Origin of the sequence: Streptomyces ruber, assembly GCF_014648075.1 — a bacterium.
Taxonomy (GTDB): Bacteria; Actinomycetota; Actinomycetes; order Streptomycetales; family Streptomycetaceae; genus Streptomyces; species Streptomyces ruber.
In genome coordinates this window covers 1-97672 of record NZ_BMQK01000024.1, presented here as the reverse complement: position 1 = coordinate 97672, position 97672 = coordinate 1, and the positions used below count along the sequence as shown (strand labels likewise).

At 74.6% G+C, this 97672-nt stretch carries 59 protein-coding genes, 3 tRNA genes, 4 pseudogenes and 1 riboswitch; of the genes and pseudogenes, 24 read left to right on the top strand and 42 right to left on the bottom strand.

The window, feature by feature from the left end:
* Positions 1 to 142 (bottom strand): annotated as a pseudogene (locus IEZ04_RS31865) (inositol-3-phosphate synthase); the annotation flags it as partial.
* 452 nt (positions 143 to 594) lie between these two features.
* Here IEZ04_RS31865 and IEZ04_RS31860 point away from each other — a divergent pair.
* The 4 genes from IEZ04_RS31860 (at position 595) to IEZ04_RS31845 (ending at position 5236) form a co-directional block, all read left to right on the top strand.
* Complete coding sequence (locus IEZ04_RS31860) at positions 595 to 1443, top strand: amidohydrolase family protein (protein WP_189220458.1); 849 nt, start codon at positions 595 to 597, stop codon at positions 1441 to 1443.
* A complete protein-coding gene (locus tag IEZ04_RS31855) occupies positions 1440 to 2618 on the top strand; it encodes a glycosyltransferase family 4 protein (RefSeq protein ID WP_189220457.1) in 1179 nt (392 codons plus the stop codon). The genes IEZ04_RS31860 and IEZ04_RS31855 overlap by 4 nt, the downstream gene beginning before the upstream one ends.
* A gap of 6 nt (positions 2619 to 2624) precedes the next feature.
* The gene (locus tag IEZ04_RS31850) at positions 2625 to 3065 is read left to right on the top strand and encodes a hypothetical protein (RefSeq protein WP_189220456.1); all 441 of its coding nucleotides are present in this window, start codon (positions 2625 to 2627) and stop codon (positions 3063 to 3065) included.
* Between the two features lie 104 nt (positions 3066 to 3169).
* Positions 3170 to 5236: an MDR family MFS transporter gene (locus IEZ04_RS31845; protein ID WP_268245710.1), complete on the top strand. Its 2067-nt coding sequence runs from the start codon at positions 3170 to 3172 to the stop codon at positions 5234 to 5236.
* A gap of 187 nt (positions 5237 to 5423) precedes the next feature.
* Here IEZ04_RS31845 and IEZ04_RS31840 read toward each other — a convergent pair whose 3' ends face one another.
* The 3 genes from IEZ04_RS31840 to IEZ04_RS31830 all read right to left on the bottom strand — a co-directional run bounded on the left by IEZ04_RS31840 (position 5424) and on the right by IEZ04_RS31830 (position 6480).
* Positions 5424 to 5918 carry a hypothetical protein gene (locus IEZ04_RS31840; RefSeq protein ID WP_189220454.1) on the bottom strand — a complete coding sequence of 165 codons (495 nt, stop codon included), beginning with the start codon at positions 5916 to 5918 and terminating at the stop codon, positions 5424 to 5426.
* 150 nt (positions 5919 to 6068) lie between these two features.
* Complete coding sequence (locus IEZ04_RS31835; RefSeq protein ID WP_189220453.1) at positions 6069 to 6251, bottom strand: hypothetical protein; 183 nt, start codon at positions 6249 to 6251, stop codon at positions 6069 to 6071.
* 34 nt (positions 6252 to 6285) lie between these two features.
* The gene (locus IEZ04_RS31830) at positions 6286 to 6480 is read right to left on the bottom strand and encodes a hypothetical protein (protein ID WP_189220452.1); all 195 of its coding nucleotides are present in this window, start codon (positions 6478 to 6480) and stop codon (positions 6286 to 6288) included.
* 647 nt (positions 6481 to 7127) lie between these two features.
* Between IEZ04_RS31830 and IEZ04_RS31825 the strand changes: the two genes are divergently transcribed.
* Entirely contained in the window at positions 7128 to 7544 is a 417-nt protein-coding gene (locus tag IEZ04_RS31825) for a CBS domain-containing protein (protein ID WP_189220451.1), read from the top strand.
* A gap of 322 nt (positions 7545 to 7866) precedes the next feature.
* On the opposite strand, the gene IEZ04_RS31820 is transcribed toward IEZ04_RS31825, so the two are convergent.
* The 11 genes from IEZ04_RS31820 to aztB form a co-directional block, all read right to left on the bottom strand.
* Entirely contained in the window at positions 7867 to 8070 is a 204-nt protein-coding gene (locus IEZ04_RS31820) for a hypothetical protein (RefSeq protein WP_229821419.1), read from the bottom strand.
* A gap of 172 nt (positions 8071 to 8242) precedes the next feature.
* Positions 8243 to 8755, bottom strand: a complete 513-nt coding sequence (locus tag IEZ04_RS31815; RefSeq protein WP_189220450.1) for a GNAT family N-acetyltransferase — start codon at positions 8753 to 8755, stop codon at positions 8243 to 8245.
* A gap of 105 nt (positions 8756 to 8860) precedes the next feature.
* A complete protein-coding gene (locus IEZ04_RS31810) occupies positions 8861 to 9064 on the bottom strand; it encodes an MbtH family protein (RefSeq protein WP_042166983.1) in 204 nt (67 codons plus the stop codon).
* A gap of 103 nt (positions 9065 to 9167) precedes the next feature.
* On the bottom strand, positions 9168 to 29312 hold the full coding sequence (locus IEZ04_RS31805; RefSeq protein WP_189220449.1) for a non-ribosomal peptide synthase/polyketide synthase: 20145 nt from the start codon (positions 29310 to 29312) through the stop codon (positions 9168 to 9170).
* 13 nt (positions 29313 to 29325) lie between these two features.
* The gene (locus IEZ04_RS31800) at positions 29326 to 47973 is read right to left on the bottom strand and encodes a non-ribosomal peptide synthetase (RefSeq protein WP_189220448.1); all 18648 of its coding nucleotides are present in this window, start codon (positions 47971 to 47973) and stop codon (positions 29326 to 29328) included.
* 134 nt (positions 47974 to 48107) lie between these two features.
* Positions 48108 to 49457, bottom strand: coding sequence for a serine hydrolase domain-containing protein (locus IEZ04_RS31795; RefSeq protein ID WP_189220447.1), 1350 nt, complete (start codon positions 49455 to 49457; stop codon positions 48108 to 48110).
* A gap of 111 nt (positions 49458 to 49568) precedes the next feature.
* The gene (locus IEZ04_RS31790) at positions 49569 to 50777 is read right to left on the bottom strand and encodes a cytochrome P450 (protein ID WP_189220446.1); all 1209 of its coding nucleotides are present in this window, start codon (positions 50775 to 50777) and stop codon (positions 49569 to 49571) included.
* Between the two features lie 884 nt (positions 50778 to 51661).
* Complete coding sequence (aztD, locus tag IEZ04_RS31785) at positions 51662 to 52867, bottom strand: zinc metallochaperone AztD (RefSeq protein WP_189220445.1); 1206 nt, start codon at positions 52865 to 52867, stop codon at positions 51662 to 51664.
* Between the two features lie 77 nt (positions 52868 to 52944).
* The gene (gene aztC, locus IEZ04_RS31780; protein WP_189220444.1) at positions 52945 to 53910 is read right to left on the bottom strand and encodes a zinc ABC transporter substrate-binding protein AztC; all 966 of its coding nucleotides are present in this window, start codon (positions 53908 to 53910) and stop codon (positions 52945 to 52947) included.
* Positions 53907 to 55142, bottom strand: coding sequence for a hypothetical protein (locus IEZ04_RS31775; protein WP_229821417.1), 1236 nt, complete (start codon positions 55140 to 55142; stop codon positions 53907 to 53909). Before IEZ04_RS31775 ends, aztC begins: the two co-directional genes overlap by 4 nt.
* Before the next feature lie 30 nt (positions 55143 to 55172).
* Positions 55173 to 56027, bottom strand: coding sequence for a zinc ABC transporter permease AztB (gene aztB, locus IEZ04_RS31770; RefSeq protein ID WP_189220443.1), 855 nt, complete (start codon positions 56025 to 56027; stop codon positions 55173 to 55175).
* Between the two features lie 14 nt (positions 56028 to 56041).
* On the opposite strand from aztB, the gene aztA reads away from it, so the two are divergent.
* The 4 genes and pseudogenes from aztA (at position 56042) to IEZ04_RS31750 (ending at position 58317) form a co-directional block, all read left to right on the top strand.
* The gene (gene aztA, locus IEZ04_RS31765) at positions 56042 to 56755 is read left to right on the top strand and encodes a zinc ABC transporter ATP-binding protein AztA (RefSeq protein WP_189220442.1); all 714 of its coding nucleotides are present in this window, start codon (positions 56042 to 56044) and stop codon (positions 56753 to 56755) included.
* Positions 56756 to 56901: 146 nt separating this feature from the next.
* Entirely contained in the window at positions 56902 to 57072 is a 171-nt protein-coding gene (rpmF, locus tag IEZ04_RS31760) for a 50S ribosomal protein L32 (protein ID WP_189220441.1), read from the top strand.
* A gap of 5 nt (positions 57073 to 57077) precedes the next feature.
* Positions 57078 to 57631 (top strand): annotated as a pseudogene (locus tag IEZ04_RS31755) (CobW family GTP-binding protein); the annotation flags it as partial.
* A 236-nt stretch (positions 57632 to 57867) separates the two neighbouring features.
* Positions 57868 to 58317 carry a Fur family transcriptional regulator gene (locus IEZ04_RS31750; protein ID WP_189220440.1) on the top strand — a complete coding sequence of 150 codons (450 nt, stop codon included), beginning with the start codon at positions 57868 to 57870 and terminating at the stop codon, positions 58315 to 58317.
* 16 nt (positions 58318 to 58333) lie between these two features.
* Here the strand turns inward: IEZ04_RS31750 and IEZ04_RS31745 are convergent, their stop codons facing one another.
* The gene (locus IEZ04_RS31745) at positions 58334 to 60247 is read right to left on the bottom strand and encodes an ABC transporter ATP-binding protein (protein WP_229821418.1); all 1914 of its coding nucleotides are present in this window, start codon (positions 60245 to 60247) and stop codon (positions 58334 to 58336) included.
* Between the two features lie 424 nt (positions 60248 to 60671).
* Here IEZ04_RS31745 and IEZ04_RS31740 point away from each other — a divergent pair, with 424 nt between their 5' ends.
* Entirely contained in the window at positions 60672 to 61757 is a 1086-nt protein-coding gene (locus IEZ04_RS31740; protein ID WP_189220438.1) for a mechanosensitive ion channel family protein, read from the top strand.
* A gap of 392 nt (positions 61758 to 62149) precedes the next feature.
* Positions 62150 to 64369 carry an NADP-dependent isocitrate dehydrogenase gene (locus tag IEZ04_RS31735; RefSeq protein WP_189220437.1) on the top strand — a complete coding sequence of 740 codons (2220 nt, stop codon included), beginning with the start codon at positions 62150 to 62152 and terminating at the stop codon, positions 64367 to 64369.
* A gap of 158 nt (positions 64370 to 64527) precedes the next feature.
* On the opposite strand, the gene IEZ04_RS31730 is transcribed toward IEZ04_RS31735, so the two are convergent.
* Positions 64528 to 64601 (bottom strand) — tRNA-Pro (locus IEZ04_RS31730).
* Between the two features lie 163 nt (positions 64602 to 64764).
* Between IEZ04_RS31730 and IEZ04_RS31725 the strand changes: the two genes are divergently transcribed.
* Positions 64765 to 65733, top strand: coding sequence for a TauD/TfdA dioxygenase family protein (locus IEZ04_RS31725; protein WP_189220436.1), 969 nt, complete (start codon positions 64765 to 64767; stop codon positions 65731 to 65733).
* Positions 65734 to 65747: 14 nt separating this feature from the next.
* Here the strand turns inward: IEZ04_RS31725 and IEZ04_RS31720 are convergent, their stop codons facing one another.
* The 3 genes from IEZ04_RS31720 to IEZ04_RS31710 form a co-directional block, all read right to left on the bottom strand.
* Positions 65748 to 66515, bottom strand: a complete 768-nt coding sequence (locus IEZ04_RS31720) for an NPP1 family protein (protein WP_189220435.1) — start codon at positions 66513 to 66515, stop codon at positions 65748 to 65750.
* A 209-nt stretch (positions 66516 to 66724) separates the two neighbouring features.
* Complete coding sequence (locus tag IEZ04_RS31715) at positions 66725 to 67855, bottom strand: maleylacetate reductase (protein ID WP_229821414.1); 1131 nt, start codon at positions 67853 to 67855, stop codon at positions 66725 to 66727.
* A gap of 170 nt (positions 67856 to 68025) precedes the next feature.
* Positions 68026 to 68099: transfer RNA gene (locus IEZ04_RS31710), tRNA-Pro, on the bottom strand.
* 99 nt (positions 68100 to 68198) lie between these two features.
* Between IEZ04_RS31710 and IEZ04_RS31705 the strand changes: the two genes are divergently transcribed.
* From IEZ04_RS31705 to IEZ04_RS31695, 3 genes are all read left to right on the top strand, one after another.
* Positions 68199 to 68732: a DUF309 domain-containing protein gene (locus IEZ04_RS31705; protein ID WP_189220434.1), complete on the top strand. Its 534-nt coding sequence runs from the start codon at positions 68199 to 68201 to the stop codon at positions 68730 to 68732.
* Between the two features lie 70 nt (positions 68733 to 68802).
* Positions 68803 to 69582 (top strand): precorrin-6A synthase (deacetylating), encoded by a 780-nt coding sequence (cobF, locus tag IEZ04_RS31700; RefSeq protein ID WP_189220433.1) that lies wholly within the window; start codon positions 68803 to 68805, stop codon positions 69580 to 69582.
* A 318-nt stretch (positions 69583 to 69900) separates the two neighbouring features.
* Positions 69901 to 71979, top strand: coding sequence for an MDR family MFS transporter (locus IEZ04_RS31695; protein WP_189220432.1), 2079 nt, complete (start codon positions 69901 to 69903; stop codon positions 71977 to 71979).
* Positions 71980 to 72000: 21 nt separating this feature from the next.
* On the opposite strand, the gene IEZ04_RS31690 is transcribed toward IEZ04_RS31695, so the two are convergent.
* Positions 72001 to 72753: a cobalt-precorrin-6A reductase gene (locus IEZ04_RS31690; RefSeq protein ID WP_189220431.1), complete on the bottom strand. Its 753-nt coding sequence runs from the start codon at positions 72751 to 72753 to the stop codon at positions 72001 to 72003.
* A 24-nt stretch (positions 72754 to 72777) separates the two neighbouring features.
* Entirely contained in the window at positions 72778 to 73551 is a 774-nt protein-coding gene (locus tag IEZ04_RS31685; RefSeq protein WP_189220430.1) for a sulfite exporter TauE/SafE family protein, read from the bottom strand.
* 211 nt (positions 73552 to 73762) lie between these two features.
* Here IEZ04_RS31685 and IEZ04_RS31680 point away from each other — a divergent pair, with 211 nt between their 5' ends.
* The 4 genes from IEZ04_RS31680 to IEZ04_RS31665 are packed head-to-tail and all read left to right on the top strand — an operon-like array spanning position 73763 to position 75593.
* Positions 73763 to 74038: a WhiB family transcriptional regulator gene (locus tag IEZ04_RS31680; RefSeq protein ID WP_189220429.1), complete on the top strand. Its 276-nt coding sequence runs from the start codon at positions 73763 to 73765 to the stop codon at positions 74036 to 74038.
* Positions 74035 to 74514, top strand: a complete 480-nt coding sequence (locus IEZ04_RS31675) for a Dps family protein (protein WP_189220428.1) — start codon at positions 74035 to 74037, stop codon at positions 74512 to 74514. Before IEZ04_RS31680 ends, IEZ04_RS31675 begins: the two co-directional genes overlap by 4 nt.
* 50 nt (positions 74515 to 74564) lie before the next feature.
* Positions 74565 to 74915 (top strand): DUF3140 domain-containing protein, encoded by a 351-nt coding sequence (locus IEZ04_RS31670; protein ID WP_189220427.1) that lies wholly within the window; start codon positions 74565 to 74567, stop codon positions 74913 to 74915.
* A gap of 39 nt (positions 74916 to 74954) precedes the next feature.
* Entirely contained in the window at positions 74955 to 75593 is a 639-nt protein-coding gene (locus IEZ04_RS31665) for an endonuclease (protein WP_189220426.1), read from the top strand.
* A gap of 92 nt (positions 75594 to 75685) precedes the next feature.
* On the opposite strand, the gene IEZ04_RS31660 is transcribed toward IEZ04_RS31665, so the two are convergent.
* Positions 75686 to 75985 (bottom strand): hypothetical protein, encoded by a 300-nt coding sequence (locus IEZ04_RS31660; RefSeq protein WP_229821413.1) that lies wholly within the window; start codon positions 75983 to 75985, stop codon positions 75686 to 75688.
* A gap of 257 nt (positions 75986 to 76242) precedes the next feature.
* Here IEZ04_RS31660 and IEZ04_RS31655 point away from each other — a divergent pair.
* Together IEZ04_RS31655 and IEZ04_RS31650 are read left to right on the top strand one after the other, a co-directional pair.
* Positions 76243 to 77218: pseudogene (locus tag IEZ04_RS31655) on the top strand (heme/hemin ABC transporter substrate-binding protein).
* Between the two features lie 77 nt (positions 77219 to 77295).
* Positions 77296 to 77832, top strand: coding sequence for an NUDIX hydrolase family protein (locus tag IEZ04_RS31650; RefSeq protein ID WP_189220425.1), 537 nt, complete (start codon positions 77296 to 77298; stop codon positions 77830 to 77832).
* A 116-nt stretch (positions 77833 to 77948) separates the two neighbouring features.
* Here the strand turns inward: IEZ04_RS31650 and IEZ04_RS31645 are convergent, their stop codons facing one another.
* Entirely contained in the window at positions 77949 to 78830 is an 882-nt protein-coding gene (locus tag IEZ04_RS31645; RefSeq protein WP_189220424.1) for a glutathione S-transferase C-terminal domain-containing protein, read from the bottom strand.
* Between the two features lie 520 nt (positions 78831 to 79350).
* Between IEZ04_RS31645 and IEZ04_RS31640 the strand changes: the two genes are divergently transcribed.
* Positions 79351 to 80511, top strand: a complete 1161-nt coding sequence (locus IEZ04_RS31640; protein WP_189220423.1) for an alpha/beta hydrolase family protein — start codon at positions 79351 to 79353, stop codon at positions 80509 to 80511.
* An 82-nt stretch (positions 80512 to 80593) separates the two neighbouring features.
* Here the strand turns inward: IEZ04_RS31640 and IEZ04_RS31635 are convergent.
* The 10 genes from IEZ04_RS31635 to IEZ04_RS31590 all read right to left on the bottom strand — a co-directional run bounded on the left by IEZ04_RS31635 (position 80594) and on the right by IEZ04_RS31590 (position 88107).
* Positions 80594 to 80670, bottom strand: a tRNA-Pro gene (locus IEZ04_RS31635).
* A 106-nt stretch (positions 80671 to 80776) separates the two neighbouring features.
* Positions 80777 to 81136: an MmcQ/YjbR family DNA-binding protein gene (locus tag IEZ04_RS31630; RefSeq protein WP_189220422.1), complete on the bottom strand. Its 360-nt coding sequence runs from the start codon at positions 81134 to 81136 to the stop codon at positions 80777 to 80779.
* Between the two features lie 36 nt (positions 81137 to 81172).
* On the bottom strand, positions 81173 to 81556 hold the full coding sequence (locus tag IEZ04_RS31625) for a GNAT family N-acetyltransferase (RefSeq protein ID WP_373296391.1): 384 nt from the start codon (positions 81554 to 81556) through the stop codon (positions 81173 to 81175).
* 157 nt (positions 81557 to 81713) lie between these two features.
* The gene (locus tag IEZ04_RS31620) at positions 81714 to 82316 is read right to left on the bottom strand and encodes a helix-turn-helix domain-containing protein (protein ID WP_229821412.1); all 603 of its coding nucleotides are present in this window, start codon (positions 82314 to 82316) and stop codon (positions 81714 to 81716) included.
* A 106-nt stretch (positions 82317 to 82422) separates the two neighbouring features.
* Entirely contained in the window at positions 82423 to 82986 is a 564-nt protein-coding gene (locus IEZ04_RS31615; RefSeq protein WP_189220420.1) for a GAF domain-containing protein, read from the bottom strand.
* Between the two features lie 28 nt (positions 82987 to 83014).
* Positions 83015 to 83614, bottom strand: coding sequence for a GTP-binding protein (locus tag IEZ04_RS31610; protein ID WP_189220419.1), 600 nt, complete (start codon positions 83612 to 83614; stop codon positions 83015 to 83017).
* Positions 83592 to 83969, bottom strand: a complete 378-nt coding sequence (locus IEZ04_RS31605) for a DUF742 domain-containing protein (protein ID WP_189220418.1) — start codon at positions 83967 to 83969, stop codon at positions 83592 to 83594. Before IEZ04_RS31605 ends, IEZ04_RS31610 begins: the two co-directional genes overlap by 23 nt.
* Positions 83966 to 84400, bottom strand: coding sequence for a roadblock/LC7 domain-containing protein (locus tag IEZ04_RS31600; RefSeq protein ID WP_189220417.1), 435 nt, complete (start codon positions 84398 to 84400; stop codon positions 83966 to 83968). Before IEZ04_RS31600 ends, IEZ04_RS31605 begins: the two co-directional genes overlap by 4 nt.
* Before the next feature lie 74 nt (positions 84401 to 84474).
* Positions 84475 to 86484 carry a sensor histidine kinase gene (locus IEZ04_RS31595; protein ID WP_189220416.1) on the bottom strand — a complete coding sequence of 670 codons (2010 nt, stop codon included), beginning with the start codon at positions 86482 to 86484 and terminating at the stop codon, positions 84475 to 84477.
* Positions 86485 to 86850: 366 nt separating this feature from the next.
* On the bottom strand, positions 86851 to 88107 hold the full coding sequence (locus IEZ04_RS31590) for an MBL fold metallo-hydrolase (RefSeq protein ID WP_373296390.1): 1257 nt from the start codon (positions 88105 to 88107) through the stop codon (positions 86851 to 86853).
* A gap of 138 nt (positions 88108 to 88245) precedes the next feature.
* Here IEZ04_RS31590 and IEZ04_RS31585 point away from each other — a divergent pair, with 138 nt between their 5' ends.
* The gene (locus tag IEZ04_RS31585; RefSeq protein ID WP_229821411.1) at positions 88246 to 88866 is read left to right on the top strand and encodes a TetR/AcrR family transcriptional regulator; all 621 of its coding nucleotides are present in this window, start codon (positions 88246 to 88248) and stop codon (positions 88864 to 88866) included.
* A 279-nt stretch (positions 88867 to 89145) separates the two neighbouring features.
* Here the strand turns inward: IEZ04_RS31585 and IEZ04_RS31580 are convergent, their stop codons facing one another.
* The 3 genes from IEZ04_RS31580 to IEZ04_RS31570 form a co-directional block, all read right to left on the bottom strand.
* Positions 89146 to 89931 (bottom strand): SGNH/GDSL hydrolase family protein, encoded by a 786-nt coding sequence (locus tag IEZ04_RS31580; RefSeq protein ID WP_189220459.1) that lies wholly within the window; start codon positions 89929 to 89931, stop codon positions 89146 to 89148.
* A gap of 271 nt (positions 89932 to 90202) precedes the next feature.
* On the bottom strand, positions 90203 to 91282 hold the full coding sequence (locus IEZ04_RS31575; protein WP_189220414.1) for a M23 family metallopeptidase: 1080 nt from the start codon (positions 91280 to 91282) through the stop codon (positions 90203 to 90205).
* A gap of 3 nt (positions 91283 to 91285) precedes the next feature.
* Positions 91286 to 91443, bottom strand: a riboswitch (cyclic di-AMP (ydaO/yuaA leader).
* Positions 91444 to 91747: 304 nt separating this feature from the next.
* Positions 91748 to 93826, bottom strand: a complete 2079-nt coding sequence (locus IEZ04_RS31570) for an alpha-galactosidase (RefSeq protein ID WP_189220413.1) — start codon at positions 93824 to 93826, stop codon at positions 91748 to 91750.
* A gap of 190 nt (positions 93827 to 94016) precedes the next feature.
* On the opposite strand from IEZ04_RS31570, the gene IEZ04_RS31565 reads away from it, so the two are divergent.
* The gene (locus tag IEZ04_RS31565; RefSeq protein WP_189220412.1) at positions 94017 to 94814 is read left to right on the top strand and encodes a tyrosine-protein phosphatase; all 798 of its coding nucleotides are present in this window, start codon (positions 94017 to 94019) and stop codon (positions 94812 to 94814) included.
* Between the two features lie 19 nt (positions 94815 to 94833).
* Here IEZ04_RS31565 and IEZ04_RS31560 read toward each other — a convergent pair whose 3' ends face one another.
* The 5 genes and pseudogenes from IEZ04_RS31560 to IEZ04_RS31540 form a co-directional block, all read right to left on the bottom strand.
* Positions 94834 to 94953: a DUF6126 family protein gene (locus tag IEZ04_RS31560; RefSeq protein ID WP_189220411.1), complete on the bottom strand. Its 120-nt coding sequence runs from the start codon at positions 94951 to 94953 to the stop codon at positions 94834 to 94836.
* The gene (locus tag IEZ04_RS31555; RefSeq protein ID WP_189220410.1) at positions 94950 to 95564 is read right to left on the bottom strand and encodes a helix-turn-helix domain-containing protein; all 615 of its coding nucleotides are present in this window, start codon (positions 95562 to 95564) and stop codon (positions 94950 to 94952) included. Before IEZ04_RS31555 ends, IEZ04_RS31560 begins: the two co-directional genes overlap by 4 nt.
* A gap of 75 nt (positions 95565 to 95639) precedes the next feature.
* A complete protein-coding gene (locus tag IEZ04_RS31550) occupies positions 95640 to 97055 on the bottom strand; it encodes an aspartate aminotransferase family protein (RefSeq protein ID WP_189220409.1) in 1416 nt (471 codons plus the stop codon).
* Entirely contained in the window at positions 97052 to 97267 is a 216-nt protein-coding gene (locus IEZ04_RS31545) for a hypothetical protein (RefSeq protein ID WP_189220408.1), read from the bottom strand. The genes IEZ04_RS31550 and IEZ04_RS31545 overlap by 4 nt, the downstream gene beginning before the upstream one ends.
* 176 nt (positions 97268 to 97443) lie before the next feature.
* Positions 97444 to 97672: pseudogene (locus tag IEZ04_RS31540) on the bottom strand (flavodoxin-dependent (E)-4-hydroxy-3-methylbut-2-enyl-diphosphate synthase); the annotation flags it as partial.

Here is a 97672-nt window from a genome sequence, read left to right as displayed (position 1 = left end):
GGACGTGGTAGTCACCGAACTGCACGTGCATGAGGCCGGGCACCTTGGACGCCGGGTCGGCGTCCTTGTAGTACTCGACCCCCTGCACCAGCGACGCCGCGCAGTTGCCCACGCCGACGACGGCTACGCGAACCGAACCCATGGCGGTTCCTCCTGCTCTCTCGGGATCTCCTGCGAGAAGGGCTCTTCGCCAGGCGGTGTCCTCCGCGGAACCGGTGGGAAACCACCCTCCTCGGGAAGCGCCCGCCCTTCGGAGGCGTCCTGTGCATCCGGCCCGCGTTCCGGCCGGCGAGTTCCGCTGTCATCCGATCGTGTGTCACTTCCGCCGCTCGCGCCACTCCACCCGTATGGATCAGTCATGGCGCAGCCCCGGCCCTCACGTGCCGGCCGGTACCGGCTGATCGCGGTGACGGGGCAGGTCCCGTGCACGGTGCGGTGACTGCCGTCCACTCCCGATGCGAAACGGCACATTCGACCGGATAATTGCGTAATGGCCGGATTAACCCTTTCGCCGTAGTGGTGGCGGGCCCGGAGAGACCCGCCCGGCGGCAGGCCGATGAGCCACTCGGCTCAAGAAGGCGGAGGAGGATCCCCATGGCCGGACCGACGTGGAACCGTCCGGCGTTGCTCGACGCCCGCACCCATCTGGCGGGCTCGGAGCCGGAACGGCTGCTGGGCTTCTCGGTCCTGGACCCGACGCCCGCGCTCGCGGACGGGTTTCTGGAACGCTCCGTGAAGCCGATGCGCGAGGAGGCCCGCCGCTGCCACCACGAACTGGGCCTGCACGGCGTGAGGACGGTGCCGGCCGGCTGGTACCCGAACGACGCCGCCCTGGTGTCCCTTCACCGGGACCTGGCCGAGCTGGGCATGTACGTCGTCTTCCACGGCGGTGCCTTCCTCGACGCCTTCGGGAGCAGCTGCTGCCGTCCCCCGTTCTTCGGGAGCGTGCACCGCGTCCGCGAGCTGAGGGTGCGGCCGGCCGAGGTGGGACGGCCGTGGGCCGACGAGTGCGTGGCGGTGCTCGCGCAGGAGGAGACCGTGTACGGGGACGCCCCCGCCGAGCGGCGGATGCGCTGCGACATGCCGTTCGGGGCCAGCGGGGGCGGGCAGCAGCGGACCTGGCAGCACGCCGTCGACTCGGTGTCGCCGGGGGCGCTGATCCACGGGTCGGACGCCTTCCGGCCGACGGACCCGGACGGGTACCGCGAGCAGTACCTGCAGCCGCAACCGGCGCACTCCGAGGCGGCGTCGAACGCCGGTCATCCGGCCGGGGAGGGCAGCGAGGAGCGCGTGGCCCCGCGGCGGAAGACCTTCCGCGACACCGTGTGGGAGCACTGGTGCAACGCCGTGCGGGAGCCTCAGCGGCCCCGGCCGTCGGACACCTCGCTGTGCCCTCCCAAGGCGCTCACACAGCACGGCACCGTGAGCGGGGGCGGGTCATGAGCGGCCCCGGGCACCTGCTGTTCGTCAGCGACTCGCTGGACCTCGGGGGCGCCGAGCGGGCCCTGCTCGGCCTGGCGTGCGCGCTGTGCGGCGAGGGCCACCGGGTGACCGTCGCCTGCTCGCGCGGCGGGGGCCTGTGCGCGGCGGCGGAGGCGGCGGGGGTCGAGGTCCGCCCGCTGGGCACCGATCTGGTCAAGCGCCGTGTCGACGCGGCGTACGCGCTGCGGGTACGGCAGCTCCTCCACGAACTCCGTCCGGACCTGGTGCACACCCACATGTACGCCAGCACGGCGGCCACCGTGCTGGCGCGCCTCCACAGGGAGGCGGACCACATGGCGGCACGCCACGTGGAGGTGCCGCACGTGGTCACCGAGCACAGCGAGGCGACCTGGCGCGGACCGGCGGCCCGGGCGTTCAGCCGCTGGGCCTACGGCCGGTGCGACGCGTTCATCGCGGTCTCCTCCGCCATCCGGGAGCGTCTCGTGCACGCGGACGGCGTACCCGGGCGGAGAGTCACCGTCATACCCAACGCCCTGCCGGTGCCCGCACACGAGGACCTGGCGCCGCTGAGACACCGTCCCGACGACGGGCACCAGTACGTCGGGGTGGTGGCACGGCTGCAGTGGGAGAAGGGCGTCCACGTCCTTCTCCGGGCCGCGGAACTCCTGGCCCGTACGCGACCGCGCATCCGGTTCGTCGTGGTCGGCGACGGTCCCGACCGCGCCGCCCTCGGCGGGACGGCGGCCGCTCTGCGCCTGGACGACCAGGTGATCTTCATCGGGGCGCAGCCCACCGCGGCGGCCGTCATCCCCAGCTTCGACGTCCTGGCCGTTCCGTCCCTGTCCGAGGGGACGCCCCTGGTCGTCCTGGAGGCGATGGCGGGCGGCACACCGGTCGTGGCCAGCCGCGTCGGAGGCATCCCCGACCAGGTCCGGCACGGGAGGGAGGCCCTGCTCGTGGCCCCCGGCGACCCCGGAGAACTCGCCGCCGGCATCGCCCGTCTGCTGGACGACCGCGCGCTGAGCACCCGCCTGGCCGCGGCCGCCCGCACCCGTGCGACCACGCAGTTCGATCCCGCCCGGCACCTGGCGCGCACGCTCGCCGTCTACCGCGCGGCGCTCGCCCGGGGGGCTCCGGCGTCCCGTGCCCTCCCCGTGTCCGGAGGCGGCCGATGACCGCCGATGACCACGGAGACCGTCGTGCTGCGCCGGGCCGGGCACCAGGACGTCGGGACGGTCCTGGATCCGCTCACCCACTATGACCTGCCCCGCACCTGCTTCGAACCGCTGTACCTCGCCGATCCGACGTACCGGCCCGCCCGCTCGTGGGTGGCCGACGCGGACGGCGAACCCGTGGCCCAGGCGCGCTGCCGCCCCGCGGAGCTGGCGCGGCTGCTGCTCGGCGGCGCCACGGCGGGCACCGCAGGCCCCCTGCGGGACCCGCTGCCCGCGACTGGGTGCCGTGGGTCGCCGACCGCGTATGAGGGTGCCCGCTCCCCGCGGCCGTCCGCCTGCCCGGGTGCCGGCCGGTCCCGCCCGGGTCCCGTCCCGGTTCCGCCCGGGTCCCGTCCCGGTTCCGCCCGGGTGCCGGGTACGGCCGGACCGTTCCGGGACACCGAGTAGCCGTATGGGCTCGTTAGGCGCCCGCGGCCGGTGGAACGGGTGAGTACGAACCACGGTCGTGCCCGCCGGCCCGCTCGGACGGTTGCGGCGGCCACGACGACGACGTGCGATCCCAGGAGTGGGTCCGGATGAGCAGCACCACGAGTCAGGCGGCGACGGACACCGCTCCGCCCGAGCTCGGCCGTCGCCGGACCGTCATCGTCTTCTCGACGATCGTCCTGGGGATGCTGATGGCGGCCCTGGACACGACGATCGTCTCCACCGCGCTGCCCAGCATCGTCGGCGATCTGGGCGGCACCGGCCACATGTCCTGGGTGGTCAGCGCCTACCTGCTGGCGGAGGCGGTGGGGACCGTCCTGGTCGGCAGGCTCGGTGACCTGTTCGGCCGCAAGTCCCTGTTCCAGGTGAACACGGTCGTCTTCATCGCGGGATCGCTGTTCGCCGGGATCGCCCACGACATGCCGATGCTGATCGCCGCCCGCGCGGTCCAGGGCCTGGCCGGCGGTGGCCTGATGGTCACGGCCATGGCGTTGATCGCCGATGTGATCCCGCTGCGCCGGCGCGGCAAGTACCAGGGCGCCCTCGGCGCGGTGTTCGGCGTCGCGACCGTGGGCGGGCCGCTGCTCGGCGGCCTGTTCACCGACCACCTGTCCTGGCGCTGGTCCTTCTACGTCAACGTGCCCGTGGCCCTGGTGATGATCGTGATGACCGTCCGGTACGTGCCCCTGATCCGCACCACGCGCACACCGGTGATCGACTACGCGGGCATCGTGCTGGCCGCCGTCGGGACGGTCGCGCTGACGCTCGCCGTCAGTCTGGGCGGTGTCACCTTCCCGTGGGGGTCCCCCGCGGTCATCGGTCTCTTCGTGGTGTCGCTGGCGGCGTTCGCGGCGTTCGTCGCCGTCGAGCTGCGCGCCCGGGAGCCCACGCTCCCGATGCACCTGTTCCGCAACCCCGTCTTCACCCTGTGCGCCGTCCTCAGCTTCATCGTGGGCTTCACCATGCTGGGCGGCCTCACCTATCTGCCGACCTACCTGCAGTTCGTGGACGGTGAGTCGGCGATCGGCTCCGGCCTGCGCATCCTGCCCATGGAGGCCGGGCTGCTGCTGATGTCCGTGGTCAGCGGCGCGCTGGTCAGCCGCACCGGCCGGTACAAGGTCTTCCCGGTCCTGGGCACCGGGGTGATGGCGCTCGCCCTGTACCTGATGTCCGGCATGGACGCCGACACGAGCACCTGGCGCGAATCCCTGTACATCATGATCCTCGGTGCGGGACTCGGCCTCGCCGGGCAGGTCCTGACCATCGTCGTGCAGAACACCGTGGCGTACCACGACCTGGGCGCCGCCACCTCCGGCGTCAGCTTCTTCCGCACCCTCGGCCAGGGCTTCGGTGCGGCTGTCTTCGGCACCCTCTTCGCGGGCGGCCTGGAGACGAACCTCGCCGATGCCCTGGAGCGGTCGCCGGGGACGGACCCCGCCGCCGCGTCGGCCCCGCACACCCTCCACAAGCTGCCCGCCGAGCTGGCACGTCCCGTGATCGACGCCTACGCCGACGCCATCGGCCATGTCTTCCAGTGGGTGGCGCCCGCGGCGCTGCTCGGCCTGCTCGTCGCCCTCTTCCTCAAGGAGGTCCCCCTGCGGGACCCCTTCCAGTCCACCGCCACCGACCTCGCGGACGGCCTCGCCGCCCCCACCTCCGCCGACTCCGACCTGCAGCTGGAGCGGGCGGTCGCCGCCCTGGTCCACCGCGAGCGGGCAACGGCCGCGCCCGAGGTGCTGGCCGCCTCGGGGAGCACTCTGTCGCTCGGTGAGGCCTGGGGCATCCGGCAGGTGCACTGGCGGGCGTCCGTGGGCGGCCACGCCTCGCTCCGGGCGATCGCCGGCCGGTACGACCTGCCCGGCGACGTGCTGTGCCCCCTCTTCGAGAGGATCGCCGGCGCCGGGTACGTCCACCTCGACGGGGACCGCCTCACCCTGACGGACCGGGGAGACCGGGAGGCCGACCGGATCAGCGCCGCCTGGAAGGAGTGGATCAGCGAGCACCTGGGCCGCGCCTGTCCGGAGGCCGAGGACCGCGTGGACCTGGACCGCGTACTGACCTCCATCGCCGTCCAGCTCTACGACCAGGAACAGCAGACCCTTTCCCGGACGTCCGCGACATCCGCGGTGTGACGTGGACGTCTCCGGCGGCGGCCGCTGTCTCGTCCACCCGCCGTCGGCACTGCCCGCTCGTGTGACCGCCGGTGAAGGAGAAAGCGAAGTGACAGATCCACACCTCCCGGCGCCGGTGCCGGACGGCTCCGCCCCGGTCACCGTGGTGGTCGCCACCCGCAACCGCCGCCCGGGCAGACGCAGCAGGTCAGAGATGGCTGGTCAGGATCTGTGGGGCCAGATTCTTGATCATGGTGTTGGTCCAGCGCATCTGCCGCAAGGTCTCGGGGTGGCACGCGGAGGCGAGCTCGAGCAGCCCGTCGTCCTCGGTGGCCTGTGCGGCCTGGGCGAGCATCTCCCAGTGCAGGGAGTTCTCCGTGGCCGTGAGGTGGAGCTCTCGCAGATCGCGCAGGAGCAGCAGGCCCGGCTCCGGGCGGTGGACCACCGCTTCGGACGCTTTCTCCCTGAGCGTGGACAGCAGGTGCGGGAGCGGCGCGGTGGAGGACGGGCCGAGGTCCAGGCCGTAGCGGTCGGCGGTGTCGGCCAGGCACTGGACGTGGGCGCGGGACCAGTCGGCGAGGTCCAGGGCGACGTGGTGGACCTCGTGCTCGGTGCGGTGCCGCTCGGCCACGGACGTCAGGCGTCCGGCCAGGTGCTTCTCACCGTGGTGGAGAACCCGCAGGGTGAGGGTGACGCCGTTCACCGGGCCTCCTCACGGGGACCGTCCCGCGTGGGGTCGGCCGACTCGGTGACGAGCGCGGAGCGGCCTCCGGTCGTGGCCCGGGGCGCGGAACGGCGCGCCGCCCCGGCGGATGATTCGCGCGCTTGCGCGTATCCGCCGGGGCGGGCTCGCTCACCGATGGCGTCGGGTCTCGTCGCGCACGTCGTCCGGGCCGAGTCCGGCCTCCTCCATCGCCTCCCGCATGGTGCGTCCGGTGGCGCCGTCACCCTGACCGGCTGTCGTCCTCTCGCGCGGCGTCTCGATGACGTCGTCGGTGGACGCCGTCTTCGGGCGGTTCTCCTCGGGAACGGTCACGGCTTCTCCTTGCTCGTCGTTCTACGGGGCGGGCTCAGGCGGGGTGGTCCGGCTGCTGCTCAGGAGGCGTACCGCCTCCCCTGCCTCCGCCCTTGTTCCCGCGGTCCGTGCCATGGGCGTGGCCGCCGCCCTCCTGGGCGCCTTGTGCGGCCTTGCGGGATCGGCTGTCCTGCGGAGTGCCCGCCCCTTTGTCACTGCGCCGCAGCTCGGGCTGTTGCGGGTTCGACACCGGCTCTCCTCCTTCGCCTGTTCGCTCACACGCTTGCCGGTCACGGGTAGCGCACGGGCTCGGTCCGAAACGTCCAGCGGGAACACTCACCCCGTGGGCTCACCGCCGAGCGCCTTCACCACCTCGGTCACATCGGCGTGCTCGCCGCTCCGCTCCGGGGGAGTCACCGCACCGCCTCCGCAACGTGGCCCGGCATATCGCGCCTCGGGAACCGCTCCCGTGACCGCCGGGCCCGTTCGCGTTCCCCACCGGGTGGCGGGACGGGCCCGCCCGGGTCGACGCGGATGTCGGGTGGCCGGCTCCGAACCGTCGGAGCGGATCAGGCTGGACCGGAGGTCGGCGCACGGCGCGGACCTCCGCTTCCGATTCCCGTAGCTCCTGGGCGGCGGTCTCCGGCGACTCGTCCTCGGCGTTCACCACGAGGTCGTGACCGTGGAGCGCGAACTGCCGTGCCGGCTCTGGGCCGATGCCGTAGGACGCGCCGCTGATCAGGGCGAGTGGCCGTGTGCCGGTCATGACGGACGAGTGACCGCCGCGCCCGCAGGCGATGAGCGGAGTGAGCGCGGAGTGAGCGGAAAACGGACCGTTACCAGCCGCAGCACCTGGGAACACGTCCCGGCATCCATCCGAGCGAAGAAGGGGAGTCCATGACCAAGGCGCGGGACATCATGACCGGCGGAGCCGAGTGCGTCGGTGCCGAGGAGACGGTGCTGGACGCGGCCCGCAAGATGAAGGACCTCGGGGTCGGCGCGCTGCCGATCTGCGGCACCGACAACAAGCTGAAGGGTGTCCTGACCGACCGGGACATCGTGGTGAAGGTCCTGGGCGCGGGCAAGGACCCCGCCACCTGTCCGGCCGGGGAACTGGCCCAGGGCGAGGCCGTCACGATCGGCGCCGACGACGACGTGCACGAGATCCTGCGCACCATGTCCACACACAAGGTGCGCCGCCTGCCGGTGATCGACGGACACGACCTGGTCGGCATGGTCGCCCAGGCCGATGTCGCCCGCTCCCTGCCCGACCCCCAGGTCGGTGACCTGCTGCAGGCGCTGTCCAGCGACTGATGCCTCACCTGTTCCCGGGCCGGGCCCCGGCCGCCCTCGTTCGGCAGACGCGAGGTCGCGGGCCGGGGCCCGGGCCGCATTCTCGATGCCGATGGCACACCCGGCCGTGCCGAAGAACCTGGTCGAGCGGTACGAAGCGCTGAGCGCGCCGCACCCCGGGAACGGGAGCGGCGCGCCGCCGAGCGCCCGGGGCCCTAGGCCGTTTCTGACGGCTCTTGGAACCGTCCCCGGACGGTTGTGGGCGGGCCCGATGAGTCAGCCGACGCCTCGCGGGTCGCCTTGCGTAGTGCCGCCCGGCCGGATGATGTCCGACCAAGAGCCGTCAGAAGTGCCCTGGCCGCTCGGCGGCGGCCTTCGTCCGTGCGGGCGCGGGCGGTTCGGCCAGGCGCTGCGGGACGGTCGTCGCCGGCCCGACCGGCGTGGGACGGAAGACCCGTCGTCGGCCGTGAGCCGCCCCGCACAGCCGGCCGAGCTGCTGGAAGGTGCGGGAGGCCGCCACGGCGATGCTCGGCCGCTCCCACTGCATGAGGGCGTCCCGCTCACACAACGGACCTCTTCCTGAGACGTACCCGGATGGGTGCGGGCGACGGGTCGGCTCGGCGCAGCCGCAGTCCTCGACGAACGCCGGGCCCGGGGACGCCACTCGGGCCCTTCGGCATGGCCGGCGGCCGGTTCGGCACCCGGCAGGCGCCGTCACGTCAGTCGGGGTCCGTCGTCGGGATCACCATCAGCCGGGACACGGTGCCGTCGTCGCCGACCACGTCGCGCACGTGCCGGGCGCCCAGTCGGCCGCACAGGGCCAGGCTGGCGGTGTTGCCGGCGTCGACCATGCCGTAGGCCTCCTTCAGGCCCAGGTCGTCGGCGGCGTGGCGGAGCAGGCGGCGGACCGCTTCCGTGCCCAGGCCCCGGCCCCAGTGCCCGGGGGCGAGGGCGGCGATCAGTTCGTGGCCGTCGACGTTGCCGGTCTTCTTCACCTCCGCGTGGCCGACGTAGACCTCCTCGCGCCACAGTCCCCACACGTCGAACCTGCGCCGCGGGTAGACGTCGGTGAGGATGGCGCGGAACAGCGTGCGGATGTCCGCCTCCGGCACGCGTTCCTGGCCCATCCAGCGGCAGACCTCCTCGTCGCGCAGCAAGGCCACGAAGACGTCCTCGTCCCCGGGGCGGTAGGGCCGGAACGTGAGTCGTTCGCTGTGCAGGACCGGTGTCATGACGGCTCCTCGGGACGGGCGGGACGGAACGGGCGGGCAGGGCAGCAGCCGGGGTGCGGTCGTGTTCCGCACCCCGGCCTGTTCCTCACTGCTGCGTGGGACGGGTCAGGCTTCGGCGTTCTCCATACGCTCCCGCAGGCTGCGCGGGCGCATGTCGGTCCAGACCTCGTCGACGTAGGCGGAGCACTCCGCCTCCGTGCCCTCCTTGCCGACGGGCTGCCAGCCCGCGGGCACCTCGACGTCGACGGGCCACAGCGAATACTGCTCCTCGTCGTTGCGCAGCACCTGGTAGCGGGTGTTCTCGTCCATGTCTGTGGGTCTCGCTCTCTCGGGTCGGTCGGGGGGAACGGGTGGCGTACAACAGGCCGGTGATGCGGCGCCGACGGCGGGCCGCGGGCCGCGGGGCGGGGCGTCACCGGTTGTCCCGGGCGTAGCGGGCGATGTGGCGCAGGGCCTCGGCGAAGTCCTCCGCGACACGTCGCACGGTGTCCGTGGCGTGCAGGGCGGGCCGGTGGTGCCAGGTGAAGGAGAGCCGGCCGCCCTGCACCGCGCCGACGACCTCCAGCGGGTGGGAGCCGCCGTCACGTGGATCGTGGTGCTGTCCGAACGAGCCGTGCTCGGCGCGCACCAGGCCCGCGTCGGCGGAGTTCTCCGGGCGGGCGTCCCACTGGCCCAGGTAGTTGAAGACGACCTGTCCGTGCGCGGCCCGGCCGAGCCGCTCGCGCACCTCGGGCGGGCCGAAGGTGCGCAGCGCGCCGAAGCCCAGGCCGTTGCCGGGCACGGCGCGCAGCTGGCGGCGCACCGACTTCACCAGGGCCCGCCAGTCCCGGGCGGGGCCGAGGTCCGCGGGTTCGGGCACCTGGAGGGCGACGGGGTGGACGGTGGTGAACCAGCCGACCGTACGGGAGAGGTCCACGTCGTCGAGGACGTCCTCGCGGCCGTGGCCCTCCAGGTCGAGGCGGACCTCCTCGCGGCCGGTCCAGCGGGCCAGGGCCAGGGCCAGGGCGGCGAGCAGCACGTCGTTGACGCGGGTGCGGTAGGCGGTCGGCGCGGCACGCAGCAGCGCCTCGGTGTCCTCCTCGTCCAGTTCGACGGCGAGGGTGCCGACGACATCCGTCTCCGGTCCGGCCGGGATCCCGGCCGGCAGGGGCTCCGCGTTCACCGCCCGCTCCCAGTACGGCAGTTCCTCGTCGAGGGCGCCGGACGCGACGTGCGCGGCGAGGCCCCGGGCCCAGTCGCGGAAGGAGGTGGTGCGGTCGCCCAGCGCGACCGGCTCGCCCCGGGCGGCCTGCCGGTGGGCGGTCTCCAGGTCGTCACGGAGGATGCGCCAGGACACGGCGTCCACCACCAGGTGATGGGCGACCAGGAGGAGGAAGGCGGGCCGGCCGGTGCCGCCGGTGAACAGAGCCGCCCGCAGCAGCGGACCGCGCGCCAGGACGAATCCGGTGTGCAGGTCGTCGGCGGCCTTCGCCATCGCCGCGTCGGCCTCGGCGGGGGTCAGCCCGCTCAGGTCGTGGCGGGTCAGGAGCCCGTCGCGGTCGGTGTCGGACGGCGGCGGGTCGAACTGGCGCCAGCCGGCCGGGGTCCCGGTGTCCTCGGTGAAGCGCATGCGCAGGGCGTCGTGGTGGTCGAGCAGGGCGTTCAGGGCCGTTTCCAGGGCGGCGGGGTCCGGGTCGGTGCCGAGCTCCAGCAGCAGCGACTGGTTGAAGTGGCCGTGGCTGGCGCGCGGGCCGGTCAGGAACCACTCCTGGATGGGCGTGAGCGGCACCTCCCCGCTCACCGGGCCGTCCCCGTCCCCGGAGTGCCGGGGCGCGTCGGTGACGACGGCGGCCAGCTCGGCGACCGTCTGGTGGGTGAACAGGTCGCGGGTGGCCAGGTGCAGTCCGTCCCGCCGCAGCCGGGAGACGACCTGCATGCTGAGGACGGAGTCGCCGCCGAGGTGGAAGAAGTTGTCGTGCGCGCCGACGTCCGCCACGCCGAGGACGTCGGCCCAGATGCGGGCGACACGGCGTTCGGTGTCGGTGCGCGGTGCCGTGCGCGGCCCGGCGGCGGTGTGCGCGGGGCCGGGTTCGGGCAGGGCGGCGCGGTCGGTCTTGCCGTTCGGGGTGAGCGGCAGGCGCTCCAGCGGGACGAACGCCGACGGGACCATGTGCGGCGGCAGCAGTCCGGCGAGGTGGTCGCGCAGTTCCGGCACCGGCAGCTCCTCCGCGGTGCCCCCGTCGGGCACCACGTAGGCCACGAGCCGTCCCCCGGACCGGCCGTCCGGGTCGCTCCCGCCGCCGCGTACGGTGACCACCGCGTCCCGCACCCGCGGGCTGCGCCGCAGCGCGCTCTCGATCTCCCCGGGCTCGATGCGGAAGCCGCGCAGCTTGACCTGGTCGTCGGCGCGTCCGGCGAAGCGCAGTTCGCCACAGGAGTCCCAGCGGGCCAGGTCGCCGGTGCGGTACATCCGCTCCCCCGGCGCGCCGAACGGGTCGGCGACGAAACGGGAGGCGGTCAGGCCGGGGCGGTGCAGATAGCCGCGGGCCAGTCCGGGTCCGGCCACGTACAGCTCGCCGGTGACGCCGGGCGGGACGGGGCGCAGGGCGGCGTCGAGGACGTGGACGCGGGTGGCGCCGGCCGGGCGGCCGATCGGCGGGGCGCCCGTGCCCGGGGCGAGGGGGCCGGTCCAGGTGGCGACGACGGTGGCCTCGGTCGGGCCGTAGGAGTTGATCATGCGTCGGCCGGGTGCCCACCGCTCCACGAGGTGGGCCGGGCAGGCCTCGGCGCCCACGATGAGGGTGCGCAGGTGCGGCAGGGCGTCGGCACTCTCGCGGTCGACCGTGGCCAGGGCGGCGGGCGGGATCAGCGTGTGGCTGATGCGCCGCCCGGCGAGGACCTCGGCGAGCCGCTCCCCGACGAGCGGGCCCTCCTCCCCGGTGACCAGGGTGGCCCCGCTCAGCAGGGACACGCACAGCTCCAGCACGGAGGCGTCGAAGCTGGGCGAGGCGAACTGCAGGACCCGGTCGCCGGGGCCCGCGTCGTAGCGGTCGGTGGCGGCCGCGGCGAAGGCGGCCAGACCGCTGTGCGTCACCGTCACTCCCTTGGGGGTGCCGGTGGAACCGGACGTGTAGATCACGTACGCCGGGTGGGCGACGGTCAGCGGGGCCGTGCGGTCGGCGTCCGTGGGCGCGGTCTCGGGCCCGTCCGCGTCCCGTACGGCGGCGGGGTCGTCCAGGACGAGCAGGGCGCCCGCGTCGCGCAGCATGAACTCCCGCCGCCGCTCGGGGTAGTCCGGGTCGACCGGCAGGAAGGCGCCGCCCGCCTTCGCCACGGCGAGCTGCGCCACCACCGTCTCCGCACCGCGGGGCAGGGCCAGCGCGACGATCCGCTCCGGTCCCACACCCCGGGCGATGAGCCGGTGCGCCAGCCGGTTGGCGGCGCGCTCCACCTCGGCGTACGTCAGCTCGCGGCCGTCGGCGTCGGCCAGGGCCACGGCGTCGGGCGTGCGGGCGGCCTGCCGTTCGAACAGCTCCGGCAGGGTCGCCGCCGGGACCGGGCGGGCGGTGCCGCGTCCCTGGTCGAGGACGGTTTCGAGGGTCTCGTCGGTGGCGAGCGGCAGGGCGCCCAGGGGCCGGTCGGGGTCGTCGGCGACGGCGGTCAGGAGCGTGCCGAGCTGGTCGGCCATCCGTTCGGCGGTGGCCGCGTCGAACAGGTCGGTGTTGTAGGTGAGCAGGCCGTGCAGTTCCCCGGCGTCGGTCTCGGCGAACTCCAGGGTGAGGTCGAACGCCGCGTGCCGCAGGTCGGTGTCGACGTCGGTGACCTCGACGCCGGGCAGGTCGAGACCGGCGGCCGGGGCGTTCTGCAGCACCACCATCACCTGGAACAGGGGGGTGCGGCTGGTGTCGCGGACCGGCTGCACCTCGTCCACCACCCGCTCGAACGGCGCCTCCTGGTGGGCGAAGGCGTCCAGGACGGTCGCGCGTACGTCGGTGAGGAACTCGGGGAAGGGGCGGTCGGGTTCGACGCGGGAGCGCAGCACGAGGGTGTTGACGAAGAACCCGACGAGGTTCTGGGTCTCGGCGCGGTCGCGGCCGGAGGTGACCGTGCCGACGGTGATGTCCCGGCCGCCGGTCAGCCGGGCCAGATAGGTCTGCGCGGCGGCGACCAGCGTGGTGAACAGGGTGGCCTGCCGGTCCCGGCCCGCCTGGACGAGGCGGCGGGTCGTGTCGCGCGGCAGGACGAGGCGCACGGCGGCGCCGTCGTGGGTGCGTACCGCCGGGCGCGGCCGGTCGGTGGGCAGGTCCAGCGTCTCCAGACCGGCCAGGTGCTCCTTCCAGTACGCGAGGTGGTCGTCCGTGTCGCCCGTGCCGCCGCCGCGCTGCCAGTGGGCATAGTCGGCGTACTGCACCGGCAGCGGCGGCAGCTGCCCCTCGGCCGCGCCCAGTTCCTTCCGGTAGAAGTGGGCGAGGTCGCCGGTGAGCACTCCGGTGGACCAGCCGTCGGTGACGATGTGGTGCAGGGTCAGCGTCATGACGTGCTCGTCGTCCGCGAGCCGGATCAGCCCCGCGTGCATGAGCGGGCCGCGCCGCAGGTCGAAGACGCGGGCGCGCTCGGCCGCCAGCAGCTCCTCCAGCCGGGCCGCGCGGTCGGACTCCGCCAGGGACGACAGGTCGTGCAGCAGCAGGGGCATGTCCTGCGCGGGGTGGACGATCTGCACGCCGTGGCCGTCCACCGCGTCGAAGGTGGTGCGCAGCGCCTCGTGCCGCTCGGCCAGGGCGCTCAGGGCCGCGGTGAGGGCGGACACGTCGAGCCGGCCGCGCAGCCGCAGGGCCAGCGCGGTGACGTACTCGCCGCTGCCCGGCGCGAACTCCTCCAGGAACCACAGGCGCTGCTGGGCGTACGACATCGGGGCGGGCGTGTCCCGTGGGACGGGGACGATCGCGGTGGGCGCGGCGTCGCCGGACGGGCCCGCGGTGAGCAGGGCGGCGAGGGCGGCGGGGGTGGGGTGGGTGAACACCGCGCGCGGCGACAGGTCGGTGCCGAACGCCTCGGACAGGCGGGCGGCCAGCCGGATGCTGAGGATGGAGTCGCCGCCCAGCTGGAAGAAGTCGTCCTCCACACCGGGCTGTTGCATGGCGAGGACCTCCGCGAAGACTCCGGCGGTGCGCCGCTCGGCGTCGGTGCGCGGCGCGGTCGGCGCCCGGTCCCCGCCGGGATCCTCCGGCGCCGGGAGCGCGGCCCGGTCGACCTTGCCGTTGCCGCTGAGCGGCAGCGCGGGCAGGGCGACGAACGCCGAGGGGACCAGGTAGTCGGGGAGCGAGCGCGTGACGGACTCGGTTACGGCCGTGAGGTCCTCGGGGCCGACCACGTAGGCCACCAGGCGCCGGCTGCCGGGCCGGTCCTCGCGGGCCACCACCGCCACGTCCGCGACGTCCGGGTGCGCCGCGAGGGCCGCCTCCACCTCGCCGGGTTCGACGCGGAAACCGCGGATCTTCACCTGGTCGTCGGCGCGGCCCAGGAACTCCACCGTGCCGTCGGGGCGGCGGCGGGCCAGGTCGCCGGTGCGGTACATACGGGTACCGGGCGGTCCGGCGGGATCGGCGAGGAAGCGGGCGGCGGTGTCGCCGGGACGGCCCAGATAGCCGCGGGCCACGCCCTCGCCGGCGAGGTACAGCTCGCCGGCGCAGCCCGGCGGCACGGGCCGCAGCCGGCCGTCGAGGACGTGCACCCGCATGTCGTCGAGCGGACGGCCGATGGGCACCGTGCCGGGGACGGCCGTCGCGTCGGTGAGCGCGAAGGACGTCGCGAACGTCGTCGTCTCGGTGGGGCCGTAGCCGTCCACGACGGTCAGGCCGGGGCAGGCGGACAGCACCCGGCGCACCGCCGCGGCGGGCACCACGTCGCCGCCGGTCCACACCTGGCGCAGCCCGGCGAAGCAGTCCGGCGCGTCCTGCGCCAGCAGCCGGAAGAGGCCCGCGGTCAGCCACAGCGCGCTCAGGCCGCCGTCGCGGGCCAGGTCCCGCAGCAGCGCCGCGTCCACGGGCCGGGGCGGTGCCACGACCACGCAGCCGCCGTTGAGCAGGGGCGCCCACACCTCGAAGGTGGCGGCGTCGAAGGCCACCGGGGAATGCAGCAGCACCCGCTCGCACACCCCGCCGGTGAAACGGCCGTCGGTGGCGAGGGCGGCCACGTCGCGGTGGCGCACCGCGACCACCTTGGGCTCGCCGGTCGACCCGGAGGTGAACATCACGTACGCCAGCCGGTCGGCGTCCGCGGGGACGGCCACGGGCGCGCCCGGCACGGGGGTGCGGGCGGCGGCGACGTCCGCGGCGGTCAGCTCCGCCGTCGCGCCCGCCCGCCCGAGCAGCGAGCGGCGCCGCTCCTCGGGGGCGCGGACGTCCACCGGCACGTAGGCGCCGCCCGCCTTGAGGACGGCGAGCTGGGCGACGACGAGTTCGGCGCGGCGGTCCATCGGCAGCGCCACCCGGTCCTCGGCCCGCAGGCCGCCGGCGAGGAGCCGGGACGCCACGGCGCCGGACCAGTCGTCGAGCTGACGGTACGTCAGCTCCGTGTCGCCGTGGCGCAGGGCGGGTGCGTCGGGGGTACGGCGGGCCTGCTCGGCGAAGAGGTCGACGGGGCTGCGCGGCACCGTCGGCCGGGCGGGAGCGTTCCACCGGCGGAGCAGGGCGCGGTCGTCCTCGGTCAGCAGCTCCGGGCCGGTCACGTCCGCGTCCGCCCCGATGCCGTCGGCGAGGGCGGTCAGGGCGGCCACGACCCGGGCCGCGAGGCGTTCGGCCGTGTCCGCGTCGAACAGGCCGGCGTCGTAGGCGAGGTCGATGCCGAGCCGGTCGCCGAGGTGGGCGCGCAGGCACAGCGGGAAGGTCGGCGCGTCGTCGGCCCGCACCTCCTCGACGTGCACGCCCGTGCGGGCCGTGGCGGACTCGTCGACGGGGTAGTTCTCGAACACCACCATGCTGTCGAACAGCGCCTCGCCCGCCGGGACCTCGCTCAGTGCCTGGATGCGGGGCAGCGCGAGGAAGTCGAAGCGGCGGGCGTCGCTCTGCCGCTCCTGCACCTCCCGCAGCCAGGGCGCCACCGGCCCGCCCGTGACGCGGATCCGGGTGGGCACGGTGTTGATGAACATGCCGATCATCGACTCCACGCCCGGCAGTTCGGCCGGCCGGCCGGAGACGGTGGTGCCGAACACGACGTCGTCGCGTCCGCCGTGACGGGCCAGCAGCAGCGCCCAGGCGCCCTCGACCACGGTGTTCACCGTCAGCCCGGCCCGTGCCGCCGTCTCCCGCAACCGCGCCGACAGGCGCTCGTCCAGCTCCCGGCGCACCGTGGCGGCGGCGCGGGCACGGTGCGCCTCGGCCGGTGTGCGGTCGTAGGGCAGCGGGGTGCGGGCCCGGAAACCGGCGAGGGTGTCCGTCCAGTACGCCTCGGCCGCGTTCGCGTCCTGCTCGTGCAGCCAGCGCAGGAAGTCGGAGAACGGGCGCCGGACCGGTACGGGGGCCTCGCGGCCGCCGGTGAGCGCCGCGTAGCGCTCGCACACCTCGGTGAGCAGCTGCCCGGTGCTCCAGCCGTCCAGGATCAGGTGGTGGGCGGACCACAGCAGCAGGATTTCGTCGCCGGGCAGCGCGGCCAGGGTGATGCGGGTGAGGGGCGCGGTGGTGAGGTCCATGCCCGCCGCGCGGTCGGCGGCCAGCAGCGCCTCGGTCTCCCGCTCGCGCTGCCCGGGCGTCAGATGCCGCCAGTCCAGGTGGGTGACGGGCAGTTCCACGTGCTCGTGGACGACCTGGACCGGGTGTGGCAGGCCCTGCCAGTGGACGCTGGTGCGCAGGGCCTCGGTGCGGTCGGCGACCTGCTGCCAGGCGGCGGCGAAGGCCCGCGGGTCGGCCACCCCGGACAGTCGTACGGCCGTCCGGTCGAAGTAGGCGCCCGCCGTGTCCACCAGGCCGTGGAAGACCATGCCGGCCTGGAGGGGCGTCAGCGGCAGGACGTCCGCCACGTGCCGGCCGTCGCCCACCAGGCGGTCCAGCTCCTCCTGGCCGAGTCCGGCGAGCGGGAAGTCGGACGGGGTGCGGCCGCCCGCGTCGGGGCGGGCGCAGTGGGCCGCGATGTCGCGCAGCGCCGCGCACATGTCGTCGGCGAGTCCGCGGACGGCGGACTCGTCGTAGACGGCCGGCGGATAGGTCCAGCCGAGTTCGAGCCTGCCGTCCTGGACCACGCCGGTGACGTCCAGCAGGTAGGGGCGGGGTGCGTCGGGGTCGGTGTCGGAGCCGGCCGGGGGCAGGGCGGCGCCGTACAGGCCGTCGCTGTCGCCGCCGGCGTCCCACCGGCCGTGGTAGTTGAAGCCGACCTGCGGCGATGGGGCGCCCGCGAGCGGGCTGCCGGGCAGCAGGTGGCGCAGCGCGCCGTGGCTCAGGCCGTGCCGGGGCACCGCGCGCAGCTGCTCCTTCACCGAGCGCAGGGTGTCGTGCCAGCCCGCGTCCGGGTCGACGCTCAGCGCGAGGGGGAACTCGGCGGTGAACCAGCCGACCGTACGGGTCAGGTCCAGGTCGTCGAAGAGGTCCTCGCGGCCGTGGCCCTCCACGCCGACCAGTACGGTGTCGCGCCCGCACCAGCGGGCCAGGGTGCGGCCGAGGGCGCTGAGCAGGACGTCGTTGACCTGGGTGCGGTAGACCTCCGGGACCCGGCGCAGCAGGGCCTCGGTGGTCTCCGGCTCCAGCTCCACGGTGACCGTGGCGGCGGTGCCGTACGTGTTGGGGCCGGGCCGGCCCGCGGGCAGGTCCGCAGGGGCCGCCGCGGTGCGCTTCCAGTACGGGAGGTCGCCGTCCAGGGCGCCGGAGCGGGTGTGCGTCTCCAGCCGGGCCGCCCAGTGCCCGTACGCGGTGGTGGCCGGGGGCAGGTCGACGGGCCGTCCCTCGGCGGCGTGGCGGTGGGCGGTCTCCAGGTCGGCCAGCAGGATCCGCCAGGAGACGCCGTCGACGACCAGGTGGTGGACGGTGAAGAGGAGTTGTGCGGGCAGGCCGGGGCCGCGGTCGAAGAGCAGGACGCGCGCCACCCTGCCTTCGGTCGGGTCCAGGGACGCCCGGGCCGCGTCCGCCGCGCGTCGTGCCTCGGCCTCCAGCGCGGGGCCGTCCAGGCCGGTCACGTCGTGGTGGGTGAGGACGCCGTCCGGGACGTCCGGCAGGAGTTCCTGGCGCCAGCCGTCGTCGGTGCGGGAGAAGCGGGTGCGCAGGGCCGGATGGTGGCGGACCAGGGCGTCGACGGCCGTGCGCAGGACGGACGGGTCGGTTCCGGGGGCCAGTTCGATCCGCTGCGACATGGTGAAGCGCAGCGGGTCGCCGGGGTGGCGGCCGTCGAGGTACCAGCGCTGGACGGGCGTGAGCGGCGCCTCGGCGGGCGGGGCCGTGTCCGCCGCGGCGGGGGCCGTCGTCCCGGTGACGCGGAGGGCGAGTTCGGCGACGGTCTGGTGGCGGAAGACGTCCTTGGTGGTCAGCGCCAGTCCGGCCCGGCGGGCCCGGGAGACGATCTGGATGCTGAGGATGGAGTCGCCGCCGAGCGAGAAGAAGTTGTCCCGCGCGCCCACCCGTTCGACGTGCAGGACGTCCGCCCAGATCGCGGCCAGCGTCTCCTCGGTGCCGGGGCGCGGTGCCACGTACGCCGTGGCGGCGTCCGGCTGCGCGGGCGGGGCGGGCAGGGCGCGCCGGTCGGTCTTGCCGCTGCTGGTGCGCGGGATCCGCGCCAGCGGGACGAACGCGGCGGGCACCATGTGGTCCGGCAGGGTGCGCCGGAGCGCGAGGCGCAGTGCGTCGGCGGCCGGGACGGTGTCCCCGGCGGGCACGAAGTACCCCACGAGCATCAGGCGGCCCGCGTGTTCGCGTGCCGTCACCACGGCCTCGGACACGTCCGGGTGGGCGACCAGCGCGGCCTCGACCTCGCCGGGTTCGATCCGGAAGCCGCGGATCTTGATCTGTTCGTCGGCGCGGCCCAGGAACTCCAGCAGTCCTCGCGCGGTGAAGCGGGCGCGGTCGCCGGTGCGGTACATCCGCTCCCCCGGCGCGCCGAACGGGTCGGCGAGGAACCGCGACGCGGTCAGGCCGGGCCGGTTGAGATAGCCGCGGGCCACCTGCGCGCCGGCCAGGTACAGCTCGCCGGGCACACCGGGCGGCACCGGGCGCAGGGCGCCGTCCAGGACGTAGGCGCGCAGGTTGCGGCCGGGGCGCCCGATGACCGGCCGGTCCGGATGGTCGGCGCACCGCCCGTAGGTGGCGTCGACGGTGCACTCGGTGGGCCCGTACATGTTGTACGCGGTGACGCCGAGGCCGGCGGCGGCGCACAGCTCCCGCCAGGTGTCCGGGCCCGTCGCCTCGCCGCCGACCAGCAGGACGCGCGGGTGGTGGCGGCCGGGCGCGAGGAGCCCGGCGGCGGTGAGTTCGCGCAGGAAGGACGGGGTGACGTTCACCAGGTCGAGGCGGCTTTCGGCGACCTGGGCGCAGAACGCGTCCGGGTCCAGGCGCACGTCCTCGTCGATCAGGTGGACCTCCTGCCCGAGGGTGAGCAGCAGCGGCCCCTCCCAGGAGGTGTCGAAGGAGAACGAGGCGCTCAGCGCGGCGCGCAGCCGCGCCCCGTCCGCGGTGTGCGGGGCGACGAGCCCTTCGCGGTGGTCGTGGCAGAGGTTGACCAGGTGGCGGTGTGCGACGACGACGCCCTTGGGGCGGCCGGTGGAGCCGGAGGTGTAGACGATGTAGGCGGCGTGGTCCGGGCGCAGCGGGGCCGGGCGGTCGCGGTCGGTGGGGTCGTGGGCGGGCAGCCGGTCCCACGGTGTGCCGCGCAGGGCGGCGGCGGTCAGCACGGTGTGCGGGGCCGCGTCCGCGAGGAGGTGGGCGACGCGTTCCTCGGGCAGGCCGGGGTCCAGGCAGAGGAGGGTGCCGCCGGCCTTGGCGACGGCGAGCACCGCCACCATCAGGTCAGAGGTGCGCGGCAGCCGTACGGCGACCACCCGCTCGGGACCGACGCCCTGGGCGAGGAGGTGGTGGGCGAGCCGGTTGGCGCGCTCGTTGAGGGCGGCGAAGCCGAGCGTGGCGTCCCGGGCCACCAGGGCGGTGGCGTGCGGGGTGCGGGCGGCCTGGGCCTCGAACAGGGCGGGGAAGGTGGTCTCCGGCACCGTGAGCCGGGGCCCCTGCCAGTCGTGGAGCACCCGGCGCCGCTCGGCGTCGGTCATCAGCTCCAGTGCCCGCACGTCCCGGTCGGGGTCCTGTGCGGCGGCCTCCAGCAGCAGCCGCAGACGGTCGGCCAGGCCGCGGACGGTGTCCTCGTCGAACAGGGCGGTGTCGTACTCCAGGTGGCCGGTGACGCCGTCGTCGCCCTCCACGAAGTCGAAGGCCAGGTCGAACGTGGCGTGCCGGACCGGCGGCAGGACCGGCTCGACGTCCAGGTCCGGGAGCGCGGGGGCCTGGGCGCCCAGGTTGTGCAGGGCGACCATGACCTGGAACAGGGGGGTGCGGCTGGTGTCCCGCTCGGGCTGGAGGGCGTCCACCAGCCGCTCGAAGGGCACGTCCTGGTGGGCGAAGGCGTCCAGGACGGTGCCGCGCACCTGCTCCAGCAGCGCGCGGAACGTCGTGCCGGGGCGCACCCGGTTGCGCAGCACCAGCGTGTTCACGAACATGCCGACCACGTCGTGCAGTTCGGGGCGCTCCCGGCCCGCGGTGACGGTGCCGACGGCGAAGTCGTCCTGGTCGGCCCAGCGGGACAGCAGGGCCGTGCAGGCGGTCAGCAGGGTCATGTACAGGGTGGCGTCGGCCTCCCGGGCCCGCTCGCGCAGTCGGCCGGTCAGCCCGGCAGGCAGGGTGAAGGTCACCAGCGCGCCGTCCCGGGTGCGTACGGCTGGACGCGGCCGGTCGGTCGGCGGCTCCAGCGGGGGGACGCCGTCCAGCACCTCGCGCCAGTGGGCGAGCTGCCGCTCGACGTCGTCGGCGCGGGCGCGCTGCCAGGCGGCGTGGTCGGCGTACCGGACGGGCAGCGCGGGCAGGTCGGGGCGGCGGCCCTCGTGGGCCGCCGTGTACAGCTCGCCCAGGTCCCGGCCGAGGACGCCGAGCGACCAGCCGTCGGTGACGATGTGGTGGACGGCGAGGACGAGGACGTGCTCGTCGTGTTCGTCGTGTTCGTCGTGTCCGTCGTGTCCGTCGTGCTCTTCGTGTCCGTCGTGCTCGCCGTGTCCGCCGTGCTCGCCGTGTCCGCCGTGCTCGCCGTCGGCCGTGCGGGCCAGCCGGGCGCGCAGCAGCGGCCCGGCCGCCAGGTCGAAGGGCGTGGCGGCCTCGCGCTCCAGCAGCGCGTCGAGCGCCGCCCGCGGGTCCGGGGCCGTGACGAGGTCCTCCACGGGCAGGTCGACCCGGTACGGCGGGTTGACCACCTGCCGTACCCGGCCGTCCTGTTCGGCTTCGGCGAAGGTGGTGCGCAGTGATTCGTGCCGGGCGACCAGGCCGTCCAGCGCGGTGCTCAGGGCGCCGGTGTCGAGCGGTCCGCGCAGGCGGAGCACGGACAGCGTCGTGTACTCGGTGCCGCCGGGCTCGAACCGGTCGAGGAACCACAGGCGCTGCTGGGCGTACGACAGCGGCGCCGGGGTCCCGGGGCCGGTCGCCGGTATCGCGTCGGCCGGCGGGACGGACGCGTCACCGGCCCGCGGGTCGGACGCCTCACCGGCCGCCGGTTCACCGGCCGGTTCGCCGAGTTCGGCGGCGAGGGCGGCCACCGTGGGACGGGTGAACAGCAGCCTCGGGGAGACGCCGGGGCCGAACGCGGCGCGCAGCCGGGCGGTGACGCGGACGGCGAGGATGGAGTCGCCGCCGAGCGCGAAGAAGTCGTCACCGGCGTGCACCTCCCCCACTCCCAGCACGTCCGCCCAGGCGGCGGCCACCGCACGTTCGGCGGGTGTGCGCGGCGGGGTCCGGTCGGGGCCAGCGGCGTAGCCGTCCGGTCCCGGCGCGGGCAGCGCGCGCCGGTCGAGCTTGCCGTTGACGGTGAGCGGCAGCGCGTCCATCGGCACGTAGGCGGCGGGCACCATGTGGGCGGGCAGCAGGCGCTCCAGGTGGGCGCGGAGTCCGGCCGCCGCGGGGGCCGTACCGCCGGAGCCGACGACGTGCGCCACGAGCCTCCGCGTCCCGGCGGCGTCCTCGAACACGCCGACCGCGGCCTCGGCGACACCGGGATGGGTGTGCAGGGCCGCCTCGATCTCGCCGGGTTCGATGCGGTAGCCGCGGATCTTCACCTGGGCGTCCGCGCGGCCCAGGTACTCCAGGGTGCCGTCGGCCCGCCACTTCGCCCGGTCGCCCGTGCGGTACATGCGGGTGCCGGCCGGTCCGAAGGGGTCGGCGAGGAAGCGGGTGGCGGTGAGGCCGGGGCGGCCCAGATAGCCGCGGGCCAGGCCCTCGCCCGCCACGTACAGCTCGCCGGTCGCGCCGGGCGGCACGGGTGCCAGGTCCGCGTCGAGCACGTACACCCGCAGGTCGGGCATGGCCGTGCCGATGGGGCTGGCGGGGCCGCCGTCGCCGGTGGCGGGGTCGAGCGGGGCGTGGGTGACGTGCACGGTGGTCTCGGTGATGCCGTACATGTTGACCAGCCGCGGGGCGTCGGCCGGGTGGCGGGCCCACCAGTCGGTGAGCCGGGCGGTGTCCAGGGCCTCGCCGCCGAAGACCACCGTGCGCAGGGCGAGACGCGCGCCGACCTCCAGGTGTTCGGCGTCGGCGCGGATCAGCGGGTAGAACGCGGACGGCGTCTGGTTGAGGACGGTGACCTGCTCGTCCGCCAGCAGGCGCAGGAAGTCCTCCGGGGAGCGGGCGGTCTCGTCGGGCACGACCACGAGCCGGCCGCCGTGCAGCAGCGGGCCCCACAGCTCCCACACGGAGAAGTCGAACGCGTAGGAGTGGAACATCGTCCACACGTCGTCCGCGCCGAAGCCGAACCAGTGGCTCGTGCGGGTGAACAGCCGCACCACGTTGGCGTGCGGGATCACCACGCCCTTGGGGCGGCCGGTGGAGCCGGAGGTGTAGATGGCGTAGGCGGGGCTCTCCGGCAGCGGCCGGCGGGCCGGGACGGGACCGGAGGCCGGGCGGCGGGCGAGGTCGGCCCCGGTGTCCGGGTCGTCCAGGAGGAGGACGGGCACGCCGGTGCCGTCGGCCTTCGCCGCCGGGCCGGCCGTGGTCACCAGCGTCACCGGGGCGGCGTCGGCGAGGAGGTGGGCGAGGCGTTCGGCGGGCGCTTGCGGGTCGACCGGCAGATAGGCCGCGCCGGTCTTCAGCACGGCAAGGATCGCGACGACCTGGTCGCAGGAGCGGGGCAGGGCGAGGGCGACGAACCGCTCGGGCGCGGCGCCGAGTTCGGCGAGCCGGTGGGCGAGCCGGCCGGCGCGGGCGTCGAGCGTCGCGTAGTCCAGGTGCTCGGTGCCGCAGGTGACGGCGGTGGCGCCGGGCGTGCGGGCGGCCTGCGCCTCGAACAGGTCCACCAGGGTCCGGTCCGGGCGGCCCTGTGCGGTGCCGTTCCAGTCGGTGAGCATCCGCCGCCGTTCCCCGGCCGTCGTCCAGGGCAGGGCGCGCAGCGGCCGGTCGAGGGCGTCGGCCAGCCCGGTGAGCAGCAGGCACAGCCGGCCGGCGAGCGAGCGGACGGTCTCCGCGTCGAACAGGGCGGGGTCGTAGGCGAGGTCGAAGCCGAGGCGGTCGCCGTGGTGGGCGCGCAGGACGAGCGGGTAGTTGGTGGCGTCGCGGGAGGTCACCTCGGTCAGGCGCACCCCGGAGCCGGCCGTGCGGGCCTCGTCGAAGGGGTAGTTCTCGAAGGCGACCATGCTGTGGAAGAGCGGGCTGCCGGACGGCACGTCGCTCAGCCGGGTCAGCTCGGCCAGCGACACGGCCGCGAACCGTCTGGACTCGGCCTGGGCGTCCTGGAGTTCCCGCAGCCACGCGCGGGCCGGGCGCCCGGCGTCGACGCGTACCCGGGTGGGCACGGTGTTGATGAACATGCCGACCATCGACTCCACGCCGGGCAGGTCGTCGGGCCGCCCGGAGACGGTGGTGCCGAACACCACGTCGTCCTCGGCGGCGTAGCGGGCCAGCAGCAGCGCCCAGGCGCCCTGCACGACCGTGTTGAGGGTGAGTCCGGCCTCGCGTGCGGTGCGCGCCAGCCGGGCCGACGTCTCCTCGTCCAGGCCGGACACGTGCACGTCCGCTGAGCGGGCCAGGTGGGCCTCGCGCAGGGGGCGGTCGGCGGGCAGCGGGGTGGGGGCGGCGAAGCCGGCGAGGACGCCCCGCCAGTGCGCGCGGGCGTCGCCCGGGGCCTGCTCGGCGAGCCGGCGCACGTAGTCGCCGAAGGGGCGCCGTACCGGCGGCCGGTACGCGGTCCCGGCGGTGAGGGCCGCGTACTCCTCGCACACCTCGGTCAGCACCTGGGCCAGGCTCCAGCCGTCCAGGATCAGGTGGTGGGAGGTCCACAGCAGGTGCAGCCGCGCGCCGGGCAACCGGACCATGGTCAGCCGCATCAGGGGCGCGGCGGCGAGGTCGATGCCGCGGGCCAGGTCGTCCGCCCGCAGCCGGGCGAGGCGTTCGGCCCGCTCCGGCTCGTCCAGGTCCCGCCAGTCGAGGTGGGTGACCGGCACCCGTACGTCCCGGCGCACGACCTGGAGGGGCACCGGTACGTCCTCCCAGGCCACGCAGGTGCGCAGGGCGGGTGTGCGGTCGGTGACGCGCTGCCAGGCCGTGGCGAAGGCGTGCGGGTCGGCGACGCCGTCCAGCAGGAGCGCCGCCTGGTCGACGTAGACGTCGTCGGGGCCGCCGGCCAGCCGGTGGAAGAGCATGCCCTCCTGGAGCGGGGTCAGCGGCAGGACGTCCTCCACGTCCCGCCCGTCGCCCACCAGCCGGTCCAGGCGGTCCTGGTCGAGGCGGGCCAGCGGGAAGTCGGACGGGGTGCGGCCGCCCGCGCCCGGCTGGGCGCAGTGTTCGGCGATCGCGGCGAGCGCGCGGGTCATGCCGTCGGCGAGGGTGCGGACGGTGTCCTCGTCGTGCACCTGGTCGCTGTAGTGCCAGGTGATCTCCAGTTCGCCGCCGGCGACCACGGCGGAGACGTCCAGCAGGTGGTCCAGCGGCTCGTCGGCGGCGATGTCCCGGCCGGGCACCTCGCCCGCCGGGGCGAAGTCCCGCCCGTCGCCGGCCTCCCACTGGCCGTGGTAGTTGAAGCTGATCTGCGGCAGCGGCACCTCGCGCAGGGCGCGGGCAGCCGGGTCGGGCGAGCCGAGGCGGGCCAGGGCCTCGTAGGACAGGCCGTGCCGGGGGACGGCCCGCAGGCGCTCCTTCACCGTCTTCAGAGTGGCGCCCCAGTCGGGCGCGCCGGACGGTCCGGCGGGCGCCAGGGTGACGGGGTACTGGGCGGTGAACCAGCCCACCGTGCGGGACAGGTCCAGCGTGTCGTCCTCGCGGCCGTGGCCCTCCAGGGCGACGGTCACCCGCTCGGCGCCCGTCCAGTCGGCGAGGACCCGGCCGAGCGCGCTGAGCAGCACGTCGTTGACCTGCGTGCGGTAGACCGCGGGCACCTGGCGCAGCAGGGCGCCGGTGGTGGCGCGGTCCACGCGGGTGCGCAGGGTGCGGACCGAGCCGGCCAGGGGGGTGCCGGGGCGGTCCACGGGCAGCGGGGTACGGGGTTCGGCGGCCTCGGCCGTCCAGTGCGGCAGGTCGGTGTCGAGGTCGCCGGCGCGCACCCGGCGGGCCAGGTGCGCGGCCCAGTCGGCGAACGGCGTGGGGACGGGTTCCAGTGCGATCGTGTCGCCCCGGGCCGCCTGCCGGTAGGCCTCGGCGAGGTCGGCGAGGAGGATGCGCCAGGAGACGCTGTCCACGGCCAGGTGATGGGCGGTCAGGAAGAGCTGGGGGCGCGCTCCGGAGCGGGTCAGCAGGGCGGCGCGCAGCAGGGTGCCGGTGGCCGGGTCGAGGGCGGCGCGGGCGGCTTCGGCGGCCTCCTCGCGGGCGGCTCTCGTGTCGGCGGCGCGGGAGAGGTCGTGGCGGGTGAGCAGGCCGGTGACCGTGACCGGGCCGTCGCCGTCGCCGGGGTGCTGGCGCCAGGTGTCCCCCGAGCGGGCGAAGCGGGTGCGCAGCGCGGGGTGGTGGGCGACCAGCGCCTCCAGGGCGCGCTCCAGGGCCTGTTCGTCCAGGTCGTACGGCAGGTCCAGCAGCATCGACATGCTGAAGTGCCGCAGCGGGCCCTGCGTGGCGTGCGTGCCGTGCGTGCCGTGCGTGCCGTGCGCGGCGAAGAACCACTCCTGGACCGGCGTCAGCGGTGCCGGGCCCTCCTCGCGCGGTGGCCGGGGTGCGGGCGCGTCGGCGGTGCGCGGGGCCGCGGCGGCGGCGAGGTCGGCGACGGTCTGGTGGCGGAAGACGTCCCGCGAGGACAGGTTCAGGCCCGCCGCGCGGGCGCGGGAGACGGCCTGGATGCTGAGGATGGAGTCGCCGCCCAGCTCGAAGAAGTTGTCCGTCGCGCCGACCCGGCTCGCGCCCAGCACCTCGGCCCAGATGCGGGCGAGGGTCTCCTCCTCGGGGGTGCGCGGGGCGACGAACTCCCGGTCGCGTTCGCCGCCGTCGAGGTCGGGGGCGGGCAGGGCACGCCGGTCGGCCTTGCCGCTGACGGTCGTCGGCAGGGCGTCGAGCACGGTGAAGGAGGACGGCACCATGTGGTCGGGCAGGACGCGCCGGCAGGCCGCCCGCACGTCGGCGGCGGCGGGCGGCGCCTCGCGGTCGGCGGGGACGAGGTAGGCGGCGAGCCGGGTGTGGCCGTGCGGGTCGGTGACGGCGACGACCGCGGCGGCGGCGATCGCGGGCTGGTCGGTCAGGGCCGCCTCGACCTCGCCGGGCTCGATGCGGTGGCCGCGCACCTTGACCTGGTCGTCGGCGCGCCCCAGGTGGTCCAGGCGTCCGTCGGCGGTCCAGCGGGCCAGGTCGCCGGTGCGGTACATGCGGGCGCCGGGCTCGCCGAACGGGTCGGGCAGGAACCGTGCGGCGGTCAGCCCCGGGCGGCCGGTGTAGCCGCGCGCCAGCTGCACGCCGGCCAGGTACAGCTCGCCGCCGACTCCGGGCGGTACGGGCTGGAGCCGGTCGTCGAGGACGTAGGCGCGCACGTTGGGCAGCGGCCGGCCGACGGTCGGGCGGCCGTCGCCCTCGATGCGGCAGGCCAGGGCGTCGACCGTGCACTCGGTGGGCCCGTAGAAGTTGTACGCGGCCACGTCCCGCCGGTTCGCCAGCTCCCGCCACAGGCCGGGTCCGACGGCCTCGCCGCCGAGCATCAGCACCCGGGGGCGGTGGCGCGGGTCGGTGAGCAGTCCGGCGGGCAGCAGCTGGCGCAGGTAGGTGGGGGTCAGGTCGAGGAAGTCGATGCGGTGCCCGACGACGTACTCGACCAGTGCGGCGGCGTCCAGCCGGGTCGTCTCGTCGACCAGGTGCAGCGGGTGGCCGTCGGCCATCAGCAGCACGCCCTCCAGCGAGGTGTCGAAGGAGAACGACGCCGTCAGCGCCACCCGCAGCGGCCCGCCGCCCGCCTCGGCGACGAAGCCCTCGCGATGGCCCGCCAGGAGGTTGGCCAGGGACCGGTGCGTCACGGTCACGCCCTTGGGGCGGCCGGTGGAGCCGGAGGTGTAGATGACGTAGGCGGTGGTGTCGGGGTCCGGCGCCGTCAGTGCGCCGGAGGGCGTGTCGGGGACGTCCCGCAGCGCGGCCTCGTCCAGGACGAGCGCGGGTCTCGCGTCGTCCAGCAGGAACCGCACCCGTTCCTCGGGCAGCGCCGGGTCCAGGGGCAGGTAGCCGGCGCCGGCCTTCCAGACGGCGAGGATCGCCACGATCATGTCGGCGGTGCGCGGCAGCCGGAGGGCGACCAGGCGCTCGGGGCCCGCGCCGCGCGCGACCAGGTGGCGGGCCAGCCGGTCGGCGCGCGCGTCGAGCGTCGCGTGGTCCAGGGTCACGTCCCCGGCGACCAGGGCGGTGACGTGCGGGGCGCGGGCGGCCTGCCGTGCGAACAGCTCGGGCAGGGTCTCCTCGGGCACGGGCCGCGCGGTCGCGTTCCAGTCCCGCGTGACCTGCCGCTCCTGCCGGGGCGAGAGCAGGGGCAGGGCGCCCAGCGGCCGGTCCGGTGCGGCCGTGGCGCCGTCCAGGACGCGCAGCAGCTGGTCCGCCATGCGTGCGGCGGTGGCCGCGTCGAACAGGTCGGTGCGGTACTCCAGCAGACCGGTCAGCCCGTCCCCGTCCGGGACGAACTCCACGCTCAGGTCGAACGTGGCGGCCCGCCGGGGCACGGCGACCGGGGCGGTGGCCAGGCCGTGCGGGTCGGGTGCGGCGGGCGGCGCGGGGTGCAGCAGGACCATCACGTCGAACAGGGGGTTGCGGCCCGCCTCCCGGGTCGTACCGACGGCCTCCACCAGCCGCTCGAACGGCGTGTCGCCGTGCGCGAAGGCGTCGTTGACGGTGTCCGCGGCGGCGGCGAGCAGCTCGCGGAAGGAACCTCCGGCCTCGACGCGGGTGCGCAGCACGACGGTGTCGACGAAGAACCCGACGGCCCGCTCCAGGTCGGTGCGCCCGCGTCCGGGGGTCAGCGAGCCGACGGTGATGTCGTCCTGCCCGGACCAGCGGGCCAGCAGGGCCTGGCAGGCGGCGACCAGGGCGGTGAACAGGGTGGTGTGCTGCTCGGCCGCGAGGTGCTTGAGGCGGGCCGTGGTGGCCGCGGGGACGGTGAAGGTGTGCACGGCGCCCGCGCCGGACTCCTCGCCGCGGCGCGGCCGGTCCAGCGGCAGCTCGGGCGCCACCGCCCCGGACAGCCGCTCCTTCCAGTGCGCCAGTCGCCGTTCCAGCCGGGACCCGGACAGCCGCTCGCGCTGCCAGACGGCGAAGTCCGGGTACTGCGCGGCCACCGGCGGCAGCGCGGGCCGTTCGCCCCGCGCGAGGGCGTCGTAGGCGGCGCACAGCTCCTGCAGCAGCACGCCCATCGACCAGCCGTCGGTGACGATGTGATGGGCCGTCAGCAGCAGGACGTGCGCGTCGGGCGACTCCCGCAGCAGCAGGGCGCGCAGCAGCGGCCCGGTGTGCAGGTCGAAGGGGCGCTCGTACTCGGCGAGCAGCACCGCGTCCAGGTCGGCCGGTCCGTCGCCGGGGGCCGTCAGGTCCCTCACGGGCAGCGGGAGCGACCCGGCGGGGTGCACGGTCTGCACGGGTGCGCCGTCGGTCTCCCGGAACGTGGTGCGCAGCGCCTCGTGCCGCTCCACCACGTGCTCCAGCGCGCCGGACAGCGCGGCGTGGTCGAGGGTCCCGGTCAGGCGCAGCGCGACGGCGCTGTTGTAGCGCGGGTCGCCGGGGCGCAGCCGGTCCAGGAACCACAGGCGCTGCTGGGCGAAGGACAGGGGCAGCGGCCGGGTGCGGTCCGCCCGCGGGATGCCCTGCGGGGCGGCGGCGCCGGGGGTGCCGGGAGTACCGGCGGCCCGTCCGGCGAGCCGGCGGCGGAGCGCTTCCCTCAGGTCCTGCGGCAGGGCCTCGGCGCGGTCTGACTTCGAAGACGTCATGGTTGTCCGGTCCTCACCGTTCGTCGTGGTCGCTGTCGCCGCGTGCGGCGGCTTCGAGTTCGCTCAGCACCTGTTCCTCCACCAGGTCCGCCAGGGCGGCCACGGTGCGGTTGACCAGGACGTCGCGGGGCGTGAGGGTCACGCCGAAGGTGTCGTTGGCGCGGGCGGCGATGCGCAGGGCGCGCAGGGAGTCGCCGCCCAGGTCGAAGAAGTCGTCCTCGGCGCCCACGGTGGTCTCCAGGGCCTCCTCCCACAGCGCGGCGACGGCCTCCTCAGTGGGGGTGCGGGGCGGCACGTGCCCGGCGGTCCGCTCCTGCGTCTGTGGGCCGGGCGCGGGCAGCGCGGCCCGGTCGGTCTTGCCGTTCTCCGTGAGCGGGAACGCCTCCAGCGTCACGAACGCCGAGGGCACCATGGGGCCGGGCAGGGTGCGGGCGGCGAAGGCCCGCAGTTCCGCGCCCGCGGGGGGCCCGGCGCCGGGCGCGAGGAGCAGGTGCGCCACCAGGCGCGGCAGTCCCGGTTCGTCCTCGCGCACGCTCACCACGGCGTCCAGCACCGCGGGGTGGCGCACCAGGGTCGCCTCCACCTCGCCGGCCTCGATGCGGTGGCCGCGCAGCTTGAGCTGGTGGTCGGTGCGTCCGAGGTGGTGCAGTTCGCCGCGGGCGTCGCGGCGGACCAGGTCGCCGGTGCGGTACATGCGGCTGCCGGGCTCCCCGAACGGGTCGGCGGTGAAGCGGGCCGCCGTCAGGCCGGGGCGGCCCAGGTAGCCGCGGGCCAGGGCCGGTCCGGCGAGCCACAGTTCGCCGGGCACGCCGTCGGGGACGGGGCGCAGGCGCGCGTCGAGGACGTAGGCGGCGGTGGCGGGCAGCGCGCGGCCGATGGGCGGCGCGGTGCCGTCCGGTTCCAGCGGGTCCGACCAGGTGGCGACGACGGTCGCCTCGGTGGGCCCGTAGGAGTTGACCATGCGGTGGTGCGGGGCCCACCGGGCGACCAGTTCGGCCCGGCAGGCGTCCGCGCCGACGATCAGGGTGTGCAGGTCGGGCAGGGTGCCGGGGGTGTCCGGCGGGAGGGTGGCGAGCGCGGCGGGCGGCAGCAGGGTGTGCGTGATGCGCGCGGCGCGCAGGAAGCCGGCCAGCTCGGCGCCGAGCAGCGGGCCGGTCGGCGGTACGACGAGGGCCGCGCCGCTCGGCAGGGACGCGCACAGCTCCAGCACGGAGGCGTCGAAGCTGGGCGTGGCGAAGGCCAGCACCCGGTCGCCGACGCGTACTTGGTAGTGCGCGGCCTCGGCGGCGGCGAAGCCGGCCAGTCCGCGGTGGGTGACGACGACGCCCTTGGGGGTGCCGGTGGAGCCGGAGGTGTAGATGACGTACGCGGGGTCGTCGAGGTGGAGCGGGCGGAGGCGGTCGGTGTCGGTGGGCCGGTGGCCGGGCGTGCCGTCGGGCGCCGCGGCGAGCAGGGCGGCGACCTCCTCGGCGGTGAGGGTGAGGGCGGGGTCCGCGTCGCGCAGCATCAGCGCGACGCGTTCGGCCGGGTAGCCCGGGTCCACCGGGAGGAAGGCGGCGCCCGCCTTGGCGACGGCGAGCTGGGCGATCACCATGTCCGCCGAGCGCGGCAGCACCAGCGCGACGATGTCGCCGGGCCCGGCCCCGCGCGCGATCAGCCGGTGCGCCAGCCGGTCGGCGTGCTCCTCCAGCTCGCCGAAGGTCAGCCGGGACTCCCCCGCCTCCAGGGCGGTCCGGTCGGGCCACCGGTCGGCGGCGGCCTCGATCAGCGCGGGCAGCGTCGCCGGGGTCACCGGCGGCAGCCCGGGGCGGGCGGAACCGTGCAGCAGCCGGTGCCGTTCGGCGGGCGGCAGCACGTCGACCGTGTGCAGCGGCGCCAGGTCACCGGAGGCGGCCAGGGCGGTCAGGGTGTGCGTCAGCCGGTCGGCCAGCGACCGGGCCGTGGTCTCCTCGAAGTACCGGGGGTCGTAGCCGAGTTCCACGCTCAGCTCCTCGCCGGGCGAGATCACCACGGTGAGCGGGTAGTTGGTGGCCTCGCGGGCGTCGAGGTCCCGGACGCGCACGCCGTGCGCACCGGCGGTGGCGTCGCCGACCGGGTAGTTCTCGAACACCAGCAGGCTGTCGAAGAGGGCCGTCCCCGGGGGCAGTTCGCTCCACTGGTGCAGGTCCGTCAGCGGTACGTGGTCGAAGCGCCGGTCCTCCGCGCGGGCCGCCTGGAGCTCCCGCAGCCACGCGGCGCACGGCACGGACTCGTCCACGGCGACCCGCGCGGGCAGGGTGGTGATGAACAGGCCGGTGATGGTGTCGGCGCCCGTCAGACCGGCGGGCCGGCCGGAGACGGTGGTGCCGAAGCACACCTCCCGCTCGCCGCAGGAACGCGCCAGCAGCAGCGCCCAGGCGCCCTGCACCAGCGTGTTGAGGGTGAGCCGGTGGCGGCGGGCGAACTCCGTCAGCCGGGCCGTGCCCTCGGCGCCGAGCCGCCGGGACAGCCAGGTCCCCGACCGGGCGGCGGCGCCCGGGGCGGGCCGGCGGTCGTACGGCAGCGGGGTGGGCGCGGCGCAGCCCGCGAGGGCGGCCCTCCAGTGCTCCTCGGCGGCGGCGGTGTCCCGGCCGGCCAGCCAGGCGGCGTAGTCCGCGAAGGGCCGCCGCCCGGGCAGCCGCGGCTCGTCGCCCGCGGCGAGCGCGGCGTGCGCGGCCAGCACGTCCGACAGCACGTGGAAGACGCTCCACCCGTCCAGCAGGACGTGGTGGAAGGTCCACACCACGCGCACCTCGTCGGGGCCGAGCCTGATGAGGGTGACGCGCAGCAGCGGGGGGCGGTCCAGGGCGATGCCGCGGGCGCGGTCCTCGTCGAGCAGCCGCCGCAGCGCCGCGTCCCGCCGGGCCGGGTCCAGACCGCTCCAGTCGAGTTCGGTGACCGGCAGGGTGACGTGGCGGTGCACGGTCTGGAGCGGGACCGGAACCCCGCCCAGCGCCACGGCGGTCCGCAGTACGGGCGTGCGGTCCACGACGTGCTGCCAGGCGGCCGCCAGCAGCCGGGGCTCGCGCACGCCGTCCGCGACGAAGGTGATCTGCTCGGTGTACAGGCCCTCGCCGGGCTCGTCCATGCCGTGCACGACCATGCCGGTCTGCGTGGGGGTGAGGGGATAGATGTCCACCACGTCGCGCCCGTCGCCGGCGAGCCGGTCGACGGCGGCCTGGTCCAGGCGGGCGAGCGGGAAGTCGGACGGGGTGCGGCCGCCCGCGCCCGGTCCGGCGCAGTGCCGGACGATCCGCCGCAGTTCCTCCGCCGTCTCCTCGGCGAGGCGTGCGACGGTGTCGTGCCGGTGCACCCGCCGGGAGTACGACCAGGTGAACTCCAGCCGCCCGCCGGTGACCCGGCCGAGGACGTCGAGGAGGTGCGGCCGGTCCGCCGAGGGGTCCATGCCTCCGGTCAGCCCGCCGTGGGGCGCGCCCAGCAGACCGCCCTCGGGCGCGTTCCGGTCCTGTTGTCCCAGGTAGTTGAAGCCCACCTGCGGCAGGCCGGGCAGTTCGCGTCCCGCCGTGGGGTGCAGGTGGCGCAGCGCGCCGTAGCCCACTCCCCCGCGCGGCACGGCCCGCAGGTTCTCCTTGACCGTCTTCAGCGCGGTCCCGAGGTCCGCGCCGCGCGGCACGTCGAGGCCCACGGGGAACATCGTGGTGAACCAGCCGACGGTGCGGGCGAGGTCGACGTCGTCGAAGAGGTCCTCGCGGCCGTGGCCCTCCAGCGCGACCACCACCCGGTCCCGTCCCGTCCAGCGGGCCAGGACCCGGCCGAGGGCGCACAGCAGGACGTCGTTGACGCGGGTGCGGTAGACGTCCGGCACGTCCTTCAGGAGCCGGCGGGTGTCCTCGCCGTCCAGGCCCACCGTGACGGTCTCCTCGTCGGCGGCGGTGTTGCCGCCGGTGAGGTCGGTGGGCAGGGCGGTGGGGCGCAGGCCGCTCCAGTACGCGATCTCGTCGTCGAAGCCGCCGTCGGCGGTGTGCGCGGCCAGGCGCCGGGCCCAGGCGCGGAAGGACGTCGTCTTCGCCCCCAGGTCGGGCGTGGCACCGGCGCGCAGCGCGCGGTGGGCGGCGTCGAGGTCCTCCAGGATCACGCGCCAGGACACCGCGTCGACGCCCAGGTGGTGGGCGGCCAGCAGCAGCACGGGCGGCCGGTGGCCGTCCCGGCGGCACAGGGCGGCCTTGAGCAGCGGCCCCCGTGCCAGGTCGAATCCGGAGGACAGCTCGGCGGCCACGGCGTCCAGTTCCTCGTCCCCGGGTGTGTCGTGCACCTCCAGGTGCGGTGCGGCGCCGGGCGGGGTGCCGTACTGGCGCCACCGCCCGTCACCGGCCGGTGCACAGCGCATGCGCAGCGCGTCGTGCTGCTCCAGCACCGCCGCGAGGGCGGCGCGCAGCAGCGTCTCGTCGGCGTCGGAGGCCAGCTCGAAGGAGAGCGCCTGGGTGAAGCGGGCCGGGTCTCCGGTGAGGGTGTCGAGCAGCCAGTGCTGTACGGGGGTGAGGGGGACGTCCCCCACCACCGGGCCCTGGTCGGCGGTGGCCGTCGCGTCCAGCGACTCCTCGGCAGCAGCGGCCAGTTCGGCGACCGTCTGGTGCTGGAAGAGGTGCCGGGGCGTCAGCGCGAGTCCGGCCCGGCGGGCGGCGGAGACGATCCGGATGCCGAGGATGGAGTCGCCGCCGAGCGCGAAGTAGTTGTCGCCCGCGCCGACCTCGGGCACGCCCAGCACCTCGGACCAGATGGCGGCGAGCGTCCGCTCGGCGGCGGTGCGCGGCGGCCGGGTGCCCTCCGTGGTGGCGGCCGACCACACCGGTTCGGGCAGGGCCCGCCGGTCCAGCTTGCCGGTGGCGCCCAGCGGCAGCCGCTCCAGCGGTACCACGACCGCCGGGACCAGGTGGTCGGGCAGCGTCCGGGCGAGGAAGGCACGCAGGTCGGCCGGGGCCGGGGCGGCGTCGCCGCGAAGCACGGCGTAGCCCACGAGGCGCTTGTGGCCGTCGTGCTCCACGACCCGGGCGGCGGCCGCGGCCACCTCCGGGTGCCGGGCCAGCGCGGCCTCCACCTCGCCGAGCTCGATGCGGAAGCCGCGCACCTTCACCTGGTCGTCGCTCCGGCCGAGGTACAGCAGGTCGCCGTCGGCCGTCCAGCGGACCAGGTCGCCGGTGCGGTACATGCGGCTGCCGGGCGGGCCGAAGGGGTCGGCAAGGAAGCGGGACGCGGTCAGGCCGGGCCGGTTGAGGTAGCCGCGGGCCACGCCGGTCCCGGCGAGGTACAGCTCGCCGGGCGCCCCGGCGGGCACGGGGCGCATACGGGCGTCGAGGACGTAGGCGCGGGTGCCGCCGACGGGCCGGCCGATGGGCGGGTCCCGGTCGGGGTCGGCCGGGTCGCAGGGGAAGGCGGTGGCGTAGACGGTGGCCTCGGTGGGGCCGTAGATGTTCATGACCCGGCAGCCGGGGACCGCTTCGCGCACCCGGCGGACGGTGCGGGCGGGCAGCGCCTCGCCGGCCAGGACGACGGTGTCGGCCGTGACGTGCACGGTGTCCTCGGCCAGCAGGCGGCCCAGGGCGGAGGGGACGGCGCTGAGCAGTCCCGCCCGCCACGGCCCGGGCCGTTCGGCGAGGGCCAGCAGGTCGCGGACGACCTCGACGTGGCCGCCCGCCAGCAGCGGCGAGAGGATCTCGAACACCGACACGTCGAAGGTGAGCGACGTGGAGGCCACCACGTGGGAGAGCCCGCGGCCGGTGAACTCGGCGGCGGCCCAGTCGGCCAGCGCCACCACCGAGGCGTGCGGGACGACGACGCCCTTGGGGCGGCCGGTGGAACCGGAGGTGTGGATGACGTAGGCGGGGTGGTCCGGCAGCAGCCCGCCGCGCCGCTCGCCGTCGCCGACGGGGGCGGCGGACGCGGCGGCCAGCCGCCCGGCGCAGGCCGGGTCGTCCAGGTCGATCCGGGTGTACGGGCCGTCCGGCAGCCGCCCGGAGGTCTCCGCGCAGGTGATCACCGCGTCGGGCCGTACGTCCTCGAAGAGGAACGCGATGCGCTCCGCCGGATGGCCGGGGTCGAGGGGCAGGTAGGCGGCGCCGCTCTTGAGGACGGCCAAGAGTGCCACGACCAGGTCGGCGGTGCGGGGCAGGGCCAGCGCGACGAACCGCTCCGGTCCGGCCCCCGCCTCGGTCAGCAGGCGGGCCAGCCGGTTGGCGCGCTCGTCGAGCTGCCGGTACGTCAGGTGCTCGGCGCCGGCGGTCACGGCCGGGGCGTCGGGGGTGCGGGCGGCCTGCGCCGCGAAGGCGTCCGGGAGGGTGCGCCGCGGCAGCCTCGCCCCCGATCCCGCGAGCCGGTCCAGCAGACGGCGCCCCTCCTCCGGTGCGAGCACCGGCAGGTCGGCCACACGTCGGCCGGGGTCGGCGGCGATCCCCGTCAGCAGCGTGCGCAGGCTCGCGCCGAGCCCTTCGACGGTGGCGGCGTCGAAGGCCGCCGGGTCGTGGTCGAGGGACACCGTCACGTCCTCGCCGGGGGCGACGACCACGCTGAGCGGGTAGTTGGTCGGCTCCAGGTCGCGTTCCTGCTCGACGGCGAGCCCGTGCCGGGCCAGGGCGCCCTCGTCGAACGGGTAGTTCTCGAAGACGACGATGCTGTCGAAGAGGTTGGTGCCGCCGGGCACCTCGCTCCAGGTCTGCACCTGGGCGAGGGAGACGAAGTCGTGGCGGCGGGCCTCCGACTGGGCGGCCTGGACCTCGCGCAGCCACTCCAGCAGGGGGCGGTCGCCGTCGATCCGCAGCCGGGCGGGCAGGGTGTTGATGAACAGGCCCACCATGGAGGTCACGCCGGGCAGTTCGGCCGGGCGGCCGGACACGGTGGTGCCGAAGACGACGTCGTCACCGCCGCCGTAGTGGTGCAGCAGCAGCCCCCAGGCGCCCTGGAGCACCGTGTTGACGGTCAGCCCGGCCCGCTGCGCGGTCTCCTTCAGCCGCGCCGACACCTCCCGCCCGAGGGCCACCCGGACCGTTCCCGAGGAGGACGCGCGGTGGGCCTCGGCGGGGTGCCGGTCGCGCGGCAGCGGGGTGGGGGCGGTGAACCCGGCGAGGGTCTCCCGCCAGTGGCGCTCCGCACGGCCGGTGTCCTGGACGGCCAGCCACCGCAGGTAGTCGGCGAAGGGCGCCCGGCCGGGCACCTGCGGGCGGCGTCCGGCGGTCAGGGCCGCGTACCGCTCGCCCACCTCGTCGAACACCTGGGCCGCGCTCCAGCCGTCGAGCAGGACGTGGTGGAACGTCCACACCATGCGCACCCGGTCCGGTCCGAGGCGGATCAGCGTCAGCCGCATGAGCGGGGCGGCACCGAGGTCGATCCCGGCGCTCCGGTCCGCCTCCACCAGCGCCTCCGTCTCCCGCGCGCACCACTCGGCGGGCCGGCCGGACCAGTCGTGGTGGGCGACGGGCACGACGGCCCGCCGCTGCACCACCTGGAGGGGCTCGGCGGCCTCCTGCCACGCCAGGCGGGTGCGCAGGACCGGGTTGGCGTCCGCCGTGCGCTGCCAGGCCTCGGCGAGCGCGTGCGGGTCGGTGACGCCGTGCAGCACCATCTGCGCCTGGTTCACGTAGGTGCGGGCCCGGGGGTCCATGAGGCTGTGGAACAGCATGCCCGCCTGCATCGGCGTCAGGGGGTACACGTCCTCGACGGTGCGTCCGTCTCCCACGAGCCGGTCGACGGCGGCCTGGTCGAGCCGGGCCAGCGGGAAGTCCGAGGGGGTGCGGCCGCCGGCGTCCGGGGCGGCGCAGTGCGCGACGATCTCCTCCAGCGCCCGCAGCATGCCCCCGGCGAGGGAGGCGACCGTCTCCTCGCGGTGGCGTCCGGCGCTGTAGTGCCAGGTGATCTCCAGTTCGTCGTCCTCCACGCGGGCCACCACGTCCAGCAGGTGCGGACGCGGCGCCCCGGGGTCCTCGGCGCCGCCCAGTCCGCCGGGAACGGCCCGCACCAGCGCGCCGCCGCCGGCCGACCAGTCGAAGCGGCCCAGGTAGTTGAAGCTGATGCCGGGCGGCGGTGCGGCCGCGAGCCGCTCGTCGCCCGCCAGGTGACGCAGGGCGCCGTGGCCGACGCCCCGGTCGGGCACGGCCCGCAGCTGTTCCTTCACGGACTTCAGCGCGGCGCCCCAGTCCCCCTCGGGCAGGTCGAGGGCGACCGGGAAGAGGCTGGTGAACCAGCCGACCGTGCGGGACAGGTCGAGGTCGTCGAAGAGCCGGTCCTCACGGCCGTGCCCCTCCAGTTGCACGGCGACGGTGGTCCGGCCGGTCCAGTCGGCCAGCACCCGGCCGAGGGCGGTCAGCAGGACGTCGTCGATACGGGTGCGGTAGACGCCGGGAACCCTGCGCAGCAGGTCGTCGGTCCGCCGGCGGTCCAGGCGCACGGTGACCGCGCGCAGGTCGGCGACGGTGTTGCCGCCGTCGAGGTCCACCGGCAGCGGGTCGGCGCAGTGCCGCGACACGCTCTCCCAGTGGGCGCGCTGAGCGGCGAGGTCGCCCTCGCCGGCGCGCCGGGTGAGCCGCCGTACCCACTCCCGCACGGACGTCGTGCGCTGCGGCAGCCGGATCCGCTCGCCGGCCAGGGCCTGCCGGTAGGCGGTCTCCAGGTCCTCCAGCAGGACGCGCCAGGAGACGCCGTCGACGACCAGGTGGTGGGCGGTCAGCAGCAGGCGCGCGGCCCGGTCCCGGCCGGTGAACAGCCGGGCGGCGAGCAGCGGGCCGGTGTCCAGCCGGAAGCCGGTGTGCGCCTCGTGCGAGAGGCGGGCCTCGGCCTCCTCGGCGGCCCGCGCGCCGAGACCGCTCAGGTCGTGCACCCGCAGCAGCTCCGGCGCACCGGCGTCCGGGGCGGCGTACTCCTGGTGCCAGGTGCCGTCCGCGGCGCGGGTGAAGCGGGCGCGCAGGGCGTCGTGGTGGGTCCACAGCGCGGCCAGGGCGGCGCCCAGCGCGCCGGCGTCCACGTCCCCGGCCGTCTCGACGACCACGGACTGGTCGAAGTACTCCGGGCGCGGCGGCTCGGCGTCGAGGAACCAGCGCTGTACGGGGGTGAGCCCGACCTCACCGGTGACCGGGCCGGTGTCCGCGACGGCCGCGGCGGCGCCGGTCGCGGCGGTGGCCAGGGCGGCGAGCGTGGGGTGCCGGAACAGGTCCCGCGGGGTCAGTGCGAGCCCCGCGGCGCGGGCGCGGGAGACGACCTGGATGCTGACGATCGAGTCGCCGCCCAGCATGAAGAAGTTGTCGTCGGCGCCGATCCGTTCCACGCCGAGGAGTTCGGCCCAGATACCGGCGAGCACCCGCTCGGCCTCGGTGCGCGGCGCGCGGTGGGCGGTGCCGGCCGCCGCCGACAGGTCGGGTTCGGGCAGGCGCCGCCGGTCGACCTTGCCGTTCGCGGTCAGGGGCAGCTCCGGCACGGTGACGAACGCGGCGGGGACCATGTAGTCGGGCAGTTCGGCGGACAGGCGGTCCCGCAGTCCGGTCGCCGGCGGCACCACCGCGCCGGGAGCGGGCACCAGGTGGGCGACCAGGCGCTTGCGGCCCGCGTGCCGCGACACCGACACCACCGCCTCGGTGATCGCCGGGTGCGCGGTGAGCCGGGCCTCGATCTCGGCGGGTTCGACGCGGAAGCCGCGGATCTTGATCTGGTCGTCGGCGCGTCCCACGAAGTGCAGTTCGCCGTCGGCGCTCCAGCGCACGAGGTCGCCGGTGCGGTACATCCGTCCGCCGGGCGGGCCGTACGGGTCGGCCAGGTAGCGGGCCGCCGTCGCGCCGGGGCGCCCGGCGTAGCCACGGGCCAGTCCGGCGCCCGCGAGGTACAGCTCGCCCGGGACGCCCGGCGGTTGCGGCCGGAGCGCGCCGTCCAGGACGTAGACGCGGGTGTCGTCCAGGGGGCGGCCGATGGGCAGGGTCGCGGGCAGCGCGTCCCCGGCGCGGAAGACCCGCCGGGTGGCGAAGGTGGTGGTCTCGGTGGGGCCGTATCCGTCGACGACGGCGAGGCCGGGGCAGGCGTCCAGCACGCGTCGCACGGCGGAGCCGGGCACGGCGTCGCCGCCGGTCCACACCTCCCGCGCGCCGCGCAGGCAGGCGGGGTCCTCCTGGGCGAGGAGGCGGAACAGGCCGACCGTCAGCCACAGGCAGCGCACGCCCTGTTCGCCGATCGCGTGGCGCACGGCGGCGGCGTCCAGGTCCCCCGGCGGGGCGAGCACGGCCGTGCCGCCGCGCAGCAGCGGCACCCACACCTCGTAGGTGGAGGCGTCGAAGGCGTGCGGGGAGTGCACGAGGACCCGGTCGTGGGCGGCGAAGGCGCGGTCGAGGGCGAGCGCCGCGACGTCCCGCTGCCGCACCGCCACGCCCTTGGGGGTGCCGGTGGAGCCGGACGTGAACATGAGGTACTGGACGTTGTCCGGGTGCACGCGCGGCGCGTCCGCGAGGGCCGGGGCCACGGCGGCGACGTCGTCGTCCGGCCGCAGCACACGGCCCCGCGGGAGCAGGGCGGCGGCCGTCTCCTCCCAGGCCCCGTCCGTGAGCAGCAGGCCGGCCCCGGCTTCGGCGAGCATCGTGCGCAGCCGCTCCCGCGGCGCCCTGCCGTCGAGCGGGACGTACACGCCGCCGAGGCGGGCGAGGGCGGCCTGGGTGACGACGAGGCCGACCGAGCGGTCCATCAGGACGCCGACGGGGACCTCCGGGCGGACGCCGAGCGCGGCCAGCCGGCCGGCCAGTGCCGCTGCCCGGCCGTCGAGTTCGCGGTAGGTGAGCCGCTCCTCGCCGGCCAGCAGCGCCACGGCGTCGGGGGTGCGCCGCACCTGCGCGGCGAACAGGTCCGCGGTGGTCGCCGCGGGGGCGTGGGTGGCGGTGTCGTTCCACGCATGGAGCACCTGCTCGCGCCGGGCGGCCGTCAGCAGGGACAGGTGGGCGGGCGCGCTGTCGGGTGCGGTGGCGAAGCCCTCCAGCAGGACGGTGAGGTACTCGGCCATCCGCTCGACGGTGGCGGCGTCGAAGAGGTCCGGGTCGTAGCCGAGGCGCAGGGCGAGTTCCGGGCCGGGGTAGGCGACCAGGCCGAGCGGGTAGTTGGTGGTCTCGATGCCGTCCAGGCCGCTGAGCCGCAGCCCGTGCGCGGCGGCCAGGTCGTCGTCGACCGGGTAGTTCTCGAACACCACGATGCTGTCGAACAGGGCGGCGCGTTCGGGCAGTTCGGTGAAGGCCCTCATGCGGTGCAGCGGCACGTGGCCGTGGCGGCGGTCCTCGCTCTGCTCCTGCTGGAGCCGGCCCAGCCAGGTGAGCAGCGGCTCGTCGCGTGGCACGGTCACGCGGGCGGGCAGGGTCGCGATGAACAGGCCGGTCATGGCGTCGGATCCGGGCAGCTCGGGCGGCCGTCCGGAGACGGTGGTGCCGAAGACCACCTCGTCGCGGGCCGCCAGACGGCTGAGCAGCAGCGCCCAGGCGCCCTGCACGAGGGTGTTCACGGTCAGGCCCGCTCTCCTGGCCAAACTCTCCAGGGTCCGGGTGGTGGCCCCGGGCACCGTGACGCGTACCGCCCGCGTCGACTCCGCGCGGTGGCTCTCGCGGGGTTCGCGGTCGAAGGGCAGCGCGGTGGCCTCGCCCAGGCCGTCCAGGCGGGTGCGCCAGTGCCGTTCGGCCCCGTCCCCGTCGGCGTGGTCCCGCAGCCAGGCGACGTAGTCGCCGAAGGGGCGGCGGTCGGGCAGCGGGGCGTCCACGGTGCCCGCCGTCAGGCCGGCGTGGCAGGCGAAGACGTCGGAGAGGACCTGGAACAGGCTCCAGCCGTCCAGGATCAGGTGGTCGAAGGACCACACGACGCGGACCGCGCGGTCGGAGACCCGGGCCAGCACCAGGCGCTGGAGCGGCGCACGCGTCAGGTCGACGCCCCGGGCACGGTCGCTCTCGAGCAGGTCGCGCAGCCGCTCCGCCCGCTCCGCGTCGCCGGACAGGCCGCGCCAGTCCAGCAGTTCCACCGGTACGGCGGCGGTGCGCTGCACCACGAGGAGCGGCTCGGGCACGTCCTGCCACACCACGCGGGCGCGCAGCACCGGCGTACGGTCCGTGACCCGCTGCCAGGCCTCCGCCAGCACGGCCGGATCCGCCACGCCCTCCAGGACGAACGTCAGCTGCTGGAAGTACACCCCGCGGTCGTCCTGCGCGAGCCGGTGGAAGAGCATGCCGGCCTGGGTGGGCGTGAGGGGGTGGACGTCCTCCAGAGCGGCGGGGTCCTCCCCCGCGATGCGGTCGACCTGTGCCTGGTCGAGCCGGGCCAGCGGGAAGTCCGAGGGGGTGCGTCCGGCGGCGCCGGGCCGGGCCGCGTGGCGGGCGAGGCCGGCCAGCGCGTCGGCGAACCGCTGCGCGAGGTCCGCGACGGTCTCCCGCCGGTGCAGCGCCTCGGAGTAGAACCAGGTGAACTCCAGGCCGTCGCCGTCCAGCAGCCCCACGACCTCCAGGGCGTGCGGGCGCGCCGTCGCGGGGTCGGCGTCCAGCTCCAGCGGGCGGACCAGCCCGCCGTACAGCCCCTCGGAGGCCCCGGAGGTCCCGGAGAGCCCGAAGCGGCCCAGGTAGTTGAAGCTGACCTGCGCGGGGGTCGCCGGGAGCGGTGCGGCGTCGCGGCCCGGCAGGGTCAGGAGGCCGTGGCCGAGGCCGTGCCGGGGCACCGCGCGCAGCTGCTCCTTGACCCGCTTGAGCACGGTGTCCCAGTCCGCCTCGGACGGGACGGCGAGGGCGACGGGGTGGCGGGTGGTGAACCAGCCGGCGGTGCGGCTGGTGTCGACGTCGGCGAAGAGGTCCTCGCGGCCGTGGCCCTCGACGTCCACCAGCACCCGGTCGTGCCCGGTCCAGCCGCACAGCACCCGGCCGAGGGCGGCGAGCAGGACGTCGTTGGCCCGGGTCCGGTAGGTCTCGGGCAGGGTGCGCAGCAGCGCGTCGGTGTCCTCGGGCGTGAGGCGTACCGTCACCGACCGCTGGGAGGCGTAGGTGTTGGCGCCCGTCCGGTCCGCCGGCAGGGCGGCCCGGGCGCCCTCGGTGGCCCGCGTCCAGTAGGCCCTCTCGTCGTCGAAGCCGCCGGCGGCGGCGTGCGCGGCGAGGCGCTCGGCCCACTGCCGCAGCGGGGAGGACCTGCGGGGCAGCGCCGCCGCCCCGTCCCGGCCGGCGCGGCGGGCGCGGTAGGCCCGCTCGAGGTCCTCCAGCAGCAGCCGCCAGGAGACCCCGTCGACGACGAGGTGGTGGACGGCCAGGTGCAGCACGTGCGGCCGGCCGGGGCCCCGGTCGTGCAGGACGGCACGGAGCAGCGGGCCGTGGCGCAGGTCGTGCGGGCCCAGGTGCGGGGTGTCGGTGTCCGGGCCGGTGTGGCGGGTGAGGCGGCAGCGGGCGGCCGGGCCGTCGATCAGCCACCGTACGCCCGCCTCGTCGGCGAGGAAGCGGGAGCGCAGGGCGTCGTGGTGGGCGACCACGTCGTCGAGGGCGTCCTGGAGCGCGGCCGCGTCGACGCCGTCGTGCAGTTCCACCGAGAGGGTCTGGCCGAAGTGCCCGGCCCGCTCGCCGGCGTGGCCGAAGAGCCAGTGCTGGATGGGTGTCAGGGGCGCGGTGCCGGTCGCCTCGACGGGTGCGGGCGCGGCGGCGGGCCGCCGGCTTCCCGCCTCGTCGGCGCGGCGGGCCAGGGCGGCGACCGTCTGGTGCCGGTAGAGGTCCCGTGAGGTGATCGTGAGGCCCGCCTGCCGGGCCCGGGCCACGACCTGGATGCTGAGGATGGAGTCGCCGCCCAGCGCGAAGAAGTTGTCGTCGACGCCGACCCGCGCCACGTGCAGGACCTCGGCCCAGATGGCGGCGAGGGTCCGCTCGGCGGGGGTGCGCGGCGCGACGTGGCGTGCGGCGGGTTCGGCGGGCGACGGGTCGGGGAGCCGGCCGCGGTCCAGTTTGCCGTTGGGGTTGAGCGGCAGGGCGTCCAGCACCACGACGGCCGAGGGGACCATGTAGTCGGGCAGGGTGCGCCCGAGTTCGCGGCGCACCGCCTCCGGTTCCACGCGGGCGCCGGGGGCGGGGACGACGTATCCGGCCAGGCGGCGGTGGCCGTCGCCGTCGCGGACGGACGCGGCGGCCTCGGCGACGCCCGTGCAGCGGCGCAGGGCCTCCTCGACCTCGCCCAGCTCGATGCGGAAGCCGCGCACCTTGACCTGCTGGTCGACGCGGCCGAGGAACTCCAGCTGACCGTCGGTGGTCCAGCGCACCAGGTCGCCCGTGCGGTACATGCGGCCGCCGGGTGCGCCGAAGGGGTCGGCGGTGAAGCGCGCGGCGGTCAGACCGGGGCGGCGCAGATAGCCGCGGGCCAGCCCGCCGCCACCGAGGTACAGCTCACCGATGACCCCCGGGGGCTGGGGGCGCAGCAGGCGGTCCAGCACGTAGGCGCGGGTGCGGGCGACGGGACGGCCGATGGGCGGGGCCTGGTCGGGGACGGTGGCGCCGGAGAACCAGGCGGTGGCGTAGACGGTGGCCTCGGTCGGGCCGTAGATGTTCGCCACCTCGGCCGAGGGCATGGCGTCCCTGATGTCCCGCACGGTCGAGGCGGACAGGGCCTCGCCGGCCAGGACGACGGTGTCGGCCTCGACGGCGCCGTCGCCGGTCAGCACGCGGGAGAGCACGGACGGGACGCCGCTGAGGAGTCCGGCCCGGCGGGGGCCGGAGCCGTCGGCGAGGGCCGGGAGGTCGGCGACCACCTCGACGCTGCCGCCGGCCAGCAGGGGGCACAGCAGCTCGAAGACGGAGACGTCGAAGTTGAGGGAGGTGGACGCGACGACGTGGGCCAGCCCGCGCGGGCCGAACGTCTCCTTCGCCCAGGCGGCCAGCGCGGCCACGCTGCGGTGGGTGACGACCACGCCCTTGGGGCGGCCGGTGGATCCGGAGGTGTAGATGACGTAGGCGGGGTGGGACGGGTCCAGTGGCCGGGTCCGGTCGGCGTCGGTCAGGTCGGCGTCGGCCGGGTCCGGGGCTTCGGCATCCGGAGTACCGGCGGTGAACGGCCCGACGTCCTCGGCGTCTGCCGGAACCAGGGGCCCGAGGTCGTCCAGGAGCAGCGGCTCGCAGTCGACGGGGAGCGCGTGGGCGGTCTCCCGGGTGGCGACGACGAGGGCGGGGGCCGCGTCGGCGAGCATGAAGCGGATGCGCTCGGCCGGGTAGCCGGGATCGACGGGCAGGTAGCCGGCGCCCGACTTCAGGACGGCCCACAGCACCGGCGGCAGGTCCGCGGAGCGCGGCAGGCAGAGCGCCACCAGGGACTCCGGGCCCGCGCCGTGCGCCGTCAGCAGCCGGGCGAGCCGGTTGGCGCGCCGGTTCAGCCCGGCGTAGTCCAGCCGGGCCCCGCCGCAGGTCACGGCGGTCCGTTCGGGGGTCCGGGCCACCTGCGCCTCGAACAGCGCCGGGAGTGTGGCGCCGTCGGCGGCATCGCCGGCCCGCGCGGGCGGGTTCCAGGAGTCCAGGAGCGTGCGCTGTTCGTCGTCCGACAGCAGCGGCAGTCCGGCCAGCGTCCGCTGCGGGCCGTCCGCCATGCCCTCCAGCAGGCGGTGCAGCTGCCTGCTCATCCGGGCCACGGTCGCCGCCTCGTACAGGCCGGTGTTGAACTCGACCGTCAGCTCGCAGCCGCCGTCGGCGCGCGGCGCGAACTCCAGTACGAGGTCGAAGCGGGCGGCCGGACGGGGCAGCGGATGCTCCTCGAACCGCAGCCCGGCCGCCAGCGGCGGCCGGGCGGGCGCCGTCTGCTGCACCACCAGCGCCTGCACCAGCGGAGTGCGGCTGGGGTCCCTGGGCGGGGCCAGTTCCTCGACCACCCGGTCGAAGGGCACGCCGTCGTGCACGAAGGCGTCCAGCACGGTCGCGCGCAGGGACGCGACGAACCGGTCGACCGTGAGGGCGTCGTCGACCTCGGCGCGCAGCACGACGGTGTTGGCGAAGAAGCCCGTCACGTCCTCCAGTTCGCGGCGGCCCCGCCCGTTGGTGACGGTCCCGAACACCACGTCCCGCTGCCCGGAGTAGCGGGAGAACAGCACGGCCGCCGCCCCGGCGAACAGCGTGAAGACGGTCGTGCCGCGGCTCGCGGCCAGCCGCCGCAGCCGGTCCACCAGGTGTTCCGGGAGGTGGTGGCGGTGTGCCGCGCCCTCGGTGGTGCGCACCGCCGGACGGGGCCGGTCGGTGGGCAGTTCGAGCTGCTGCATACCGGCCAGGTGGCGCTTCCAGTAGGCGAGGTCGTCGGCGTCCGCCTCGCCGGTGCGCCGCTCGCGCTCCCACAGCGCGAAGTCCGGGTACTGCACGCCCGGTTCGGGGAGGCCGTCCGGTTCGCCGCCGGCCTCCGCGCGGTAGAGCGCCGTCAGGTCCCGGGTCAGGACGCCGGTCGACCAGCCGTCGGTGACGATGTGGTGCTGGGCCAGCAGCAGGACGTGGTCCTCGGGTGCGCGGCGGACCAGCAGCGCCCGGGTCAGGGGTCCGGTCGTCAGGTCGTGGGGGCGGCGCAGTTCGTCGGTCAGCAGGCGCTCGACGGCCTCGTCCCGCCGGTCGTCCGGGAGCTGCCCGACGTCGGCGGTGCGCAGGGGCAGTACCGCCTCGGGGGCGACCGTCTGGACGCCCTGGCCGTCGACGGTGGCGAAGGTGGTGCGCAGGGAGTCGTGGCGGGCGGCGAGCCGGTCCAGGGCGCGGCGCAGGGCCGGCGTGTCGAGCGGGCCGCGCAGCCGCAGCGCCACGCCGGTGTTGTACTCGGTGCCGCCGTCGGTGAGGTCGTCGAGGAACCACAGGCGCCGCTGGGCGCTGGAGAGCGGGACGGGCTCGCCGCGCGGGGCGGCGGGGATCGGGTCCGGGGGCTCGGCGGCGGACGGCTCGGCGGCCAGCGGGGCGAGCGCGGCGACGGTCCGTGCGGTGAACACGTCGCGCAGGGAGAGCCGGGCGCCGAGGGTCTCCCGGATCCGGGTGAGGGTGCGGGCGGCGAGGATCGAGTCGCCGCCCAGGTCGAAGAAGTCGTCGGTGACGCCGACGGCGTCGACGCCGAGGACGTCGGCCCAGATGGCGGCCAGGGCCCGCTCGCCGTCGGTGCGCGGCTCGACGTGCTCCTCGGTCCGGGTGCCGCCGGGGGCGGGCAGGGCCCGCAGATCGGTCTTGTGCTGCGGGGTGAGCGGCAGCGCGTCCAGGACGACGACGGCGGAGGGCACCATGTGGGCCGGCAGGGCGGCGGCGAGGGCGGCGCGCAGCCGGGCCGGCTCGGGTCGGCGGGCCGGGTCGGCGGGGGTGACGTAGCCGACGAGCCGGCCGCGGGCGGGTTCCTCCTCGCGGACCACGACGACGGCCTCGCGGACGCCGGGGTCACGGGTCAGGGCGGCCTCGATCTCGCCGGGCTCGATGCGGAAGCCGCGCACCTTGACCTGCCGGTCGGCCCGGCCGAGGAACTCCAGCTCGCCGTCGGACCTCATGCGCACCCGGTCGCCGGTGCGGTAGAGGCGGGCGCCGGGCGGGCCGGAGGGGTGGGCGACGAACCGGGTCGCGGTCAGGCCGGGGCGGCCGAGGTAGCCGCGGGCCAGTCCGTCGCCGCCCACGTACAGCTCGCCCTCGGTGCCGGGCGCCACCGGGCGCAGCGCCGCGTCCAGGACGTGGGCCTCGGTGCCGGGCAGCGGGCCGCCGATGGCCGGGGTGCCGGTGCCGGCGGTGAGCGGCCCGGTCCAGGTGGCGACGACGGTGGCCTCGGTCGGACCGTAAGAGTTGATCATGCGGCGGCCGGGGGCCCACCGGTCGACGAGGGCGGCCGGGCACGCCTCGGCCCCGACGATCAGGGTGCGCAGGTGCGGTGCGCCGCCGGTGTCCGCCGGGTCGGGCAGGGTGGCGAGGGCGGCGGGCGGGATGAGGGCGTGGGTGATGCGGTGCCCGTCCAGGACGGCGGCGAGTTCGTCGCCCAGCCAGGGCCCGTCCGGCGGTACGACCAGCAGGGCGCCGGACAGCACGGAGACGCACAGCTCCAGTACGGAGGCGTCGAAGCTGGGCGAGGAGAACTGCAGCACGCGGTCGCCCGGGCCGACGGCGTACCGCTCGGCGGCGGCCGCGGCGAAGGCGCCGATGCCGCGGTGGGTGACGGTGACGCCCTTGGGGGTGCCGGTGGAACCGGAGGTGAAGATGACGTACGCCGCGTGGTCGGGGAGCACCCGTGCGGCGGGCGGGTCCGCCTCCTGGTCCGCGGCGTCCAGCAGCGCACGGACCCGGTCCGGGTCGTCCAGGACGACGGCCGGTGCGGCGTCGGCGAGCATCAGGGCGCGCCGTTCGGCCGGGTAGCCGGGGTCCACGGGGAGGAAGGCGGCACCGGCCAGGGCCACGGCCAGCTCGGCGGCGATCAGTTCCATCGAGCGCGGCAGGACCAGCGCCACCGTCCGCTCCGGTCCGGCGCCGCTCGCGGCGAGGTGGGCGGCGAGACGGCCGGCCCGCCGCGCGAGTTCCCCGTACGACCAGGTGCGCCGGCCGTCGGTCACCGCGGGGGCGTGCGGGTCGTGCGTCACCCACCGGGTGAACAGCTCACCGAGCGGGACGTGCCGGGTGGCGTGGTCCGCGCGGGCCGGCGGGGTGGTGCCGGACGGTGCGGAGGCGGGCGCGACGGGGCGCTGGGTGTGCAGGTCCGTCATCGGGGTGAAGTCCTTCGGGCGTGGGAGCGCGCGGACCCGGCGCGCCGGTCTCGGGCGGCCTGCGGGCACACCTGAGCGGCGCGGGGTCCGGGCGTACGGGACGGGAGCGGGTGCGTGCTACGGACGCGGCACGGTCAGACGGTGCCGGTGCGGCGTGCGGTGCGTCCGGATATCTGCAGGCGGTCGATGGTCCCGGTGGCGGGGTCGCGGTGGAAGCGGCCGCCGGGCTCGTGCCGGCCGGTCGACGGGTCGACCAGGTCGCAGGACAGGTCCGGGTAGCACACCAGCGGTACGGGGTAGTCGCCGTCGACGGACAGGGTCGGCGTGCCGTCGCCGTCGAGTTTGACCGCGAACTCGGTGCTCCCGTTGCGGTAGCTGCCGGCGCACTCGGGCAGCGGTACGGCGGGACCGCGGCGGGCGGTGGCCGGGGCGGTGGGCACCCGGATGCCGGTGAGCCGGGCGAGGTCGGCGGCGAGGTCCCGCCACAGGGCGGTGGCGCCGCCGGCGTTGCCGGTGAAGGCGACGACGACACCGCTGTCCGGCTCGGCGCGCAGATGGCAGGAGGTGCCCTGGGCGTTGCCGTCGTGGCCGCACCACACGCGGCCGTCCTGCCGGAAGAGGGCGAGGCCCAGGCCCCAGGAGTCCGCCAGGGCACCGGGGTCGGCGGCCGGTTCGCCGCGGCGCATGAGGGCGGCGACGGACGCGGGCAGGACGGCGGACCGGCCGATGACGGCCCTGCCCAGGGTCACCAGGTCCTCGGCGCTCGCCAGCAGGGCCCCGGCCGGGGCCTCCACCGGGGCGAGGTTCTGGTGGGCCGGGCGCACCAGGCCCGTGGCGGTGTTGAGGGCGTGGCCGGAGGCCACCGGCCGTGCGGGGGTGGCGTCGCCGAGGAGGGCGGGGACGATGCCGAGGGGTTCCAGGAGGAGCGCCCGCAGCGCTTCCCGCCAGGTCATGCCCGTCGTCTCGGACACGATCCGGCCGGCGGCGACATAGCCGGCGTTGGAGTAGGAGAAGCCCGTGCCCGGCGGGAACAGGACGCTCCGCGGGGTGCAGACGGCCGAGAGGTAGCGCGCGGCGGTGGTGGAGGCGGCGCTGTCGGAGTCGGGTCCGGTGGGCAGACCGGCGGTGTGGCTGAGCAGGTGCCGCACGGTCACGCCCGCCAACGGCCGTAACTCGGGGAGCAGTTCCGCGGCGGGCTCGTCGAGGTCGAGGTCCCCGTCGTCGGCGAGGAGCAGCACGGCGGCGGCCGTGCCGACCTTGGTGACGGAGCCCAGGGGTACGGCCGTGTCCGCGGTGAACGGGGTCTCCGTCAGGGCGTCGGCCGTGCCGGTGTGCACGCTGACGGTGTGCGTGCCGGTGTGGACGGCCAGTTGGGCGCCGGGCACGTGGTGGGCGCGTGCCAGGGAGTCGAGGCGGCTCTGCAGCTCACGGCGTAACGGGGACGGCGACAGGTCGGCGGCCGGAGCGGCGGTGGGGTGCGGCATGGGAAGGGGACTCCTGGTGAGAGCGGGGCGGGTGCGGGTGCGGGAGCGGGGAGAACGACGCGTGGCCGGCCCGTGGGTGAGCGGTACGGGACCTGCGCGCGTCGACGCGCGTCACTGCCTGGTGACGGCGATCGGCAGGTGTCGTACGCCGACGATGACGGCCGGGTTCTGGTACGTGACGTCGCTGTGGGAGGGGACCGCGATTATGGGGAAACGTTCCAGCAGCAGATGCAGCGCGATCCGCGCCTCCAGCCGGGCCAGGGGCGCGCCGAAGCAGAAGTGAATGCCGTGGCCGAAGGTCAGATGGGGATTCGGACTGCGGGCCACGTCGAAGACGTCCGGAGCGGTGAAGCGGGAGGGGTCACGGTTGGCGGCGCCCAGGTGCGCCATCAGCAGGGTGTCGGCCGGGATCTCGTGGCCGCCGAGCACCACCGGCCGGGTGGTGCGCCGTCCCAGCTCGGGGAAGGGCGGCAGCCAGCGCAGTACTTCCTCGACGGCGTCCGGGAGCCGGCCGGGGTCCTCACGCAGCGCGGCGAGGGTACCGGGATGCCGGTCGAAGGCGACCACCGCGTTGCCGAGCAGCGCGGTGGTGGTGATGTGTCCGGCGACCAGCAGCAGGGCGACGAATCCGACGATCTCCTCGTCCGCCAGGCGCGCTCCGTCCACCTCGGCGGCGAGGAGTCTGCTGGTGAGGTCGTCCCCGGGGTGGGCACGGCGGTGCCGGATGTGGTCCAGCACGTAGCCGTTCATCTCGCGCACGGTGGGGGCGATGGCCTCCAGCGCCCGTTCCAGGTCGGCCATGTCGGGGTCGTCGCCGAGCTGGTCGCCGCCGAAGAGGGTGCCGGCCCACTCCTGGAACAGCCTGTGGTCGTCGGCCGGGATGCCGAGGAGCTCGGCGATCACGATGATCGGCAGGGGGTGGGCGAGGGTGTCGACCAGGTCGAACCGGTCGCGGTCGGCGACACCGTCGAGCAGACGCGCGCACACGGCCTCGATGCGCGGTTCGAGCCCGTGAACCACTCTCGGGGTGAAGGCCTGGCTCACCAGGGTGCGGAGCTTGCGCTGCTTTGGCGGGTCCATGCCAACGAAATTGCCCTGCCGGAAGATCTCGAAGTCCTCCTGGGTGGGGGCGATCGGCGTGAGGTCGGAGGAGTACGTCGCCGGGTCGGCGAGCACGGCGGAGACCCCCCGGTGGTCCACGACACGCCACTGCTTCTGCTCCGCGTCGTAGGTCACCGGGCCCGCCTCGCGCAAGGACCGCCACCGGTCGGATAACGCGTCCAGGGGCGATTCGGTCCCGGACAGTTGTGTGCTTGTCACCGTTTCTCCTTGGGAGGACGCGCGGATCCGGCGGTGCTGTGCCTTCGCCGGACAGGAAGCCGTGGCCGTCTTGGCGCGGTCAACGGGTGCGGCACGCGCGGCGGCCCTCGCTGCGCGCCGGGTGGCCGATTCGCGATCGGGCCCGGACCCGCCGCCGCTCGGAGGCGACCCGCCCGTCCGTGGCTTCACGGAACGCAGGTGCTTCCGACGACACCGGCGGACCTAGGGGCAGGTTCCGTACGGCGGAGCGGCGGTCCCGAGCGGTCCGGACGTCCGCCACGTGGCCGGCAGGCCCGCACGCTCGCAGCCTGGCGGCACGCGCCTCGGACACCAAGCAGAGATCACTACATCCCCCAGCGGCTCTCCCCGCGCAGCGACTCCGCGCAGGACTGTCCTGTCTCACGATTCGTGCTGTGCGTGGTGCCGGGAACGCGCTCCGGCGTGATCCGTCCAGCCGAATGCGCTCACAGTTATTCACGTGGGGTAACGGGATGGCAACCCCGCAAGTGAGGGGGAGACGGCCCGTCAGCAGCCCACCGCGAGAGCGTCTATCCCGTCGCTCCGGAGTCAAACCTCCCGCATCGGAAGTGACTTCTCGTCACCCGCGGGTCCCGGCCGGATCCGGCTCCTTGCGGGCGCCCTGCACAGGTTCTTCGCGGGCCTTTGGCACGGGTTCCTTGCGGGCTTCCGGCACGGGTGACGATCCGGCGCACGGAGGGAGCAGCCGGCGTTCGCGATCACGGTGTGCGCGGGCGTACTCGGCGGACCGCCGGCAGGGGTCATGGAGGCCGGATGATCCACTCATCACTGCTCCGGACAGGAGAGAGGCGGGGCCGCCCGGATCTCCGGGCGGCCCCGCGCACCTGTGTGGACGGTCCCGCGGATCAGTGACCCGCGACGACCCCGGACAGTTCGTTCGTGCTCTTCGGCAGGGTCACCGACGTGACCTTCTCGCCCGACTCCAGGTCGACGGCGTACAGGCCCTTCTTGCTCGGCTCGGACACGTACGCGGTGTGGTCACGGACGAAGACGGTGGGCCTGGCCTGCTGCCAGTCCAGCGGCTCCTGCCACTCGTCGACGACCAGGATCTCCTTCTCCACCTCGCCGGTCTCCGGGTCGATGACGTGGAGGGCGCCGTCCGTGCCGAGCACCAGCGCCTCGCCGTGCGGGCCGCGCGCGAGCGAGCGGAACGAGTAGCTGGTCCCCAGGTCGACGAGGCGCAGCTTCTTGGTCTCCGTGTCGATCAGCGAGATGCGGGTCGGCCGCTCCAGCTCGGCCTCCGGGTCGGTCTTGTAGTCGCCCAGGAGGACCGTCGACTCCTCGCTGCCGGCCTGATTGCCGATGCGGCCGTAGTCGTCGGGGGCGTCGATCTTGGTGAACTCGCCGTCCTTGTAGATGAGGATGCCGTCCTCGCAGCCCACGGCGATCGCCTCGCCCTTGGCCGCCGCCTCGCCGTGGACGCCGGGGCAGCTCTCGTTGCGCGTGATCTCCTTGTTGTCCTTGTCCAGGACGAGGGCGCCGGTCCGCTTCTCCTCGTCGCCGAGGGTGCTGAGCAGTTCGCCGTTGGCCAGCTCGATGGCGACGCCGTGGTGCGCCTCCGCCGAGGCGTACGTCCGGCCCTCCGGCTTCCCGCCGCCGGCGAGATCGGCGGGGTCGAACACGTTGACCTCGCCGGTGCCGTCGGTGAACAGCACGGTCTTGCCGGCGTGCCGGACGACGTGTCCGGGCTTGGCGCCCTCGTACGTGATGTCGGTGAGTTTCGCCCCGGCGGCGTCCAGGACCCGGAAGCCGCTGTCGGTGGAGACGATGACGTGGGAGTCGTCGCCGGCGGGGTTGACCCGGTTGAAGCCGGGCAGCTCGATGGTCTCGGCGACCTCGAGGGTCTCGCCGTCCAGGATGTACAGGCCACCGTCGAAGGTGGCGACCAGCGGGTCCTTGACGTCGGCGGCCGAGGCGCTCGGCGTGCCCGCGGCCTTCGCCCCGGACGAGGAGCCGTCGTCCCCGCCGCCCCCGCAGGCGGTCAGGACCGTGGACACCGCCAGGGCGAGCGCCGTCCCCATGAGCGCTCTGTTGCGTACCGTCTTGTTCACAGTGTGTTCCTCTCTTGTGCCGCGCGGACGCGGCGTTCGTCGGTGGGTCGGTCGGGTGGTGCCGGGAGAGCGGCTGATCAGCCCGCGGTCAGGCCGTCGGTCATGGCGGTGGTGTTGGCGCGCATCATGCGTACGTAGGTGTCGGCGCCCCCACCCCGCTCGGTCAGCGACTCGGAGTAGAGCTTCACGACGCGCACCTGGCCGCCCAGTTCCGTGCGCAGCACCTCGGCCAGCCGCGTCGGCTGGGAGGAGTCGGCGAAGACGGTGCGCACCCCGGCGTCCTCCATGGCCTCGGTGAGCGAGCGCAGGTCGGAGGAGCTGGGCGAGGCCAGCGTCGTACCGCTCGGGACGACCGCGCCGATCACCCGGAACCCGAAGCGTTCGGCGAGGTAGCCGAAGACGTGGTGGTTGGTCACCAGCGCGCGGTTGTCCTCGGGGACGGTGTCGAAGGACCTCTCCATCCAGGTGGTGAGGTCGGCGAGTTCCTCGTCGTAGCGGGCGGCGTTGTCCCGGACCGTCTTCTCGTCCACTCCGTCCACGTGCTCGACCACCTGGCCGGCGATCAGGCCGGCGGCCCTGCGCACCCGGTCGGGGTCGGTCCAGAAGTGCGGGTCGGGCTGTCCGGCCCCCTCCTCGGGACCGCCGTCGTCGTGCGCCTGGAAGGTCAGCGGATCCGCCGCCTCGCCCGCGGCGAAGGTGGCGACCCCGGCCTCACGGGCGGCGTCGACGTGCCGCAGGACGTTCTCCTCCAGGCCCAGCCCGTTGTAGACGACGAGGTCGGCGCGCTCCAGCTCGGCCGCCTGCGCGGCCGACAGGCCGAAGGAGTGGGGGTCCGCGTTGGGCTTCATCAGTACGGTGACGTCGGCCTCGTCGCCGACGATCTCCCTGGTGACGTCGCCGAGGATGTTGGTGGTCACCACGACCCGGGGGCGTTCGTCACCGCTCGCGCAGGCGGTGGCCAGGACGGCCGTCAGGGCGGTGAGCAGCGCGAGGAGCCAGGTGCGCGGCCGGATCGCGCGCGCCGTCGTGCCGTTCCCTCTCATCGGCCCGTCTCCACCATGAGAGCCGGGGCGACGTCCAGGTCGAAGGTGCGCGCGATACGCAGCTCGTCGTTGTAGTCGATCTCGTACACGCGCTTGCCTCCGGGGTCGTTGAGGTAGGCCCGGCTGCGGTCGACCTCGATGACGGGCGCGGTGGCCGTGCCGGTGTCCTTCAGGAGGGGCTCGGTCTCGGCCGTGGGCTCGCCGGAGGCGATGTCGTAGCCGTGCAGCGCGCCGTCGGACTGGAGGACGAGCAACGGGGAGCCCTCGCCCGCGGTGTTGGCCGCGACGACGGGCCCGTCGGTCGCCACCCGGGTCCAGGTGCGCTCCGTGACGTCCAGGACCCACACGGCCCGGTCCCCGGCCGGTGCCGTGAGGGTGTCGCTGCCGGAGCGGTGACGGAAGGCCGTGGCCCGTTCGTCCTCCGGCACGTCCTCGCCGTACGGGATCCTCTCGGCGGTGAACGCGCCGTCCGAGGCGCGGACGAGCAGGGCGCCGTCGGCGCATCCGAGGACCACGCCGCGCCGGGTGACGGCGTCGCCCCGCGGCTGTTCGCACTCCGCGTCCGGCGACGCGACGCGTCCGCCCTCGCGGTCGTACACGGCCACCTTCGTCCGGCCCCCGCTCTCCTCGACGGCGAGCAGGTGCTCCTCGTACGGCACGACGGCACCCTCGTGCGTTCCCGGGAGCGTGCGGGGCGAGCCGATCCTCCCCTTGTCCAGTTCGGTCCGGTCGTAGAGCCTGGTCCGGCCGTCCTCGCCGGTCACCGCGGTCACGGCGATGTCGCTGCGGACCTGGGTGCCCGGGCCCCCGGGGAGCTGTCCGACGTCGCGTATCTCCGCGCTGTAGTAGTGCACGTGGTCGCCGTGGTCGACCATCCAGGCCCCGCCGTCGAGGACCCGGATGCCGCCCGGGGTGTGGAAGTAGCCGAACCGGCCGTCCGTGGTGAGTCCGGCGGTGTCCTCGACCGGGGACACCTCGTGCGTCTCCCCGGTGATCAGGTCGAGGACCCGGGTCTCACCGCTCGCGGGGTCGCCGATCACCAGCCGCGACTGCTGTTCGGCCGCCTCCTTGGCTCCTTCGACGTATCCGTGGGGGACGGCGGACGAGGAACTCGCCCGCGGGGAGGGCGAGTCGTCGTCCCCGCCGGCGCAAGCCGTGGCGAGCAGCGCGGTGAGCACCAGCGCGGCCGGGCCCCGCAGGGGGATTCCCCGGACGTTCCTTCGGGCGGGCAAGAGGATCGCCTCCGTAGTTCCGTGTCTGTGTCAGTCGGTGGTCGGTATGAGGGCGGTGGCACGTCGCGCACGGCGGTGGCGGAGGCCGGACACCAGGTGGGAGAGGAAGAACAGGCCGACCGCGAGGGCCGAGACGGTGGCGCCGGCCGCGGTACTCAGGTGCCAGGAGAGAAGCAGCCCGAAGAAGGTGGAGGCGCTGCCGAGCAGTGCCGCGAGCGCCATGACCCCGCGCACGCTGCGCGCCCAGGGCAGGGCGGCCGCGGGCGGGGCGATCAGCAGGCCGAGGACCAGCAGCGTCCCCACGATGTGGAACGAGGCGACGATGGCCAGGGCCAGCAGGCCGAGCAGCACCGCGTGCGCCAGCCGGGGACGCAGGCCGAGCGTGCGGGCCTTGCGCGGGTCGAAGGCCAGGGCCAGGAAGGCCCGGTGGCCGAGGACCGAGACGGCCAGCGCCAGCAGCAGCGCCCCCGCGAGCAGCACCAGGTCCTGCTCGCGGACGGCCAGCACGTCACCGAAGAGGAACCCGGTCAGGTCCACGGCGAACGACTGCGACCGCGAGACGATGATGACGCCCAGCGAGAGCATCCCCACGAAGAGCAGCCCGATACCGGTGTCCTGCGACAGCCGCGGGGTGCGGTGCAGCGCGGTGACGCCCGCCGTCATGACGGCCGCGCTCACCACCGCCCCCACCAGCAGGTTGCCGCCGAGCAGCGCGGCGAGCGCGACACCTGGCAGCAGCCCGTGGGACATGGCGTCGCCCAGGAAGGCCATGCCCCTGAGCACCACCCAGGTTCCGGCCAGGGCGCAGATCGCCGACACGAGAATTCCGCCCCAGAGGGCCCGCTGCACGAAGGTCACCTCGAAGGGGCCCGTCAACCACTCCATATGAGCACACTACAATGACAATCATGTTCAATGAACAGGCACCCCGGGTCCGCCTCTCGGAACTGTGCGCCGGCTACCAGGGCAGAGCCGTCCTGCACCGGATCAGCGCCGAGATACCGCCGTTGACGATGACGGCGCTGGTCGGACCGAACGGCAGCGGCAAGTCGACACTGCTCGGCGTCGTGGCCGGTGTGATCGACCCGACCTCGGGCGGGCTCACGCACACCGGGTCCCGGCCGCCCGCGTTCGTGCCGCAACGAGGCGCCGTCGGCGACACGCTGCCCCTGACCGTCAGGCAGACCGTGGAGATGGGGCGCTGGGGCGAGCGCGGGCCGTGGCGCCGGCTGACCCGGCAGGACCGCGCGACGGTGGAGACGGCCATGGAGCGGCTCGGCATCGCCGGTCTCGCCGCACGCCAACTCGGCGAGCTCTCCGGCGGGCAGCGCCAGCGCGCCCTGATCGCCCAGGGCCTCGCCCAGGAGTCCGACCTGCTCCTGCTCGACGAGCCGACCACAGGGCTCGACCCCGAGGCCAGGGACCGGATCGCCGCCCTGCTCTCGGAGTTGACCGCCGACGGGGTGACCGTCGTCCAGGCCACGCACGACCTGGAGGCCGCGCGCTCGGCGGACGTCTGCCTCCTGCTCCGCGACGGACATCTGCTGGAGCACGGGCGCCCCGAGCAGGTCCTCACCACGTCGGCCCTCGCGCAGGTCTGGCAGCCGGCATGACGGCGAGCCGCTCGCGGGCGGCCCGCGCGAGGGTGGTCCGTCTGATGAAAACGATTGTCGTATGCTGCTGTGGACCGCGACGGCGATGAGCCATGCCGCCCGCCGCGGCCGACCCGTTCCATCCCCACTTCGGAGAGGACCGCCTCATGGCCGTGCCCAAGCGCAAGATGTCCCGCAGCAACACCCGCCACCGCCGCGCCCAGTGGAAGGCGAGCGCGCCCAAGCTGGTCACCGTCACGATCGAGGGTGTGTCCCACCGGGTGCCGCAGCACCTCGTCCCCGCCTACCGGCGCGGTCTGCTGCGGCCGGAGGACTGAACCGGATGCCGTCGCAGCGCCTTCCCGTGACCGTGCTGTCGGGCTTCCCCGGCGCCGCGGCGGGACGACGCTCCTCAACCACGTCCTCACCCGTCGGGAAGGGCTGCGCGTCGCGGTGATCGTCAACGACATGAGCGATGTCGACATCGACGCCGCCCTCGTGCGCGGCGGCCGGGCGGCGCTCTCCCGGACCGAGGAGCGGCTCGTGGAGATGACCGATGGCTGTGTCCGCTGCGCGCTCCGGGACGACCTGCTGGAGGAGGTCGACCGGTTCGACACCATGGTGACCGTGGTCGACGCGGCGAACTCCCTGGCCGAGCTGGACTCCGGTGACGACCTCGCCGAACGGGGGCCCGCCCCGTACGAGGACGACGAGCGCACCGTGAGCGACCTGCTGGTCGACCAGGTCGAGTTCGCCGACGTACTCGTGCTGGACAAGCTGGACCTGGCCGGCCCGGTGGCCCGGCTGGTTCCCGCGCTGCACGGCCGGGTCGACGCCCGCGACGTCCTGGAGACCGGCCGGTTCGACCCCGAGCGCGCGCAGCAGGCGCCCGGCTGGGGGAGCTGGTCTTCATCGGTGTCGGCCTGCGGAGGCGAGCCTGTGTGCGGCCCTGACCTCCTGCCTGCCGGCCGCCGGGGAGCGGCTGCCCGCCGTGGACCCCTTCCCCGAGCGGGACACCGGCGAGGTCTGTGAGCACGAGCACGACCGCGAGGTCCTCGGCACGGCCGTCCAGCCGCGGCCACGGCCGGTCCGGGCGCCGCCGGTGACGGGAGAAGCGACGGGAGGCATGACGCATGACCACGCACGAGACGTCCCGCGCCGAGTGGCGTGCGACTCCCCAACGGGCCGCCGTCCTGCGGGCCCTGCACGTCCGTGACGGTTTCGCCTCGGCGCAGACCCTGCACGCCGCGCTCGTGGCGGACGGGGTGCCGGTGGGGCTGAGCACCGTCTACCGGACCCTGCGCTTCCTGGAGGCGGCCGGGCACGTCGACGTGGTGCGGGACCGGGAGGGCGAACGCCTCTACCGTTTCCGGTCGGCCGACGGTCACCGGCACTACCTGCTGTGCCGGGAGTGCGGCCTCAGCCTGGCGGTCGACGCCGGGGACGTCGAACGGTGGGCGGTGCGGATCGCGCGGGACACCGGGTTCCACGCGGTGGACCACACCGTCGAACTGACGGGTGTGTGCGCCCGGTGCCGGCCCGGGCGGCCCGGGCGGCCCGGCCGCCGGCCGGAGGAGGCATGACCGTGCGGGCCGGCCGTCAGGGCGCCGTCCCGGCCGGCAGCCGCGGGACCGGGTCCAGCCCGGGACCGCCGCCGTCTCCGGGGCCGTCGGACTGCGTCCGGTACAGCTCCGCGTACCGTCCGCCCGCCGCCAGCAGTTCCTCGTGCGTGCCGCGCTCCACCACACGGCCCGCCTCGACCACGAGGATGAGGTCGGCCGTCCGTACGGTGGACAGCCGGTGGGCGATCACCACCGCGGTACGCCCCTCCAGAGCCTCCGTGAGCGCCTCCTGGACGGCCGCCTCGGAGGTGTTGTCCAGGTGGGCCGTGGCCTCGTCGAGGACGACGACGCGCTGCCGGGCCAGGAGCAGCCGGGCGATGGTCATCCGCTGGCGCTCGCCGCCGGAGAGCCGGTAGCCGCGTTCGCCGACCACGGTGTCGAGGCCGTCGGGGAGCGACCGTACGAGATCGTCGAGGCGGGCGCGGCGCAGGGCGTCCCAGAGGTCGTCCTCCGTGGCCCCGGGGCGGGCGAGCAGCAGGTTGGCGCGGACCGTGTCGTGGAAGAGGTGACCGTCCTGGGTGACCATGCCGAGGGTCGCGCGCAGGGACGCGGAGGTCAGGTCGCGCACGTCGACGCCGCCGACGCGTACGGCGCCCGCGTCCACGTCGTACAGCCGGGGCAGCAGCTGCGCGACGGTCGACTTGCCCGCGCCGGAGGACCCGACCAGGGCGACGGTCCGTCCCGGTTCGGCGCGGAAGGAGACTCCGTGCAGGACCTCGGTGCCGCCCCTGGTGTCGAGGGAGGCGACCTCCTCCAGTGAGGCGAGGGAGATCCTGTCGGCGGCCGGGTAGCCGAAGCGGACGTCGTCGAACTCTACGGAGACCGGGCCCTCGGGCACCTCGCGGGCGTCCGGCTTCTCCTCGATGAGCGGCTTCAGGTCCAGCACCTCGAAGACGCGCTCGAAGCTCACCAGCGCGCTCATGATCTCCACGCGCGCCCCGGCCAGCGCGGTGAGCGGCGCGTAGAGACGGGTGAGCAGGAGGGCGAGCGACACGACGGCGCCCGGCTCCAGGGCGCCGCGCAGGGCGAACCAGCCGCCGAGACCGTAGACGAGGGCGAGCGCGAGGGCCGACACCAGGGTGAGGGCCGTGATGAACGCCTCCTGCGCCATCGCCGTACGGACCCCGATGTCCCGCACCCGCCGGGCCCGCTCCGCGAACTCCGCCGACTCCTCCTCCGGCCGTCCGAAGAGCTTCACCAGCGTGGCGCCGGGCGCCGAGAACCGCTCCGTCATCCGGGTGCCCATGGCCGCGTTGAGGTCCGCCGCCTCCCGCTGGAACCCGGCCATCCGGCGGCCCGTCCGGCGGGCGGGCACCACGAAGACCGGCAGCAGGACCAGCGCGAGCAGGGTGACCTGCCAGGACAGGGTGAGCATCACCACGAGCGTGAGCAGCAGCGTGACCAGGTTGCTCACCACTCCGGAAAGCGTGTTGCTGAACGCCCGTTGCGCACCGATCACATCGTTGTTCAGACGGCTGACCAGCGCTCCCGTGCGCGTACGGGTGAAGAACGCGACCGGCATGCGCTGCACGTGGTCGAACACGGCCGTCCGCAGATCGAGGATGAGACCCTCGCCCAGCGTCGCCGACAGCCGGCGGCCGAGCAGGCCCAGTGCCGCCTCGGCGAGCGCGATCAGGGCGATGAGCACGGCGAGGCGTACGACGTGATGTTCGTCGCCGCCCGCGACGACGGCGTCGACCACGCGGCCCGCGAGCACGGGCGTCGCGACGGCCAGCAGCGCGGTCACCACGCTCAGCAGCACGAACCGGGCGATACGGCGGCGGTGGGGGCGGGCGAAGTCGGCGGTCCTGCGCAGCGTGGCGCGGGTCGGCGGCCGGTGCTCTGCGGTGGCGGTCAGGCTCCGCAGTTGCATCCAGGCGGTGGTCTCCATACTCATGCGCCGGACGGTAGGACCTCGAGCAATGTTGAGGTCAAGGACGGTACGGCAGCCGGGCGCCTCCTGGGCAGCCGGGCGGGCACCCGCCCGACGAGCGCGCCCTGCCGGGTGCACGCCGTCGCGCCACCGCGACCACCGTGACCGCCGGTCCCCCGCTGCCGGCGGTCGTGGTGCAGCGACCCGCCGGTTACGGCTGAAGGTGATCTGAGCCACGGCCCCGGCCGGTTACCGCACGCTCGGCGCCGAACGGTCGTACGCATACGGCAGGATGGCGATCACGCCCGGCTTCGTACGCATGTACGGGCGTTCTCCTGCAGACCGGTATCCGATCAGGTGGCAAGGTGACGACACACCACATCCGGCCCGTGAGCCGTTCCCGGCGCATCGCGCGTCCCTCCCGTCCCGCGGGAGGCGTCCGATGAACCGGGACCTCACCCTCGACGACCTCGTGATGGCCTCGGTCGCCCTCGCGGCGGGCCTGCTGGCAGCGTTCCTGCTGCGCACGTTGCTGCGCTGGCTGGGCCGGCACGCGTCGCGCACCAAGTGGAGCGGCGACGACGTGGTCGTCGACGCGCTGCGCACCCTGGTGCCGTGGTGCGCCGTGGCCGGCGGGGCGGCGGTCGCGGCGGCGGTCCTGCCGCTGACCCGCACGGTCGGGCACCACGTCAGCCAGACGCTGACCGTGCTGGTGATCCTGGTGGCGACGATCACGGCGGCCCGCGTGGTCGGCGGTCTGGTGCGGACGTTCACGCAGGCCCGAGCCGGGGTGGCCGGGTCGGTCACGATCTTCGTCAACATCACCCGGGTCATGGTCGTCGCCCTCGGCTGCCTGGTGGTGCTGCAGACCCTGGGCATCCCGATCGCCCCGCTGGTCACCGCCCTGGGCGTCGGCGGTCTCGCGGTCGCCCTGGCGCTCCAGGACACCCTCGCGAACCTGTTCGCGGGCATTCACATCCTCGCGTCGAAGACGGTGCAGGTCGGCGACTACATCCGGCTGACCAGCGGCGAGGAGGGCTACGTCGAGGACATCAACTGGCGCCAGACGACGATCCGCTCCCTGTCCAAGAACCTGGTGATCATCCCGAACGGGAAGCTCGCCGGCACGAACATGACCAACTACAACCGGCCCGAGCAGGAGATGACCCTCCTGGTCCAGGTGGGCGTCGGCTACGACAGCGACCTGGAGCACGTGGAGCGGGTGACCAACGAGGTCGTGGCCGAGGTGATGACCGGTGTCGAGGGGGCGGTGCCCGAGCACGAGCCCGCCGTCCGCTTCCACACCTTCGGCGACTCGCGCATCGGCATGACGGTCATCCTCGGGGTCGGGGAGTTCGGCGACCAGTACCGGATCAAACACGAGTTCATCAAGCGCCTGCACCGGCGCTACCAGGACGAGGGCATCAGCATCCCGGCCCCCACGCGGACGGTGACCGTGCACCAGGGCACGGACCCCCTGACGATCCCGCACCAGCGGGAAGCGGAAGAGACATCGCGGCCGCTCTGACCCCGACGCCCCCGCACCGGCACGGCACCCGGCACGGTCACGGGTGCCGGGCTCCCGGAGCACCACGCCCCGCCCCGGAGGCCACCCCGACGTCCCGGCCCACTCCGACGCCGACAAGACACCGAACCCCTGTCCGCCACCCCGCGCCCCGGCGATCCGCCATGTCCCGCACCGCCCCCTCACGCCACCGGCACCGCCGTGCCTTCCCCCCCGGGCGAACCGCCGGACCCCGTGTTCCGCGCCGCTCCCCGCCTGGACGGAGGGCACCCGGCGGCCAGGATCGTTCGCTCGCGTGGCGCGTTTCGGTTCGCCGCCGGGCCCCTGTCGAGATGCGGTCGCCCACGAGATATCTTGATGTCGAGCAATGTTGCAGACGTGGAGCGGAGCACCCGGTGACTGACTCGACCATCATCTACACCCACACGGACGAGGCGCCCGCACTGGCGACCTACTCGTTCCTGCCGGTGATCCAGGCGTACGCCGCGCAGGCCGGTGTGAACGTCGACACCCGTGACATCTCCCTGGCCGGGCGCATCATCGCCGTGTTCCCGGAGTACCTGAACGAGGACCAGCGGATCCCGGACGCCCTCGCCGAGCTCGGCGAGCTCGCCAAGACCCCGGCCGCGAACATCATCAAGCTGCCGAACATCTCGGCGTCCATCCCCCAGCTCAAGGCCGCGATCGCCGAGCTCCAGGGCCAGGGCTACGCGCTGCCCGACTACCCGGACGACCCGAAGACCGACGAGGAGCGCGAGATCCGCGCCCGCTACGACAAGGTCAAGGGCTCCGCCGTGAACCCGGTGCTGCGCGAGGGCAACTCCGACCGCCGCGCCCCCGCCTCGGTGAAGAACTACGCCAAGACCCACCCGCACCGCATGGGCGCCTGGACCGCCGAGTCCAGGACCAACGTGGCGACCATGGGCGAGAACGACTTCCGCTCCACCGAGAAGTCCGTCGTCATCGCCGAGGACGGCGCCCTGCGCATCGAGCTGGCCGGCGAGGACGGCTCCACCACCGTGCTGCGCGAGTCGGTCCCCGTGCTCGCCGGTGAGGTCGTCGACGCCTCCGTGCTGCGGGTCGCCGCGCTGCGCGAGTTCCTGACCGCGCAGATCGCCCGGGCCAAGGAGGAGGGCGTCCTCTTCTCCGTGCACCTGAAGGCCACGATGATGAAGGTCTCCGACCCGATCGTCTTCGGTCACGTGGTGCGCGCCTTCTTCCCGAAGACGTTCGAGAAGTACGGCGAGAAGCTCGCCGCCGCCGGCCTGACGCCGAACGACGGTCTAGGCGGCATCTACAAGGGCCTGGAGTCCCTGCCCGAGGGCGCCGAGATCAAGGCGTCCTTCGACGCCGAGCTCGCCGAGGGCCCGGAGCTCGCCATGGTGGACTCGGACAGGGGCATCACCAACCTGCACGTCCCCTCCGACGTGATCATCGACGCCTCGATGCCGGCCATGATCCGCACCTCCGGCCACATGTGGGGCCCGGACGGCCAGGAGCACGACGCGCTCGCCGTCATCCCGGACAGCAGCTACGCGGGCGTCTACCAGGCCGTGATCGACGACTGCCGCGCCAACGGCGCCTTCGACCCGTCCACCATGGGCTCCGTCCCGAACGTCGGCCTCATGGCGCAGAAGGCCGAGGAGTACGGCAGCCACGACAAGACCTTCGAGATCGCGACCGCGGGCACGGTCCGCCTGGTCGACCAGGCCGGCAACGTCCTGATCGAGCAGCCGGTCTCCGTCGGCGACATCTTCCGCGCCTGCCAGACCAAGGACGCGCCGATCAAGGACTGGGTGAAGCTCGCCGTCACCCGCGCCCGCGCCACCGGCGACCCGGCCGTGTTCTGGCTGGACGAGACCCGCGCCCACGACGCCAACCTGATCGCCAAGGTCAACGCGTACCTGCCGGAGCACGACACCGAGGGCCTGGACATCCGCATCCTGTCCCCCGTCGAGGCCACCAAGCTGTCGGTGGAGCGCATCCGCCGCGGCGAGAACACCATCTCCGTCACCGGCAACGTCCTGCGTGACTACCTGACCGACCTCTTCCCGATCCTGGAGCTGGGCACCAGCGCCAAGATGCTGTCGGTCGTCCCGCTGATGGCGGGCGGCGGCCTGTTCGAGACGGGTGCCGGCGGCTCCGCCCCGAAGCACGTCCAGCAGCTGGTCAAGGAGAACTACCTGCGCTGGGACTCCCTGGGCGAGTTCTTCGCCCTGGTCCCGTCCCTGGAGCAGTACGCGAAGGTCACGGGCAACCAGCGCGCCCAGATCCTCGCCGACACCCTCGACCGCGCCACGGCGACCTTCCTCAACGAGGACAAGTCCCCGACCCGTCGCGTCGGCGGCATCGACAACCGCGGCAGCCACTTCTACCTGTCCCTGTACTGGGCGCAGGAGCTGGCCAGGCAGACCGACGACGCGGACCTGGCCAAGGCCTTCGCCCCGCTCGCCGAGACCCTCGCCGCCAACGAGCAGCGAATCGTCGAGGAGCTCGCCGCGGTCCAGGGCAGCCCGGCCGAGATCGGCGGCTACTACCAGCCCGACCCGGCCAAGGCCGCCGCGGCCATGCGCCCGTCGACGACCTGGAACGAGGCGCTGGCGTCGCTCGCCTGACGCCCCGTCCACGGGCCACGGGCCCGTGACACCTGGAGCCGCCCCGGCCGGGAAGTGCTTCCCGGCCGGGGCGGCTTCCCGTCGTACCGGGCCCGCAGTCGTACCGGGCCCGCACACGAAGAAGCCCCGCGGGTGAGAACCCGCGGGGCTGATCTCTGTCGGGACGACAGGATTTGAACCTGCGACCCCTTGACCCCCAGTCAAGTGCGCTACCAAGCTGCGCCACGTCCCGATGCGACGACGCGGTCCGGATGCGTTCCCGCGATCGTGCGTGTCAACCCTACCGCACCCGGTCCGCGCTCCCGCCCGCCGGCCCCGCATGCGTGTGCGATGCCGCGGGTAGACCGGGCACGGGGCCGCCGGCGGAAGACACGGAAGACGCGTGGGGAGAGCTGATGGGCATGGAGACGTCCTCGACACTCGACGTGCGGCCGGTCGCCGGGCACATCGGCGCCGAGATCCACGGCGTGGACCTGGCGGCCGGCCCGGACGACGGGACCGTGGCGGGCATCCGGGCGGCACTGCTGCGCTGGAAGGTGGTGTTCTTCCGGAACCAGGAGCTCGACCACGCCGGACACATCGCGTTCGCCCGCCGCCTCGGGGAGCCGATCACGCTGCGGTCGCGCGGCTCGGCCTCCCCGGTGGACTTCCCGCAGGTCGAGACGACGGCCGACCGGCTGGAGCTGGCGGGCAGGCACGGGATGCCGCACGCCGAGTGGCTGGAGCGCCGGCGCCACTCCACGCTGCGCGGCTGGCACGCGGACCACACCGCGCGGATCGATCCGCCGGCCCTGACGATCCTGCGCGCCGAGCGTGTGCCGCCGTACGGCGGGGACACCACCTGGTCCAACCTGGCCGCGGCGTACGCGGGACTGTCCGAGCCGGTACGGCGTTTCGCCGACGGGCTGCGCGCCGAGCACCGGCTCGGGGTGGGCTACCTCCCGCGGTCCGGGCCCGACGCGTACGTGCGGCACCTGCAGGACCACCAGGTGGCCTCTGCGCACCCGGTGGTGCGCGTGCACCCGGAGAGCGGCGAGCGCGCCCTCTACGTCAACCCGTACTACGTGGAGAACATCATCGGTGTCTCGCGGGCCGAGAACCGGCTGCTGCTGGAGATGTTCGTCGAGCAGGTGACCCGGCCCGAGTACACGGTCCGGTTCCGCTGGGAGCCCGGCAGCGTGGCGCTGTGGGACAACCGCAGCACGATCCACCTGGCCCCGGGCGACGCCGCCCACCTGGACCACCCCCGCATCATGCACCGCGTCATGACGGCCGGGGAGGTCCCGGTGGGCGTGGACGGGGCGCCCTCGGAGCCGATCGCCGGGGCGCCCCTGCACCGGCCCGCGGCGGACCCGGGTGCCTGAAGGACCGGCCGGTGTCAGGCGTTGGGGTCGAACGTGACGCCCGCCGGCTTGGCCTTCGCCAGGTGGGAGGCGAAACTGCCGTCCTTCAGGCCGAAGTTGGCGCTGCCGAAGTCGTGCGCGACCAGCTTGTCGCGCAGGCCGGCCGGGTAGCCGTTCCAGCCGACCAGCGGGGGGTACTGCCAGGTGCCCCGGTGGTTCTCCGGGGGCTCGTCGTTGGTGTTGGCGGGGCGGAAGCAGTGCGTGCCGATGCCGTCCTTGTGGTAGACGATCTTCGGGTGGGTGCCGTCCCAGCGGATCTGGTCCCGGCTGTGGATGTCGAAGTTCCCGTGGGCCGAAGTGGCCACGTACTGGGCCTGGTTGTTCCGCACCCACACCACGACGTGCTCCCAGTCGTGGCGGTGCCCGCCGAGGCTGCTGCCGGGCAGCGCCTGGTCCTTCTCGAAGTAGGAGCCGTAGATGATGGCGCACCAGCCGTTGTTGCACTTGGATCGGGAGTAGCCGTTGGTGTTGGCGAGGTCCTCGGCGTCGCGGCACTGGCCGTTGAGGGCGCCGGTGGGGTTGAGACCCGCGTTGATGCTGCCGTCGGATCCTATGGCGGCCGTGGCGTAGCAGCCGTCCGTGTCGTAGTCGTAGGCCGGCTGGAACGTCCGGTCCAGCTCTTCCGCGCTGGCCGGCAGCGCCGGGGGCGTGGCCGCGAGGGCACTGCCGGGGAAGGCGAGCACCGACGCGGCGGCGCTGCCGATGACGATCGATGCTCTGCGGATCCGCGAGCTCTTCTGCACTGCGTCCTCCTGAACGGCCCTGGGGGCGGCACACACAAGTGGAACCGGGCATGCCTGATTGGCATGCCCGGGTCAGTATCAGGGGGAGCGGACTACATGACCAGCATCGGTGGGTGTCACAGCGATGAATGATCGAACAACAGAACCGGCAGGAGGAACACGGCAGTAGGGAACGGTCTCACGACGTCACGGACGAACGGGCGGACGCGTCACCGCGTGCGGGGCGTGACCTGCGCGTGCACCGCGGGCGCCCTGCCCTCGTACGCCGTCTTCAGCAGGCCCAGCGCGCCCTCCACGGTCACCTTCCGCGGATTGGGGTACGACCGGCCCGTGACCCGCGCCGCGGCGAACGGCAATTCCTCGCGCGTCAGCCCCAGTTCGGCGAGCGAACGGGGCGCGCCCAGACGGGCCGCGAGGGTCCACAGGGCGCCTACGGGGTCGTCGGCGTCCAGGGCGCGTCCCAGGACGCCGATCGCCCCCGGCGCGGCGGGCGCGTTGAAGCCGAGGACGTACGGCAGGAGCACGGCGTGCGTCTCGGCGTGCGGCAGGGCGAACCCGTCGCCGAGGACATGGCACAGCTGGTGGTGCAGGCCCATGGTGGTGACGCCGAGGGCGGCCCCGCACAGCCACGCCCCGTACAGGGCGAGCCCGCGCGCGTCCGCCTCCTCGGGGTCACCGGGGTCCTCCGCCAGCACCGGGAGGGCGCGGGTCATGGCCCGTGCGCCCTCCTCGGCCATCAGACGGACCAAGGGGGACGCGTCCGGCGCGTAGAGGGCCTCGGCCGCGTGGGCGACCGCGCTGACACCGCTCGTCACGGTCAGGCCGGCGGGCAGCGTGAAGGTGAGGTCGGGGTCGTACACGACGCTGCGCGGGAGGACCGACGGATCGCGGCCGGTGCGTTCGACGCCGTGCTCGCTGAGCTCCCAGACGGGTGTCATCTCGGAGCCCGAGTACGTGGTCGGCACCGCGATCAGGGGCAGGCCGGTGCGCAGCGCGACCGCCTTGCCGAGGCCGATCGCGGAGCCCCCGCCGACGGCCACGCAACCGTCGGCGCCCGCGGCCCGCGCCACCTCCACGGCCCGGTGCGCCACCTCGGCGGACACGTGCCCCCGGGCCTCCGCCAGCAGCCCGGCGCAGGCCCCGTCGAGCGCGTCCGCGACGGTCCGCGCGACCCCCTCGCCGCCCGGCCCGCTCAGCACCAGCAGCCGGCGCAGCCCGAGCCGCTCGGCCTCGCCCTGTGTCGCGGTCACCGAGGCGCCGGGCCGGAAGACGACCCGCGCGGGCTGGGCCTCGTACACGAACTCCCGCGGTGCGGGGTCGCTGGTGCGTTCCATGGTCATCGGGCCGGCTCCCCTGGTCCCGCGGTGCTCCGTCGGGCACCACCAGCGCCGGGTACCTCGCCCGGCCCCTCCCACTCGCGGCTCGCCGGAGACATCGGGGGAGCTCCGCGCACGCGTCGGAGGCCGTACCGGATCGCTCCGGCACGGCCTCCGACGTGCTGTTCCCTACGTCGGGACGACAGGATTTGAACCTGCGACCCCTTGACCCCCAGTCAAGTGCGCTACCAAGCTGCGCCACGTCCCGATGCGCTTCCCGCGGTTGCCCCGCGCGATCACGCGAACAGAACTTTACCGCACGTCGGAGGCTGTCCCGAAGCGGGTGGGCACGCGAGAGAATCGGGGCATGAGCGGGACATCACAGGACCGGCCGACGCCACGGGCCGGGCGCGACCGGGACGAGGAGGGCCGGGCGCGCAACGCCCGGCCGCGGGACGGGCTCGGCCGCCCGCTGCCGTACGGCGCGCCCGGTGTGGCGCGGCAGCCGGAGGGCATCGTCCGCGGTCCGGAGGAGACCGTGACCGAGGCGCAGGCGCTGCTCGACGCGGGCCGGCCGTTCCACGCGCACGAGGTGTTCGAGGACGCCTGGAAGTCCGGGCCCGACGCCGAGCGCGGCCTGTGGCGGGGGCTCGCCCAGCTCGCGGTGGGCCTCACGCACGCGGCGCGCGGCAACGTGACGGGCGGGGCGCGGCTGCTGCGGCGCGGCGCCGCGGCCGCGGAGGAGTGGGCGGCCGGGGCCGGTGAGTCCCGCCCGCACGGCATCGGCGTCGCGGAGCTCGCCGCCTGGGCACGACGGCTGGCGGACGAGGCGGAGCGCGCGGGGACGGCGGTCGACCCGCGCGCGCGGGCACCGCGGCTGCGCGGGGGCGGGCCGGTCTGAACCGCCGGCCGTGAGCGCGGCCGGACGACGCGGTGCGGGCGCTGTCAGTGGCGTACGGCAGACTCGGGGTGTGCGAACGATTCATGTCATCGGCATCGGGGCGGGCGACCCCGACCAGCTGACCCTGCAGGCGGTCAAGGCGCTGAGGCGCACCGACGTGTTCTTCATCCTGGACAAGGGTGAGGCGAAGTCCGACCTGGTCCGGCTGCGCCGCGACATCCTCGACGCGCACGTACCGCAGGGCACGTACCGGCTGGTGGAGGCGCGCGATCCCGAGCGCGACCGGTCCGCCGGGGGCGCCGCCTACTCCCCCGCCGTCGGAGACTGGCGCAGCGCCCGCGCCGACATCTACGAGCGGCTGATCGCCGAGGAGCTGGGCGAGGACGAGAGCGGCGCGTTCCTGGTCTGGGGAGACCCCGCGCTGTACGACAGCACGCTCGGTGTCCTGGAGGAGATACTCGAACGGGGAACGGTGGCGTTCGCGTACGACGTCGTGCCCGGCATCAGCAGTGTCTCCGCGCTCGTGGCCCGCCACCGCACGGGGCTGAACCGGGTGGCGAGGCCGGTGCAGATCACCACGGGGCGCCGGCTGGCCGAGGGGTTCCCCGAGGGGGTGGACGACGTGGTCGTGATGCTCGACGCCCACCAGGCATTCCAGCGGTACGCCGACGAGGACATCGACATCTACTGGGGCGCCTACATCGGCACCCCCGACGAGATCCTCGACTCCGGGCCCCTCGCCGAGGCGGGCCCGCGCATCGAGCGCCTCCGTGCCGAGGCCCGCGAGCGGAAGGGCTGGATCATGGACACGTATCTGCTGCGCAGGAACCCGCGGGGCGGCGAGGGCTGAGGCGGGGCCCGGTACAAGGTCCGGAGCAAGGGACCCGGTACAGGGCCCGGAGCAGGGGGCCCGGGACGAGGCCCGGCACAAGGTCCGAAGTGTAGGGGGCCCAGGACGAGACCCGGCACAAGGCCCGAAGCAGGGGGCCCAGGACGAGACCCCGCACAAGGCCCGAAGTGTAGGGGGCCCAGGACGAGGCCCGAAATGGGGCCCGCCGGGACAGAAGCCCGGACCGAGGCCGGGAGGGCCCCCACCCGCCGGAGGCGTCCCCACCCGGCCGGAGCGTCCCCGCATGCACGTCGCGCCGCGCGGTGTGAAGGTGGGCCTGTGACGATCACCGAGGACCCGGCGCCGCAGGCCGCCCAGCCGCCCGTGCTCGACGTACGGCGTCGCAACATCGTCTTCGCGACGATCGTGCTGGGCCTGCTGCTCGCGGCGCTCGACCAGACGATCGTCGGCACGGCGCTGCCGACGATCGTGTCCGAGCTGGGCGGCGCCGAGCACATGTCGTGGGTGGTCACGTCGTACCTGCTGGCCGAGACGGTCGCGACGGTGCTGGTGGGCAAGTTCGGCGACCTCTTCGGCCGCAAGATCGTCTTCCAGGTGGCGGCGGTCGTCTTCATCACCGGCTCGTTCCTGTGCGGCCTCGCCACGAACATGATCCTGCTGATCCTGTGGCGGGCCGTGCAGGGCATCGGCGCCGGCGGGCTGATGGTCACCTCCATGGCCCTGATCGCGGACGTCATCCCGCTGCGGGAACGCGGCAAGTACCAGGGAGCCATCGGCGCGGTCTTCGGGGTCTCGACGGTCGTCGGGCCGCTGCTCGGCGGGCTGTTCACCGACCATCTGACCTGGCGCTGGGCCTTCTACGTCAACGTGCCCATCGCGATCGTCGTCATCGCCGCCGCGGCCCGCACGATCCCCTCGGTGAAGTCGGCGGCGCGCCCGGTCATCGACTACCTCGGCATCGCCCTCGTCGCGATCGGCTCCAGCGCGCTGATCCTCGCGACGAGCTGGGGCGGCAACCAGTACGCGTGGGGTTCGGGCGTCATCATCGGCCTGTTCGCGGCCGGGCTGGTCGCGCTGGCGCTGTTCTGCCTGGCCGAGAACCGCGCGGCGGAACCGATGCTGCCGATGCGGCTGTTCCGCAACCCGGTCTTCACCGTCTGCGCCGTGCTCAGCTTCATCGTCGGTTTCGCGATGCTCGGCGCGCTGACGTACCTGCCGAGCTACCTCCAGTACGTGGACGGCGACTCGGCCACGGTCTCCGGGGTGCGGACGCTGCCCATGGTCGTCGGGCTGCTGATCGCGTCGGTCTTCAGCGGCAACGTGGTCAGCAAGACCGGCCGGTACCGGATCTTCCCGGTCGTGGGTTCCGTGATCATGGGTGTCGGCCTGTACCTGCTGTCCCGCATGGGACCGGGGACAGGTGCCTGGCTGGAGTCGCTGTACATGTTCGTCCTCGGCATCGGCATCGGGCTGTCCATGCAGGTGCTGGTGATCGCCGTGCAGAACACCGTCGACTACGCCGAGCTGGGCACGGCGACCTCCGGCGTGACCTTCTTCCGCACACTGGGCAGCGCGTTCGGCACGGCCGTGTTCGGCACGATCTACGCGAACTCCCTCTCGTCCGGCCTGGGGGACGGCATCGCGGCGGCGGCCCGCACCGGCGCGGCCGACCCCGGCACGATCGCCGAGGCCGCGCGGAGCCCGGAGGGCCTGCACGGGCTGCCGGCCGTGGCGGCGCGGCCGGTCGTCGACGCGTACGCCGACACCCTGCACACCGTCTTCCTGTGGACCGTACCGGTCGCGGCGCTCGGCTTCCTGGTCGCCCTGTTCCTCAAGCAGGTGCCGCTGCGGGACACCGCGCGGGCGAGCTCCTCCGACCTGGGCGAGGGCTTCGCGCAGCCCCGCGGCGGCGACTCGCAGCAGTTGCTGGAGGCCGCCGTCACGAAGATCGTCTGCGCTGCCGGTCCGGCCACCGCGCGCCTCGTCGTCCGTGCCTCCGGCACCCGCCTCGACATGGCGGGCGCCTGGGCGGTGACGCAGGTCGAGCTCTTCACGAGAATGGTCGGCCACGCCAACCTCAACCTGATCGCCGCCCGCCGGGAGGTGCCGCCCGAGGTGCTGGAGCCGGTGTTCGACCGCATGGTCGCGGAGGGGCTCCTCAGCCGTCACGGAACGCTCTTCTCGCTCACCCCGGCGGGGAGGCACGAGGCCGAAGCGGTCAGCGGCGCCTGGGCCGACTGGCTGGCCGAGCGCCTGGAGCACGACTACGGCCGGCCCGCCGGCACGGACCTGCGGGCCGCGGTGCACACCATCACCAAGCGGCTCCTCGCCGAGGACCTGGCGAACGCGGTACCGGGGCGCGCGAAGGAACTCGCCGCCGCCGGAGCGGCGGACTGAACGGCCGGCCGGCGGGAGAGGTCACCGGCCGGCGAGACCCAGCCGGCCCAGCGCCGCCCCGACGTCCGGTACCGCCGTCACGCCCTCGGGCAGCGGCGGCCGCCGTACGACGACGACCGGGAGCCCCAGACGGCGCGCGGCCACCAGCTTCGCCGCCGTCGCCGCTCCCCCGCTGTCCTTGGTCACCAGGACGTCGATGCGGTGCTCGCGCAGCAGCGCCTCCTCCCCGTCGGCCGTGAAGGGGCCGCGGGCCAGGAGCACCTCCGTGCGGGCGGGCAGCGGCGGTTCGGGGGGCTCCACCGACCGTACGAGGAAGTACGGTTCGGCGAGGTGCGCGAAGGCCGCGAGGCCCAGCCGGCCCGTGGTGAGGAAGACCCGGCGGCCAAGCGCCGGGAGCAGTCCGGCCGCTCCGGTGAGGGAGTCCGCCGGGCGCCAGTCGTCGCCGGGGCCGGGTCGCCAGCCGGGGCGGCGCAGCACCACGGCGGGGACGCCGGTGGCCGCCGCGGCGCGGGCGGCGTGCGCCGTGATGCCCGCGGCGAAGGGGTGTGTGGCGTCCACCACCGCGTCGACCGCGTGCTCGCGCAGCCAGTCCGCGAGGCCCTCGGCACCGCCGAACCCGCCGGTCCGCACCTCCCCCGCCTGTGCCCGGGGCCGGGCCACCCGCCCGGCGAGGGACGTGGTCACCCGTACGCCGGGGCGCGCCGCGAGCGACGCGGCGAGTTCGCGCGCCTCGGTGGTGCCGCCGAGGACGAGGACGTGACGGGGTGCGGACATGCTGCCGAGCCTACGGGGCGCCGGTCAGCCCAGCAGCAGCTGCAGCCCGCCCAGCACCGTCGCCGCGATCACCAGGTGCTCGAAGAGCCGCTGGTTGATGCGGTCCACCGCCCACCTGCCGACCAGCGCGCCCGGCAGCACGAACAGCACGAGGGCGGCGTCGATCAGCAGCGAGTGGCCGTCGATCAGGCCGAGCCCGACGCTGAAGGGCACCTTGGAGACGTTGACGATCAGGAAGAAGAAGGCCGACGTGCCCAGGAAGCCCAGCTTCCGGAAGCCCGCCGACAGCAGGTACAGGGACATGACGGGGCCGCCGGCGTTGGCGACCATCGTGGTGAACCCGCCGAGCACCCCGTACGAGCGGGCCTTGAGGCGGCCGGACCGGGTGGTCACCTCGTCGGGCTCCGCCTCCCGCTCGGCGGCGCGCCGGCGCCGGACCGTGACGGCCGCCATCATCAGCAGGATCGCGCCGATCGAGATGCGCATGATCCCGTCGTCGGCCCACATCAGGAACACCGTGCCGAGGACGACGCCCGCGGCGACGGCCGGGAAGAGCCGCCACAGGGTGGGCCAGTGGGCGTGCCGCCGGTAGGTGAGCACGGCGAGCACGTCGCCGGCGATGAGGATCGGCAGCAGCACACCGGTGGACGCCCGGGCGGGCAGGATCGCCGCGAAGATCGCGAGGCTGACCGTGTTGGCCCCGCTCACGGCCGTCTTCGAGAAGCCGACCAGGAACGCCGCGAGGGCGAGCGCGGCGAATTGGGCGAGGGACAGGTGCCCCAGTGTCATCGTGTTCATGGCAGACACTGATGCTATGCCCACCTAACTGTGCGGGGCGGACCGTCTCGCCAGGTGACGCACGCGGTGCGGACCGTCCCGGCGGGAGCGGGCCGCGGGCCGCGGGCGGGCGGACGGTCGGCCAGCCGGAACAGCCTCCCCGTGCGCGGCACCCGCGCGCCGTGTGCGCCGGGTGTGTTTCCCGCCAAAAGTGCTGGGCACCCGCGCTTCCATGGAGTGGTTGCGGCACGCCGCCTGCGTGGGAGAGGACCCCGACCTGTTCTTCCCCGTGGGCACTTCGGGACCGGCGCTGGACGACATCGCCGCCGCCAAACGCATCTGCGCCGACTGCCCGGTGATCGGCGAGTGCCTGTCCTGGGCACTCGGCGGCGGCCGGGTGTCCGGGGTGTGGGGCGGCCTCTCGGAGGACGAGCGCGCCGCACTGCTCCGTACCGCCGGGGACACGAGTGAGCCCCGGCCCGAAGCGATGAGGAGCAGCACACCATGACCGAAGTGACGAGCACCCTCCCGGAACCCGCCCGCGGGAAGACCGGGGAGACCCTGCAGGACACGCTGGTCGATCTGCTGGGAATCTCGCTCGTCGGGAAGCAGGCCCACTGGAACATCGTGGGACCGCGGTTCCGCTCGATCCACCTGCAGCTCGACGAGGTGGTCGACACCGCCCGCTCGTACTCCGACACCGTGGCCGAGCGCGCGGCGGCGATCGGTGTCGCGCCGGACGGCCGCCCGGAGACGATCGCGTCCCGCTTCGCCCTGCCGAGCACCAAGGACGGCTGGCTGCGGGACACCGAGGTCGTGTCGCTCATGGTGGAGACGCTGGAGTCGGCGATCAGGCGGCTGCGCGAGCGCATCGCCGTCACGGAGGAGTCCGACCCGGTCACCCAGGACCTGCTGATCGCCATCACGGCCGACCTGGAGAAGCAGCGGTGGATGTTCCAGGCCGAGGACTACCCGCGCGACTGACGGACGACCGCGCACCGCACTTCCCGGTACTTGCACGAAAGGGGCACCTCATGGCCGACGCCCTGGAACTCGACGCGCTGTGGAACGACTTCCACCGCGTGGTGAACATGCCGTCCCCGGAGCTGGCGGACTGGCTGCGGGTGCACGACGCCGGAGAGGACGTCGAGCCGCTCCCCGACCGGGCGGGCGGCGAGATCGGCCGGCAGGTGCTGGCCATCCTGCAGAAGCGGCGCATGGACCTGACGGACCATGACGTCGACGTGATGCGCCACGTCGTGGACGAGATCCTGTCCCAGGTGGACCTGGCGGACGAGCCGGAGAACGAGGACGGGCACGACACGCTCCGCCGCCACCACCTGATGTCGCTGGGCCACGATCCGCTGAGGGCACCGCGGACGTAACGGCGACGGAGAGGCACCGGCGGCAGGGAGAAGGTGGCCATGGACCGGATCGTCCAGGAGCTGACCGCCGCCGAGGGCCGCACCTACGCCGAGGAGGCGGGCATCCGGCTGAGGAACACGCCCCAGCCGTTGTACCGCCTCCTCGTCCTGGCGTCCCTGCTCAGCGCCCGCATCCGCGGTACGACCGCGCTCGCGGCCGCCCGGGCCCTGTTCGAGGCGGGCTTCGGCAGTCCGCGCGCCATGGCCTCGGCGAGCTGGCAGCAGCGCGTGGACGCGCTGGGCCGCGGTGGCTACCGGCGGTACGACGAGCGCACGTCCACGCAGCTCGGGGACGGTGCGCGGCTGGTACTGGACCGTTGGGGCGGCGACCTGCGGCGGCTGCGGAAGGAGGCCGACGGGGACGTGGCCGGGCTGGAACGGCTGCTCCAGGAGGTGCCCGGCATCGGCCCGGCCGGTGCCGCCATCTTCCTGCGCGAGGCGCAGCGGGTGTGGCCGGAGGCGGCCCCGTACCTCGACGGCAAGGCGCTGGCCGGTGCGCGCCGGCTCGGACTGCCGGACGACCCTCGGCGGTTGCTGGAGCGCGCGGGCCGGACCGAACCGGCGGTCCTGGCGGCCGCGCTGGTGCGCGTGGCGCTCGACAGGCACGCGGCCGAGGAGTGTCTGCGCCGGGCGGGGTGACGGGTCCGGCCGGCGCAGAGCATGCGGAAGGCGGAGCTCCCCGCGGGGAACTCCGCCTTCCGCATGCTTCTGTTCCTCGGTTCCCCGGACGGTCAGTCCGCGGCTCCCCGGGTGCTGAGGTGGCTGCGGCGGTACGCGAACCAGCCCGCCGCCGTGAGCAGCGCGGCCACCGGGGCCAGGGTCAGGGCGGTGGTGCCGGTGGAGGCGAGGCTGCCGCCGGCCGTGTTGTCGACCGTGGCTGTGTTCCCTGCGGTATCGCCGGTACCACCGGTGCCACCGGCCCCGCCCGCGGAGCCCGTTCCGCCGGGGCTGCCGTTGCCGCCGCCGTCCGTGCCGCCGGTCCCGTTCCCGCCGCCGGTGTCGGGGTCGGTGTCGACAGGGGGCTGGCCCACGAACGAAGCTCACCGGCACCTTGACGTCCTGCGAGCGGTCGCCGGACAGCGTGTGGTCGGCGCGCGTGGCGAGCACGCACGTGGCCTCGAAGCAGTCGGTGAACTCGTCCCGCGCGTCGACGGTGAGCCCGACCGCGAAGGTGCCGCCCAACCTGAGGTGGCCGGCGACATGATTCGGACCGTGAGAGGAAGTTCCCGAGCGATGCGCAGCCCAGGAAAAGACCGAACGCCCCGCGCCCCGCACGGGTGTCGCCGCTCTGCTGCTCTCCCTGGCGGTCCTGCTCACCGGCTGCGGGGGGCGGCGGCGCCCCCGGTGACGGGGCGGGCAGCGGGTCCGCCGCGCGCGAGCGGCTCGACGAGAACACGATCGTGCCGCTGGAGGGCGGGGCCCCCATTCCCGGACTGCCCGTCACCGTCGGCTCCTCCGACGGACGGAAGGTCACCGTGGCGGACGTCTCGCGCATCCTGCCGCTCAACGGCGGTGTCGCGGAGATCGTGTTCACCCTCGGGCTGGGCGAGCGTGTCGTCGGACGCGACGTCACGGCCACGTTCGAGGAGGCGAAGGAGCTGCCGCTGGTGACGAAGGCCCACGACGTGAGCGCGGAGAGCGTGCTCTCGCTGAAGCCGACGGTGGTGCCGGCCGGCACCGACATCGGTCCCGACGAGGCCATCGACCAGATCCGCGACGCCGGCGTCCCGGTGGTCGTGCTGGATCCGGCCACCGAGCTCTCGGGCGTGTCCACCCGTACGACCCGGATCGCCGAGGCCCTCGGCGTCCCCGCCGCGGGCGAGGCCCTCAACGCGCGCATCGACGGCGAACTCGCCGCGGCCCGGGCGGCCGTGCCCGAGGGCAGCCGCCCCGAGGTCGCCTTCCTCTCCATGCGGGGCAGCGCCGCCGTCTACCTGATCGGCGGCGAGGGCTCCGGCGCGGACTCGCTCGTCGAGGCCGCGGGCGCGGTGGACGCCGGCGAGGAGTCCGGCCTGGACGGGCCCTTCACCCCGATCACCAGCTAGGCCCTGGTCAAGGCCGAGCCGGACGTGATCCTGATGATGACCAAGGGCCTGGAGTCCGTCGGCGGCGTGGACGGGCTCATGGAGGTCCCCGGCATCGCCCAGACCCCGGCCGGTCCGGACCGCCGCGTGGTCGGCCTGGAGGACGGGGTGCTCCTCGGCTTCGGCCCGCGTACTCCCCTGGTCATCGACATCCTGGTGGACCGCATCCACGCGACGTGACCGCGTGGCATATGTGACCTGGATCGATGTGCGGCGATGCGCGGAAAAACGGGGCGCCCGGAAAGTACGATCATTCAATGTCTGACATGACCGAAACCACGCCCGGCTGGTTGAGTACGGACGACCTCGAGACGACGCGCGGCAGGATGCCGATCCTGTACGTGAACGCCGTCCCGGTGCGCGTCGACGACAGCGGCGAAGTCGTCAGCGTCGGCCTGCTGCTGCGCATCGGGCCGGACGGAACGGTCAGCCGCACACTGGTCTCCGGCCGGGTGCTGCACCACGAGCGGGTCCGCGACGCCCTCCTGCGCCACCTGGAGAAGGATCTCGGCCCGGTGGCGCTGCCCCGGGTGGCGCCCTCCCTCCAGCCGTTCACGGTCGCGGAGTACTTCCCGACCCAGGGCATCACACCCTTCCACGACCCGCGGCAGCATGCGGTGGCCCTCGCCTACATCGTCCCGGTCAGCGGTGACTGCCGGCCCCGCCAGGACGCCCTCGACCTGGAATGGTTCAGCCCGCAGGAGGCCGCCTCGGCCGTGGTGCAGAACGAGATGCCGGGCGGCCAGGGCGTCCTGTTGAAGCAGGCGCTCGCGCACGTCGGCTGCCTGTCCTGACCCGAGCCGTCCCTGTCCGTCCGTTACCCGTCCGTACGTACCGTGTCCGCCGCGAACGGGCGCGGAGCGCCGCTTCGGCGCCCGCGCCCGTTCGGCGTTCCGCGGCGCGTGAGGTCTCAGCGCACCGGCTCGGGCTCGGGCGCCCGCGAGGGCGCGTACGCCGCCCAGTCCACGATGCGCCCGGCCGTCCGGTCCGCATCCCCGGCGCACCCGCACCGCGCGTGCCACCTGCGTGTCATCCCGTCCACGTCGAGGAGCGCGCCGAACGCGGGCAGCTCCGCCAGCCGGCGCGCGTACGCCCACAGCCGCGGATGACCGGCGACACGGCGCACCGCGGCCGCGTCCAGGTGCCCGGCGTGCACCAGGTCCAGCCGCACCAGGGTCACCCACAGCCGCACGTCGGCCGCGGACAGCCGGTCGCCGAGCACGTGGTCGCGGACGGCGAGCCGGTCCTCCAGCGCACCGAGGACGGCCGGCAGTTCGGCGAGCGCGGCCTCGCGCACCGCACGGTCGGCACCGGGCTCCTCCGCGCGCCGCACGGCCGCGACGATTCCCTCGCAGAGCCGGCCGACGGTGCGTATCTCCTCGTCGGCGCCGAGCGGACGCAGGTCGTTGTCCCGTCCGCCGAAGCGCCGGGCCAGGTCCCGCAGGATGTCGGGGGCGTGCGTGCTGACGATCCGTCCGGTCCAGCCGTCGCTGAGCACCGGAGGCACGGCGGGCCCGGTGTGCTGGTGCCAGCTGGCCTCGTACAGCGGGCGCAGCGCCAGGTGCCCCCCGTCGGGCGCGTCCGGCACGGCGGGCAGCCAGGTGACCCGGAGGGTGTCCGCCAGGCCGAGCAGACCGTGGGTGACGGCGATCTCGAGACAGTCCGGACAGGACGGTGACAGGTGGAGCCGGTAGCGGTGCGGCACGGCGTAGTAGCCGCTGCGCGCGTCGCCTCCGATCCTGCTGCGGAAGGAGGGCTGGGACGGTGCGGCGATCGGGGACGTGGCGTACACGGGTCTCCCTCGGAGGAAACGGAGCGAACGGAGCAGATGGCGCGGATGGAGCGGACCGAGAGGCGGCGGAGGCGGGAGATGGCCCGGAAGGTGAGACGCCGGTCTCGGGAACGAACGGGTGGGACCGGTCCTCAGGCACCTTCCGCGGCGTCGCCGCCGCACGGAGATGACGCCGCGCTGCAGACCCGCAGCAGATCGATGTGGCGCCGGACGGTCAGCAGGAGCACCGGACGGCCTGCGCGGACCGCGCCGTCGGCAGCCGACCCCGGACTCCGCATGATTTCCCTACCAATTCACTAGGGTTCCTGCCCTGGAGTGTCGATCGCCCTTCCCGCCCGCGTCAAGGGCACTCCTCCGCTCGCCGTCCCGCCGTCTCACATGGCGGTACGCCCCATGCCCTCAGGGGTCGCGCGTCGGACCGTCGGGGGATCCCCGGACCCGCGCGTCCCTCCTCGGTCGGACGGCGGATCATCTCCGCGTGGGACGTGGCCGTGGCCGTCCGCTGCCTAGTGTCAGCGGCATGCATCGTCTGTCCCGCGGCACCACCGCCGCTCTGCTCGGCCTGTCCCTGGCCCTCCTCGGCCCGGGCGTGGCCCACGCCGCCCCCACGCCCGTCGACACGCCCTCCGCCGGCGCCCACCACCTCGCCCGCCTCGAACTGCCCCGCCCCACGGGCCCGTTCGCGGTGGGCCGCGACACCCTGCACCTGGTCGACACCGGCCGGCCCGACCCCTGGGTGCCGGAGGCCGGGGCGCGGGAGCTGATGGTGTCGCTGTACTACCCCGCCCGCGCCGGCCAGGGACGCACGGCGCCGTACATGACCACCGGCGAGGCACGGGCGTTCCTGGAGGACCGGGGGCTGTCCGGGGCGGTGCCCGCCGAGACGCTCAGCGGCGCCCGCACCCACGCCCGCCCCGGCGCCGGTCCCGCACGGGGGTCGTTCCCGCTCGTGGTGCTGTCCCCCGGGTTCACCCTCAACCGGGCGACCCTCACCTCGCTCGCCGAGGACCTGGCGAGCCGGGGGTACGTGGTCGCCGCCGTCGACCACGCCCACGAGTCCGTGGGCGCGGCGTTCCCCGGCGGCCGCCTCCTCACCTGCGCCGCCTGCGACCAGGTACCCGAGGGCGAGTACGGGACCGTCGCCCGGGGCCGTGCGCAGGACGTCTCCTTCCTCCTCGACCGGCTCACCGCCCGCCGCCCGGTCTGGCGGCACGCCGGCATGATCGACCGTACGCGGATCGGCATGGCGGGCCACTCCATCGGCGGCGCCGCCGCGGCGGCCGTCATGGTGGACGACCGGCGGGTGCGCGCCGGGCTCGACCTGGACGGCGGCCTGCACGACGTGGTGCCCGCCGAGGGTCTCGGCGGGCGGCCGTTCATGCTGGTGGGTACCGAGGACGACCACGGGAACTGGGTGGAGAACTGGCCCCTCCTCGACGGCTGGAAGCGCTGGCTGACCGTGGCCGGCTCCGGGCACTTCACCTTCACCGACACACCCGTGCTCGGCGACCAGCTGGGACTGCTGCCCCCGGAGGAGCCCCTGTCGGGGACACGGTCGCAACAGATCACACGCGGCTACACGGCGGCCTTCTTCGACCACCACCTCAAGGGCGTCGATCAGCCCCTGCTGGACGGCCCGTCGGCGGAGCACCCGGAGGTGAGCTTCACCAGGAGGGACTGACCAGCCAGGAGCTACTGACCGGCCAGAAACGACGGAGGCCGTTTCCGTTACCACGGAAACGGCCATCGACCCGCGAAATCGCTGGTCGGGACGACAGGATTTGAACCTGCGACCCCTTGACCCCCAGTCAAGTGCGCTACCAAGCTGCGCCACGTCCCGGTGCCCGTCTGACCTGGGGTTTCCCCCGGCCGAACGTGCACGGAAACCATACCGCACTCGGGGAGGTGATCGCGCATCCGTTTGTCGGCGCGAGGTCGCACGCCCGTCACTCGGCCAGGTGGAGCCCCAGCCGGGGATGGGCCTCCAGCAGTCTGGGCGGGGCCGCCTGGCGCCAGGAGTCGGCGAGGATGTCCCGCAGCTCCGCCTCGTCCTCCAGCGCGGCCAGCCGGACCCGCACCCAGGCGGAGTACGCCTCGTGCTCGGCGACCCAGAACTTGGCGGGCTCCGCCAGGACGAGCTCGTCGCGCTCGTCCTTCGGGCAGCGGACCGCCATGGAGGTCTCCTCCTCGGGCAGCGTGGCGAACATCTTGCCCGCGACCCGGAAGGTGGGCATGTTCCAGGCGGTCTTCTCGATGGTGTCCGGCAGGGACAGGGCGATACGGCGTACGTCTTCGGCATCCGGCATGGACAGAACCGTAACGGGCCCCACCGGCACCGCAGTTCACACCTCCCGTGTCACGGCGCGGACCGGCACCTGCTCGAAGTGGAGCGTCGTGGACCGCAGCACACCGGGCCGGTCCGCCGCGTAGTCGGGTGTCGCGCCGACGCGGGTCCAGCCCGCCGAGCGGTACAGCGACTCGGCCGGGCCGCCCGTCTCGGTGTCCAGGTGGAGCAGGGTGCTTCCCGCCGCGGCGGCCGCGCCTTCGGCGGCCGCCGGCACGGCGCTGCCCAGGCCCCGGCCGCGGGTGTCGCGGTGCACCATGGGTTCGGCGAGTCCGGCGGTGGCGGCCGTCGGGGCCCGGTCCGGGAAGGCGAGGTTCACGGCGCCGACCGGCCGGCCCGCGTCGCCCCGTGCCGCCCACACGGCGGGCGCCCCGGCGGCCACCGCGTTCGCGCGCCCCCTCCACCAGGCGACGGCCTCCGCGCGGTCCGGCGGGGCGAGGAGCCGACCGAGGCCCCGCCGTCCACGGTGTCGGCCCGCGATCGGGCCGGCTCCTCCGCGCCCGCGAGCACCTCGGGCCCGGTGAGGACGGAGATCGCCGTCACGGCTCCACCACCACGAGCGCGTACCGCACGGCGTCGGGCCCGGGGCAGCGGAACCGCGTCGGCCCCCACACCCGCAGCCGCAGGCAGTCCCCCGCGTCGAGACGGTGCTCGACGTCCTGCGCCACGACGTCGAGGCGGCCGTCGAGGACCCAGATGTGCTGTTCGAGGCCGAGTACGGGCGGCCGGTCGTACGCGATGTCGCCGCCCGCCGCGAGCCGCCCCTCGACCAGTTCCCCGCGCAGCCCCGTGTGCGGGGGCGACACCGACCGCCGCACGAAGCCGGCGGCCCTGTCCTCCCACACCGGCTGCCCGGCCGCGCGGACGACCGTGACGGGCTCGGACTCGACCTCGGCCAGCAACTGGGACATGGTCCGTCCGTACACGGCGCAGAGCCGGTTCAGCAGGGCGGCCGTGGGGCTGATCTCCGCGCGTTCGGCCCGCGACAGGGTCGAGCGGCTCGCCCCGCTGCGCGCCGCCAGCTCCCCCAGGGACCAGCCGCGTTCGGCACGCAGCTCGGCCAGGCGGGCCCCGAGCCGACGGTCGACGGAGTCCGGGACGGCTGCGGCTCTGTCCCGGGACACATCCAGTACGCGTTTCATATCAGGGATGCTATCCCGCATGCGAAACGCGCAGGAGGGCGGGCACGGCACGGTTCGTCGTGAGCCGGCGCATTCCGCGGCCGACCTCACCGCGCGGGGCGGACGGCTAGGAGAGGAGCTCCCGCCGTTCGATCCGCGCGGTGAGGTCGGCCGCCGTCGCCTTGATGCTCATCAGTCCCGTCCTGCCCCAGGGACGCGGGGTGACGTCGGCGACGCAGACCGTGCCGAGCGCGTCGCCCGCGCTGTCGACGAGCGGGGCGCCGAGGTAGGAACGGATGCCGAACTCGTCGACCACCGGGTTGCCGGCGAAGCGCGGGTAGTCGCTCACGTCCTCCAGGACCAGTGCCTTGCGGCGCACCACCACATGGGGGCAGAAGCCGTAGGCGCGGGCCAGGTGGCGGCCCATCCTGCGTTCGGTGCCGTCCGCCGCGCGGACAGGGGCGTCCGGTGCGCACAGCCCGGCGAAGAGCTGCCGGTGCTCGTCGATGAAGGTGATCATGGCGTACGGCGCCTGGGCGTGCTGCGCCAGCCGGAGCGCGAGGGCGTCGAAGGCCGGTTCCGGGTGGTCGCCGAGACCGAGCAGGCGCAGGCGTCGTACGCGCGCGGGGGCGTCCCTGTCCTCCGGGGTGAGCAGCAGCCGGCCGGGCGGGCGCGGTGGATCGTAGGTCATGGCCGGGCTCCACGGGCCGTGTCGTCCCTCATGTGTGGGCTCCGCGGCTCGGAGCGTGCTCGGGTGTGTGGGCGAGGAGGTGGCGGACGAGGGTGAGCAGGGTCTGCACGGCGGAGCTGGAGATGCGTGCGTCGCAGCGCACGATGGGGACCTCCGGGTCGAGGTCGATGGCGGCACGGACCTCCGCGGGCTCGTAGCGGTAGGCGCCGTCGAACTCGTTGACGGCGACGATGAAGGGCAGCCCGCGCTGCTCGAAGAAGTCGACGGCCGCGAAGCAGTCCTCCAGGCGGCGGGTGTCGGCGAGGACGACCGCACCGAGGGCGCCCTCGCAGAGCTCGTCCCACATGAACCAGAAACGTTGCTGTCCGGGGGTGCCGAACAGGTACAGCACGTGTCTGCGGTCGAGGGTGATCCGGCCGAAGTCCATGGCGACCGTCGTCTCGGTCTTGTTCTCGACGCCGTCGAGGTCGTCGGTGCCCTCGCTCACCGTCGTGAGGAGTTCCTCCGTGCTGAGCGGCGCGATCTCGCTCACCGCGCCGACGAAGGTCGTCTTGCCCACCCCGAATCCTCCCGCGACCAGGATCTTCAGGGCGGTGGGGAACGGGTCAGAGCTGTCGTCGTAGTCCATCGAGCACTGCCTCCAGAAGAGCCCTGTCGGTGGGGTTGTCTTGGAACGCCGGTGGCCTCTCGACGAGGAGCCCGCTGTCCACGAGATCGGACAGGAGCACCTTGGTGACCGCCGCCGGCAGTTTGAGGTGGGCGGCCACCTCGGCGACCGAGACGGGCACCCGGCACAGGTCGAGTGCCTGGGTGTGCTCGGGGCCGAGGTAGCCGAGGGGGGTGGTGCCGGTGGCCATCACCTGGGACAGCAGGTCGAGCGACGTGCTCGGCCGGGTCCGGCCGCCGCTGACCGTGTAGGGGCGCACCAGCCGCCCGGCCGCGTCGTCGAGCCAGGGTCCGTCGCCGGCCGGGGCGGCGTTCAAGGCCTCATCGCCGGGGGTTCGGCGGCGGGCTGCCGGGGCGCGGTCGTCAGATAGGGCCGTACGCTCTTCACGAGCATCGTCATCTCATAGCCGAGCACCGCCGCGTCGGCCTCGCGCCCGGCGAGGACGGCGAGGCAGGTGCCGGCGCCCGCGGTGGAGACGAACAGCAGGCTGGAGTCGAGTTCGACGACGACCTGCCGTACCTCGCCCCCGTCCGAGAAGCGGATGCCCGCGCTGCGTCCGAGGGAGTAGAGGCCCGAGGCCAGCGCGGCCATGTGGTCGGCGCTGTCCGGGTCGAGGCCGTGGACCGACTTCACCAGTCCGTCGCAGGAGAGCAGCACCGCACTCATGGTGTGCGGCACACGCTGCACGAGGCCGCTCATCAGCCAGTCGAGATCGGACACCTGGCCGGTCGGCGCATCGCTCGCCATGGTGGATCGACTCCTTGGGGTACGAAGGTCCGCGGGAGCGGAGGGGGTGGGTGGGGGCGGAGCGGAGGGGGTGGTCATCCGGCCGGTGCGCTCCCGTCGTGGCGCGGGGCGGGGCCGGGTCCGGGCGGGGGCCGGTGGGCTCCGTTCGTCTCGCGGGGCCCGGGGGTCGTGTGCGGCCCGGGGCCGCCCGGGCGGGCCGCGGCCGGGGGCGGCGGTACGGCCGGGGGAAGCGGGCCCGGACCGGCGGACGCCGTGCCCGTGCGCGGCGCGTCCCGGTGCGCGTCGGAGGGCCCCGGAGTGGTGGCTGCGGTGCCGGGAGCGGCTTCCCCGGGCCGGTCGGGCTCCGCCCGGTGGGCCTCGGCGGCGAGGCCGATACCGCGCCGGAAGGCCGCCATCAGCCCCGGGTCGTGGGCGACGTACCGGTCGCCGTTCTGCCGGGGCGCGGGCGCGGGGCCGCCGCGGAGCTGGGGCACGAGGTGCTGCTGGGCGCGGCGGCGGGGCAGCCGGGGCGGCCGGTCCGCGGTGCCGCGGGCGGTGCCGGCGCGCGGGGTGGGCGGCACGCCGTTGTTCTCCAGCAGGGCCGGCCGGTCGCCGGGCCTGATGCCGGGCGGGGCGTCCGCCGGGTTGGGCCGCTCCCGGCGGGTGTCCCGCACGGGCAGCGGCGCCGGACCGCCGTTGCCGGCCGCCGGCCGCCCGCCCGTGGCGGAAGGCTGCCGGTGCGGCGCCGGGGACGCGCTGCCCTGCGGCTGCCGGGGTACGGACCCGGCCGCCTCGGGCGACGCCCCGGCGGGCTCCGGGGTGGCGGACCACCTGGGCGGCCGCCGGGTGCCCTGCGCCGGCTGGAGCCGCTCCCGCGGTTCGTCCGCGGGGCCGGCGGGGTCCGTGCCGAGCAGCGCCTCGGGCACGACGAGCACGGCCTGGACCCCGCCGTAGATGTTGGACTGCAGCCGTACGTGGATGCCGTGCCGGCGGGCGAGCTGCGAGACGACGAAGAGGCCGATGCGGCCGTCCTGCAGCAGGCTGGCGACGTTGACCTGGTCGGGGTCGGCGAGCAGGGCGTTCATCCTGCTCTGCTCCCCGGCCGGCATGCCGAGGCCGCGGTCCTCGACCTCCACCGCGAGCCCGGCCGTGACGAGGCTGGCGCGCAGCAGGACCTGGGTGTGCGGGGCGGAGAACACCGTGGCGTTCTCGACGAGTTCGGCGAGGAGGTGGATGACGTCGGACACGGCGTGCCCGCGCACGGTGCCGTCGACCGGGGGCACCAGCTTGACGCGTGAGTACTGTTCGACCTCCGCGGTCGCGGAGCGCAGCACCTCGGTCATGGAGACCGGGTGGCTCCACTGGCGGCGGGAGACGGCGCCGCCGAGGACGGCGAGGTTCTCGGCGTGGCGGCGGATGCGGGTGGCGAGGTGGTCGACGTGGAAGAGGCCCTTGAGCAGGTCGGGGTCCTCGATCTCGTGTTCCAGCTCGTCGAGGATCGAGATCTCGCGGTGCACGAGGGACTGCAGGCGCCGGGCGAGGTTGACGAAGACCTCGACCTTCTGTTCGCTGCCCGTCCGGCTGGAGAGCTGGGCGGCCCGGACGACCGCGCCGACGGCGGCCTCGTGGGCCTGCGCGAGGTCGGCGGCGAGCAGGTCGAACTCGTCGGCGCGGGCCGGGGGTTCGGTGCGTGGCGTACGGGCGGGCGGGCTCTCGCCCCGGCGCAGCGCCTCGACGAGGGCCCGCAGGTCGGCCTCGCCGCGGGCGCTGGAGCGGCGCAGGACGCAGAGGCGTGCCCGTACGGACCTGGCGGTGCGGTCGGCGGTCACGGCGGCGGTCACGATGCCCGCGAGGGCGACGCCGAGGGCTCCGGCGAGGACGGCCCAGAGGGTGGGGCCGGGGGGTGCCCCGGTGGAGCGGACGGTGAACAGCACGGCCGCGCAGGCGCTGAGGGCGACCGCCACGGGCGGCAGGACCGCGAGTCGCAGCAGCTGCGGCCGTATCGCCGTCTCGGTCAGGGAGGGTGCGGAGCGGGCGACCGGCCGTCCGTGCCGGCCGCCCTCACGGCGGTCTGCGCGGGTGGCCGGTGCGCGGAGGTGAGACATCGGCGTCCTCGTACTGGTGCGTCGGGGCGTGGGGGCTCCCGCGTCTGCGCGACCCGGGCGTGCGCCATCGCGTGCCGGTCGAGAGAGCCGAAGATTTCGGCCCGGTGTCGCCCGGACAGCAACGCACAGTAGTCGCCAACGCATCAGGTGCGGTGGTCAGTTGACAAAGTCTCCCGCAGAGCTTCCCGCTCTGGTATGAGGCTTCGTACGACAGGCCGATAACCTTTCGGGCGGTTGTTCGCGCTATCGAATTCTTTCGATCAGACCTGGTCGGATGTGGTCCGAGACAGACGGGACGAAGACGAAAGGGCCGAGGAGCACACGCAACCTCGGCCCAGGAAAATCATCGGAATGTCACTCTGAAGGTCACCCGGTGGACACCGCTTCCGGGTCACCGGTCCCTTCCCCGGTCCGTCCGGTACCCTCACTCGCTGTCATGGGCACGTCTTCGTCGGCGGCCGGCCAGCCGCCCGCGGGCGGTACGGCGACAGCGCGCCACCACGGCTGCGACGGCACCGTCCGCGCGGTGGGCTCGAAGGGCTCGCCGGGCCGGGGCAGCGCGACGGCGGCACCGGCCTCGCGGGCGGCCGCGAGGGTGCCCTCGCCCGGCTCGGCCCAGGGGTGGAGCGCGAGGTTGAACGTCGCCCAGTGGATGGGCAGCATCACCCCGGACGGACGGCCGCCCTGGAGGTCGAGGTGGGCGCGCATGCCCTCCTCGGGCGTCATGTGGATGTCGGGCCAGAACTCGGCGGAGTAGGCGCCGATCTGGATCATCGTGGCGTCGAACGGGCCGTGCTCGGCGCCGATCTCCGTGAAGCCCTCGAAGTAGCCGGTGTCGCCGCTGTGGTAGATCCGGTGCTCGTCGCCCGCGACCACCCAGGAGGCCCAGAGGGTGTGCTGCGCGTTGCGCAGACCGCGGCCGCAGAAGTGCCGGGCGGGGGTGGCGGTCAGGGTGAGGCCGCCCACCTGCGTCGACTCCTGCCAGTCCAGCTCGCGTATGCGTCCCTCGGCGACGCCCCAGCGCTCCAGGTGGGCGCCGACGCCGAGGGGCACCGCGAAGAGGGTGTCCGTACCGGCGAGGGCCTTGACGGTGGGCAGGTCGAGGTGGTCGTAGTGGTCGTGGGAGATGACGACGACGTCGACCGGGCCGAGGGCGGCCAGCGGCAGCGGCACCGGGTGGAGCCGCTTGGGGCCGGCGAAGGAGAACGGGGAGCAGCGCTCGCCCCAGACGGGGTCGAACAGCACGCGGTGCCCGTCGATCTCGGCCAGGACGCTGGAGTGCCCCGCCCAGGTCAGGCGCAGACCGGTCGCCGGGGGCGCGGCGAGGTCGGCGGCGGTCGTGGGGTGCACCGGCACGGGGCGGGCCGGGGCGCGGCGGACGCGGTCCTCCTTGCGGAGGTAGGACCTCACCATCTCCGTCCTGGCGCCTGGGGCGGGGAGAACGCGGGCGCCCTCCGGGTTCACGAAGGCGCCGTTCGCGAAGTGCGGCGATCTGCGGATCCGTGCGAGGCGCGCGCCGCCCGGTTCCGCGCCGAAGGCGGCGGGCCGCAACGCACGGAGCCCGGGGCTGGACTTCTGGGAACCGGACACGGCACCTCCAAGTGATCCACTGAGGTGTTCCATTATGGTCCGCCCCGGTGACGGTCCCCGGTCCGTCCGGCGAACGCGGCCTCGCACCCGGCGGGCCGGGCAACCGGGTGCCGTGCGCGGCGCCTTGGGCCACCGGCGGGCCCGTTCGCGGTGACGACTAGGGTGTGCCGGGTGACGAGGGTGCGGTGGGGCGCGACGGAGCGGCGCGAGGCCCTGCTGCGGGCCGCCGTCGAGCAGATCGAGGCGCGGGGCCTGGCGGCGGTACGGATCTCCGATGTGGCCTCGGCGCTCGGGGTGAGCAGCGCGCTGGTGCTCTACCACTTCTCGACCAAGGAGAAGCTGGTCGCCGAGGCGTTCGGCTACGCCGCGCAGGACGACCTGGCCCAGCTGCGCGAGCTGGTCGGCCGCCGTACGACGGCCCTGCGGCGGCTGCGGGCGGCCGTGCGCTGGTACGCGCCGACCGGGCAGGCGAAGGGCTGGCGGCTGTGGATCGAGGGCTGGGCGGCGGCACTGCGCGAGCCCGCGCTGCGGGAGGTCACCCGTGACCTCGACCGGCAGTGGAAGGCCGCGCTCACCGAGGTGATCGCGGAAGGGGCGGCCGCGGGCGAGTTCCGGTGCGCCGACCCGGCGGCCGCGGCCCTGCGGCTGACCGCGCTGCTGGACGGCCTCGCGGTACAGACGACCGCGTACGAGGGAGCCGTCTCCCGGGCACAGACCCTGGCATGGGCGGACGACGCGCTCGTCCGCGAACTGGGCGTGACCCACGGGACACTCACGACGACCGGGGACTGACCGGTCCCGGGCACCGCTCCCACCGGTCGCCCGCACCGGGGCCGCCGGGACCGGGTGGCCCGGCCCGACGCCCCGGCCCTGGGACGGGGTACGGACGAGGAGTGCCGGGTGGCCGGCCCGAACCGCGGCGGGAGGCGGACCGACCGCCGGACGGCCCGGCAGGCAGAACCCGGACCACCGGCCGGCCCGGACGCACCCGGGGCCCGGGCCTGAGTGGCCCGGGCCCGCCCGGTGTGCTGCTCGGTGGACGGTGTCCGTCCGTGGGTGCGGTCGTGGTGGTCAGGCCACCGTTCCGATGCGCGTCCTGATGTCCGCCGGGGAGAGGGTTCCCTTCGCCACCACCCGGTCGCCGGAGGACTGCCCGCGCAGCCGGCGTCCGATCCACGGCACCAGGTACTCGCGGGCCCAGTGGATGTCGTCGCGGCGGACCTCGAAGGTGCCGCGCTGCGGGAGCGGCGGCCACGGCTGCTCCGGGTCCGCCGGGACCGGGAGGCCCAGGACCTGCCCGGCCCGCAGGGCCACGCGCGTGTGCCCCTCGGGCGACAGGTGCAGCCGGTCCGCGTCCCAGGCGCGCCGGTCCTGGACGGTCCGCAGGGACCACAGGTCGAGCACCGGGCAGCCGTACCGGTCGGCGATGGCCCGCACATGACCGTTGTACGTGGCGATCTTGCCGCGCAGGTGCTTGAGCACGGGCACGCCACGGGTGTCGAAGCCGGTGGTCACCATCACGGTGCCGGCGGCGGACGTGAGGTCGGCGACGGCACGCTCGAAGCGCTCGGCGACCTCGTCGGGGTCGGTGCCGGGGCGGATGATGTCGTTGCCGCCCGCGCAGAAGGAGATCAGGTCCGGTGCCATCTCCCTCGCCCGCGGAACCTGGTCCGCGACGACCTGGTCGAGCAGCTTCCCGCGCACGGCCAGGTTCGTGTAGCGGAACTCGCCCACGGGTACCCGGTCGGCGAGGAGCACCGCGAACCGGTCGGCCCACCCGACGAACGCGCCGTCGGGCCCGGGGTCGCCCACGCCCTCGGTGAAGCTGTCCCCCACCGCCACGTAGGACCCGATCACTCTTCTGCTGTCGTCCTTCTTCGCTTCGTCTGCCACGTCGGTCCATTTTTCACCGTGGGATGTGAGCTACGCGACCGTAGGAAAGGGTTGACGGGCGGTGAGATAGGCCACTCGTCAAGTGTTGGTCAATTCCGGAATAAGCCGACCGAAACTTCGGCCCGCTGTGACAAATGCAGAACTAGCACCGAAAAGGACAGCGGGCCGGGCCCCGCATCGGTCGCGGGGCCCGGCCCTCACCGCCCGGGGGCGGGTGCGCCGGAGAACGGTCGCGTCAGAGGGAGACCCCCTTGGACCGCAGGTACGCCAGCGGGTCGACGTCCGAGCCGTAGCCCGAGGCCGTACGGATCTCGAAGTGCAGGTGCGGTCCGGTCACGTTGCCGGTCGCCCCGGACAGGCCGACCTGCTGGCCGACGCTCACGGTCTGGCCCACCGAGACGGAGAGCGAGGACAGGTGGGCGTACTGCGCGTAGTGGCCGTCGGCGAGCCGGACGACGACCTGGTTGCCGTACGAGCCGCCCCAGCCGGCGGACACGACCGTGCCCGCGCCGACCGCCTTGAGCGAGGTGCCGGTCGGCACCACGAAGTCGACACCGGTGTGGTAGCCACTGGACCACATGCCGCCCGCGGCACGGTAGGCGGTGCCCACGACACCGGAGACCGGGCGGGTGAAGCCGGAGCCGGAGCCGCCGCCGCTCGCGGTCCGGGTGTCCTGCGCGGAGGAGGCGGGCTTCTCCGCCTGGGTGTCGGCCTCCTGCGACTTCCGCTGCGGGGTCCGGGACTTCTGCGACGACTTCCGCGACTCCTGGGACTGCTGGGACTGCTGCGGCTTCTGTGCCGACGCATCGCTTCCGCCGGAAGCCCTGGAGCCGCTGCCGGAGGAGGAGCCGCCCGTGCTCGACGGGGCCTTGCCGCCGAGGGTGAGTTCCAGGCCGGGGTGGATGAGCGACGGGTTGGAGCCGATCGCCTCGCGGTTGTCCGCGTAGATCGTCTGCCAGCCGCCGGTCACGTCCTGCTCCTCGGCGATCCGGGAGAGGTAGTCGCCCCTCTTCACCGAGTAGGTCCGCGTCGTGGCGGCGGACTTCTCGGCGGCGGCCGACTGCTGGACCTGCCGTGCGGCGGTCCGCTCGGCCGCGGCCCGCTGGGGCAGCGCGGTGGACTGCTGGGAGAACTGAGAAGCCTGGGAGACCTGGGACGTGTGCGCCCCGGACTGCGTGTGCGTCTGCGTCGACGCGTGGGCACCGGTGGCCCCGATCAGCGGGAGCGCGAGCGCGGCGCCACCGGTTCCGGCGGCGGCGATCGAGCGGCTGAGGCGCTGGGTCCTGGGGCGGCGGTGCTTACCCTTCGCGGGCATTGCTGATCCTCTCCGGCGCCTGCGAGGTCAGCTGTCGGGTGCGGGCTGGAGCTGCCCGGCCGCGACGGGCGCGGCTTGACCCCTAGCCTGTTCCGGGAACCGGACCAGGCAGTCGAACCTGTGGGTCCCCCGCTCCTGCCGTGCACGGGTGAAGTTGACGGCTCCGGCCGGCGGCAGGATTCGGCGTCCGCCCGGATTGACGCCGAAAGTAGGCGACTTACCGCCGCGGGGACAACCATGCGGGTTCTCCGGGCGTCTCCTTTCCCGGCCACCGGAGCGGAATTCCGCTCACCCTCCGTCGATGGCGGAGCTTTCCCTTTTCCCAACTCGCCTGATGGCTCAGGTTTATTAGGTGTACATGACAGCGACGTAGCGTCACCCCTATGAGCCTGGTCACGCGCGGCCGGTTCGGCATGCCTCATACCAGGATCAGACGGAATCCGTCCACCCTTTCCGACGTAACACTCAAAGGCGATGCAGCCGGACAATCGTCGCGTCGAGATCGCCGCGCAGCCCGACCGGGAGACCGTGGTGCAGCAGCACCGCTCCCCGGTACACGTCACCCGTCTCCCGGCATTCATACCTCGCCGCCGGATCGATTCCGCGCAGCCGGAGCGGCGCGAGCGGCTCCCCGTGGTGCTGGGCCTGCAGCCAGGCCAGGACGACGACCTCGTCACCGAGCACGTGGGCCACGGCGCTCAGCCCGCCCGTCGGCGGCCTGAGCCGGTACTGGTCGCCCCGCTGGACGACCGGCCGGATCTCCTTGTACAGGGACACCCAGTCCCGCGCCTCCGCCAGCTCCCGCTCGCTCCACCGGGTGAGGTCGCCGCCGATGCCGAGCACGCCCGCCATGGCGCTGACGAAACGGAAACGCAGGGCGCTGGCCCGCCCGTTGAGCTGGGTGTTCGGGCTGTCGGTGACCCAGGCGGCCATCACGCGCGCGGGATGGATCTGGCTGAAGCCGTGCTGGATGGCGAGCCGGTCGAGCGGATCGGTGTTGTCCGAGGTCCACACCTGGTCCGTACGCGACAGCACCCCGAGGTCGATCCGGCCGCCGCCGCCCGAGCAGGACTCGAAGGCGACGCCCGGGTGCGCGGCCCGCAGCCGGTCGAGCAGTGCGTAGAAGGCGTGCACGTGCTCCACCCACAGCTTCTGCGGATACGGTTCGCCGGGCCAGCCCGCGTCGGTGAAGCAGCGGTTGAAGTCCCACTTCACGTAGTCGATCGGGGCGCTCGACAGCAGGGTGTCCAGCCGCTCCCACAGGTACTCCTGGACGTCCGCGCGCGCGAGGTTGAGCACGAGCTGGTTCCGCAGCTCCGTACGCCTGCGGCCCGGCTGGTGCTGCACCCAGTCGGGGTGCGCCCGGTACAGGTCGCTGTCCGGGTTGACCATCTCCGGCTCGACCCAGATGCCGAACTGCATGCCCAGCGCGTGCACGTCGTCCGCGAGGGGCTTGAGGCCGGCCGGGAAGCGCTCGGGGTTCGGCGTCCAGTCGCCGAGGCCCGCCCGGTCGCTCGTCCGCTCCCCGAACCAGCCGTCGTCGACCACGAACAGCTCCACGCCCAGGTCCGCCGCCCGCCGCGCCAGCTCCCGCTGCTGGTCCTCGGAGATGTCGAAGTAGGTGGCCTCCCAGGAGTTGTAGAGCACCGGGCGGTCGCGGTCCGCGTGCGGAATGACGTGCGCGCGCTGGTACGCGTGCCAGGCGCGGCTCGCCCCGCCGAAACCGCCGTCGCTCCACAGCCCCGCGAAGACGGGCGTGGTGTACGACTCCCCCGCCGCCAGCCGCAGCAGGCCCGAGTCGTCGTACCCCGCACCGCCGGTGATCTGCACGCGCGCGTCCGGGAGCTGGGCCACGCAGATGCGCCAGGTGCCCGACCAGCCGAGCGCGCACCCGTACACCTCGCCGCGCTCCTCGGTGGCCCCGTCGGCGTCGAGCGCGACCCACGGCAGGTGCTGGTGCCCGGTGTGCCCGCGCCGGCTGCCGATGACCTTCTCGCCGTAGGTGAGGTCGGTGCGGACGAGCCGGGACTCGGCCGCCCAGCGTCCGTGCAGCTGGGACAGGCGCCAGCCGTCGCGCAGCGGGAGCGTCCAGGTCGCGGAGTCGGCGCGCAGCACCTCCACCGCGGCCGGCCCGTCGTTGACGAGGGTCACCCGGCGCTCGACCACGTCGTCGCGCATCCGGTAGTGCAGCGTGACGGCGAGCCCGTGGTCGGTGAACCGCAGCCGCAGCTCGCCGTCCTCGACCTCGTACGCCGAGAAGGACCACTCGGTGCCGCGCACCTCGTCCGTCCGGACGGACAGCGCGGGCCGTACGAAGCGGGCGCCGCCCTCGACCGGATACTCCTCGTGCCCGTCGAGCCGGGACTCGAAGGAGTCGCGCGACGGTGGCAGGGGCAGGGCGGCGAGCGCCTCGGCGTCCGCGAGCCCGATGCGTGCGCCCCAGTGGAGGTGCAGCAGCTCGTCGTCCGCGGTGAGCCGCAGCGCGTAACTGCTGGCCGGGCCCGACAGGAGCCAGGTACGGCCGTCTTCACCGATCTCCACCATGAGACCCCCCACTGACGCCACGGGTGCGGACACACCCGATCGGGCGCCAACATCATCAAGGCCGCGGGGGCCGCCTGGCAACGGCGCGGCACCGCTCCTTGCCCCGCACGGCCGTGTCGTATCGTGCGAGGGCGTATCTGTCGGCGTGCCGAGCCGCGCACCGCCGACGGCCCTGTGGGAGGAGCCCTTCGTGACGCAGCAGATCCCGTCGACCGAGCCCGAGCTCACGTCGGTCCGCAACTTCCGCGACGTGGGCGGTCTGCCGACCGTGGACGGCCGGCGCGTGGCGCGGGGGCGGCTGTTCCGCAGCGGCCACCTGGCGCACGCCTGCGACGAGGACGCCGCGTTCCTGTCCTCCCTCGGACTGCACACGGTCTTCGACTTCCGCAACTCGGCCGACCAGAAGCTGGAGGGCCCGGACGTCGAGCTGCCCGGCGTGCGCAACGTGAACCTGCCGCTGAGCGACCCGGCGGACGGCGCCGAGTTCTGGCGCATGGTGCGCGACGGAGACCTGGACCAGCTGCGCTCGATCCTGGACGACGGCAAGGGCGGGGCCCGGATGACCGCCTCGTACCGCATGATCGTCACCACGCGCACGGCGGAGCACTCGCGGGTGCTGCACGCGCTGGCGGAGGACAGCGTGCCCGCCCTGATGCACTGCGCGGCGGGCAAGGACCGGGCGGGTCTGTCGATCGCCGTCACGCTGCTCGCCCTCGGTGTGGAGCGCGAGGCGATCCTGGCGGACTACCTGAAGTCGAACGAGAAGCACCGCCGTTACAAGGTGCACCGCAGCTCGACGGCGGCGAACGCCTACGCGCCCGAGGTGATGGAGCTGCTGAGCCCCCTGTTCGACGCACGCGCCGAGTACCTCCAGGCGGCCTTCGACGCGATCGAGGAGAAGTGGGGCGGCGTGGAGACCTATCTGGAGCGGGGCCTCGGTCTCGCGCCGGAGGTCCGGGAGCGGCTGCGCGAGCGGCTGCTGGACTGAGCCCCCGGCCGTGGGCCCGTTACTTCGCGCCCACCTCGAACAGCAGCCAGATGAACGCCGCGAAGAGGTGGCCGACCGCGATGTAGATGATCAGTCGTACCCACAGGCCGCGGGGGAACTTCGTTTCCAGGTTGCTCACGGGGTGACTCCCAGGGTCGTCGGCCCGAGGCACAGCGCGGTGCTCGGGCTCTGCAGGAGGGTGTGGACGAAGAGCAGGTCGGCGCCGTCCTCGACGGCGGCGGCGATGCGGTGCGGGGTCAGCGAGTCGAAGTGCGCGCTGTCCCCGGGGTCGAGCACGTGGGTGACGTCCCCGAGGCGCAGCCGCAGCCGGCCCGTCAGGACGTACAGCCACTCCTCGCCGGGGTGGACGCGCACGATGTCGCCCTGCGAGCCGTGCGGGACGTGCACGCGCAGGGACTGCATGCCCCGGCCCGGGGAGCCCGCCTGCCAGTAGGTCCAGCCGCCCGCGCGCGTGGGCTCCATGTCGGCCGCGCGGACGACCGCGTCCCGCTCGGCGACGGTCTCCCCCAGCAGCTCCGAAACCGTCGTACCGTAGACGCGGGCGAGCGTCAGCAGCATCGGCAGCGAGGGCTGGCGCTGTCCGGTCTCCAGCCGCGACAGGTGCGCGGGCGACAGCCCGGCGGTCCGGGCGGCGGCTTCGAGGGTGAGGGAGGCGCGCCGCCTCAGGGTGCGCAGCTGCGGGGCTACGGCGGGCAGGTCCTCGACCGGCCCTGGCTCGGAGGCGCTCATGTACTCCATTGAGCCGCATTTTTGCCCCTGCGGCAAATTTCTTGCCTCAGGGGCAAAGGGGTTCGGTGCGGCGCCCTACCTGTGTGCCACCGCCTGCTTCAGCAGAGTCCTGCCGAAGTCCCACAGCAGCCCGCTCCCGCTGTGCGCGTCGTCCATCACCTCGGTGAAGGCGTCGACGAAGCGGTCGACGTCCGCCTCGTCGACGACCAGCGGCGGAATCAGTTTGATCACCTCCAGACGGTCGCCGGAGACCTGGGTGAGGATGCGGTGCCTGCGCAGCAGCGGTACGACGACCATCTGCGCGAACAGTCCCTTGCGCGCGGCCTGGAGCACGCTCCAGCGGCTGCGCAGCCCGAGCGACGCGGGCCGCCCGAACTCGATGCCGATCATCAGCCCCCGGCCGCGTACGTCGGCGAGCAGCTCGTACTTCCCGGTCAGCGCCGAGAGCCGGGAGGCCAGCCGCTCCCCCATGGCCCGGGCGCGCTCGACGAGCCGCTCGTTCTCCAGCACCGACAGCACGGCGAGGCCCGCCGCCATGGCCTGCGCGCCCCCGCCGAAGCTCGCCGAGTGGACCAGGACGCGGTCCATCGAGGAGTACACCTTCTTGAAGATCCAGTCCTTGCCGAGTGTCGCCCCGACGGGCACGTAGCCGCCGGAGAGCGCCTTGGCCACGCAGACCAGGTCCGGTTCCACGCCCGCCTCGTGCTGGTGGGCGTAGAAGTCACCGGTGCGGCCGAGCCCGGTCTGCACCTCGTCGGCGATGAGCAGCGCCCCGTGCCCGTGCAGCAGGTCCTGGGCGGCGCGCAGGTAGCCGGGCGGGGCCCCGTGCACGCCCTTGCCCTGGATCGGCTCCACGATCAGCGCGGCGACGTCGCCCTTCCTCAGCTCCCGTGCCAGGGCGTCCAGGTCGCCGAGGGGCACGGCCGTGTCCGGGAGCAGGGGTGCGAAGCCGTCCCGGAAGGCGGGCTCGCCGTTCACGGACAGGGAGCCGGTGGTGAGGCCGTGGAAGGCGTGCTCGCAGTACAGGACACGGGGCCGGCCCGTCGCGTACCGGGCGAACTTCAGCGCGGTCTCCACCGCCTCCGTCCCGCTGCTGCCGAAGAACACCCGGTCCAGGTACGGGCTGTGCGCGAGCAGCCGCTCGGCCAGCAGCCCGGGCAGCGGCGGGCAGTCGAAACGGGTGAGGTCGGCGAGGGAGGCGTCGAGGACGTCGTGCAGTGCCTTGCGGACCACGGGGTGGTGGCGGCCCACGCCCATCACCCCGAACCCGGCGAGCATGTCCAGGTAGTCGTTGCCGTCCGCGTCCCAGAAGTGCGCCCCCTCGGCGCGCTCGTACACCTTGTCGAAGCCGATGGTGTGCAGCATGCGCGGGAGCTGGTGGTTCAGGTGCCGGGCGTGCAGGTCGTAGCGTTCGGCCCCGCGTTCGGCCAGGAGCCTGCCGAGGTCGAACCCACCGGCCCCCGTCGCGTCTTCCGCTTCCGCCGCTGTCATACGGTCCTCTCCTCGGCGAGCTCGTCCACGGTGGCCGGGCAGGCGCTGCTCCGCCCGGCGCTCTTCACCGGCGTCGGCCCCGGGCCGGCCGGTACGTCGCCCCGCCCGGCGTGGGCGGGGAACTGTTCCGGGCTGCCGGAGCGCCGCACGGGCACGTCGGCGCCGGCGTCCGCCGGGGCCGGCGCGACCGCCGTGCCGAGCGCGGGCAGCACCGGGCCGACGGGCTCGTACCGGCGGGTGCCGACGACGGTGCGTCGCAGCCGGACTCGTCGGGCAGCTGGTCCCGTCGCCGGGCGGTCCCCGGGATCGTCAACGTCTGGCCCCCTCTCGGTCCGTACGGCCCGGTCCGGCAGTTCGGTCCAAGCAGCCCGGTGCGTGCCGTACGGGTTCAGCTCACCGTGACGGCCGGTTCCCCCGACGCGGCGCCGTCCCGTTCCATCCGCTCGGCGATCTTCATGGCCTCGTCGACGAGGGTCTCCACGATCTTCGACTCGGGCACCGTCCTGACGACCCTGCCCGCGACGAAGATCTGGCCCTTGCCGTTGCCGGAGGCGACGCCGAGGTCGGCCTCGCGGGCCTCGCCGGGGCCGTTGACGACACAGCCCATCACCGCGACG

Bases quoted from the DNA above. Each gene is read 5' to 3' on its own strand.
- IEZ04_RS31555 (WP_189220410.1), bottom strand. From the start codon at position 95,564: ATGAGCGCCTCCGAGCCAGGGCCGGTCGAGGACCTGCCCGCCGTAGCC.
- IEZ04_RS31615 (WP_189220420.1), bottom strand. From the start codon at position 82,986: ATGACCTACGATCCACCGCGCCCGCCCGGCCGGCTGCTGCTCACCCCG.
- aztC (WP_189220444.1), bottom strand. From the start codon at position 53,910: ATGAGAGGGAACGGCACGACGGCGCGCGCGATCCGGCCGCGCACCTGG.
- IEZ04_RS31815 (WP_189220450.1), bottom strand. From the start codon at position 8,755: ATGACACCGGTCCTGCACAGCGAACGACTCACGTTCCGGCCCTACCGC.
- IEZ04_RS31650 (WP_189220425.1), top strand. From the start codon at position 77,296: ATGTCTGACATGACCGAAACCACGCCCGGCTGGTTGAGTACGGACGAC.
- IEZ04_RS31725 (WP_189220436.1), top strand. From the start codon at position 64,765: ATGGGCATGGAGACGTCCTCGACACTCGACGTGCGGCCGGTCGCCGGG.
- IEZ04_RS31550 (WP_189220409.1), bottom strand. From the start codon at position 97,055: ATGACAGCGGCGGAAGCGGAAGACGCGACGGGGGCCGGTGGGTTCGAC.
- IEZ04_RS31795 (WP_189220447.1), bottom strand. From the start codon at position 49,457: ATGCCGCACCCCACCGCCGCTCCGGCCGCCGACCTGTCGCCGTCCCCG.
- IEZ04_RS31675 (WP_189220428.1), top strand. From the start codon at position 74,035: ATGACCGAAGTGACGAGCACCCTCCCGGAACCCGCCCGCGGGAAGACC.
- IEZ04_RS31620 (WP_229821412.1), bottom strand. From the start codon at position 82,316: ATGAAACGCGTACTGGATGTGTCCCGGGACAGAGCCGCAGCCGTCCCG.
- IEZ04_RS31740 (WP_189220438.1), top strand. From the start codon at position 60,672: ATGAACCGGGACCTCACCCTCGACGACCTCGTGATGGCCTCGGTCGCC.
- IEZ04_RS31810 (WP_042166983.1), bottom strand. From the start codon at position 9,064: ATGGACGAGAACACCCGCTACCAGGTGCTGCGCAACGACGAGGAGCAG.
- IEZ04_RS31855 (WP_189220457.1), top strand. From the start codon at position 1,440: ATGAGCGGCCCCGGGCACCTGCTGTTCGTCAGCGACTCGCTGGACCTC.
- rpmF (WP_189220441.1), top strand. From the start codon at position 56,902: ATGGCCGTGCCCAAGCGCAAGATGTCCCGCAGCAACACCCGCCACCGC.
- IEZ04_RS31805 (WP_189220449.1), bottom strand. From the start codon at position 29,312: ATGACGTCTTCGAAGTCAGACCGCGCCGAGGCCCTGCCGCAGGACCTG.
- IEZ04_RS31575 (WP_189220414.1), bottom strand. From the start codon at position 91,282: ATGCCCGCGAAGGGTAAGCACCGCCGCCCCAGGACCCAGCGCCTCAGC.
- IEZ04_RS31665 (WP_189220426.1), top strand. From the start codon at position 74,955: ATGGACCGGATCGTCCAGGAGCTGACCGCCGCCGAGGGCCGCACCTAC.
- IEZ04_RS31590 (WP_373296390.1), bottom strand. From the start codon at position 88,107: ATGGAACACCTCAGTGGATCACTTGGAGGTGCCGTGTCCGGTTCCCAG.
- IEZ04_RS31705 (WP_189220434.1), top strand. From the start codon at position 68,199: ATGAGCGGGACATCACAGGACCGGCCGACGCCACGGGCCGGGCGCGAC.
- IEZ04_RS31595 (WP_189220416.1), bottom strand. From the start codon at position 86,484: ATGTCTCACCTCCGCGCACCGGCCACCCGCGCAGACCGCCGTGAGGGC.
- IEZ04_RS31630 (WP_189220422.1), bottom strand. From the start codon at position 81,136: ATGCCGGATGCCGAAGACGTACGCCGTATCGCCCTGTCCCTGCCGGAC.
- aztB (WP_189220443.1), bottom strand. From the start codon at position 56,027: ATGGAGTGGTTGACGGGCCCCTTCGAGGTGACCTTCGTGCAGCGGGCC.
- IEZ04_RS31680 (WP_189220429.1), top strand. From the start codon at position 73,763: ATGGAGTGGTTGCGGCACGCCGCCTGCGTGGGAGAGGACCCCGACCTG.
- IEZ04_RS31800 (WP_189220448.1), bottom strand. From the start codon at position 47,973: ATGACGGACCTGCACACCCAGCGCCCCGTCGCGCCCGCCTCCGCACCG.
- IEZ04_RS31610 (WP_189220419.1), bottom strand. From the start codon at position 83,614: ATGGACTACGACGACAGCTCTGACCCGTTCCCCACCGCCCTGAAGATC.
- IEZ04_RS31745 (WP_229821418.1), bottom strand. From the start codon at position 60,247: ATGGAGACCACCGCCTGGATGCAACTGCGGAGCCTGACCGCCACCGCA.
- IEZ04_RS31670 (WP_189220427.1), top strand. From the start codon at position 74,565: ATGGCCGACGCCCTGGAACTCGACGCGCTGTGGAACGACTTCCACCGC.
- IEZ04_RS31685 (WP_189220430.1), bottom strand. From the start codon at position 73,551: ATGAACACGATGACACTGGGGCACCTGTCCCTCGCCCAATTCGCCGCG.
- IEZ04_RS31570 (WP_189220413.1), bottom strand. From the start codon at position 93,826: ATGGTGGAGATCGGTGAAGACGGCCGTACCTGGCTCCTGTCGGGCCCG.
- IEZ04_RS31690 (WP_189220431.1), bottom strand. From the start codon at position 72,753: ATGTCCGCACCCCGTCACGTCCTCGTCCTCGGCGGCACCACCGAGGCG.
- IEZ04_RS31850 (WP_189220456.1), top strand. From the start codon at position 2,625: ATGACCACGGAGACCGTCGTGCTGCGCCGGGCCGGGCACCAGGACGTC.
- IEZ04_RS31600 (WP_189220417.1), bottom strand. From the start codon at position 84,400: ATGGCGAGCGATGCGCCGACCGGCCAGGTGTCCGATCTCGACTGGCTG.
- IEZ04_RS31750 (WP_189220440.1), top strand. From the start codon at position 57,868: ATGACCACGCACGAGACGTCCCGCGCCGAGTGGCGTGCGACTCCCCAA.
- IEZ04_RS31715 (WP_229821414.1), bottom strand. From the start codon at position 67,855: ATGACCATGGAACGCACCAGCGACCCCGCACCGCGGGAGTTCGTGTAC.
- IEZ04_RS31820 (WP_229821419.1), bottom strand. From the start codon at position 8,070: ATGCAGTGGGAGCGGCCGAGCATCGCCGTGGCGGCCTCCCGCACCTTC.
- aztA (WP_189220442.1), top strand. From the start codon at position 56,042: ATGACAATCATGTTCAATGAACAGGCACCCCGGGTCCGCCTCTCGGAA.
- IEZ04_RS31860 (WP_189220458.1), top strand. From the start codon at position 595: ATGGCCGGACCGACGTGGAACCGTCCGGCGTTGCTCGACGCCCGCACC.
- IEZ04_RS31640 (WP_189220423.1), top strand. From the start codon at position 79,351: ATGCATCGTCTGTCCCGCGGCACCACCGCCGCTCTGCTCGGCCTGTCC.
- IEZ04_RS31825 (WP_189220451.1), top strand. From the start codon at position 7,128: ATGACCAAGGCGCGGGACATCATGACCGGCGGAGCCGAGTGCGTCGGT.